The 111,338-nt window shown below is 40.3% G+C and carries 145 protein-coding genes, 1 pseudogene and 1 riboswitch (2 of these 147 cut by a window edge); of the genes and pseudogenes, 115 read left to right on the forward strand and 31 right to left on the reverse strand.

Translation table 11 applies throughout. From position 1 onward, the window contains the following. The 5 genes from B1K71_RS07635 to B1K71_RS07655 form a co-directional block, all read left to right on the forward strand. Nucleotides 1–21: the end of an efflux RND transporter permease subunit gene (locus B1K71_RS07635; protein ID WP_077325629.1), read on the forward strand. It extends 3,105 nt beyond the left edge of the window; the window shows 21 of its 3,126 coding nt (coding positions 3,106–3,126); its start codon lies off the left edge, out of view; its stop codon occupies nt 19–21. 334 nt (nt 22–355) lie between these two features. Next, nucleotides 356–1,309, forward strand: coding sequence for a cytochrome aa3 quinol oxidase subunit II (gene qoxA, locus B1K71_RS07640; protein WP_077325630.1), 954 nt, complete (start codon nt 356–358; stop codon nt 1,307–1,309). Between the two features lie 21 nt (nt 1,310–1,330). Continuing rightward, nucleotides 1,331–3,274 (forward strand): cytochrome aa3 quinol oxidase subunit I, encoded by a 1,944-nt coding sequence (gene qoxB, locus B1K71_RS07645; protein WP_077325631.1) that lies wholly within the window; start codon nt 1,331–1,333, stop codon nt 3,272–3,274. Next, nucleotides 3,267–3,875, forward strand: a complete 609-nt coding sequence (gene qoxC / locus B1K71_RS07650) for a cytochrome aa3 quinol oxidase subunit III (protein WP_077325632.1) — start codon at nt 3,267–3,269, stop codon at nt 3,873–3,875. Before qoxB ends, qoxC begins: the two co-directional genes overlap by 8 nt. A gap of 1 nt (nt 3,876) precedes the next feature. Beyond that, nucleotides 3,877–4,254, forward strand: coding sequence for a cytochrome C oxidase subunit IV family protein (locus B1K71_RS07655; RefSeq protein WP_077325633.1), 378 nt, complete (start codon nt 3,877–3,879; stop codon nt 4,252–4,254). Nucleotides 4,255–4,300: 46 nt separating this feature from the next. Here the strand turns inward: B1K71_RS07655 and B1K71_RS07660 are convergent, their stop codons facing one another. After that, the gene (locus B1K71_RS07660; protein ID WP_077325634.1) at nt 4,301–4,606 is read right to left on the reverse strand and encodes a hypothetical protein; all 306 of its coding nucleotides are present in this window, start codon (nt 4,604–4,606) and stop codon (nt 4,301–4,303) included. A gap of 328 nt (nt 4,607–4,934) precedes the next feature. Between B1K71_RS07660 and ectA the strand changes: the two genes are divergently transcribed. The 3 genes from ectA (at nt 4,935) to B1K71_RS07675 (ending at nt 7,250) form a co-directional block, all read left to right on the forward strand. Then, nucleotides 4,935–5,450 carry a diaminobutyrate acetyltransferase gene (gene ectA, locus B1K71_RS07665; RefSeq protein WP_077325635.1) on the forward strand — a complete coding sequence of 172 codons (516 nt, stop codon included), beginning with the start codon at nt 4,935–4,937 and terminating at the stop codon, nt 5,448–5,450. 49 nt (nt 5,451–5,499) lie between these two features. Beyond that, on the forward strand, nt 5,500–6,744 hold the full coding sequence (gene ectB, locus B1K71_RS07670; protein WP_077330119.1) for a diaminobutyrate--2-oxoglutarate transaminase: 1,245 nt from the start codon (nt 5,500–5,502) through the stop codon (nt 6,742–6,744). A 119-nt stretch (nt 6,745–6,863) separates the two neighbouring features. Further along, nucleotides 6,864–7,250 carry an ectoine synthase gene (locus B1K71_RS07675; protein WP_077325636.1) on the forward strand — a complete coding sequence of 129 codons (387 nt, stop codon included), beginning with the start codon at nt 6,864–6,866 and terminating at the stop codon, nt 7,248–7,250. Between the two features lie 206 nt (nt 7,251–7,456). Here B1K71_RS07675 and B1K71_RS07680 read toward each other — a convergent pair whose 3' ends face one another. Then, on the reverse strand, nt 7,457–8,680 hold the full coding sequence (locus B1K71_RS07680) for a dicarboxylate/amino acid:cation symporter (RefSeq protein WP_077325637.1): 1,224 nt from the start codon (nt 8,678–8,680) through the stop codon (nt 7,457–7,459). A gap of 198 nt (nt 8,681–8,878) precedes the next feature. Here B1K71_RS07680 and B1K71_RS07685 point away from each other — a divergent pair, with 198 nt between their 5' ends. Continuing rightward, nucleotides 8,879–9,202 (forward strand): DUF4870 domain-containing protein, encoded by a 324-nt coding sequence (locus B1K71_RS07685; protein ID WP_077325638.1) that lies wholly within the window; start codon nt 8,879–8,881, stop codon nt 9,200–9,202. A 42-nt stretch (nt 9,203–9,244) separates the two neighbouring features. Here the strand turns inward: B1K71_RS07685 and B1K71_RS07690 are convergent, their stop codons facing one another. Then, complete coding sequence (locus B1K71_RS07690; RefSeq protein ID WP_077325640.1) at nt 9,245–9,934, reverse strand: DUF421 domain-containing protein; 690 nt, start codon at nt 9,932–9,934, stop codon at nt 9,245–9,247. A gap of 156 nt (nt 9,935–10,090) precedes the next feature. On the opposite strand from B1K71_RS07690, the gene B1K71_RS07695 reads away from it, so the two are divergent. The 3 genes from B1K71_RS07695 (at nt 10,091) to B1K71_RS07705 (ending at nt 13,815) form a co-directional block, all read left to right on the forward strand. Then, nucleotides 10,091–10,747: a GntR family transcriptional regulator gene (locus B1K71_RS07695; protein ID WP_077325642.1), complete on the forward strand. Its 657-nt coding sequence runs from the start codon at nt 10,091–10,093 to the stop codon at nt 10,745–10,747. 52 nt (nt 10,748–10,799) lie between these two features. Then, a complete protein-coding gene (locus tag B1K71_RS07700) occupies nt 10,800–11,999 on the forward strand; it encodes a trans-sulfuration enzyme family protein (protein WP_077325644.1) in 1,200 nt (399 codons plus the stop codon). Nucleotides 12,000–12,222: 223 nt separating this feature from the next. Further along, entirely contained in the window at nt 12,223–13,815 is a 1,593-nt protein-coding gene (locus B1K71_RS07705) for a long-chain-fatty-acid--CoA ligase (RefSeq protein WP_077325646.1), read from the forward strand. Between the two features lie 168 nt (nt 13,816–13,983). Here B1K71_RS07705 and B1K71_RS20250 read toward each other — a convergent pair whose 3' ends face one another. Continuing rightward, nucleotides 13,984–14,172 carry a YjcZ family sporulation protein gene (locus B1K71_RS20250; protein WP_077325648.1) on the reverse strand — a complete coding sequence of 63 codons (189 nt, stop codon included), beginning with the start codon at nt 14,170–14,172 and terminating at the stop codon, nt 13,984–13,986. A 33-nt stretch (nt 14,173–14,205) separates the two neighbouring features. Next, entirely contained in the window at nt 14,206–14,301 is a 96-nt protein-coding gene (locus B1K71_RS07715) for a YjcZ family sporulation protein (protein ID WP_077325650.1), read from the reverse strand. A gap of 358 nt (nt 14,302–14,659) precedes the next feature. On the opposite strand from B1K71_RS07715, the gene B1K71_RS07725 reads away from it, so the two are divergent. The 4 genes from B1K71_RS07725 (at nt 14,660) to dacB (ending at nt 17,627) form a co-directional block, all read left to right on the forward strand. Beyond that, a complete protein-coding gene (locus B1K71_RS07725) occupies nt 14,660–14,779 on the forward strand; it encodes a YjcZ family sporulation protein (RefSeq protein WP_077325654.1) in 120 nt (39 codons plus the stop codon). 110 nt (nt 14,780–14,889) lie between these two features. Continuing rightward, nucleotides 14,890–15,126 (forward strand): stage VI sporulation protein F, encoded by a 237-nt coding sequence (locus B1K71_RS07730; RefSeq protein ID WP_077325656.1) that lies wholly within the window; start codon nt 14,890–14,892, stop codon nt 15,124–15,126. Between the two features lie 147 nt (nt 15,127–15,273). Further along, complete coding sequence (locus tag B1K71_RS07735) at nt 15,274–16,200, forward strand: hypothetical protein (protein WP_077325658.1); 927 nt, start codon at nt 15,274–15,276, stop codon at nt 16,198–16,200. A 68-nt stretch (nt 16,201–16,268) separates the two neighbouring features. Further along, entirely contained in the window at nt 16,269–17,627 is a 1,359-nt protein-coding gene (dacB, locus tag B1K71_RS07740; RefSeq protein WP_077325660.1) for a D-alanyl-D-alanine carboxypeptidase/D-alanyl-D-alanine endopeptidase, read from the forward strand. Between the two features lie 461 nt (nt 17,628–18,088). Here the strand turns inward: dacB and uraA are convergent, their stop codons facing one another. Beyond that, nucleotides 18,089–19,369, reverse strand: coding sequence for a uracil permease (gene uraA, locus B1K71_RS07745; RefSeq protein ID WP_077325662.1), 1,281 nt, complete (start codon nt 19,367–19,369; stop codon nt 18,089–18,091). A 339-nt stretch (nt 19,370–19,708) separates the two neighbouring features. On the opposite strand from uraA, the gene B1K71_RS07750 reads away from it, so the two are divergent. The 4 genes from B1K71_RS07750 (at nt 19,709) to B1K71_RS07765 (ending at nt 24,132) form a co-directional block, all read left to right on the forward strand. Then, nucleotides 19,709–21,163, forward strand: a complete 1,455-nt coding sequence (locus tag B1K71_RS07750) for a spore germination protein (RefSeq protein WP_077325664.1) — start codon at nt 19,709–19,711, stop codon at nt 21,161–21,163. Between the two features lie 21 nt (nt 21,164–21,184). Next, nucleotides 21,185–22,273, forward strand: a complete 1,089-nt coding sequence (locus B1K71_RS07755) for a GerAB/ArcD/ProY family transporter (RefSeq protein ID WP_077325666.1) — start codon at nt 21,185–21,187, stop codon at nt 22,271–22,273. Continuing rightward, nucleotides 22,263–23,333 (forward strand): Ger(x)C family spore germination protein, encoded by a 1,071-nt coding sequence (locus B1K71_RS07760; protein WP_077325668.1) that lies wholly within the window; start codon nt 22,263–22,265, stop codon nt 23,331–23,333. Before B1K71_RS07755 ends, B1K71_RS07760 begins: the two co-directional genes overlap by 11 nt. Nucleotides 23,334–23,400: 67 nt before the next feature. Continuing rightward, a complete protein-coding gene (locus B1K71_RS07765; RefSeq protein WP_077325670.1) occupies nt 23,401–24,132 on the forward strand; it encodes an SDR family oxidoreductase in 732 nt (243 codons plus the stop codon). Nucleotides 24,133–24,175: 43 nt separating this feature from the next. On the opposite strand, the gene B1K71_RS07770 is transcribed toward B1K71_RS07765, so the two are convergent. Further along, the gene (locus B1K71_RS07770) at nt 24,176–24,844 is read right to left on the reverse strand and encodes a DNA-3-methyladenine glycosylase family protein (protein WP_077325672.1); all 669 of its coding nucleotides are present in this window, start codon (nt 24,842–24,844) and stop codon (nt 24,176–24,178) included. Nucleotides 24,845–24,997: 153 nt separating this feature from the next. Here B1K71_RS07770 and B1K71_RS07775 point away from each other — a divergent pair, with 153 nt between their 5' ends. The 3 genes from B1K71_RS07775 to B1K71_RS07785 all read left to right on the forward strand — a co-directional run bounded on the left by B1K71_RS07775 (nt 24,998) and on the right by B1K71_RS07785 (nt 27,579). Beyond that, nucleotides 24,998–26,206, forward strand: coding sequence for an NAD(P)/FAD-dependent oxidoreductase (locus B1K71_RS07775; protein WP_077325674.1), 1,209 nt, complete (start codon nt 24,998–25,000; stop codon nt 26,204–26,206). A gap of 251 nt (nt 26,207–26,457) precedes the next feature. Next, complete coding sequence (locus B1K71_RS07780; RefSeq protein ID WP_245799378.1) at nt 26,458–26,703, forward strand: hypothetical protein; 246 nt, start codon at nt 26,458–26,460, stop codon at nt 26,701–26,703. A gap of 54 nt (nt 26,704–26,757) precedes the next feature. Further along, on the forward strand, nt 26,758–27,579 hold the full coding sequence (locus B1K71_RS07785) for a VanW family protein (RefSeq protein WP_077325677.1): 822 nt from the start codon (nt 26,758–26,760) through the stop codon (nt 27,577–27,579). Here the strand turns inward: B1K71_RS07785 and B1K71_RS07790 are convergent. Then, nucleotides 27,574–27,924, reverse strand: coding sequence for a thiol-disulfide oxidoreductase DCC family protein (locus B1K71_RS07790; RefSeq protein ID WP_077325679.1), 351 nt, complete (start codon nt 27,922–27,924; stop codon nt 27,574–27,576). The genes B1K71_RS07785 and B1K71_RS07790 overlap by 6 nt on opposite strands. Nucleotides 27,925–28,195: 271 nt before the next feature. Between B1K71_RS07790 and B1K71_RS07795 the strand changes: the two genes are divergently transcribed. Together B1K71_RS07795 and B1K71_RS07800 are read left to right on the forward strand one after the other, a co-directional pair. Further along, nucleotides 28,196–29,188: an ABC transporter substrate-binding protein gene (locus tag B1K71_RS07795; protein ID WP_077325681.1), complete on the forward strand. Its 993-nt coding sequence runs from the start codon at nt 28,196–28,198 to the stop codon at nt 29,186–29,188. Nucleotides 29,189–29,193: 5 nt separating this feature from the next. Further along, nucleotides 29,194–31,218, forward strand: a complete 2,025-nt coding sequence (locus B1K71_RS07800; protein ID WP_077325683.1) for an iron ABC transporter permease — start codon at nt 29,194–29,196, stop codon at nt 31,216–31,218. Nucleotides 31,219–31,483: 265 nt separating this feature from the next. Here the strand turns inward: B1K71_RS07800 and B1K71_RS07805 are convergent, their stop codons facing one another. Next, the gene (locus tag B1K71_RS07805) at nt 31,484–33,427 is read right to left on the reverse strand and encodes an aconitate hydratase (RefSeq protein WP_077325685.1); all 1,944 of its coding nucleotides are present in this window, start codon (nt 33,425–33,427) and stop codon (nt 31,484–31,486) included. A gap of 118 nt (nt 33,428–33,545) precedes the next feature. Next, nucleotides 33,546–34,082, reverse strand: a complete 537-nt coding sequence (locus tag B1K71_RS07810; protein ID WP_077325687.1) for a YceI family protein — start codon at nt 34,080–34,082, stop codon at nt 33,546–33,548. Between the two features lie 214 nt (nt 34,083–34,296). On the opposite strand from B1K71_RS07810, the gene B1K71_RS07815 reads away from it, so the two are divergent. The 7 genes from B1K71_RS07815 to B1K71_RS07840 all read left to right on the forward strand — a co-directional run bounded on the left by B1K71_RS07815 (nt 34,297) and on the right by B1K71_RS07840 (nt 40,430). Next, nucleotides 34,297–34,767 (forward strand): DUF6884 domain-containing protein, encoded by a 471-nt coding sequence (locus B1K71_RS07815; RefSeq protein WP_077325689.1) that lies wholly within the window; start codon nt 34,297–34,299, stop codon nt 34,765–34,767. 7 nt (nt 34,768–34,774) lie between these two features. Beyond that, the gene (locus tag B1K71_RS07820) at nt 34,775–35,098 is read left to right on the forward strand and encodes a hypothetical protein (RefSeq protein ID WP_077325691.1); all 324 of its coding nucleotides are present in this window, start codon (nt 34,775–34,777) and stop codon (nt 35,096–35,098) included. Between the two features lie 112 nt (nt 35,099–35,210). After that, nucleotides 35,211–36,029 carry an N-acetylmuramoyl-L-alanine amidase family protein gene (locus B1K71_RS07825; protein ID WP_175631864.1) on the forward strand — a complete coding sequence of 273 codons (819 nt, stop codon included), beginning with the start codon at nt 35,211–35,213 and terminating at the stop codon, nt 36,027–36,029. A gap of 122 nt (nt 36,030–36,151) precedes the next feature. Next, complete coding sequence (locus B1K71_RS07830) at nt 36,152–37,936, forward strand: M3 family oligoendopeptidase (RefSeq protein ID WP_077325695.1); 1,785 nt, start codon at nt 36,152–36,154, stop codon at nt 37,934–37,936. A 58-nt stretch (nt 37,937–37,994) separates the two neighbouring features. Next, nucleotides 37,995–38,095, forward strand: a riboswitch (TPP riboswitch). Between the two features lie 119 nt (nt 38,096–38,214). Then, nucleotides 38,215–38,790 (forward strand): energy-coupled thiamine transporter ThiT, encoded by a 576-nt coding sequence (gene thiT, locus B1K71_RS07835; RefSeq protein ID WP_077330121.1) that lies wholly within the window; start codon nt 38,215–38,217, stop codon nt 38,788–38,790. Nucleotides 38,791–38,865: 75 nt separating this feature from the next. After that, nucleotides 38,866–39,000, forward strand: coding sequence for a hypothetical protein (locus B1K71_RS20255; RefSeq protein WP_281250327.1), 135 nt, complete (start codon nt 38,866–38,868; stop codon nt 38,998–39,000). 131 nt (nt 39,001–39,131) lie between these two features. Continuing rightward, on the forward strand, nt 39,132–40,430 hold the full coding sequence (locus tag B1K71_RS07840) for a hypothetical protein (protein WP_245799206.1): 1,299 nt from the start codon (nt 39,132–39,134) through the stop codon (nt 40,428–40,430). A 37-nt stretch (nt 40,431–40,467) separates the two neighbouring features. Here B1K71_RS07840 and B1K71_RS07845 read toward each other — a convergent pair whose 3' ends face one another. Next, nucleotides 40,468–41,529 (reverse strand): site-specific integrase, encoded by a 1,062-nt coding sequence (locus B1K71_RS07845; protein WP_077325697.1) that lies wholly within the window; start codon nt 41,527–41,529, stop codon nt 40,468–40,470. Nucleotides 41,530–41,707: 178 nt separating this feature from the next. Further along, nucleotides 41,708–42,079 carry a helix-turn-helix domain-containing protein gene (locus B1K71_RS07850; RefSeq protein ID WP_175631865.1) on the reverse strand — a complete coding sequence of 124 codons (372 nt, stop codon included), beginning with the start codon at nt 42,077–42,079 and terminating at the stop codon, nt 41,708–41,710. Nucleotides 42,080–42,230: 151 nt separating this feature from the next. Between B1K71_RS07850 and B1K71_RS20260 the strand changes: the two genes are divergently transcribed. From B1K71_RS20260 to B1K71_RS07865, 3 genes are read left to right on the forward strand one after another with little or no spacing between them, the layout of a single operon-like run. Further along, complete coding sequence (locus B1K71_RS20260; RefSeq protein WP_281250328.1) at nt 42,231–42,437, forward strand: helix-turn-helix transcriptional regulator; 207 nt, start codon at nt 42,231–42,233, stop codon at nt 42,435–42,437. Beyond that, a complete protein-coding gene (locus B1K71_RS07860; protein WP_077325701.1) occupies nt 42,434–42,613 on the forward strand; it encodes a hypothetical protein in 180 nt (59 codons plus the stop codon). The genes B1K71_RS20260 and B1K71_RS07860 overlap by 4 nt, the downstream gene beginning before the upstream one ends. A gap of 15 nt (nt 42,614–42,628) precedes the next feature. Further along, nucleotides 42,629–42,889, forward strand: a complete 261-nt coding sequence (locus B1K71_RS07865) for a hypothetical protein (RefSeq protein WP_077325703.1) — start codon at nt 42,629–42,631, stop codon at nt 42,887–42,889. Between the two features lie 16 nt (nt 42,890–42,905). Here the strand turns inward: B1K71_RS07865 and B1K71_RS07870 are convergent, their stop codons facing one another. After that, nucleotides 42,906–43,220, reverse strand: a complete 315-nt coding sequence (locus B1K71_RS07870; RefSeq protein ID WP_077325705.1) for a helix-turn-helix domain-containing protein — start codon at nt 43,218–43,220, stop codon at nt 42,906–42,908. A 127-nt stretch (nt 43,221–43,347) separates the two neighbouring features. Between B1K71_RS07870 and B1K71_RS19860 the strand changes: the two genes are divergently transcribed. From B1K71_RS19860 to B1K71_RS08195, 72 genes and pseudogenes are all read left to right on the forward strand, one after another. Next, nucleotides 43,348–43,512 carry a hypothetical protein gene (locus B1K71_RS19860; RefSeq protein ID WP_175631866.1) on the forward strand — a complete coding sequence of 55 codons (165 nt, stop codon included), beginning with the start codon at nt 43,348–43,350 and terminating at the stop codon, nt 43,510–43,512. Nucleotides 43,513–43,712: 200 nt separating this feature from the next. Continuing rightward, entirely contained in the window at nt 43,713–43,898 is a 186-nt protein-coding gene (locus tag B1K71_RS07875) for a helix-turn-helix domain-containing protein (protein ID WP_077325707.1), read from the forward strand. A 283-nt stretch (nt 43,899–44,181) separates the two neighbouring features. Further along, nucleotides 44,182–44,535, forward strand: coding sequence for a hypothetical protein (locus B1K71_RS07880; protein ID WP_077325709.1), 354 nt, complete (start codon nt 44,182–44,184; stop codon nt 44,533–44,535). Nucleotide 44,536: 1 nt separating this feature from the next. Then, nucleotides 44,537–44,722, forward strand: a complete 186-nt coding sequence (locus B1K71_RS07885; RefSeq protein ID WP_077325711.1) for a hypothetical protein — start codon at nt 44,537–44,539, stop codon at nt 44,720–44,722. Nucleotides 44,723–44,762: 40 nt separating this feature from the next. Further along, the gene (locus tag B1K71_RS07890; RefSeq protein WP_077325713.1) at nt 44,763–45,431 is read left to right on the forward strand and encodes an ERF family protein; all 669 of its coding nucleotides are present in this window, start codon (nt 44,763–44,765) and stop codon (nt 45,429–45,431) included. 1 nt (nt 45,432) lies between these two features. Further along, nucleotides 45,433–45,672 carry a hypothetical protein gene (locus tag B1K71_RS07895; RefSeq protein ID WP_077325715.1) on the forward strand — a complete coding sequence of 80 codons (240 nt, stop codon included), beginning with the start codon at nt 45,433–45,435 and terminating at the stop codon, nt 45,670–45,672. After that, nucleotides 45,669–46,244, forward strand: a complete 576-nt coding sequence (locus B1K71_RS07900; RefSeq protein WP_077325717.1) for a hypothetical protein — start codon at nt 45,669–45,671, stop codon at nt 46,242–46,244. Before B1K71_RS07895 ends, B1K71_RS07900 begins: the two co-directional genes overlap by 4 nt. A gap of 3 nt (nt 46,245–46,247) precedes the next feature. Next, nucleotides 46,248–46,505 (forward strand): hypothetical protein, encoded by a 258-nt coding sequence (locus tag B1K71_RS07905; RefSeq protein WP_077325718.1) that lies wholly within the window; start codon nt 46,248–46,250, stop codon nt 46,503–46,505. Beyond that, nucleotides 46,502–47,056 (forward strand): hypothetical protein, encoded by a 555-nt coding sequence (locus B1K71_RS07910; RefSeq protein ID WP_077325719.1) that lies wholly within the window; start codon nt 46,502–46,504, stop codon nt 47,054–47,056. Before B1K71_RS07905 ends, B1K71_RS07910 begins: the two co-directional genes overlap by 4 nt. Beyond that, a complete protein-coding gene (locus B1K71_RS07915; protein ID WP_077325721.1) occupies nt 47,053–47,241 on the forward strand; it encodes a hypothetical protein in 189 nt (62 codons plus the stop codon). The genes B1K71_RS07910 and B1K71_RS07915 overlap by 4 nt, the downstream gene beginning before the upstream one ends. Continuing rightward, nucleotides 47,238–47,477, forward strand: coding sequence for a hypothetical protein (locus B1K71_RS07920; RefSeq protein ID WP_077325723.1), 240 nt, complete (start codon nt 47,238–47,240; stop codon nt 47,475–47,477). The genes B1K71_RS07915 and B1K71_RS07920 overlap by 4 nt, the downstream gene beginning before the upstream one ends. Nucleotides 47,478–47,904: 427 nt before the next feature. Continuing rightward, nucleotides 47,905–48,738 carry a hypothetical protein gene (locus B1K71_RS07925; RefSeq protein WP_077325725.1) on the forward strand — a complete coding sequence of 278 codons (834 nt, stop codon included), beginning with the start codon at nt 47,905–47,907 and terminating at the stop codon, nt 48,736–48,738. After that, nucleotides 48,722–50,752, forward strand: coding sequence for a DnaB-like helicase C-terminal domain-containing protein (locus B1K71_RS07930; RefSeq protein WP_077325727.1), 2,031 nt, complete (start codon nt 48,722–48,724; stop codon nt 50,750–50,752). Before B1K71_RS07925 ends, B1K71_RS07930 begins: the two co-directional genes overlap by 17 nt. After that, nucleotides 50,752–50,937 (forward strand): hypothetical protein, encoded by a 186-nt coding sequence (locus B1K71_RS07935; protein ID WP_077325729.1) that lies wholly within the window; start codon nt 50,752–50,754, stop codon nt 50,935–50,937. The genes B1K71_RS07930 and B1K71_RS07935 overlap by 1 nt, the downstream gene beginning before the upstream one ends. Nucleotides 50,938–50,947: 10 nt before the next feature. Then, entirely contained in the window at nt 50,948–51,115 is a 168-nt protein-coding gene (locus B1K71_RS19865; protein WP_175631867.1) for a hypothetical protein, read from the forward strand. Between the two features lie 56 nt (nt 51,116–51,171). Further along, nucleotides 51,172–51,555: a hypothetical protein gene (locus tag B1K71_RS07940; protein ID WP_077325731.1), complete on the forward strand. Its 384-nt coding sequence runs from the start codon at nt 51,172–51,174 to the stop codon at nt 51,553–51,555. Further along, the gene (locus tag B1K71_RS07945) at nt 51,555–51,980 is read left to right on the forward strand and encodes a hypothetical protein (RefSeq protein WP_077325733.1); all 426 of its coding nucleotides are present in this window, start codon (nt 51,555–51,557) and stop codon (nt 51,978–51,980) included. Before B1K71_RS07940 ends, B1K71_RS07945 begins: the two co-directional genes overlap by 1 nt. Then, nucleotides 51,977–52,363 (forward strand): HNH endonuclease, encoded by a 387-nt coding sequence (locus B1K71_RS07950; protein ID WP_077325735.1) that lies wholly within the window; start codon nt 51,977–51,979, stop codon nt 52,361–52,363. Before B1K71_RS07945 ends, B1K71_RS07950 begins: the two co-directional genes overlap by 4 nt. After that, on the forward strand, nt 52,363–52,761 hold the full coding sequence (locus B1K71_RS07955; protein WP_077325737.1) for a single-stranded DNA-binding protein: 399 nt from the start codon (nt 52,363–52,365) through the stop codon (nt 52,759–52,761). Before B1K71_RS07950 ends, B1K71_RS07955 begins: the two co-directional genes overlap by 1 nt. A gap of 14 nt (nt 52,762–52,775) precedes the next feature. Next, nucleotides 52,776–53,117, forward strand: a complete 342-nt coding sequence (locus B1K71_RS07960; RefSeq protein WP_077325739.1) for a hypothetical protein — start codon at nt 52,776–52,778, stop codon at nt 53,115–53,117. Next, nucleotides 53,083–53,481, forward strand: coding sequence for a hypothetical protein (locus tag B1K71_RS07965; RefSeq protein ID WP_077325741.1), 399 nt, complete (start codon nt 53,083–53,085; stop codon nt 53,479–53,481). The genes B1K71_RS07960 and B1K71_RS07965 overlap by 35 nt, the downstream gene beginning before the upstream one ends. Next, nucleotides 53,478–53,711, forward strand: coding sequence for a hypothetical protein (locus B1K71_RS07970; protein ID WP_077325743.1), 234 nt, complete (start codon nt 53,478–53,480; stop codon nt 53,709–53,711). The genes B1K71_RS07965 and B1K71_RS07970 overlap by 4 nt, the downstream gene beginning before the upstream one ends. Nucleotides 53,712–53,721: 10 nt before the next feature. After that, nucleotides 53,722–53,904 carry a hypothetical protein gene (locus B1K71_RS07975; protein WP_077325745.1) on the forward strand — a complete coding sequence of 61 codons (183 nt, stop codon included), beginning with the start codon at nt 53,722–53,724 and terminating at the stop codon, nt 53,902–53,904. Further along, on the forward strand, nt 53,904–54,248 hold the full coding sequence (locus B1K71_RS07980; RefSeq protein ID WP_077325747.1) for a MazG-like family protein: 345 nt from the start codon (nt 53,904–53,906) through the stop codon (nt 54,246–54,248). The genes B1K71_RS07975 and B1K71_RS07980 overlap by 1 nt, the downstream gene beginning before the upstream one ends. 275 nt (nt 54,249–54,523) lie before the next feature. Continuing rightward, nucleotides 54,524–54,937, forward strand: a complete 414-nt coding sequence (locus B1K71_RS07985) for a RusA family crossover junction endodeoxyribonuclease (RefSeq protein ID WP_077325749.1) — start codon at nt 54,524–54,526, stop codon at nt 54,935–54,937. 4 nt (nt 54,938–54,941) lie between these two features. After that, a complete protein-coding gene (locus tag B1K71_RS07990) occupies nt 54,942–55,268 on the forward strand; it encodes a hypothetical protein (protein WP_077325751.1) in 327 nt (108 codons plus the stop codon). Nucleotide 55,269: 1 nt separating this feature from the next. Beyond that, nucleotides 55,270–55,833 carry an HNH endonuclease signature motif containing protein gene (locus tag B1K71_RS20060; protein WP_077325753.1) on the forward strand — a complete coding sequence of 188 codons (564 nt, stop codon included), beginning with the start codon at nt 55,270–55,272 and terminating at the stop codon, nt 55,831–55,833. 69 nt (nt 55,834–55,902) lie between these two features. Continuing rightward, the gene (gene dcm / locus B1K71_RS08000) at nt 55,903–56,949 is read left to right on the forward strand and encodes a DNA (cytosine-5-)-methyltransferase (protein ID WP_175631868.1); all 1,047 of its coding nucleotides are present in this window, start codon (nt 55,903–55,905) and stop codon (nt 56,947–56,949) included. A 29-nt stretch (nt 56,950–56,978) separates the two neighbouring features. Continuing rightward, complete coding sequence (locus tag B1K71_RS08005) at nt 56,979–57,452, forward strand: sigma factor-like helix-turn-helix DNA-binding protein (RefSeq protein WP_077325755.1); 474 nt, start codon at nt 56,979–56,981, stop codon at nt 57,450–57,452. A gap of 142 nt (nt 57,453–57,594) precedes the next feature. Then, nucleotides 57,595–58,797, forward strand: coding sequence for a hypothetical protein (locus B1K71_RS08010; RefSeq protein WP_077325757.1), 1,203 nt, complete (start codon nt 57,595–57,597; stop codon nt 58,795–58,797). Between the two features lie 12 nt (nt 58,798–58,809). Continuing rightward, nucleotides 58,810–58,968 carry a hypothetical protein gene (locus B1K71_RS19870; RefSeq protein WP_175631869.1) on the forward strand — a complete coding sequence of 53 codons (159 nt, stop codon included), beginning with the start codon at nt 58,810–58,812 and terminating at the stop codon, nt 58,966–58,968. 2 nt (nt 58,969–58,970) lie between these two features. After that, complete coding sequence (locus B1K71_RS08015) at nt 58,971–59,255, forward strand: hypothetical protein (protein ID WP_077325759.1); 285 nt, start codon at nt 58,971–58,973, stop codon at nt 59,253–59,255. Nucleotides 59,256–59,793: 538 nt separating this feature from the next. Next, nucleotides 59,794–60,231 carry an HNH endonuclease gene (locus B1K71_RS08020; RefSeq protein WP_077325761.1) on the forward strand — a complete coding sequence of 146 codons (438 nt, stop codon included), beginning with the start codon at nt 59,794–59,796 and terminating at the stop codon, nt 60,229–60,231. Continuing rightward, a complete protein-coding gene (locus B1K71_RS08025; protein WP_077325763.1) occupies nt 60,215–61,474 on the forward strand; it encodes a PBSX family phage terminase large subunit in 1,260 nt (419 codons plus the stop codon). Before B1K71_RS08020 ends, B1K71_RS08025 begins: the two co-directional genes overlap by 17 nt. Before the next feature lie 13 nt (nt 61,475–61,487). Further along, nucleotides 61,488–62,891, forward strand: coding sequence for a phage portal protein (locus B1K71_RS08030; protein ID WP_217697236.1), 1,404 nt, complete (start codon nt 61,488–61,490; stop codon nt 62,889–62,891). A gap of 79 nt (nt 62,892–62,970) precedes the next feature. After that, nucleotides 62,971–64,005 (forward strand): phage minor head protein, encoded by a 1,035-nt coding sequence (locus B1K71_RS08035; RefSeq protein WP_175631870.1) that lies wholly within the window; start codon nt 62,971–62,973, stop codon nt 64,003–64,005. Nucleotides 64,006–64,124: 119 nt separating this feature from the next. Further along, nucleotides 64,125–64,718 (forward strand): phage scaffolding protein, encoded by a 594-nt coding sequence (locus B1K71_RS08040; protein ID WP_077325769.1) that lies wholly within the window; start codon nt 64,125–64,127, stop codon nt 64,716–64,718. Between the two features lie 7 nt (nt 64,719–64,725). Then, the gene (locus B1K71_RS08045; protein ID WP_077325771.1) at nt 64,726–65,568 is read left to right on the forward strand and encodes a P22 phage major capsid protein family protein; all 843 of its coding nucleotides are present in this window, start codon (nt 64,726–64,728) and stop codon (nt 65,566–65,568) included. Nucleotides 65,569–65,603: 35 nt separating this feature from the next. Then, nucleotides 65,604–65,747, forward strand: a complete 144-nt coding sequence (locus B1K71_RS19875) for a hypothetical protein (RefSeq protein ID WP_175631871.1) — start codon at nt 65,604–65,606, stop codon at nt 65,745–65,747. Between the two features lie 9 nt (nt 65,748–65,756). Next, entirely contained in the window at nt 65,757–66,047 is a 291-nt protein-coding gene (locus B1K71_RS08050; protein WP_077325773.1) for a phage head-tail connector protein, read from the forward strand. After that, entirely contained in the window at nt 66,047–66,430 is a 384-nt protein-coding gene (locus B1K71_RS08055) for a phage head closure protein (protein ID WP_077325776.1), read from the forward strand. Before B1K71_RS08050 ends, B1K71_RS08055 begins: the two co-directional genes overlap by 1 nt. Then, on the forward strand, nt 66,427–66,843 hold the full coding sequence (locus B1K71_RS08060; RefSeq protein WP_077325778.1) for an HK97-gp10 family putative phage morphogenesis protein: 417 nt from the start codon (nt 66,427–66,429) through the stop codon (nt 66,841–66,843). The genes B1K71_RS08055 and B1K71_RS08060 overlap by 4 nt, the downstream gene beginning before the upstream one ends. Before the next feature lie 4 nt (nt 66,844–66,847). Then, nucleotides 66,848–67,243 (forward strand): DUF3168 domain-containing protein, encoded by a 396-nt coding sequence (locus B1K71_RS08065; protein WP_077325780.1) that lies wholly within the window; start codon nt 66,848–66,850, stop codon nt 67,241–67,243. A gap of 10 nt (nt 67,244–67,253) precedes the next feature. Next, nucleotides 67,254–67,733, forward strand: coding sequence for a phage major tail protein, TP901-1 family (locus tag B1K71_RS08070; protein ID WP_077325782.1), 480 nt, complete (start codon nt 67,254–67,256; stop codon nt 67,731–67,733). A gap of 43 nt (nt 67,734–67,776) precedes the next feature. After that, complete coding sequence (locus tag B1K71_RS08075; protein ID WP_077325784.1) at nt 67,777–68,214, forward strand: tail assembly chaperone; 438 nt, start codon at nt 67,777–67,779, stop codon at nt 68,212–68,214. 155 nt (nt 68,215–68,369) lie between these two features. After that, nucleotides 68,370–68,546 carry a hypothetical protein gene (locus B1K71_RS19645; RefSeq protein ID WP_175631872.1) on the forward strand — a complete coding sequence of 59 codons (177 nt, stop codon included), beginning with the start codon at nt 68,370–68,372 and terminating at the stop codon, nt 68,544–68,546. 3 nt (nt 68,547–68,549) lie between these two features. Next, complete coding sequence (locus tag B1K71_RS08085) at nt 68,550–70,853, forward strand: phage tail protein (RefSeq protein ID WP_077325788.1); 2,304 nt, start codon at nt 68,550–68,552, stop codon at nt 70,851–70,853. Nucleotides 70,854–70,856: 3 nt separating this feature from the next. Continuing rightward, nucleotides 70,857–71,483 (forward strand): phage tail domain-containing protein, encoded by a 627-nt coding sequence (locus B1K71_RS08090; RefSeq protein ID WP_077325790.1) that lies wholly within the window; start codon nt 70,857–70,859, stop codon nt 71,481–71,483. Further along, nucleotides 71,483–71,971, forward strand: a complete 489-nt coding sequence (locus tag B1K71_RS08095) for a hypothetical protein (protein ID WP_077325792.1) — start codon at nt 71,483–71,485, stop codon at nt 71,969–71,971. The genes B1K71_RS08090 and B1K71_RS08095 overlap by 1 nt, the downstream gene beginning before the upstream one ends. Beyond that, nucleotides 71,971–72,357, forward strand: a complete 387-nt coding sequence (locus tag B1K71_RS08100; RefSeq protein ID WP_077325793.1) for a phage tail domain-containing protein — start codon at nt 71,971–71,973, stop codon at nt 72,355–72,357. Before B1K71_RS08095 ends, B1K71_RS08100 begins: the two co-directional genes overlap by 1 nt. 12 nt (nt 72,358–72,369) lie before the next feature. Beyond that, nucleotides 72,370–73,080 carry a hypothetical protein gene (locus B1K71_RS08105; RefSeq protein WP_077325795.1) on the forward strand — a complete coding sequence of 237 codons (711 nt, stop codon included), beginning with the start codon at nt 72,370–72,372 and terminating at the stop codon, nt 73,078–73,080. After that, complete coding sequence (locus tag B1K71_RS08110) at nt 73,080–73,868, forward strand: glycerophosphodiester phosphodiesterase (protein WP_077325798.1); 789 nt, start codon at nt 73,080–73,082, stop codon at nt 73,866–73,868. The genes B1K71_RS08105 and B1K71_RS08110 overlap by 1 nt, the downstream gene beginning before the upstream one ends. 64 nt (nt 73,869–73,932) lie before the next feature. Continuing rightward, nucleotides 73,933–74,055 (forward strand): hypothetical protein, encoded by a 123-nt coding sequence (locus tag B1K71_RS20265; protein ID WP_281250329.1) that lies wholly within the window; start codon nt 73,933–73,935, stop codon nt 74,053–74,055. 47 nt (nt 74,056–74,102) lie between these two features. Further along, entirely contained in the window at nt 74,103–76,838 is a 2,736-nt protein-coding gene (locus tag B1K71_RS08115) for a phage tail protein (protein WP_077325800.1), read from the forward strand. Then, nucleotides 76,822–76,959 carry a hypothetical protein gene (locus tag B1K71_RS19880; RefSeq protein WP_175631873.1) on the forward strand — a complete coding sequence of 46 codons (138 nt, stop codon included), beginning with the start codon at nt 76,822–76,824 and terminating at the stop codon, nt 76,957–76,959. Before B1K71_RS08115 ends, B1K71_RS19880 begins: the two co-directional genes overlap by 17 nt. Before the next feature lie 127 nt (nt 76,960–77,086). Then, on the forward strand, nt 77,087–77,329 hold the full coding sequence (locus tag B1K71_RS08120) for a hemolysin XhlA family protein (protein WP_077325802.1): 243 nt from the start codon (nt 77,087–77,089) through the stop codon (nt 77,327–77,329). Nucleotides 77,330–77,334: 5 nt separating this feature from the next. Beyond that, nucleotides 77,335–77,757 carry a hypothetical protein gene (locus B1K71_RS08125; RefSeq protein ID WP_077325804.1) on the forward strand — a complete coding sequence of 141 codons (423 nt, stop codon included), beginning with the start codon at nt 77,335–77,337 and terminating at the stop codon, nt 77,755–77,757. Nucleotide 77,758: 1 nt separating this feature from the next. Further along, nucleotides 77,759–78,043: a phage holin gene (locus B1K71_RS08130; RefSeq protein WP_077325806.1), complete on the forward strand. Its 285-nt coding sequence runs from the start codon at nt 77,759–77,761 to the stop codon at nt 78,041–78,043. A gap of 1 nt (nt 78,044) precedes the next feature. After that, on the forward strand, nt 78,045–79,097 hold the full coding sequence (locus tag B1K71_RS08135; RefSeq protein ID WP_077325808.1) for an N-acetylmuramoyl-L-alanine amidase: 1,053 nt from the start codon (nt 78,045–78,047) through the stop codon (nt 79,095–79,097). Nucleotides 79,098–79,388: 291 nt separating this feature from the next. Beyond that, complete coding sequence (locus B1K71_RS08140; RefSeq protein ID WP_139343318.1) at nt 79,389–80,138, forward strand: helicase HerA domain-containing protein; 750 nt, start codon at nt 79,389–79,391, stop codon at nt 80,136–80,138. Between the two features lie 94 nt (nt 80,139–80,232). Continuing rightward, on the forward strand, nt 80,233–80,610 hold the full coding sequence (locus B1K71_RS08145; protein WP_139343319.1) for a hypothetical protein: 378 nt from the start codon (nt 80,233–80,235) through the stop codon (nt 80,608–80,610). Next, on the forward strand, nt 80,600–80,992 hold the full coding sequence (locus tag B1K71_RS08150) for a hypothetical protein (RefSeq protein ID WP_077325814.1): 393 nt from the start codon (nt 80,600–80,602) through the stop codon (nt 80,990–80,992). The genes B1K71_RS08145 and B1K71_RS08150 overlap by 11 nt, the downstream gene beginning before the upstream one ends. Before the next feature lie 69 nt (nt 80,993–81,061). Beyond that, on the forward strand, nt 81,062–81,586 hold the full coding sequence (locus B1K71_RS08155; protein ID WP_077325816.1) for a DUF5067 domain-containing protein: 525 nt from the start codon (nt 81,062–81,064) through the stop codon (nt 81,584–81,586). A gap of 162 nt (nt 81,587–81,748) precedes the next feature. Further along, nucleotides 81,749–81,913: pseudogene (locus B1K71_RS19885) on the forward strand (hypothetical protein); the annotation flags it as partial. Nucleotides 81,914–82,179: 266 nt separating this feature from the next. Continuing rightward, nucleotides 82,180–83,457 carry an L-lactate MFS transporter gene (locus B1K71_RS08160; protein WP_077325818.1) on the forward strand — a complete coding sequence of 426 codons (1,278 nt, stop codon included), beginning with the start codon at nt 82,180–82,182 and terminating at the stop codon, nt 83,455–83,457. Nucleotides 83,458–83,562: 105 nt separating this feature from the next. Beyond that, nucleotides 83,563–84,375, forward strand: a complete 813-nt coding sequence (gene fdhD / locus B1K71_RS08165; protein WP_077325820.1) for a formate dehydrogenase accessory sulfurtransferase FdhD — start codon at nt 83,563–83,565, stop codon at nt 84,373–84,375. A 12-nt stretch (nt 84,376–84,387) separates the two neighbouring features. After that, entirely contained in the window at nt 84,388–87,333 is a 2,946-nt protein-coding gene (fdhF, locus tag B1K71_RS08170) for a formate dehydrogenase subunit alpha (protein WP_077325822.1), read from the forward strand. Next, nucleotides 87,326–87,793, forward strand: coding sequence for a DUF1641 domain-containing protein (locus B1K71_RS08175; protein ID WP_077325824.1), 468 nt, complete (start codon nt 87,326–87,328; stop codon nt 87,791–87,793). Before fdhF ends, B1K71_RS08175 begins: the two co-directional genes overlap by 8 nt. 267 nt (nt 87,794–88,060) lie before the next feature. Then, entirely contained in the window at nt 88,061–89,797 is a 1,737-nt protein-coding gene (locus tag B1K71_RS08180) for a carbon starvation CstA family protein (protein ID WP_077325826.1), read from the forward strand. Nucleotides 89,798–89,872: 75 nt separating this feature from the next. Next, the gene (locus tag B1K71_RS08185; protein WP_077325828.1) at nt 89,873–90,130 is read left to right on the forward strand and encodes a cory-CC-star protein; all 258 of its coding nucleotides are present in this window, start codon (nt 89,873–89,875) and stop codon (nt 90,128–90,130) included. 24 nt (nt 90,131–90,154) lie between these two features. Then, nucleotides 90,155–91,084 (forward strand): ArsA family ATPase, encoded by a 930-nt coding sequence (locus tag B1K71_RS08190; RefSeq protein ID WP_077325829.1) that lies wholly within the window; start codon nt 90,155–90,157, stop codon nt 91,082–91,084. Nucleotides 91,085–91,126: 42 nt separating this feature from the next. Beyond that, complete coding sequence (locus tag B1K71_RS08195; protein WP_077325831.1) at nt 91,127–92,110, forward strand: zinc-binding dehydrogenase; 984 nt, start codon at nt 91,127–91,129, stop codon at nt 92,108–92,110. Nucleotides 92,111–92,502: 392 nt separating this feature from the next. Here the strand turns inward: B1K71_RS08195 and B1K71_RS08200 are convergent, their stop codons facing one another. From B1K71_RS08200 to B1K71_RS08235, 8 genes are all read right to left on the reverse strand, one after another. Next, entirely contained in the window at nt 92,503–93,204 is a 702-nt protein-coding gene (locus tag B1K71_RS08200; protein WP_077325833.1) for a DUF421 domain-containing protein, read from the reverse strand. Nucleotides 93,205–93,249: 45 nt separating this feature from the next. Further along, the gene (locus B1K71_RS08205; protein WP_077325835.1) at nt 93,250–94,107 is read right to left on the reverse strand and encodes a DUF421 domain-containing protein; all 858 of its coding nucleotides are present in this window, start codon (nt 94,105–94,107) and stop codon (nt 93,250–93,252) included. 22 nt (nt 94,108–94,129) lie between these two features. Beyond that, complete coding sequence (locus B1K71_RS08210) at nt 94,130–94,333, reverse strand: DUF1657 domain-containing protein (RefSeq protein WP_077325837.1); 204 nt, start codon at nt 94,331–94,333, stop codon at nt 94,130–94,132. Nucleotides 94,334–94,340: 7 nt separating this feature from the next. After that, a complete protein-coding gene (gene spoVAE, locus B1K71_RS08215) occupies nt 94,341–94,691 on the reverse strand; it encodes a stage V sporulation protein AE (RefSeq protein ID WP_077325839.1) in 351 nt (116 codons plus the stop codon). Further along, nucleotides 94,688–95,704 (reverse strand): stage V sporulation protein AD, encoded by a 1,017-nt coding sequence (gene spoVAD / locus B1K71_RS08220; protein ID WP_077325841.1) that lies wholly within the window; start codon nt 95,702–95,704, stop codon nt 94,688–94,690. Before spoVAD ends, spoVAE begins: the two co-directional genes overlap by 4 nt. After that, nucleotides 95,704–96,183 (reverse strand): stage V sporulation protein AC, encoded by a 480-nt coding sequence (spoVAC, locus tag B1K71_RS08225; RefSeq protein WP_077325843.1) that lies wholly within the window; start codon nt 96,181–96,183, stop codon nt 95,704–95,706. The genes spoVAD and spoVAC overlap by 1 nt, the downstream gene beginning before the upstream one ends. Before the next feature lie 19 nt (nt 96,184–96,202). Then, nucleotides 96,203–96,658, reverse strand: coding sequence for a YhcN/YlaJ family sporulation lipoprotein (locus B1K71_RS08230; protein ID WP_077325845.1), 456 nt, complete (start codon nt 96,656–96,658; stop codon nt 96,203–96,205). A gap of 61 nt (nt 96,659–96,719) precedes the next feature. Beyond that, the gene (locus tag B1K71_RS08235) at nt 96,720–96,926 is read right to left on the reverse strand and encodes a DUF1657 domain-containing protein (RefSeq protein ID WP_077325847.1); all 207 of its coding nucleotides are present in this window, start codon (nt 96,924–96,926) and stop codon (nt 96,720–96,722) included. A 209-nt stretch (nt 96,927–97,135) separates the two neighbouring features. Here B1K71_RS08235 and B1K71_RS08240 point away from each other — a divergent pair, with 209 nt between their 5' ends. Beyond that, nucleotides 97,136–97,582 (forward strand): hypothetical protein, encoded by a 447-nt coding sequence (locus tag B1K71_RS08240; RefSeq protein ID WP_077325849.1) that lies wholly within the window; start codon nt 97,136–97,138, stop codon nt 97,580–97,582. 54 nt (nt 97,583–97,636) lie between these two features. On the opposite strand, the gene B1K71_RS08245 is transcribed toward B1K71_RS08240, so the two are convergent. Further along, a complete protein-coding gene (locus B1K71_RS08245; protein WP_077325851.1) occupies nt 97,637–98,362 on the reverse strand; it encodes a hypothetical protein in 726 nt (241 codons plus the stop codon). Between the two features lie 99 nt (nt 98,363–98,461). Continuing rightward, nucleotides 98,462–98,644, reverse strand: a complete 183-nt coding sequence (locus B1K71_RS08250; RefSeq protein WP_077325853.1) for a hypothetical protein — start codon at nt 98,642–98,644, stop codon at nt 98,462–98,464. 153 nt (nt 98,645–98,797) lie between these two features. Between B1K71_RS08250 and B1K71_RS08255 the strand changes: the two genes are divergently transcribed. The 4 genes from B1K71_RS08255 (at nt 98,798) to B1K71_RS08270 (ending at nt 103,102) form a co-directional block, all read left to right on the forward strand. Further along, on the forward strand, nt 98,798–100,060 hold the full coding sequence (locus B1K71_RS08255) for a molybdopterin molybdotransferase MoeA (protein ID WP_077325855.1): 1,263 nt from the start codon (nt 98,798–98,800) through the stop codon (nt 100,058–100,060). A gap of 21 nt (nt 100,061–100,081) precedes the next feature. Next, complete coding sequence (moaA, locus tag B1K71_RS08260) at nt 100,082–101,101, forward strand: GTP 3',8-cyclase MoaA (RefSeq protein WP_077325857.1); 1,020 nt, start codon at nt 100,082–100,084, stop codon at nt 101,099–101,101. A 13-nt stretch (nt 101,102–101,114) separates the two neighbouring features. Further along, on the forward strand, nt 101,115–101,534 hold the full coding sequence (locus tag B1K71_RS08265; RefSeq protein ID WP_077325859.1) for a YwpF-like family protein: 420 nt from the start codon (nt 101,115–101,117) through the stop codon (nt 101,532–101,534). Between the two features lie 206 nt (nt 101,535–101,740). Beyond that, nucleotides 101,741–103,102, forward strand: coding sequence for a TrkH family potassium uptake protein (locus tag B1K71_RS08270; RefSeq protein WP_077325861.1), 1,362 nt, complete (start codon nt 101,741–101,743; stop codon nt 103,100–103,102). Between the two features lie 209 nt (nt 103,103–103,311). Here B1K71_RS08270 and B1K71_RS08275 read toward each other — a convergent pair whose 3' ends face one another. From B1K71_RS08275 to lepB, 3 genes are all read right to left on the reverse strand, one after another. Further along, a complete protein-coding gene (locus B1K71_RS08275) occupies nt 103,312–104,451 on the reverse strand; it encodes a S1C family serine protease (protein WP_077325863.1) in 1,140 nt (379 codons plus the stop codon). A 32-nt stretch (nt 104,452–104,483) separates the two neighbouring features. Further along, complete coding sequence (locus B1K71_RS08280) at nt 104,484–105,698, reverse strand: zinc-ribbon domain-containing protein (protein ID WP_428848860.1); 1,215 nt, start codon at nt 105,696–105,698, stop codon at nt 104,484–104,486. A gap of 270 nt (nt 105,699–105,968) precedes the next feature. Beyond that, nucleotides 105,969–106,499, reverse strand: a complete 531-nt coding sequence (gene lepB, locus B1K71_RS08285) for a signal peptidase I (RefSeq protein ID WP_077325867.1) — start codon at nt 106,497–106,499, stop codon at nt 105,969–105,971. A 215-nt stretch (nt 106,500–106,714) separates the two neighbouring features. Here lepB and B1K71_RS08290 point away from each other — a divergent pair, with 215 nt between their 5' ends. Further along, on the forward strand, nt 106,715–106,888 hold the full coding sequence (locus B1K71_RS08290; RefSeq protein WP_077325869.1) for an aspartyl-phosphate phosphatase Spo0E family protein: 174 nt from the start codon (nt 106,715–106,717) through the stop codon (nt 106,886–106,888). 75 nt (nt 106,889–106,963) lie between these two features. Here the strand turns inward: B1K71_RS08290 and B1K71_RS08295 are convergent, their stop codons facing one another. Continuing rightward, a complete protein-coding gene (locus B1K71_RS08295) occupies nt 106,964–108,124 on the reverse strand; it encodes an aminotransferase A (protein WP_077325871.1) in 1,161 nt (386 codons plus the stop codon). Between the two features lie 109 nt (nt 108,125–108,233). On the opposite strand from B1K71_RS08295, the gene B1K71_RS08300 reads away from it, so the two are divergent. After that, nucleotides 108,234–108,383 carry an FbpB family small basic protein gene (locus B1K71_RS08300; RefSeq protein WP_077325873.1) on the forward strand — a complete coding sequence of 50 codons (150 nt, stop codon included), beginning with the start codon at nt 108,234–108,236 and terminating at the stop codon, nt 108,381–108,383. A 144-nt stretch (nt 108,384–108,527) separates the two neighbouring features. Here the strand turns inward: B1K71_RS08300 and B1K71_RS08305 are convergent, their stop codons facing one another. Next, nucleotides 108,528–109,418: a DMT family transporter gene (locus B1K71_RS08305; protein WP_077325875.1), complete on the reverse strand. Its 891-nt coding sequence runs from the start codon at nt 109,416–109,418 to the stop codon at nt 108,528–108,530. A 115-nt stretch (nt 109,419–109,533) separates the two neighbouring features. On the opposite strand from B1K71_RS08305, the gene B1K71_RS08310 reads away from it, so the two are divergent. Continuing rightward, on the forward strand, nt 109,534–109,863 hold the full coding sequence (locus tag B1K71_RS08310) for a hypothetical protein (protein WP_077325877.1): 330 nt from the start codon (nt 109,534–109,536) through the stop codon (nt 109,861–109,863). Nucleotides 109,864–109,916: 53 nt separating this feature from the next. Here B1K71_RS08310 and B1K71_RS08315 read toward each other — a convergent pair whose 3' ends face one another. From B1K71_RS08315 to B1K71_RS08325, 3 genes are all read right to left on the reverse strand, one after another. Continuing rightward, the gene (locus B1K71_RS08315; protein WP_077330125.1) at nt 109,917–110,390 is read right to left on the reverse strand and encodes a YkyB family protein; all 474 of its coding nucleotides are present in this window, start codon (nt 110,388–110,390) and stop codon (nt 109,917–109,919) included. 182 nt (nt 110,391–110,572) lie between these two features. Beyond that, entirely contained in the window at nt 110,573–111,148 is a 576-nt protein-coding gene (locus tag B1K71_RS08320) for an SCO family protein (RefSeq protein WP_175631874.1), read from the reverse strand. A 95-nt stretch (nt 111,149–111,243) separates the two neighbouring features. Beyond that, nucleotides 111,244–111,338 carry the 3' end of a metallophosphoesterase gene (locus tag B1K71_RS08325; RefSeq protein ID WP_077325879.1) on the reverse strand. 754 nt of this gene lie beyond the right edge of the window, so the window shows 95 of its 849 coding nt (coding positions 755–849); its start codon lies beyond the right edge, outside the window; it ends in the stop codon at nt 111,244–111,246.

Raw genomic sequence — 111,338 nt, forward strand, 5'->3', positions numbered from 1 at the left:
AAGAAATCAATAACCGAATAGATTACTTTTTAAAGGATTTATATAGACAAAGGCCTTGCTTTAACAGGGGGTCTTTGTTTTTTTATGGTTAATTTATCTCAATACGTTTAATTGGGAGGATAATAAGGAATCATTGAACATGTGTGGGAAAAATGGCGCAGAAATTTGTGAAAAAAAGCATTTTTCCATGTAAGCGCTTGAAATTTAGAACATTTTGTAACAGAAATTCAACAAATTTATAAACACGCATAAAATCAGTATTTACCTTGGTACAACTTTATAGTGGATTTGGTAAACTATGATCGAATGATTTTTGAAGGGTAGGCTAAAAATGACTGACAGCGGGAGGGATTTCATGAAGTTACGGAAAAAACATTCTAAAAAATGGTATACATTATTGCTCTTAGGTATGATTTTTCTGTTAAGCGGTTGTGACCAAATGGTGGTATTTGATCCAGCGGGGCCAATAGCAGAGAAACAGCGCGATTTAATCATTTATTCGTTGTATTTTATGGGCGCGGTTTGTCTGATGGTTTGGATACCGTTTACGATATTTTTGTTTAAATACCGTGCAGGAAAGAAAAATCGCAGCGAGGACGACTATAAACCGGATATGCACGGGAATAAGCTGATTGAGACGATATGGACAGTTATTCCATTTATAATTGTGATAGCTTTGGCCGTTCCAACTGTGACGACATTGTTTGATTTTGAGGAACCGCCGGAATCTGCCAGCGGGAAGGACCCATTGGTTATCCATGCAACATCATCTGACTGGAAATGGTTTTTCAGTTATCCGGAGCAGGGTATCGAAACAGTGAACTATTTGCACATTCCGACGGATCGTCCTGTTGAATTCCGGTTGCAATCAACTGGTTCGATGGCAGCGTTATGGATTCCGGCATTAGGCGGTCAAATGTACAATATGGCCGGCATGCGCAATATCCTTTATCTGCAGGCGGATGAACCGGGGGTATATGACGGTTCAAACTCGAACTTTACCGGATTAGGATTCACCGAGCAGACGTTTAAAGTTTATGCGGAAGACAGTAAAAAGTTCCGGGATTGGGTAAGCACCAAAAAGCAGAATGCTCCTAAATTAACGAAGGATAAGTATCATGAACTTCTGGCACCAAGCATTGTCGGTCGTTCTACATTTTCTTCGACACATCTGCAGTGGGTTGATCACGGAACCATGGCCGGAATGGATTATGCCATTAAACTGTATGGCAAAGAATTCTATGACGGCAAGCAGGAACTGAAAAACGATGCAGAACATCGCGAGAAGTATCATGAAGATTGGAAGTAAAATAAGAAAGCAGGTGAAACAATGGGGCTTGATCAATTGCTTGTAACGGGTGAACCGTTGATTTACGCGGGTATGGTTGCTATTGTTCTGGTGTCATCAGCAATCATTTTCATCCTTACCTATTTCAAAAAATGGACTTGGCTGTGGCGTGAATGGCTAACCACAGTTGACCATAAAAAAATTGGAATTATGTATCTTTTGAGTGCATTGGCAATGTTGTTCCGCGGAGGAATGGACGCTCTGATGATGCGTGTGCAGCTTGCATTTCCAAGTATGAATTTCCTTGGTGCACAGCACTATGATGAGATATTTACAACACATGGAACTGTAATGATTATCTTTATGGCGATGCCGTTTTTAATCGGCTTAATGAATATTATTGTTCCATTACAGATTGGAGCCCGCGACTTTGCATTTCCATACGTGAATGCAATTAGTTTCTGGTCATTTTTCTTCGGGGCAATGCTGTTTAACCTTTCATTTGTAATCGGGGGTTCACCTGATGCAGGCTGGACGAGTTACACACCACTTGCAGGAGCGGCAATGAGTCCCGGACCCGGACAGAACTTTTATTTAATGGGTCTTCAATTAGCCGGTATTGGTACACTGGCAACAGGTATTAACTTGATGGTAACCATTTTGAAAATGCGGGCACCTGGTATGAAAATGTTTCAGATGCCGATTTTCACATGGTCCACATTGATTACAACGTTTATTATCATTTTTGCTTTTCCGATTTTGACGGTAAACTTGGCACTTTTAACCATTGACCGTATTTTCGATTCCCATTTCTTTACATTGGCAGGAGAAGGCTTGCCTATGATGTGGGCTAACTTATTCTGGATGTGGGGACATCCGGAAGTTTATATCGTTATATTACCGGCATTCGGTATTTTCTCGGAGGTTATTGCAACCTTTGCACGGAAGAGACTGTTTGGCTATAACGTTATGGTTTGGTCGATTATCGTTATTGCCGGACTGAGTTTTACGACGTGGGTGCACCATTTCTTTACAATGGGTACAGGCGCATTTGTCAATTCGGTATTTTCCATTTCAACGATGCTGATTGCCGTGCCTACCGGGGTAAAGATATTCAACTGGCTGGCAACGATGTACAAATCAAAAATGGAGTTTACATCACCAATGCTTTGGTCACTTGCATTTGTTCCAAGCTTTGTTATCGGTGGTATTACCGGTGTTATGCTTGGAATGGCGGCGACGGATTACCAGTATCATAACTCGTACTTCCTGGTGGCGCATTTCCACTATGTCCTGATACCTGGAACTGTATTTGCCTGTTTCGCGGGACTGGTTTTCTGGTATCCGAAAATGTTCGGGCATAAATTGAATGAAACATTAAGCAAATGGGCTTTCTGGTTCTTTGTTATTGGTTTCCATGTATGCTTCCTGCCACAGTTTTTCGTGGGATTGGATGGAATGCGTAGAAGAGTTTTCCATTCTGTACCAGAGTGGTTTACGCTTAATTTCCTTTCAACGATTGGCGCATTTGGCATGGGAGTTGGATTTGCCATCTTCGTATATGCAATTTATTACAGCTTCCGTTACAGTGAACGGGAAAAAACAGGCGATTCGTGGGATGGCAGAACGCTTGAGTGGGCTACGCCGACACCAATTCCTTCCTATAATTTTGCAACGTTACCGGACAATGTCGGTTACGACGCGTTATTGGAAATGAAGAAAAATGGTGAAACGACTTATGATGAAAGTAAATTGGAACCAATTCATATGCCAAGCAGTTCAGGGAAACCGTTTATCATGATGCTGATTCTGTTCTTCGCCAGTTTTGCTCTTGTATTTGAGTGGGTAACTGCTGCAGCAATCTTTCTGGCAGGCGGAATTATAATGATGATCCTGAGGTCCTTTGAGTATGATGAAGGTTATCATATTGAAGTGGATGAAATTAAACGCTTTGAACGTTCAGCAAGGGGGTTAGATGATGAGTGAACAAAATCTTAAAACCGGCCCGTTGGAATACCGCACGGAGCATGGGAGATTGAATATTACTGGTTTTTGGATTTTCCTTGCTGCCGAGGTTGTACTATTCTCAACTTTGTTTGCAACATATGCAGTAATGTTTGGACGTACCGCTGATGGCCCGGTGCCAAGTGAAATTTTCGAAGCAAAGAGTGCCCTGCTGATGACGTTCATCCTTTTGACAAGCAGTTTTACTTGCGGTGTTGGAATTCACGAAATGCGCCGAGGAAACACAAAGGGTTTAATTACTTGGCTGATTATTACTTTACTGTTGGGATTTTCATTCCTTGGACTTGAGATTGAGGAATTTTATAAATACGCAACACATGAAGGTGCGACCCTGCAAACAAGTGCTTACTGGTCTTCGTTTTTCATACTGGCCGGGACACACGGATTGCACGTGACATTCGGTACCGGTTGGATGATTATGCTCATTATCCAGCTGTTTCAGCGAGGTATTACAAACTTTTCGAGCCATAAGGTATTTATCATTGGACTTTACTGGCATTTCTTGGACGTAGTTTGGATTTTCCTTTTTACTTGTATCTATTTGTTTGGGATGGTGATGTAAAATGGATAAAAAACATTCAGGAAAAATACCAGTTAAGCACATAATAGGTTTTGCACTGTCACTTATACTGACAATTGCCGCTGCCTGGGTAGCGCTCGACTCGGGTCTGTCTGATGGCTGGATTATTGCTGGGACACTTACGATGGCAGTTATACAAGCGGCCATTCAACTATTCCTGTTTATGCATTTGACCGAGACAGAAGGTGTTGGCCATGGACCATGGAATATGATGTTTCACGCTTCGATAATGGTCGGCATTGTTGTAGCTGGTTCCTTGTTCACTATGATATGGGCTTTTGATATGGGCGATATGGACATGGACAGCCAGCATCAAAATATGCAGCAGGAACAAATGGATCACGAAATGGATGACATGTAAATAAGGCCTGAAAAACCCTCTCTCCGAATGTGGAGAGAGGGTTTTTTTACAATTCACTAATAGGATCTTTAAGTCGTTGTTCGCGGTAAGTTTTGGCTTTTGTCATTGAGAACTTAACCATTTGGATAATGAACATGATCCATGCAACCTCAGCAAGTATCAGGCTGCCGTAGAACATGAACCACGTTATGGAAAAGGCTCCCGGTGCCACAAAGAATGCTGCTTCAAGGTAATAGAACCACATGCCGAATACCAGGATTGCCTGCAGCACTGCCGGTATTTTTTTATTTAGATGAATAAACAAAAACGGTGTTAGTGTTGCCAGTGCTACAAACATCACTATGATACCCATGAAAATCATCCCCTTCTGAAAACTGATTCATGAAACCGTTTTCTAATTATATTGTAACAGATATTTTGAAAAAAAGACACAAAAACTTCAAATTTCCCACTTGATTTTTTAAATAAGGGAAGGATTGTGTTTATTTGCTTATATTTCCAAGCTTTTTTTATCCTATACGAGTTTAGTTCGGGCTAATCGTAATTAATACCGATTAAACATGCTAAATACTGCTTAATCCTTTTTGACGAAACAGCGCATTCTATTTAAGCTTGTAGAGTACATTTTTTAAAACAAACGGACAGGAGGTGGGAGCATCCAGAACGACGTAAAGGATGTTATGGTAAAAACTAGGGAAAAAACGGACGATTTTCATTTTCAAATCCCTTCCAAGGATGATGGAGCTGCCGTATGGGAGCTTGTGGAAGGCACAGGGGTGCTTGACGTAAACTCTTCGTACAGCTATCTCATGTGGTGTGAAATCTTTTCAGAAACTTCCATCGTTGTAAAAAAAGAGGATGAAGTAGTCGGATTTATATCCGGGTTCATTCGTCCGGATAAGCCGGATACGCTCTTTATTTGGCAGGTGGCAGTAGATGAAAAGCAGCGAGGTCATGGTCTTGCAACGAGAATGTTGTTTGAATTGCTGGATCGGAATTGCTGCAATGATGTCCGCTACGTGGAAGCGACAGTTTCACCGTCAAATATTGCTTCACAGCATCTGTTCATGGGACTTGCCAACAAGATGGATACGAATTGTGTGGTCGGAAATTACTTTTTATCCATTGATTTCCCGCGAACAGGTCATGAGGACGAATCTTTGTATAAGATTGGACCTTTTGAATATCAAAAATAATGTATAAAGGGATGATTTCGTGACAACAGCAGTGCTGGATAATGAGAAAATGAAAACGTTTGAAGAAATTGAATCTGCGGTTAGAAGCTACAGCCGCGGGTGGCCAACGATATTTGAAAAAGCTAAAGGTTATAAGCTTTGGGACATAGATGGAAAAGAATATATTGATTTTTTCGCCGGTGCAGGTGCACTGAGTTATGGTCACAATGATGATGTTATGCAGGAAAAATTAATTGAGTATATTAAAAATGATGGTGTCATTCACAGCCTCGACATGGCAACAACTCCAAGAAAAGAGTTTTTGGAACGCTTTAAAGAAGTTATTTTAACACCTCGTAAACTCGACTATAAAATAATGTTTCCAGGACCAACAGGCACAAACACAGTAGAGAGTGCCTTGAAAATTGCCAGAAAAGTGACGGGCCGTGATACGGTAATTAATTTTACAAATGCTTTTCATGGCATGACAATTGGGTCGTTATCCGTAACAGGTAATTCATTTAAACGGCGCGGTGCGGGTGTTCCGCTTCATCATTCTGTGGCAATGCCATTCGATGATTATGTGGAAGAACATGATTCAATTGCATATCTTGAACGCTTTTTGGAAGACAGTGGAAGCGGCGTAGCACTGCCAGCCGCAATCATTTTGGAAACCGTTCAAGGTGAAGGCGGAATTAACGCCGCAAGAATGGAATGGCTGAAAAAAGTGGAAGAAGTTTGCCGGAAATGGGATATTCTGCTGATTGTTGATGATGTTCAGGCAGGCTGCGGCAGAACTGGAACCTTCTTCAGTTTTGAGCCAGCTGGCATTAATCCGGACATTGTTTGCTTATCCAAGTCAATCGGCGGAATCGGTCTGCCAATGGCAATTACTCTGATTAAGCCTGAATACGATCAGTGGGGACCAGGTGAGCATAATGGTACATTCCGTGGAAATAATATGGCATTTATCGCGGCGACGGAAGCACTTACCCGCTGGGAAACAGATGAATTCAGCAAATCAATTATGGAAAAAGCCAAATTATTGCGCAATGCGATTGATGCCTTGATTGAAGGATACCCTGCTTTGAATGGTGAAGCACGCGGCAGAGGCTTGATGCAGGGTATTGCTATTCACAAAGATGGGCTTGCCAACGAAATTTGTGCAGAAGCATTTAAACGCGGACTGATTGTTGAGACATCAGGACCGAAAGATGAAGTTGTCAAATTCCTCCCACCGCTTATTATTGATGAAGCGGGACTGAAGGAAGGACTTGACATTTTAGAAGAAAGTATTAAAGCTGCACTTTCGTAATTAGAGAAACGATACAGTATTACAAGAACCAGGCAGTCATGCTCGCCGACTAAAGTCTTTCGGCGGGACGGATTGCCAATCCAAAAAATAATCTGGTACAGAGAAAAGGGGAATTTTTAATGATTGTAAAATCACTGGAAAATATTGTAGGTACAGAAGACGAAACATCTGATGAAAATTGGAGCAGCCGCCGGTTTTTGCTTAATAAAGACGGGGTTGGTTTCAGCATGAATGATACGATTATCAAAGCTGGGACGAATAACTATTTTTGGTATAAAAACCACATTGAGGCAGTTTACTGCATTGAGGGTGAAGGTGAAATTGAAGATATTGCTAAAGGCGAAGTTCACCAGATTAAGCCCGGCACGATGTATATTTTGAACGATCACGATAAGCATTATCTGCGTGCACGTACGCAAATGCGTATGGTATGTGTGTTTAATCCACCGCTTGTCGGCACGGAAACACACAATGAAGAAGGATACTATCCACTGTTGACTGAATAGAAATTTTAAAAGGCAACGCGCACTGGTTAAAGTGCCCGTTGCCTTTTTATTTGTTGTTTTGGCTCAAGTTGAGGTGATTTCGGCTCAAATTTGTACAAATCGGCTCAAAGTGCGTTCCATTCGGCTGAAGTTCACAATTTTCCCGCTCAAGTTCACAATTACAGCAGGTATGTCAAAAGCAATTTTTCAAGCAATGCCAAAAAAGGTTAACTTACCTCGATATTGTCATCCTTGAATTCGCTTTCCGACTTATGAACAATCAATGCCCCTGCAGCATCACCGGTTATATTGACAGATGTCCGGAACATGTCCATAAAGCGATCAACACCTGCAATTAGTGCAATCCCCTCCAATGGCAGATTCACCGCAGTCAAGACCATGGTCAACATGACAAGTCCCGCACCAGGCACCCCTGCAGTGCCGATTGAACCCAACGTCGCAATCAGTACAACAAGCAGCATTTGGCCTACTGTCATATCGATACCAAAGGCTTGTGCAGTAAACAATGTGGCCACACTTAAGTATAGTGACGTTCCATCCATGTTAATGGTTGCCCCCAATGGAAGCACGAAACTGGATATTTTTTTCGATACTTCAAGGTTGTCTTCTGAACATTTAATGGTGACCGGTAATGTTCCGGAGCTGCTTTGTGTACTGAATGCAACAAGACTTGCCGGAGCGATTCCTTTGAAAAATTGCCACGGACTTATTTTTCCCAGTGATTTAACAACAATTGAATACGTGATAAGTGCGTGCACAATACAGGCAATAGCGACGACAGAGATCAGTTTAATGAGCGGCATCAGAACAGACAGTCCGTATTCACCAATGATCGGTGCCAGCAGACCAAAAATTCCAAGTGGGATAAGCTTCATGATTGCCCATGTAATTTTGTACATAATTTCAGCAAGTCCATCAAAAAAGCGATAAACAGGCTGTGCTTTTTCTCCAACCATTGTAATACCTACACCAAGGAATAGCGAAAAGAAAATAACTTGTAGAATGTTTCCGCTGGCCAAACTTGAAAGCGGATTGGTTGGAATAATGTTTAGTAAAATGTCAACGACGGAACCAGTTTTTGTCGCTTCCGGAATTTCTCCGGCATTTGAGATATCCACACCAGCTCCAGGTGAAAACAATAGCCCCGCAAGAAGCCCAATCGTTACGGCAATTAACGTTGTTGCCAGGTAATATGCAATAGTTTTTCCACCGATCCTGCCCAGTGTACGCATACTGCCTGTACTGGCAACCCCTACAACAAGTGACGCCATTACGAGTGGAACAATGATGAATTGAATAAGACGCAGAAAAAGATCTCCGAGGGGCTGCACAATGTCAATGGCCGGTCCGAAAATAATTCCTGCGAGCACTGCAGCAACAAACGCAATCAGTATTTGCGGGAGCAGTCCTATATTACGGATTTTACCCATCGTATTTCAACCTCCTTTCCTTTTTAAAAGAATATGTCTGGAAAAGAAAGTTCAGAAGGTAAATTACATGGGTGTCAAACGGATTTCTTTTGCCTGAAAGCAGGAAAGAAGGAGAGAGGACATGTACCATACTTACATTTATTCCGGGTAAGTATGGTAAAATAGCAGCAATAGCAGTAAAAAAGGAGGGGGAGCAACATGACAAATAGTGATGAGCGTTTGTTTGCGATGCTGATTTACCTGCTCAGTTTTTTTGTGCCGATATTGGGACCGCTGATAATTTGGTTATTGAAGCGTGAAGAATCCGATTTTATTGATTACCATGGCAAGGAGTATTTTAACTTTCTGATTTCATACACGGTTTACAGTATTGTTTGTACCATTTTAATGATTATTTTAATTGGTTTTGTACTCATTTTTATCATTGGCTTCGCGGCTTTTATCTTTACGATTATCGCATTGGTAAAAGCATACGGTGGAGAAAAATACCGGATTCCGTTTATTTTCAGGTTAATACGTTAATAGTAGTGGTGCGCATATGCTTGAGTGTGATATGCGCTTTTTCTATTCTTTGATCCTTCCTGAGTCTCCTTCCCCTGTATCAACTGTTAGTGAGTTTGTGCTGTCACGGACTGCGGCGTAAAAAATCCGGTTGAAATCTTTATAACCTGTTGCCTGTAGTTCATTGACCAGCCAATCCCGGTTTTTTCCGATTAATTTAAGATTCTGATGTTGAATTTCTCCTTCAATCACAACCGCCATCGGCATTCCCTGGAAATCGGTTTCGATGCCAAGTTGTTTCGGCGTGACTGGGGACATTTCTTGTCGGGGAAGGATGCTGATGTTTCCGTTTGTTTCAATTAAAGCAAATTCAATTGAGGTTATGTCCGGATATCCTTTCTCCCGTAAATTTGATAATAGCTCCACTAATGTGAACCTGGACCTTTTCAAATTATTTTTAATTAGTTTGCCGTGTTTTACTACAATGGTTGGGTGACCGATGAACGGCTTGTTTAATTTGTTAACCAGTGTGAGTCTGGAAAAAATAATGTGTATAATTACAACCGTAACTATTCCGGCAACCGCCTTAAATATGCTTGCTGTAAAAAGCGGACCCGCCGCGAGGGAGACAACGAAAAATATACCTGTTAAATCATGTGCGGTTAATTGCGCGAAAGTGGCTTTACCCAAAAGCCTGATTGCAATTATGGTAATGATATAGATTAGAATAACCTGACCAATAAATAGCATCATTTGCTTGTAACACCTCAAAAATAGTATGCGTACCTTTGTCATGTCTATTTACATTTTTGTCATGTTAACGGCTTCATATTTTTCAGAAAAAAGGTTGACATTGCATAGAAATTAATTCAGTATAATTGTATACAATTGTAAAAGGAATGAAGATGCATGAGCAACAGCCGAGTGATTACAAAAGATTATGTGTATGCCGAAATCAAAGATAAAATTATTTCCGGCAGTTTGCAGCCTGATGAGAATATTGTGGAGGAAAATCTGGCCCGGGAATTTGATGTAAGCAGGACACCATTGCGCAGCGCATTGCAGCAGCTTGAGTATGAGGAACTGTTGGTGCGGAAGCCGAATGGACGCTTAAAAGTTGCGCCTATTTCTGTTTCGGAAGCCAGGGATATTTTTAATGTTCGAAGTCTGCTGGAGGGTTATGTGGCCCGGGATGCGGCAAAACATGCAACTGAAAAGGATAAACTGTACCTAAAGCATTTGGTCAGAATGCTGCAAGAATCGTCTGAACAGGGGGCAGAGACAGAACAGGTGAAGTATGGTATGCAATTTCATGCCTATTTGTACGAAATCAGCGGGAATCGTACTGCTGCCAAAATATTAAATTTGCTGAATGACCGCATAAACCGTTACCGACGTCTGGGGCTGTTAGGCAGGAGCGAGCGGATAGAAGGGAAAAAAGATGACCATGCTCTGATTCTTGATTATATCGTTAATGGGGATGAAAAAAATGCAGAACATGCTGCACAGCAGCATGTAAACCGCAGCATGGAAAAGGCAGTCGAAAGAATAAGAACATTTATTTAATTTTTTCATAATAATTGTATACAAAAATACAAAGAGAGGATGAATAGAGTTTATGGGGTGGAAAATCGGCACGAAAATGATTCATGAAAGACTGCAGCCAGATAAAGATACAGGCATGATCACCCAAAGTATCACGCCGGCAGTGGCGTATGCTTTTAAATCAGCGGATGACGCTGCTGCTGTTGTCTCCGGGGAAAAAGATGGAACATATTATGGGCGTTACGGGAATCCAACTGTCCGAACGCTTGAAAAGAAAATTGCCGCAATGGAGGGGGCAGAGGAATGCCTAGGGCTTGCAAGCGGAATGGCAGCAATTTCAACTGCTTTGCTGGCATTTTTGGGGAACGGAGATCACATTATCGTGACAAAAGATGTATATGGCGGTACATACAGTTTTTTAGACTCACTTGCACCGCGTTTTGGAATTGATGTTAGCTTTGTGGACTGTACGGATACCAAGAATATTGCAAGAGCAATGAAACAGGAAACAAAAGCTGTCTATATGGAAACACCTTCCAATCCAAGACTTACAATCCTGGATATTGAACAGATCTCAGCAATATGCAATGAATATGATGTTTCACTAATTGTTGATAATACCTTTATGAGCCCATACTTGCAAAATCCGCTGGCATGCGGGGCGGATATTGTACTTCACAGTGCGACTAAATATCTGAATGGTCATGGAGATGTTCTTGCTGGATTTATTGCTGGTGAAAAAACGACGATTGAAACGATGCGCAAAAAGTTTATGGGTGATTTGGGACAGCAATTAAATGCCTGGGATGCGTTCTTGATTATCCGCGGCCTGAAAACACTTGTGTTACGGATGAGGCAGCACTGTATAAATGCACAAGCGACTGCAAGATTTTTGGAATCACATCCAATGATTGAAGCTGTTTTTTACCCTGGTCTTGAATCCCATCCACAGCATGAACTGGCCAAAAAGCAAATGAAGCGTATGGGTGGTATTGTTTCATTTGAGGTAAGAGGCGGTATGCAAGCCAGCAAGCTGTTTCTTGATAAACTTGAATTGGCGATGATTTCATTTAGTCTGGGGGACACGGAAACACTCGTCCAACATCCGGCATCAATGACCCATGCATCGATACCGCCTGAAAAACGGGCCTGTTTTGGTGTCACAGATGGTTTAATCCGTTTGTCAGCGGGGCTGGAGGAAGCTGATGATATTATCGCTGATCTAAAACAGGCACTGGATGAAGTGGCCGCACAGATGAAAATTTTACAATAAGCAGAGATATCTTGTATGACGAGGCTGGGACATTTAAACATTTTTGTCCCAGCCATCTTTATGTCAGCTTCATCGATTGTACACATTCACAATACAGAGGACATATATCATTGTTTAATAATTTCAAAGGTTCTTCCCTTTTGCTTGTCAGAATACCATAGGTAAATTATCATGGTTATAGGGTTTAATAATTTTGAATTTACAAACAAAGGGGCTGGTAATCATGTTTTCACCGTTAACACCACTGGATTGGAAACGACGTGCGGTAAAGTACTATCCGGATAAAACTGCTGTAATTGATGAGGAGAAAGAGTTCACTTATAAAGAATTTGGCGAACGGACTAATCAACTATCAGCGGCACTGCATAATGCTGGTATTCGGGAAAGTGATCATGTTGCGGTAATGCTTCCAAATACGCATTATATGCTCGAACGTTTTTATGGAATTGGCCAGCTTGGTGCTGTAATGGTTCCGCTGAATTATCGCCTTGACGCGGAAGATCTCGGTTATATCATCAATCATAGTGATGCAAAAATCTTAATTGTCGATGCAGAATTTGCCGAACCTATTGAAGACATAGCAGAAAATCTGTCGCTGGAAGAAATTGTTGTTGTTGCTGTTCCCGGGCATCATTCTTCGTTGAAAAGTGTGGATTATGAAGCGTTTCTTACGCATGTGCCGTATGATGCGGAAGTACCAGAGGTTGAAATTGATGAAAATCAGATGCTGACCCTGAATTATACGAGCGGAACGACCTCAAAGCCAAAAGGGGTTATGCTGACACATCGGGCGAATTATTTGAATGCCGCTAATTTCATGTATCATCTTGGTGTTAATCATGATGATGTGTATTTGCATACTTTGCCGATGTTTCATGCGAATGGCTGGGGCGGTGTCTGGGCGATAACGGCAGCAGGTGGTACGCACGTATGTCTCCGAAAAGTAGATCCGCCGCTTATTCTTGAATTGTTTGATAAGAAAAATATATCACTGTTGTGCGGGGCTCCAACAGTGATCAATATGCTCGTAAATGAACCAAACGCGAAGGAAATTGATATACAAACGAAACCCCGCATGGCCACGGCCGGCGCCCCTCCTGCTGCGGCATTAATCGGGAAAGCTCAGGATATTCTCGGCTTAAACATGATTCATGTATATGGGCTCACTGAAACCTCACCATTTATTTTGTACTGCGAGTGGAAAAATGAATTCCATGGTAAGTCTCCTGATGAACAGGCAGTCATAAAGGCAAGGCAGGGGATAGAACTTGCTTTTAATGGTGAAACAAAAGTGGTTCATCCGGATGGAAAAGAGGTTGCCTGGGATGGAGAGGAACTTGGTGAAATCATAACCCGCGGAAACGTGATAATGGAGGGGTATTACAAGGACCCTGAAAGGACAGCCTCAGCCATTAAAGATGGCTGGTTTTACACTGGTGATCTGGCAGTAACGTATCCGGACGGGTATATCGAAATTCGTGATCGCGCCAAGGATATGATTATTTCCGGCGGTGAGAATATATCCTCAACCGAGGTGGAAGGGATTCTGTACAAACATCCTGCAGTTATGGAGACAGCTGTTATTTCCATTCCGAATGAAAAATGGGGGGAGGTGCCAAAAGCGATTATCGTACGCTACCCGGATGCAGAAGTAACTGAAGATGAAATTATTTCTTTTTGCCGTGATAACATGGCCCATTTTAAAGCCCCGAAAGAGGTCGAATTTGTCGATGCGCTGCCAAAAACGGCAACCGGAAAACTGCAGAAATTCCGTTTGCGTGAAATGAACTGGGATGGACCGAAAAAAGTTAATTGACAGGAAACGAACAGAGGGAATTTTGAGAGAATTGCCCGATGCAAAAATAATGACCGGATATCTCAAATAAGATAACCGGTCATTATTTTATAAAGAAACTGGTTATTGATTCCCCATGAATGACGGGGAATCAACAACCATTATCAGAAGATGCGAAGGTTTTATATCTTAACACCATGCCGTGCCAACGATGATAAGAAGGATAAATAATACAACGATTAACGTAAATCCATCACCGTATCCGCAACTGCAGCCATATCCGGCTCCAGCTGTGTTTCCACCGTGGTTGTATCCGGCACCTCCAACATTACCGTTATATCCTCCATAGTTGGAACCATACTTAGGTCCAAACTCCATAAAAAACACTCCTTTACCTTAATTTAGCTTTAACTAACATCCCATATATGCTGCTCCGACAATGATGAGCAGGATGAACAGTACGACGATTAAAGCGAAACCGCCGCCATGGCCATATGATTCACTCATTTCCACGACACCTCCATAACCGTTTACATTACTGTATGTAGATGAACGTCCAATGATATGGGTATTCCCCTAAATTTGGCGATATTTGGGCTGGATAAAGTAATCAGGGTAGATACCCTTTTCATCATTATCTGTGTACTCCGCCCGCGCAACCTTTTCCTGAAGACATATGTTGTAGTATTCATCCAATTCCTTTTATATATCACTTACGCCCCCGGCAAAGAAGAGCCTTTTACGGAAGGCTCTTTTCAACTGTTAAGCTATTCGCCTTTATTTGCAAAATATGGACAGATGCAATGCCAGATAGTGTTTACTATTTCATACGATGAAGTAAGTGCCGCAAAGGAGGTGATAATACATGAGTTATTCAGGTGGTAATAACTTTGCGATGGTAGTTGTTCTGTTTATCCTGCTTATCATTGTTGGTGCAACGTATGTGAATGGTGGCGGATTCGGCGGCGGCTACAACGGCTATTAAAAATGAAACAAATCCTTTGCATGGGGGTACTCATGCAAAGGAATCCCAACAAATTAACAAATACCTCCTTTTATATAGATGCAGTGAGTAGTGGGAAGGGGTGATATTGAATGAGCGATATGATGAAAAAAGTGGAACAAAAAACCGGTGTTAACAGTAATGATATTATGAAACTGGCCAAGTCTGTGAACGGTATGGATCTGTCCAATGAACAAAACATCAGAAGACTTGTAAAACAAGTTTCAAGGATGGCGAATAAACGGGTATCCAAGCAGACTGAGGACATGATTGTAAAAGCATTAAAAGGGAAGAAAATCAATCAATCAACCATCTCGAAAATGCTGTAATCATATTCTTAATGAAACCTGCCCATTGCGGCGGGTTTTTGTTTTTGAAGATAGAGCTTCATTTAATTTTTCGCATTCAGAGAGCAGGAATATGTTAAAATAACAGAACAGAAAAGCCAGTCTTTCAAGTTAAAGGAGACCAAATATATGAAAAAAGTTTTTTTACACCTTGGGTACCATAAAACAGCGACAACATTTTTGCAGCAATATATCTATCCGGAGTTACTGCAAGTTAATTACATCAGGCAAAAAGATATCAAGAATGAATTACGGATCATCAGACTCAGAAGAAAAATATCAGATGAGGATATTGTAAAGCTTAGAAAGCTTTTTCTAAGTTTCGATAATGGACAACCACTGCTTATTTCGTATGAAGGACTTTCAGGCAGCCCTTTTGCACCGAAAAAAGCAAAGCGGCAGCGGGGGGTCTTGCGGGACCTGCGCCGTATATTTCCTGAAGAAGAATTTGATGTCCATGTTATTATCGGCATCCGGGAGCAGGCAGACTTATTCAGTTCCCTTTACGTGCAATATATTCATCAGGGCGGTGTTCGGTCAGCAGAAGGCTATTTACAATACTGTGAGCAAAATGGCTCCCTTCAGAATTTCGAATTTCATCGTTATTTCCGACTGATAGAGAAGTTTTTTGGGAAAGACAGTCTATATATCATGGTTTATGAGCATTTTAAAGAAAATGCGGAAAAAGAAATGCTGAAATTGCTAAATTTTATGGGGGAAAAGGCTATTCCATCTTATAATAAGGCTGGCGGTGTCAGAAGGACGAATAAGAGTTATGGCGTGCTGCAGCTGAAAATCGCCAGACGGCTGAACAAGTATTTTAAAACAGGGGTACATAAAGAAGGTATTATACCAGCTGTCAAAATACCCAAACTAGGTAATCTGTCGCCGAGAATGTTTTTGCAAAACAAGGTGAGCTATTCATTGAACTATCAAAAATTTGAACTTCCTGATGAACTGCGGCACACACTGCAAGACCGTTTTGCGGTGGAAAACAGAAAGCTTGTGAACAATTATCAACTTGATTTGCCGGATAAATATTTAAGAGATAAATAAATGTGGTATATTCTACCCTCGGCAAGACGAAAGATCGTACCATTAGTATAAAGGAGGGAGGGAAATTGATGGTAAAACAGATGGACAGTTTACTGCAAAATACACCTGAACTTGATGGAGCAATTGCCGGTATCAGTATTCGGGATGCAGATACCGGCAATATCCTGTATGAACACATGGGTGATGTCCGGCTCCATCCCGCCTCAAATATGAAATTACTGACATCAGCAGCTGCACTATCTGTTCTGGGTGAACGTTATACATTTCAATCGGAAGTATTAAAAACAGGAGACATACAGGATCATACGTTGTACGGTGATTTAATTTTACGGGGAAAAGGAGATCCAACCCTGTTGCCTGCTGATTTTGATCAATTTGCCAAGAGTATAAAATCACGCGGTATCCATGTCATGAAAGGGGATATTATCGGGGATGATCATTGGTACGATCATATCCGTCTTTCTCCGGATATGATTTGGTCGGACGAACACTGGTATTATGGGGCGCAGATTTCTGCACTGACAGTCTCGCCAAATGAAGACTATGATGCAGGTTCTGTCATTGTTGAAGTTATGCCTGGTAAAGTTGGGGAAAAGCCGATGGTTACGATTTCACCCGGGACAGATTATGTACAGGTGAAAAATACTGCAGTGACCCGTGAATCGGCTGTCGAAAAAGATTTAGTAATTCATCGTGTTCATGGCGGCAACACATTAATTGTGGAAGGCGCTATCCCTGCTGGAACACCTGTCATCAAGGAATGGATAGCAGTATGGGAACCGACCCGTTATGCATTGAATCTGTTTGAACAATCATTACAAAAGCAAGGGGTTACGTGGAAGGGTGACATAAGAACAGGTCAGACTCCAAAAGATGGGGAAGTTCTTTTTACACACGAATCTATTCCATTATCTGAAATGCTGAATCCGCTTATGAAATTGAGTAACAACACAATCGCGGAAATATTGGTAAAAGAAATGGGCAGTATTGTTCACGGGGAAGGCAGCTGGGAAAAAGGGATAGATGTCATTGAAAAGAAACTGCATGGATTGGGACTAAATCCGGATAATCTGATAATGCGGGATGGTTCTGGTATATCGCACGCTGATCTTATTCCGCCAAATGAATTAACCAGATTATTGTATAAGCTGCAAAGGAAAAAGTGGTTTGATACGTACTTGACGGCGCTGCCAGTTGCTGGTGTAGAAAATCGAATGGTTGGCGGTACATTAAGAAACCGGATGAGTGGATTGGATGTTCGAGCAAAAACCGGTACTATTTTTGGCGTCAGTACACTGTCAGGATATGTTCGAACTGATAGTGGACGCAAGCTTATTTTTTCCATCATGCTCAATAATTTATTGGATGAAGAGGATGGACCGGAAATCGAGGATAAATTGATTGAAATCATCGCAAGCCAGTGCTGAGACAAAGAGGCTGGAACAAAAGTGTTTTATCCATAGAAAAATCTGAACAACTACTGGAGCGTATAGCCGCTCCGGAAATATACTTCGCTTTCACTTTTGGAGCATAAGTGCGACATCTGCTCAACTATCGTTTCGCAGTGTCTTCTTTACCGCGGGCGGCTGCTGAGCCTCCTCGTGCTTGGTGCTCGTCGTGTTGCAAGTGTTTCAATGGAGAATCACTCCTCGCAACTCGAAGCATATTCGGCAGAAGTAATGCTCGTCGCACTGCGGGGTCTCACCTATGCCTCTCTTCCCGCAGGACAAGGAAAGCTGCGGAGCGTTACATCGCACGCAGAAAAAGTGTATTCCTTTTTCAAGGAGTCTACCTATATTTCCTCCGATAATCCCCTAATTGTTCGTCTTTTGAATTGCACGTTTTTGATATGTCCCAACCCCCTTTTAACGGGAAATAATCATGGCTGTTACTCATTCGACAACTTCAAGATATCCAGCACCTTAAAGAAAAGACTCAGAATGATAGCAACAACAGTGGCCAGTCCCATGCCGGTTAATGCAACAGATCCTAATTTTATTGTGGCGCCGCTTATGCCGATAACAAGTACAACACAGGTTAGGATCAGGTTTTGCGACTTATTATAATCGATTTGCCCTTCGACAAGCATCCGGATTCCGCTGGCTGCAATGATTCCGAATAATAATAAGGATATGCCGCCCATTACTGGAGTTGGAATGGATGAAATTAATGCAGCAAGTTTACCGCAGAAGGAGAGCACAACCGCAATAACAGCAGCCATTCCAATAATCCAGGTGGAGTAAACCCGTGTTATCGCAAGCACCCCGATGTTTTCCCCGTAAGTTGTATTTGGGGTGGAACCGAAAAAGCTGGAAATAATGGTCGAAATACCGTTTCCCAACAATGACCGGTCAAGTCCGGGGTCTTTCGTCAAATCTTTTTTAACAATGTTTCCTGTCACAAACAAGTGGCCGATATGTTCCGGGATAATAACAAGTGCTGCCGGAATAATGACTAAAATGGCCGACCAGTCAAATTTCATCTCGTAATATGTTGGCATGGTAATCCAGGCTGCCTCCTGCACTTTTGTGAAATCCACAATGCCAAAGAAAAAGGCAATCACGTATCCGGTAATAATCCCGATTAAAATAGGGATGATTTTTAAAAAGCCACGCATCGTAACCCAGCAAATAATGGTGATTGCCAGCGTTAAAAAGGAAACCATTGCCGTTGATGGGTCTACTGCCCATGTATCACCCGCATCTGCCGGTGCAATCCAGCCAGCCATTTCAGCAGCAGTTGGTACCAGCTCCAATCCAATAACAGCAACAATTGCTCCCATTGCCGCAGGAGGAAAAATGACATCTATCCATGCAGTACCAGCAGCATGGATAATCATAGCAACAATGCATAAAATGACCCCCACGGCGAGAAAGCCTCCCAGTACATAACCATACCCCTGTCCACCGGTATATTGCCCCAGAACGACGAAAACCGGGGATATAAATGCAAAACTTGAACCAAGATATGCCGGGATTTTCCCTTTTGTAATAAAAATATATAATAACGTGCCAATTCCGTTCATGAATAAAATGGTCGCGGGATCAACCCCGAATAACACCGGTACAAGGACTGTTGAACCAAACATGGCAAACAAATGCTGCAGACCAAGCGGCAAACTTTGCAAGAATGGCAGTCGTTCCTGGACTTGAATTTCCTTTTGCTTCATAGTTTTATGCTCCCTTTATTGTATTTAATGGCTTCAGCAATAATAAAAAAACACCTTGTCCACAACAGGACAAGGTGTTTTGAATAAAGCACACACACTTATTTCCAGAAAATGCGCTGCTCCACAAAGATTCATATGTTACCACCTTGTCAGTCTCACAGGACCGAATTAAAGGTAACCGTATTCCATTTATCTTAATTATTATGACAATTTCCTGAAGATGTGTCAATGGTTTTTCGAAAAATGTCGAGTTCACTATTTTCACAGTGCCAGTGAATATAATCTGCTAAGACCATCATACTAACGTTATAACTTGTATGGAATGAAGAGGTTGTATTCATGAAAAAGAAGCGAGAAGAACGAAAGAAGGATCGCGAATTAACGAAAGCGTTGGAGGAATTCAGACAGAATGATGACTTCGTTGAATATCAATTTGAACAGAATGAATTCCCTGTAACGCTTGGATACTTAAAGACTTCCATTGATCAGGAAAAACTGGAAAAGTCGGTTATGCCGTATTTGCAGCAGGGTGATTTTGAGACACTGGATGAGATTGATCAAATTGTGCCGATAACGAAGACCGGCATATCCGATCACGCGGACGAATTAAAACAAAAACTAATTCAAGGTTACCTGATTCTTTATCCGAAAAATGAATCCGGACAGTTTCTGCTCATTCCAATTCCGTTAAAAAAATCCCGGCAAGTCAGTGTTCCAGAAGTGGAATTCAGTGTTGTCGGTCCGAAAGAAGCATTCATTGAAAATATTGATACGAACTTAAATCTTGTCAAAAAGCGATTGGCGATTCCGGAATTGGATATCCAGACAATGACAGTTGGTACAGTAACCAAAACGAAGGTGGCTGTAGTGTCGATTAAAGGAATTGTCGATGAAGAAAATGTGAACACAGCGATACAGCGGATAAATGATATTGAAATTGACCAGGTTATTGATAGTTCGTTTATTCAGCAAACGATAGCCGACAATAAGAATTCTCCTTTCCCGCAGCTTTTGGATACGGAGCGTCCTGACCGAATTGCGTCTGTTCTGGTTGAAGGGAAAGTAGCTATTTTTGTTGATGGATCTCCACATGTGTTAATTGGACCGACAACGCTTGTTGAGTTTTTTTCGGCGTTTGAGGATTATTTTCTTAATTGGACGATTGCGTCAACTTTCCGGATGATCAGGCTTTTCGCAGTATTCTTTTCTATTTTGATAACACCATTGTATGTTGCTGTTTTGACACATCATTTTGAAGTTATTCCGAAAGCCTTGCTGGGGCCCCTAATCAGTTCGAGGACACTTGTGCCATTTCAGCCGATTCTGGAGGCAATCATTCTTGAATTAACCATTGAACTGCTCAGAGAAGCCGGGGCAAGGCTGCCGACCAAAATCGGTCAGACGATCGGTATCGTTGGTGGTATTGTTATTGGTACGGCGTCTGTTGAGGCGGGTTTGACAAGTAATGTGCTGTTAATATTAATTGCGTTGGCTGCATTGGCATCATTTACGACACCCGTCTATCAGATGGGCAATACCATTCGCCTGATCCGCTTTCCATTGCTTATCGCTGCGCATGTATATGGTATTTTCGGTATAGCGGTCTGTATCGCGTATATCATGGTGCATTTAATTAGATTGACATCATTGGGAAGGCCGTTTCTTGAACCGGTTTATCCGTTCCGGTTTAAGGATTTGAAAGATGCTTTTATCCGGCTTCCTTTTAATATGCAAAACAAACGGCCATATCTTGTCCGTCCGTCAAAAGTTGACCGGCCAACTGAAGGAGAATAACTAGTTTAGAGGGATCGCGCTATGATAAAAGCTAAAGACAAAGTGTCGCCGTTGATGGTGTTTTTTGTTATTACAGCCTCCCAGGTTGGAGTTGGAGTGCTGGGGTTTCAAAGTGTCATCATTAAATATGCAGGACACGACGCATGGATATCAGTGATGCTCGCGGGAGTCGGCATCAGTGCTGTTATTTGGATTATGTATGCAATGCTGAACAAGGATGAGTATGGGGATATTGTATCCATTCACACTTTTGTACTTGGCAAATGGATTGGTTCAGTTCTTACTGTTATATTTTCCATTTATATGTTGGCTCTGGCAATTGTCGTTATGCGAACGTATTTGGAAATTATCCAGGTATGGATGTTCCCGCATTTGAGTATATGGGCCACGATGCTTTTTCTGCTGCCGCTTATTTATTATATTATTAACGGCAAATTCAGGACAGTTGTCGGTGTTAGTTTTTTTGGTGTCGTGTATCCATCATTTCTAATATTGACAATGTTCTTCCCGTTGAAATATTCACGGGTGGCAAATATTATGCCTGTTCTGGATCATACCGTTATTGAAATTATTCAATCGAGCTATTTAGCAATTTTGAACTTCATGGGCTTTGCCGCGCTGCTTGTTTTTTATCCATTTGTGGAGAAGGCAAGGACATCTCAAAAAAATGCCCATTATGGGAATCTGTATATAACACTTTTGTATACATTGATTTGTGTTGTGTCATTCGTATATTATAACCAGTACGAATTAAAGGAGACGATATGGGCCACATTGGGGTTATGGAAAATCATGGAGCTGCCTATAATAGCCCGTTTCGAATACTTCGGTATTGCCACATTATTCTTTTCCATTCTTCCCAACATTGCTTTATATACATGGGCAAGCGGGCGTGCACTTTCCAGACAACTCAATATATCACACCGGAAAATAACCTATGTCCTGCTGGGAATTATTTTTATTGCCTGCTTGCTGTTCGACGATCGTAAAGGGGTCAATTTTTTAAATAGTATTGCTGGCAAGATAGGCAGTTATTTTCTGTTTGTTTATATCCCGATATTGTTTGTTCTGCATTGGATTCGCAGAAAGGTGAGCAAAAATGCGTCTTAAATATGGTGTTATTTTATTACTCATTGTCGTTAGTCTGATCTATAATTTTAAAATGCCGAAACAAGTAATCGATCAGATTTATATGGTCACCGTCGCCGGGTATGATTATGTTGATGAAAATACGATACAAGGTACCGTTGTCGCACCCAATTTTTTAATTCAGGGTCAACTCGTTGACCTTGTTTTTACGGATACTGCGGCAATGGTTTATGAAAATAGAAGTAAGCTGAATCGCCAGGCATCAGAAGAGCTGCTCAATGGTAAACTGGAAGTCGTGCTGTTCAACAAAGAACTTGCCAGTAAAGGTATCAGCGAATTTATTGATTATCTGCTAAGAGATCCGAGTATAGGAAGTCAACTGCATTTGGCGATTGTCGATGGTTCAACCTATGATATGTTGAATTCCATTAAATCCAACAAAGGAGCCGGGGTCTATTTATCGGATCTCATTGAACATAATTCAAAGAACGGGAATCTGCCCATTATCAATTTGAAACAATTCAGCGGTGAGGTGGCAAGCAAGGTCGCTGATCCGTATTTGCCGGTATTTAAAATGGTGGATGGTATTCCGCAAATTAATGGTCTGGCCATATTTGATAAGGATAAATATGTCACTACAATTCCATCTAAAGATGTGATGCTGTTTAAAATGCTGCATGAAAACATGCAAGATGGGCAGTATTTTTTGGAAACGAAAAAATATAATGCTGCCATTCAGAATATCGATTCGACTCGAAAAGTTGGTGTTACCAAAAAAAATGGGCTACTAAAGGTAAATATTACATTGAAAATTAATGCTGTAGTCAGGGAATTTACCGGAAAAGGCGGGGTTAGAAAGAAAGATCAAATTATAAAGAGGTTCGCGAAGGATATCAGCAGTAAATCGGTTGAATTGATTAAAGGATTCCAGGAGGAAAATGTCGATCCGCTGGCTATTGAAGAAATTGTGAAAAGCAGATTCCGGGATTACAATAGCAAAAAGTTCAAAGAAGCCTATCCAACACTGCAAATTGATGTGGACACGAAATTTACAATTGCTGAATTTGGTACACGCCGATAACGGATTCGTTTCAAACGAAATAGGAATGGAGATTTGATATACTATCCGTTATAGGGAGGTTGTAAATATGGCAAATAAACTATCAGGAAAGACTGCAGTAATTACCGGAGCAAGTAGTGGAATCGGTTCTGCAATTGCTGCACATCTGGCTGAAGAAGGGGCAAACGTGGTTCTTGCTGCCCGCCGGAAAGACAAACTCGATGAACTGGTTGACTCGATAAATAAAAAAGGCAATGGGAAAGCAATAGCAGTAGAAACGGATGTTACAAATAAAGGAGAGGTAGATTTCCTTGCTGAGAAAACGGCGGATACCTTTGGTGAGGTTGATATTTATATAAACAACGCCGGTCTGATGCTGTTGTCAAAAGTCCAAAACGGTCATGTCGATGAATGGGATCGGATGGTTGATGTAAATATCAAAGGGGTCCTTTATGGAATTAATTCAGTTCTGCCGAAAATGCTTGAACGAAAAACCGGGCATCTCGTCAATGTTGCTTCTGTTGCGGGATTGGAGGTTTCCAAAGTTAATGCGGTGTACAGTGCCACGAAATTTGCTGTACGTGCATTGTCGATGGGACTGGAAAAAGAACTGGCCAGAACTGGGGTAAGAGTGACCAATATTTCACCGGGAGCGGTTGATACAGATCTTGCCACACATGGTACTGATGAAGAACTGATCGGCAAGGTGAAGGAAAACAACCGCAAGCTCAAGGCGGATGATATCGCACGTGCGGTTGTCTATGCAGTAACACAGCCTGATTATGTGAATGTTAATGAGGTAACAGTCAGACCAGTTTAACATATACATTTAGTTCAGGGGCTGGGACACTTGTCCCGGCCTCTTAATTCATCCGATCAGCAAGTGCTTCGTCAATGCCGGTATATTTCCGTTCGAAATCTAGGTGTACGACTTCCCACAGGTAGAGTGAAGCAGTAGTTAAGTATGGACTCCAGCAAGGCTTTTTCTCCAACAGTATACCTTTGCGTTCTGATTTTTCAACACCATAAAGCCATTTTGCTCCACGTTGCAGTCCAATATCATCAATTGCCAGCACATCCATTCGCCCCAGTGAAAAAATCAAAAACATTTCAGCTGTCCATTTGCCAATTCCTTTTATACTTGTTAATTGTTTGATAACGGATTGATTGTTATGATCATCCAATTTTTCAAGGTTGACTTCATTGCATTTTACTTTTTCAGCAAGGTCGCGAAGATAAACAACCTTTCGACCGGACAATCCGATTGACCGAAGTTCATCTTCGTGTTTTTGTAATATGCCTTCTGCGGAAATGGTGTAATTCATTAATGTCTCAAGCCGTGTGAAGATTGCCTTAGCGGCGTGCACGGATATTTGTTGACCGATCATGGATCGGACAAGTGATTTAAAAAGATCCGGACGCATGACAGTCTCGACATCGCCGACCGCCTGCACAAGCTTTTTCATTTGCCGGTCGGTCTTACATAACGCAATTGTTTCAGGATCATCCTGCTTTACTTTTAATTTTTTCATAGTCCACCTCACATATATTTTGGCGTATTTTCAAAAAATAAGCCGTATGATGAAGAATGATAGCCTATTGCGGAAAACTTTGTTATTATGAGTATGATACAGATTACTTGCATTATAAATGAATAATTGCATTTGAGGAAGGTGGATGTTCTAATGAGTAAACCAAAAATAGTTGTGTTGGGCGCTGGTTACGCCGGCTTAATGACAACAAGACGTCTTACGCAGAAACTCGGCCCGGAAGAAGCTGAAATTGTTCTTGTAAACAAACATAATTACCACTATGAAACAACATGGCTTCATGAAGTTGCTGCAGGTACACGCAACCAGAATCAGGCTCGTACGATGATTAGTGATGTCATTAATCCAAATCGTGTCAGCCTTATTTATGACGAGGTTGTTGAAGTGAAGAAAGATGATAATCGTGTTGTTTTGAAAAACAGTGATATTACATATGATTACCTTGTTATTTCACTCGGATTTGAAACCAACACATTTGGCATTAAGGGTATGGAAAAAAATGCATTTTCCATTACTGATATTAATTCCAGCCGCATGATTCGCGAACATATTGAATATCAATTTGCCAAATACAGCACGGCTGCCAAAAAGAATGATGATGATTTGACAATTCTTGTAGGCGGCGGCGGATTCACCGGCATCGAATTTGTTGGTGAACTTACTGAAAAAGTTCCCGAGCTTTGTAAGAAATATGATATTGACCGCAGTAAGGCACGCATCATCAATGTGGAAGCAGCTCCTCGGATTCTTCCAGGATTTAACGATGATCTTGTTGCATATGCGAAAAAATCATTGCAGGACCGCGGTGTTGAAATCAGGGAAGGTGCAAAGATTTCCGAATGTAAAAAGAGCAGCTTTGTCATTGGTGACGAAGGTGAAGAAATCAAAGCTGGCACAATTGTTTGGACAGGCGGTGTAACAGGAAGTTCTGTACTGAGCAAATCCGGTTTCGAGATTACAAAAGGTAAAGTTACGGTTGATTCTGACCTGCGCGCACCGGGCGAAAATAACATCTTTATTATTGGTGACTGTGCCTGGGTCATGAATAAAGAAGAAGGACGTCCATTCCCGCCAACTGCACAGGCGGCAATCCAGCATGCTGATACATGCTCATCAAACCTGAAAGCACTGCTGCACGGCGGACCGCTTGAAGAATTTATATTTGATAATAAAGGTACGGTTGCTTCCCTTGGTTCCAAGGATGCAATGGGTACGGTATTTGATGACCATCTGCTTTATGGAAAACAGGCTTCTGCCATGAAAAAGGTCATTGACAACCGTTCTCTGTTCTTGCTTGGCGGACCGAAGCTTGTCCTTAAAAAAGGTAAACTGCGCTTGCTTTAATTAATGAGGAGGGACATTCTTATGAAAAATGGAATTCTACTGGTATTTTTGCTTACACTTGCATCACTTGCAGGTTATAGAGCAGCAACAACATGTCTTGAGGAAACAAGAGACTTTCGTTAAAAATAATCACAACCATCCCGCTTTAATCGGCAGGGTGGTTTTTTTATGCAGCGGATGTGATTAGTATCACTGTTTCTGCAATACGTAAGCAGTATGATGAAGGTAATAAAGGAGGGGTTTCAGTGAGCATGGGACTTATCTTATTACTTGTAGTATTATTTGCTGCTGCCTTATTCGGGACGTTATTTGTTTTTAAACAGGAAGAGAAAAAAATGAAGCGATATGAGGAAGAAGGGGATACGGTTGAAGATCAATTAAGACGGTCACACGAATATGAGACGGTTTCCCTGAAATCAAACGTGTCGCTTCAGGTTGCAATTTATGCTGTTACCATCGTGCTATCACTTGTTGTATTTGCATTTTATATTTTTTAAGAAGCTACATTTTTTCTGCTAAATATCGAATACTACGGACAGGAGGTGGTTTTAATGAAAACCGTCATCTTGTCTTTTATTTATGCGTCCATGGTTTTGGTTAACAGTGACGGTGATGCTGTTGATGAACTCGATAGGGATGATTATAAACTGTCCTATTTGGATGAGTTGTTCATAAATGAAGCAAAATTGAAACTGGAAATGAATATTCTTGAGGAAAAAGTCCATAAGAATCCTGTCAATGCAAAATTGGATGATAACGGTGAAATAATTCCGGAGAAACCCGGAAAGCGGTTGAACAGATATAAATTCCGAAGATATTTTATGAACTACTTTTACACCGGACAAAGAATGAAAAAAGAATTGCCCGTCGAGAAAGTGTTTCCAAGAGTTGACAGTGAGTTGCTTGCGGAAATTAAAGAACAGAAAATCGGTGATTATGTGACGTTCTTCAAGCCGTCCAATAAAGAACGATCGCATAATATTGATCTTGCTGCCGAAGCGATTGATAATCATGTTGTATTCCCGGGTGAAACATTTTCATTTAATAAAGTGGTTGGAAAACGTACGAAGGAAAAAGGATATAAACGTGCACCGGTTATTGTGAGGGGAGAGCTTTCGGAAGATATTGGCGGAGGGATATGTCAGGTGTCATCAACCCTGTTTAACGCAGTCGATTTGAAAGGAATTGAAATTACGGAACGGTATTCACACAGCAGGCGTGTGCCATATGTACCATCTGGTCGTGATGCGACAGTGAGCTGGTATGGACCTGATTTTGAATTCAAAAATACGTATAACCAGGCACTCCTGATCCGAGCATCCTCGAAAAATGGAAGGATGCAGGTAAGCATCTATTCATCCGATGCTTTATGAATCAATCCTGCATCCATCTTCTTTACATTGATTAATTGGAATAATGTTTCGGTTGGCAGCCACTTTGTCGTAAATAAGATCGCCAAGACCTAACCATTTTCCAATGTATAGAACGGGCAGAGCCAACCATAACACCGGCAGCACTTTGCTGATTTGCAGAACCGCATCAAACCCCTGGTACCAAATACCTTTATGAAGAACATGCAAATATTCCTCCATTGCCGCCGGATAATCGTCCAAGGACCGGAACGAATTAAAAGTAAGCTGGTTCTGCCAGTCGAATTTTTTCCAGACTTTAGATGTTTGTGTACACAGCTTGCAGAAGCTGTCATAAAAAATAATCATAGTTACCACGCTCCTATGTACAATATTCCCGCAAATAACAATTATGAATCCCTCTTATCCCGTTTCTCTTTATTTTAACATGATAGTTGTTTAAATTCAGGATGATGTCGTGTGAACACTCTTCAGTTAGACGAGATAATAACCTCTTGACAGTTGTGCAGTTTGTCAGTATGATTATCATTGAGAATGAGAATCTATATCAATTAGAGGTACATAATAATAAGCAGTTGGGATATGATTTATCCTGGATTGCAGAATAGGAGCTGAATGGATGAAGAAAGTGATTATTATTTCGTTTGTTCTCGTATTATCATTTTTAGCTGCCTGCAGCGACGGGGGAGAGAACGCTCAGGAGAGTGAGAGCAGCGGTAAGTATGACAGCCGTTCCATAACCATTGAGGATGCAATGGGCAAACAAACGATTGAAGGAACACCGAAGAAAATTGTTGCACTGGAATGGTCCTACGCGGAAAACCTCCTGGCACTTGGTATCCAGCCGGCCGGTGTAGCCGATTTGGACGGTTTTCATCAATGGGTGAACATTGAGAAGGAATTTGATGATAGTGTAAAAGATGTCGGTACTCGTCAGGAGCCTAACCTGGAAGCGATATCCCGATTGAATCCGGATCTGATAATCGCGGTGAAATTCCGTCACGAACAATATTTGGACAAATTGAAAAAAATTGCACCGGTTGTTACGTTTGCACCATATAGTAAAAAGGCAGCGGACAATCATTTTCAACATATGACCAATGAGTTTAAAACGCTTGCCAAAATCGCGGGAAAACAGGAAGAAGCAAAACAAGCACTTACAGATATGAATACATTTATTGAGCAGCAAAAAAAACGGGTAGCGGATGCGGGTTTGAATGGCGAAAAATATGTGGCTGCACAGGCTTTCACCGCACAGAACACACCGACAATCCGAATATTTACTGATAATTCAATGGTTGCACAAATCATGAATAAACTTGGATTTAAAAATGCCTATGAATCGGATAAAACAGAGATATACGGGTATACGCAGGCCGGAGTCGAAGCATTGCAGACATTCCAGAATGAAAACCTTCAATTCCTGTATATCGTTCAGAATCAGGATAATATCTTTGAAAATCAGCTGAAAGGCAATCCGGTATGGGAAAACCTGAGTTTTGTGAAAAACGGTAATACCCACAAACTTCCGGGTGATACATGGACATTCGGTGGTGTCTTATCTGCTCAAGTTTTGGCAGAACAATTAGCTAATGCAATGGTAAAAGAGTGATTGATATGAATAGTACCTTGCGCGGAACATTGGTTGCGGTTCTTACCTTTGGTGGGGGAGCCGCGCTTTTGTGCATATTGATGTTTATACATATTAATCAGGGGAGTGTTTCGATTCCGGCGGCAACGGTGATTGACGCCATTTTCTCTCCGGAAAATAATCTGCAGCATCATACTATTCGCATGTTACGTCTGCCTCGTGCAACGATGGGAATTGTAGCGGGTGGGGCACTTGCTGTTGCCGGGGCTGTACTGCAGACAGTAACGAAGAACCCGCTTTCTTCAGCAAGCACACTTGGGATACATTCCGGTACATATTTCGCTGTCGTATGTTGTACAGTCTTTTTTCCAGCACTTTTGGCTGGGAACGGAATCGTGGCTGCTTTTGTCGGGGGAATTGCAACATTTTTGATCGTGTTTATCCTGTCTGGAGGAAGAAATGCCAAACCGGTTCGCATGGTCTTGGCAGGAATGATTGTTACATTCTTATTTTCTTCCCTGACAAGTGTATTGCAAATCTTTTATGAAAATGAAACGGCTGGCTTGTTTCTATGGGGATCGGGAACACTGATTCAAAATGACTGGAGTGGTGTGAAATTTTCATTGCCGATTGTGACTGCCGGTTTTGTTGTTATCCTGCTAATGTCATTTAAATTGGATACACTCACATTGGGCGATGATGTCGCAACAGCACTAGGTCAGAATGTGAACGTTGTGAAATTCATTACTGTTATAGCAGCTGTATTGCTGACGTCGGTTACAGTGAGTGTGGCGGGTCCTATCGGCTTTATTGGTCTTGTCGCTCCGCATCTTATTAAGTTAATCGGCTACCAAAAACATTTACCTTTATTGATTGCTTCATTTATCTGGGGCGGTAATGTTTTGCTGTTCGCAGATATCCTGGCTCGGATAATTGACCCATCATTTTCCGAACTGCCGGTTGGTGCCATTACTGCGCTTATAGGTGCACCATGGCTGATTTATCTTGTATTGCGAATGCGAAAAACAAGATATGGGGAAGAAAATACAACTGTAATGGCGGGGAAATCAGTTGGCGGGTTGTCACTTAAGCTTGTCATGCCAGTTTCGATTGTTATTATTCTTTTAACACTATTTATAAGCATGGCATCTGGTAATTATGGCTTTGAACCGGTCTTGCTGTGGAATACACTTTTCGGAGAATCGAATGAATTCATGCGTGATCTTGTACTGGATTTGCGATTGCCGCGTGCACTGGTTGCTTTGTTTGCAGGAATGGTCCTTGCCGTAAGTGGTCTGATCTTTCAAGGCGTACTTCGTAATCCGCTTGCCGATCCATCCGTAATCGGGATCACTTCCGGTGCGGGTGTTGGGGCATTACTGACAATGTACGTCTTTGGTGTTTCAGCCTTCTGGACTCCGATCGGTGCAATGATTGGTTCCTTTGTATTCTTTTTGTTTGTGATGTTTCTTGCTGTACGCGCACAGTTCCAGCCAACCATTCTGGCGCTGTTGGGGATTGGTGTGTCAGCATTTGGATCAGCGATTATCCAGATTCTCGTTGTCCAGGCAGATTTAGGTGTGGCATCAGCGTTAACTTGGCTGTCAGGTTCTACGTACGCAAGGGGCTGGTCTGAAATGTTTAATTTTTTGATTTGGCCGGTTGTCATCTTATTCCCGGTTTTATTAATGCGGATTCGGATCCTTGATACACTCTCGCTTGGGGATGATACAGCAAAAGGACTGGGACTGAAAGTGATGTCAGCTCGATTTCAGTTGGCATTAATTGCGACACTGCTCGCGGCATGCAGTGTGGCTGCCGTTGGATCGGTTGGTTTTGTGGGGCTGATTGCGCCACATCTGTCCAGGTTGCTGGTCGGTCCTTCCAATCAGCGTTTGCTGCCAGTTACAATTCTGGTCGGAGGTGCATTGTTAGTTGTGGCGGATGTCTTGAGCAGAACGCTGCTTGCACCGAATGAAATCCCATCCGGCATACTCGTCGCCGTCATTGGTGCACCATATTTTCTATGGCTGATGAAAAAGAGAGCGTAATAGGGATGGTGGTATACTTGTTCTCCGCGCGTGACGAAGTGGGATATAGATTTTTTGGAAGGTTGATAAATGAATACTCAGGGTTGATTCTTAAGCTTTAATGGTTGATTCCCTGTAGATCAAGGTTGATATCTGACTTTAATGGTTGATTTTCAACTCATGACGGTCGATATTTACCGGTGGAAAGTCGATAGAAGGTATTTTCGGAAAACGCAGCACTGGGAATTTTTAAAAAACGTGTGCCCCCAAATGGGAGCGCACGTACTTAGTTATTTTTAATCCAGTTAATTAGTCCGCCCTGCAGCAGAATGTCTTTCTGTCGTGGTGACAGATTGTGTTCAACTGTAATTGTTTCTCCTTTTCCTATAAGGGAAACTTCCATCTTGTTACTGTTGTTTTTAAGTTGTTCATGTAAATTATCCAGCTTTAACGTGTCGCCGTCTGATAATTTTTCATAATCTTCTTCTTGGGAAAATGTCAGTGGCAGCACACCGAAATTCACCAGGTTCTGCCAGTGGATTCGGGCATAGTCCTTAACCAATGCCAATCGCAATCCGAGGTATCGCGGTGCCAATGCTGCGTGCTCCCGGCTTGATCCTTGGCCATAGTTAAATCCGCCGACAACGGCATGACCGCCATTATCTTTTGTTTCTTTTGCACGCTGGACATATCCGGTATCGACACCTTCGAAAGTGAACTCACTGATTGCCGGAAGATTGCTTCGATATGGGAGTACGCGTGCCCCGCCTGCTAAAATTTCATCGGTGGAAATATTGTCACCGACCTTTAAAACAATTGGGACTTCCAGGGTGTCCGGCAAGTCGCCCATTGCCGGAATGGATACAATGTTTGGCCCTTTTACAAGTTCAACGGCCTTCGCCTTCTCCAGCGGCAGTGGTTTCTCCAGTATATTTTCCTCCACATTTGGATCAGCAGGATCTTTTACCTTAGGATATTTAAAATCAACAGTCTGTGGATCGGTTATTTTACCATAAAGTGCAGAGACAGCTGCTGTTTCCGGACTGGACAGAAAAACACTGTCTTCTTTGGTTCCGGATCTGCCGGGGAAGTTTCGTGGTGTTGTCCGCAGACTGTTACGTCCCGAGGCGGGTGCCTGCCCCATACCAATACAACCGTTACAACCTGCTTGGTGGAGTCGTGCCCCGGCTTGTAACAGGCTGGCAATATGCAATTCTTTTACCAGATTAGTCAGCATTTGTCTTGATGTAGGGTTAATATCATAGGATACACCATTAGCGACTTTTTTATCTTTTACAATTTCTGCTGCAACAGCAAAATCCCGATATCCAGGGTTAGCAGATGAGCCGATGTATGACTGATAAATTGGGGTTCCGGCGATTTCGCGTACAGGAACAACATTGCCTGGGCTGGATGGTTTTGCGATTAAAGGTTCCAACTCAGATAAATTGATTTCGTCATGCAAATCATAGGTTGCACCTTCGTCCGGCCTTAGTTCAATCCAATCTTCTTCACGATTTTGTGAAGCTAAAAACCGTTTCACCTCTTTATCAGACGGAAAAACAGTCGCAGTTGCTCCAAGTTCAGCGCCCATATTGGCAATTACGTGACGATCCATGGCTGAAAGCTGATCAAGACCTGGGCCGTAATATTCGATAATCTTTCCTACACCGCCTTTCACATCATGTCTGCGGAGCATTTCCAGGATAACATCCTTTGCGCTGACCCAGTCCGGCAGTTTTCCGGTTAGTTTAACTCCCATAATTTCGGGCATCTTGATGTAGAAAGGTTCACCGGCAATCGCCATAGCCACATCAATTCCGCCGGCACCCATTGCAAGCATCCCCATACAGCCATTTGCACATGTATGGCTGTCTGAACCGAGCAATGTTTTACCAGGCGACGCTAGCCGCTGCATATGAACAGGGTGGCTGACACCATTTCCCGGACGGCTGTAATACAGTCCGAAGCGCTGTGCGGAACTTTCCAGAAATAAATGGTCATCCGGATTTTTATTGTCCTCCTGGATCAGGTTGTGGTCAACGTATTGTGCAGAGGCTTCTGTTTTGGCGCGTTCAAGATTCATTGCTTCCAGTTCAAGCATGACCATGGTACCTGTGGCATCCTGTGTTAATGTTTGATCAATTTTTAGACTGATTTCTTCACCGGGCTCCATTTCACCGGACACGAGATGATCTTTGATTAACTTTTTTGCAACGTTCAAAGCCAACTAAAACTCCTCCTCATTAGTTTATTGATTATGTGTATACAGGTCTTTACCCTTAAAAGAGGGGAGACAAAACAAAAGAAGGGCGCCACTTGTTAGGGCGCCCTTCCAAAGGTTTAGTTTATTCAGCTTTGTGTGCTTCAATTTCAAAATTGACTTTAACCTCATCACCAACAAGCACGCCACCGGTTTCTACTGCTGCATTCCATGTAAGTCCGAATTCTTTTCGACTGAATTTAGCAGTGCCGCTGAAGCCTGCAACGGTATTACCACTCATCGGGTCTTTGCTTTGACCTTCAAATGTTACGTCAACTGAAACTGGTTTCGTAGTATCTTTGATTGTAAGGTCACCAGTTACGTCATAAAGGTTGTCTGATTTCTTCTTGATATCAGTAGCCTTAAAAGTGATTTTCGGGTACTTTTCCACTTCGAAAAAGTCACCAGAACGCAAGTGATCATCCCGGTCCTTATTACGGGTATCGATACTTGCTGCATCGATAGTCAATTCAACTGTTGAGTCAGATAAATCATCCACATCAGCTTCGATTACTGCCTCAAAATCGTTAAATGCACCTTTCGCTTTAGAAATCATCATGTGCTTAATTTGAAATCCTAATTCACTATGGACTGTGTCAACATTATATGTTGTTTTTGCCATGTATATCCCTCCAAAAATGATTTAATACTTACTTAATGTAACTAAGTATATTATTATAAATAGCTAATGTCAAGTAATTATAATAAAAAAATTTTGATTTCAAGATAGATTTTACCCGGTTAACGTTAGGATTAAACAATACAGGCGTGCTATACTTATATATAAATACTTTGGCACAGGAAATTTCATCATTGAAAAAAAGAGGTAATCTGGTATGAAACAATTAAGCATCATCCCGTGCGGACGGAAAAAAATTTGGGACAGAAACGAAAATGCCGGGGCAGTTCCTGCAAAAGAGGCGTATATCGGTACATTGCACCATTTATGCCGAAATTATGCGGAAACATTTACAGATGGATGGGTTGTTTTATCGGCAAAACATGGCTTTCTTTTCCCGGAGGATATTGTTCCAGGTCAATATAATGTAACATTCAATCAGAAAAGCGATGAAATTATTACATATGATAAGTTAAGATCACAGGTTTTGGAAAAAGGACTTGACCAATTTGATATGTTGGTCGTTTTAACCGGAAAGAAGTATAAGCCGGTAATTAACGGAGCATTTAATGATAATCAGCAGCGAATTTATCCGCTGCTCCAATATAGCGGGATCGGTTATATGCAGCAGGCGCTTAAACAGGCCGTTCAGAAAAATGAGCCAATACGAATTAAAGACAGGAGTTAGTGCAGGTATGGATCGAATAACATTTATTATTGCAGTTTTAGCCGTATATATGCTTTATATGGCATTTAAGCACAGAAATACATTTAAAAAATTGTCTGTTGCACAGAATATAGGTGTTTTACTCACCTTTTTGGCAGCAATCGCGATTTTCGGAAGTATGTTTTATTATGGTGTAAATTATTTTGCTGAGCTTTCCTCCAGCTGGGTAGTCGACCTTATCATCCAGATTGTTTTCGCATTTTTTATTATGATTGGCGGGGTAGTAGCGTTCAGTGCAGTTGTATATAAGATTACGAATGGTTTGCTCCCGGTACCGCGAGATCGGGAATAACTTTAAATTCCTTCGAAAATTTCCGCTTATAATTTGCCACTATTTGCGGTTCGATTTCGATAATATAGATGAACAGGCAGTTGCAGGTTCCTCCAAAAAAAGGAGGAGTAAAATGAAACCGATACTGATAATAGATGCAGGGCATGGCGGAAGGGATCCGGGTGGAGGTTCAAATCAATATTGGACGGAAAAAAATTTAAATTTGTCCATTTCGCTTTACCAGTTTGAACGGTATAAGGAACTTGGTATACCGGTTGCTTTAACCCGAAGAACCGACATTACACTGAATCCTAAGTCACGGACACGGATTGTTCGCGACAGCGGGGCATTGTATTGTCATTCGAATCATATTAATGCCGGTGGAGGTGACGGAGCTGAAATAATCCATTCAATTTATGGCGATATAGATATGGCAGAGAAAATGGCAGAAGCAATCCGTGAAGCAGGTCAAAATGTAAGAAGGGTATTTACCAGGAAATTGCCGACTAATCCGAAGCGGGACTTTTATTATATGAACCGAAATACGGGAAAGGTTAATACGGCCATAATCGAATATGGTTTTGCCGACTCAGACGGGGATGATGTTAATCAATTACGGAAGCAATGGAAACGCTATGCGGAAGCTGTTGTTAAAGCTTTTTGCCAATATATTGACCATCCTTATAATAATGGGGCAGTCAGTACAGCAGCAAAGATGCAGCAGAAAGTTTTGCATCTGCCGGTAAATGCACCGTCGTGGCGTGTTTATGCAATGCATGCAATTCCTATTAAAGGAAACGAAAAGGGATTCCTGCGTCCGAAGAAGTTTGGGGGTCTCACCTATGAAGTACTTGGTAGTCCCCAAGCCCATGTGTATATTATACAAACGCGTGATTTCGGGAAGGTGCAGATATATGCACACCCGTCGACAGGAGCTGTTATTACCGCATAACATGAGCCCGGATGCATACAGGCATCGGGCTCTTTATAATAGGTCATAATCCCTACTGAATTAAAGTTCTTTTTTCGCTATACTTAATATAAAGAAAATTTTTAATTAAAAGGGGAGATTAGATGCAACAAATTACGTATAATCCTTCATGGGATATTGATGTGATATTTCCGGGGGGAAGTGAATCAAAAGAATTACATACACATATGCATGATGTGAAGCAGGATGTGAAAATGCTGTCAAATGCGGTTGGGGAATTCGATCCTGCTCAGACAAGTCTTGCCGATGAAATTAAAGAAATTGTTCATTTACTCGAAAATACACGTAATAAAATGGGAGAGGCATTTGCATTTATCAGTTGTATCAGTGCACAGGATATTCACGATAAGAAAGCAAGCCTTTTGGTTGGGAAAAGAAGTGAACTGCGCGCAGAAATGGAAGCGGTCAAAACGAATTTTGACCAGAAGTTAGCGGAAATTCAGGATGGGGTGTGGGATGAACTGTTGAATGATCCGGAAATTCGTGATATTGAATTTGTGTTGAATGAGTTTCGGGATAAAGCAAAAGAACTTCTCTCAGCTGATGAAGAGAAACTGATTAATGATTTATCAGTTGATGGATATCACGGTTGGAGCCAAATGTATGATACAGTGGTTGCGAATATGAGTGTGGATATTGAAGAAAAGGGCAAGATAAAGCATTACTCTGTTGGACAGGCATCCAACAAATTGAGTGAACCCGATCGGGCCGTCAGAAAACATGTATTTGAACAGCTTGGCAAAGCCTGGCAGGAAAATGCGGATTTTTTCGGGCAGACATTGAATCATTTGGCCGGCTTTCGGCTGCAAACGTATAAGCACCGAAATTGGGAACACGTACTGAAAGAACCGCTTAACATAAATCGTATGAAAAGGGAAACGCTTGATGCAATGTGGAATGCTATTAATCGGAATAAAAAACATTTCACAGCATTTTTGGAAAAGAAAGCCGAATTGCTTGGACTGGATAAGCTAAGTATGTATGACATTGGGGCACCACTTTCGAACACTGTTACAGAAACGCCTTATACGGATGGAGCAAATTTCATAGTGGAACAATTCCGTGCCTTCAGTCCCAAAATGGCTGATTTTGCACAAATGGCTTTCGAGAAACGTTGGATCGAGGCAGAGGATCGTGCCGGCAAACGTCCCGGGGGCTTTTGTACCAGTTTTCCGGAAAGTAAACAAACCCGGATTTTCATGACCTACTCCGGGACATCATCCAACATCGCAACATTAGCTCACGAACTTGGCCATGCCTATCATCAGCACGTTATGAATGATATGCATGGACTGAACCAGGGATACTCAATGAATGTAGCGGAGACAGCCTCAACGTTTGCTGAAATGATTGTTGCTGATGCATCCGTCAAAAACGCGTCAGACACGGAGGAAAAGAAATCATTGCTCGAGACGAAAATTCAGCGGAGTATTGCCTTTTTCATGAACATTCAGGCAAGGTTTAACTTTGAGCAGCGTTTCTATGAAGAACGGAAAAATGGTATGGTACCAGTGGAACGGTTAAATGAGTTGATGGTGGAGGCACAAAAAGATGCATATGGAGATTCCATCACTGATTATGATCCAAATTTCTGGGCATCCAAACTGCATTTTCATATAACCGGTGTACCATTTTATAACTTCCCGTACACGTTTGGCTATTTATTCAGTCTTGGCATTTACGCACATGCACAAGAACTTGGCGGCGATTTTGAAGATGACTACATTGCACTGCTTCGGGATACCGGACGGATGACGGTGGAAGATTTGGCCGCGAAGCATCTGGATGTAGATCTGACAAAACCCGATTTCTGGGAGAGCGCAATTGCCCTTTGTGTAAAAGATGTTGAAGAATTTATGAAACTATAATTTTGTCATTCCGCTTCAGGTACGATATAATACAATTAACATAAAAAGCAAATTAATAGAAGCCTTCAGGGGGAGCCAAACGGCTGAGAGTGAACAAGTTGTTCTTACCCTTTGAACCTGTTAGTTAATACTAGCGTAGGGATGGTGGCTTTTTTTGATGGATTACATTAGCGATGTGAGCGGATTCCCCATCAGGAAGCTTCCCCTTGGCATTGCTTTTTTTGTGTGCAAAAATCATGTTGGCGACCGTGCCGACAGGGAAGGGGAGGCAGATAGTTGTGCAATCGAAGCGTACACTGTTTTTAGTGGAGGTTCCTATTTTTACAGCTTTGGCGCTGTTATTGGATATGATTCCGTTCTTATCTTTTAAAATATGGGCGCAGGGCGGCTCGGTATCGTTTGCTATGATTCCGATATTTATTGTTGCATTCCGCTGGGGGCTGAAAGGCGGTCTTTTATCAGGATTTTTATGGGGAGTTCTGCAAATAATGTTTGGTGCATATATATTGACACCTCTTCAGGGATTTCTTGATTACATTGTGGCATTTACGGTGCTTGGTCTTGCCGGCGCGTTTGCCAAACCGGTTCGAAATGCCATCCGCAAAGGTAATGGAAAGAGCAGTTTTCTGTATATTGCACTTGGTGTTTTTATTGGAACCGGGCTGCGTTTTTTAGCGCATTTTGCTGGTGGGATAGCATTTTTTGCAGAAGCAGCTCCAAAAGGACAACCCGTATGGCTGTATTCGCTGCTTTATAATGGCTCCTATATGCTGCCGTCATTTATTTTGACTGCTGTGCTTGTGTTTCTGTTATTCTATAAGCAACCGAAAACATTAATCGAATCTACCCATTAAAATTATCCGCTCACCATTTTTAGTCCTTTGCATGCAAGGGACTATTTTTCTATACTAAAGAAAGAGGTGATATTAATGAGAGAGTTAATCGGTGCGTGTCAGGCATGCGGGAAAAATGTTTACTGTGAAAATGGCTTTTTTGATGGTGAGCAGATAGACGGCAGGCTGTTATGTAATGATTGTGCCGAAGGGGAAGTATCATCAGATTAAGAAGCTATTAAGAAGGATATTATTTTCGCGCATTTCGTCTGTAATATATAAACCAATAGACCCTCTCCATTGACACCACTCTCCCGTTTTGTGCATAGGCTATAGCACATTCAAAAAAGGAAGTGGTTGCAATGGAGCTGACCATCTCACATTGGTTATACGGTTTATTCACATTGATTATTATACTGACAATGATTTTCCGGAAAGGAGTTGTACTCCCTTCATTACTCGGGACGTTCGTTATTGCTTGGGTATATAATGGAAATATTGTTGATGGGTTTATTTCGATATTTAATGCCAATCTGGTTGCAGCAAAGGAATTGTTTAGCATCTTTTTGATTATTACATTCATGATGGCGCTGCTACATTCGCTCCGTGATCTTGGGGCGGACAGGAAAATGATTCAGCCAATCCAGAAGGTAATGGTCAATGGTCATGTGTCATTTTTTGTTCTGATTGGCGTTACGTATGTCATTTCGTTATTCTTTTGGCCGACACCGGCAGTGCCGCTCATATGTGCATTGCTTGTTCCTGCTGCCATCCGTTCAGGTCTTCCTGCACTTTTGGCTGCGGTTGCCGTAGCACTGGCGGGACAGGGGATGGCGCTGTCATCGGATTATATCGTTCAGGTTGCACCAAGTCTATCAGCAAAATCAGCTGGGATCGATGTTGGTTTAATAACAGATAAAGCACTGGTATTATCTATTATTACGGGAGCAGTAGCAATCGGGCTTGCATATCTGATGTATCGTAAAAGTATCCGTACAAAAAATAGCCCGCAAAATGAAATCGAACTGCAGATGCTCCAAGCTGAAAAAGAATCATCCAATAAAAATCACGCTGTCCATTTGGATACGTGGAGCAAAGTATTCGCCGTACTTGTTCCGGTTTCGCTTTTAGCGGTGGTGATTTTCATGATGTATTCGAAACTGCAGGCTGGCAGGATGAGCGGCTTTGAGGGTGGTGACGGTGCAGCGTTTATCGGTGGTGTAGCAGTTATTCTGCTGTTGTTGTCAACAGTTGCGTTCGGGCGTCATCATGCTCTTGATTATATCAGCAGCCATATTACCGAGGGATTTGTATTTGCATTCAAAGCAATGGGACCGGTTATTCCGATTGCGGGCTTCTTCTTCCTTGGAAGCTCCGACTTTTCAGGAGGAATTTTAGGTGTAGATGAAAATGCGCCAGGACTATTATTTGATTTGGTTCAATCGACACAGCAATTCCTTCCGCAGAGTGCATTGTTTGCTGCCTTTAGTATTCTGATTATCGGTATTATTACCGGACTTGACGGTTCCGGTTTTTCCGGGTTGCCGCTAACCGGTGCGCTCGCTGCATCATTAAGCAGCGGTTCGGTTGATCCCGGTACGCTCGCAGCAATCGGACAAATGGGGTCAATCTGTCCGTGTAGCCTACAACTCTTGATGTGACAACGTTTATTTTTTACTGGTAAAAATATGGTAACAATTATCCTCTTTTGAACTCAAATACTTCTGCCTGTTTGAAATCATTTTCCATATCTAATACAGCTTCCTTTTCCGTACTTGGATATAAATGCGAATACGTGTTTAACGTTGTTGATACTTTCGCATGTCCCAAACGATGTGCAATAACGGAAATAGTTACACCTTTATTAATCAAGTATGAAGCGTGGCTATGCCGCAAATCGTGAATCCGTATTTTTCGAACACCTGACTTGTCAATATACTTCTTGAAATTATGATCCAATGTAGTTTTACCTATCGGACTATAAAACTCACCAAACACCACGTAATCACTCTTAGGGTTGCGTTCAGCCTTCAACAAAGATAATAGTCTCATAATCTGTCTAGGCATCTGTATGCGCCTTATAGCGCCTGTTTTAGTTGTGGTAACAGTTGTACTTGAATTGGACTTGTCTATATTGATTGTATTGTTATCCAGGTCTATATCATTCCACGTTAAAGCGCGCAATTCTCCTTTTCGCATACCGGAGTAATACAGAACCATAAACAATGCATAATACATATCGTTGTCAACCGCATTAATAAACGTTTTAAATTCGTCAAGTGTCCAGTAATCCATATGCTTTGTTGGCGTTCCTTCTATATTCCCCACGTTGCGGGCGGGATTCTTTGTCGTGTATTCCTGCCTGATTGCAAAGTTAAATACAGCAGATAATGACGCATGGATAGCCTTCAAATAATTAATCGAATGTTTATCTATTATTAAATCGTGGAATTGGGTAATGTCACGATTACCGATGCTATTAATCTTTTTATTCGAGAAATGAGGTTTTATGTGCATACGAATAATGCGTTCCCGTGTTTCATATGAGGACGCTTTACGCCTTTTCTTATACCATTGCAAATATTCATCGGCTACATGTTCAAAAAGCGGATCGTTCCAATCAGGCGCATTTAAAATACATTCAGCTTCCGCCCGTTTTGCATCTTTACTCGTCCGAAAACCGCGCCTTTTTACCTGTTTTCCGTTAATTCTTGTTACAAAGTAGTACGTATTTCGTTGTTTATCCTTGTAGACTGACATAATTTTGTACACCCTTTAAATAATTTTCTAAAAGCATATAGTCTAATTTCCCTAAAAGTGGTATACTTCTCAATATAGAAATATTACAGTTATATTACATAAGGGGTTCAGTTAAAAGGAGGAAACCACATGCAAGAAATCGACTTGTTAGAATTTATATCTAAATTAGCAAACGAAACTAATTCATCTGACGCAAAGATCGGATGAACGTTATCGCAGCGTTTATCTCTTCCTCTGATGCAGGTTGACCGTCAATCGTCAACTTGTATTTTTTTCTCAATTCCTCCATACTTAAGCCATGTTCTATATCCATTAACAGTAATCTTTCCTCTGATGTGTAATCTTTATTGTCGGAACGGTCTAGCAAATAATCAACACTCACACCGAAAAAATCCGCGATCTCTTGCAATCGTTGGTTACGCGGTATTCTTTTTGCGTTGTTCTCATAATGAACAATTGACGTTCTATTAATGTTCAATTCGTCTGCTAACTTTTCTTGGGAGATACCTTTTTCCTTCCTTAACTTCTTCAATCGGTCAGAAAAACCCATTTTTATCATCCTTTCTTATCGAGTCTATATTATACCATGAACGTGCGTAATATAAACCTGTTAATTTTATGCACATTTGGTATTGACATGTTACAAAAGGTAACGTATATTATTAAGTAACACGTTACAAAGAGTAACAGGAGGGATAATATTGAGGGATAAGCACATCAAGTTATATGTTGCCCGCAGAGAAAGAGGACTATACCAGAAGGACATAGCGCGTCAATTAGCAATGCACCCACAGTCATATTACGAAAAGGAAAGTGGTAGAAAAGATTTCACATTAAGAGAAGCTAAAATGTTAGCGAAAATTTTCAACTGTACATTAAACGATCTATTCGGGGAGGATGCTTCATGAAAAATGGGGATATACTTACAAATGAAAACGGGATGACTTGCATTTATACGGACAATCCACCAAAACTGACAGATATTGACGTTGTAGAAGAAATAGCAGGGAAACGCATCGAAGAATATATACATAAATGTAATTTAAAAATAACGGATCATTGGGATAACTATCCAGAATATTAAAAGGAGGATTTTAAAATGAGTAAAGTCTCAACATTTAAAAAAGTAAATAGGGTAATTAACAACTTGAAAAACGGGGATATTTTAACGAACATATACGGTCGCACTTGTGTTTTCACAGTAAATAATGCGGGCGTTACATGGATGGAGGATATAGATATATGCCAACAAATTAACGGGGCGGATATTGCGACTTACATCAAAAAACACAAATTAAAAGTAACGGACAACACAGATAATTATATTGATCCAGGAATCGAAGGAGAAGAAAACGTATAAAGATAAGAATAGAGGGCTATTGCAGCCCTCTTATTGTTTTTACAACTTGTATATAATTCCGCACATCATCAGGCGTCATTTCCTGTTCTTCCATTTCTTTAATGAATTTCAACCATTCTCCATTTATCATTTCATTGTCTGGATCATTAAACAAGAAACTCATTTCCACACCGTATATATCGCATAACCGCCTTAATACTTCCATTGTAGCTTCTGCGCCATGTTCAATCTTACCAATATAGGTAAAATGCACATCGGCTCTTTCTGCAACTTCACGCATGGTTAAACCATGCATATCACGCAGCATTTTTAATTTTTCCCCTAACTTCATTGTATCACCCCTTTCTAATCATAGTATAACCGAAATCAAATAAATTTAAAAATCTTTATTTTTCCTGTTGACTTTGGGTATACTATACTGTAGAATAAGAATTAACAAATCAAAGGGGGAAAATAATATGAAACCAGAAATGACCGAAATATCCGTTAAGTTTTTCAATCAACTTACTAGAGAAAACAAAATCATGAAAGAAACATTAAGGGTATACACAAAAACAGAATTAGGCGGGGTGGCACAAAAAGCACTGGACAATATGAAAGAATTGGAAAAGAGGGATAGATAATGATTGGCTGGGCGGTTATTCTGATAGCTATTCTTGTAGTCGTTTTATTTGAAGATATAAATATAAGTAAAGGATGGATGAAAACAATTTTGTTAAGCGTAGTAATTACAAATTTAACTATAGTATTATTAAATATGTGTTGACTTTCCGAATACATTCTGTATAATAAGGGTATACAGTAATTAGAAAGGAGGTACACAATGAACACGCGCCAACTAAGAGCATTACGCACCAAGAAAGGCTACACACAAACGAAATTCGCACAAATACTCAACATAGACCGGACATATTACAACATGATCGAAAACAACAAGAAAGAACCGTCACTAAGATTACTTACTAAAATAGCAAAAGAGTTAAACGTATCAATCAAAAAATTCTTTTAAGGAGTTGTAGAATGTGATTCAAGATAAAGTAGACGCAGTATTACAGGTATTGTTTGTCGCATCGTTGGTATTCTTGTATTTCGTACTTACACATATTTAGGAGGACACAATGAAAAATACACTAATCGCATTACTCGGAACAACACAAATCGCAGCTACATTATTAATTATATTGGAGGTATTAGGATGACACCGAATGACTTTTTAAACAGTTGTTTGCTAGAAGGAATATCCAAAGAGGAGATCGAAAGCGCAGTAAATAAAATGATGGAGGGGTTAAATAATGACACTCAATGATATTAAATGGTTGGCTATGCAGAATCAGAAGGCTTACGACAATTACGGGGTTCTAAGCACGTATCACAATGTATTCAAGGAAATATACCAGGTACACATGACAAACGATTCATTCATCGAATCAGCAGGAGGACACTATGTAACAGTAGAGGGGCAGCGTTTCCGATTCATGCATGACGGAACAGAATACTTTACTTTGGCAGATGACGACACATACGAGGAATTTATGGAACGCTTTTTCCCTGATGTAGACGATGAATCTTTTATAGTAGAATACCAGTCGAACGAACAGAAATTGCAAGCTGTTGGAATGTCTGAAAAAGAATTTGTGGAGGGATAACATGAAAATAAAATTATTTTATGACAGTAAATACAGATACGATTCAATAGCTGAAATGCAAGAAGAAGTGAACGACTTTATTGAATTCAGAGACGTTATTGACATTAAGATTACATCAGAAGGTGCGGAAAACGGACATAGTTACATGATAATGGTTTTGTACAAAGAAACAAGGGGCTTGGATTAAGCCCCTTGCAATACACACCAAATTATTAGGAGGATTTTATATGAGTGAGAAGAAATTAGTTAAAAAGTTAGCAGAAGTAATGAAACAAGTAAAATACATTCAGAAAAAAGGATTTAACAATTTTAATAAGTATAAATATGCAACTGAATCAGATGTACAGGAAAAAATAAGGGAAGTTTTGGCAGAGCAAGAGGTTATTATGTTGCCTGATGTTGTTGAACACACAACCAGAGAACACACTAATCGAAGTGGAAAAACAGAGTACATTGCTACAGTTAAAGTTAAATTTACATTCATTGATGGTGAAACTGGCGAAGAACTTTCGATTCACAGTGCAGGGGAAGGGCAAGACTCAGGAGACAAAGCGGTTTACAAGGCTATCACAGGGGCGCAAAAATACGCATTAATGAAAGCCTTCATGATTCCAACTGGAGACGATCCAGAAGCTGATAACGGAGTTGACGAAAGAAACAGCGGTAAACAAAGTAAATCAAAACAACAAAAACAAGAAACTAATCCATTAAACAGCGAAATCACAACCAAATTTGCAACAGCGATCCAAACAGCAGGCGGGAAAGACGCACTATACGAAAAGCTAGGCAAGTCTAAAAAGGACATGGAAACACTTTTACAATCAGGCAGCAAGAAACAAAAGGAAGGCATGATTAACCAACTTGATACAATCCTGATTGACGGAAAGGGTGCTTAATATGAGTGAACGTTTAAAACATATAAAAGAATTTGTGGAACTAGCCGAATTACCTTATGAGGATATTGTATGGCTTATAGAACAAGTGGAGTTATATGAAGAATGCCGAAAGGACGCAATTAAACTACACCAACAAAACAAATGGTATCGAGAAGCATTAGAAAGTATAGCTAAAGCGACTTCACATAATAAAATGTGGAAGCATACAGCAATTGAAACATTGAAAGATGATGAAAAATGATAACTGAAACGGAATCCCGCGCGAATTTTATAGGCGGTTCAGAAGCTAACATGATATACATGAATTACAACACAAAAACATTTCGTGAATGGTGGAGTAACAAACTTGAAGGCGTTGTACCTGAAACGCCTTCTAATCTCCACATGTCAGTCGGAACTATATTAGAGCATGACATAATCGACCTATACGAATCAATAAACAACGTAACCGGAATTCGTGACGATCAAAAAATAAAAGGAATCGCACGGGCCAACACAGATTATATCCTAAATGATTGCATCATAGACGTAAAGGCATCCAAAAAAGCGTCTGAATGGTTTTCTAAGCAACGAATACCAATACACTACAAAAGACAATTAATCCATTACGCATATGTCTATGGCTTTTCTAAGGGTATGCTTATTGCTTACCAAGTGGACGATGATTTATTGGATAATCCATTCATGGAATTAAGCAGAAATAACCTATACGAGATACCAGTTGAAATAACCGAACAGGATATACAGACACACAAAACTAAAATAGAGTTCTTAGAGTACTGCAAGGGAAATAATATTATGCCGGAGGGGTAGAAAATGAGTGAACGGTTGGAGAGATTCAGAAATTCAGTATTAATAAATGATAAGACTGATTACATGGGAGTCAATATAACAACAGTACGTACTAATTCAGCCCTATATGTATGCAGGCATGCTGAACAACTCGAATCCGAAAATGAACGGTTGCGAAAAACACTAAAACAAATCCAATTAAAAGCAGCATCACCCGGATTGCATTTTATTGACAGATTAACCGATATTCAAAAATTAGCGAAAATGGAGGAATCGGAATGAGTAAGGTTAAGTTGACGGAATATGAAGCGAAGATAGTAAAGGATTTTGAAAAGGACTACGATTCATACGGGAATGTTCCAATGTCTAAAATAGTTGATGCGTTGTGTAACGGCTATGAAGTAGAACCGGAGTATAAAGTCGGGGATTATGTAACAAGAATAATTACTGGGCAGAATGCTCGCCCACAAGATGATAAAAATCTACTAGAAGGCAGAACGTTTGTAATAAGTGAGGTTGCTGATGATTTTGTTACCGATGAGGGTGGAATGAAGCATTTAATGTGGAATATCCGCCACGCCACCGAATCTGAAATAGCAGAAGAAAAAGAACGTAGATGGTGGGCGGAATATGGCAGGGGGGTTAAAGAATATAAAAAGGGCGATATTTTCAAACATGGAACACAAATATTTGAGGTACTAAGGATTGATGAAAGTGTTAATTATTCAGTTAAATTTTTAAACGAGTACGAAAATATTGATGGAGTACATCCAGATGCTATACAAATACTTTGCTTTGCAGAAAATCGCGTGGATTGGGGTGAGGGTGAATGATAGACAATAGATTAATAAACAAGGATTTAGAAAACGAACTGCTAGACGTGATAAAAGGGCATATACAAGACGGTGAAAAGCCATCTAAAATCATTTGTACTTTGACAGAATTACTGGGTATAGCTACAGATGAAACGTTTAGAGACTTTGAATTAACCGAACGTGAGGAGGACGACAAAATATGAGTGAACGTTTAAAACATATAAAAGAATTTGTGGAACTAGCCGAATTACCTTATGAGGATATTGTATGGCTTATCGAACAAGCAGAACGCGGCGAACAACTCGAATCCGAAAATGAACGGTTGCGGAATAAAAACGATGAATTAATAGGCGTTGTCCGGGATTATACCCATCGAGATAAAAGGGCGTATCGTTTGTATGGCGAATGGATCAAAGAACAGGATAGCGAAACCGAATGAATAACCATTACTACACCGAATTACTAAAGATACTCGACTACAACAAGCAACTAGGCTACACCAAAATAGAGATAGACATAGACAAATTAGAGGAACTGATCAGGGCGCTGCAATAGCGCCTATTATTTTATCTTATATCTATTAAACTATCTCGATAAGTAAATACTATCAATTATTTTCTACAAAGTATAGTTTTTAGTAGAATTGTATGATACAATATAATCAAATGTTATGAAAGGTGGTCAACACAATATGGAATTGATAACAAGTAGAGAGTTGTCAGAAACACTGCAAGTAACGGAGATGACGCTATGGAGATGGAGAGAGCAAGGGATGCCGTGTAGACGACTTGGCAGTAGAACCATACGCTACGAACTGGACAAGGTAATGAATTGGCTAGAAAACGGAAAATAAGGAGGGAGGGAATATGTCAACAGGTGGTTTTTTCAAAATGAGCCGTGAAGTATTTGAAAATCCAATATGGAACGATGTACCGAAATTCAGGATTTTCTTTTATATTGTCGGTCAAGCAGTATTCGCAGAAGAAGGGGTTAACAAAGCAGGAATTAAAATAGAAAGAGGTCAATATCTTAGATCGTACCGAAATTTAAGAAGTGATTTGGAATATGTTGAGAATCGCTCTATTAAAAAATATTCACTTTCACTGATTAAGAAGAAAATCGAACAGTTAGTTAAAGAAGAACGATTGAAAATTGAAGATACCGAACTGGGAACACTCTTCACAGTGGTGAACTATGCGTCATATCAAGGTTTTTACGACACAAAAACAAACAATGAGAACGCAGAAAGAACGGAGAGAGAACGGAACGAGAACGGAGAGAGAACAGAACGAGAACAGAACGAGAACAATAATAATAATGTTAATAAGGCTAATAAAGAAAATAAGGTTAAGAAAGAGAGACATCTCGACTACGTACTGTTAACTGACAAAGAATATAAACGATTAATTGACGACTACGGTAAAAGTGTAATTGATTCTAAGATTGAGGATTTAAACAATTACATTGGTTCATCAGGCAGAAAATACAAAGACCATAATTTGACATTGAGGAAGTTTCTTAAAAGCGATGGGATTCAGAAGATCGAGAAAAAAACTAAGCAAGATGTAAAAGACGAAATAAAGGGATATATAAAAGAGATAGATTCGGCACTTGCTATGGGAGATGATTATTGGAGTATGCAACCAGATAAATATAAAGAACTATTAGAAGAGAGGGAACAACTTGCAAAACAACTTTGAAATCATAAAAGACAAGGTTCAATTATTCGGAGTATTGGACGATGAATTAGACTTAAAAAAGAGCGGACGAGTATACAAAACCAATTGCCCGTTTCATGATGAACGCACACCGTCATTTACTTACTTTCCTGAAACAGACACATATCATTGTTTTGGGTGCGGTTCAGGTGGAACGGTAGTTGATTACGTTATGCAGCGTGAATCAATCAAAGAACCATATGAAGCGGTTGAATATATGGCAGACAAACACAATATTCAATTAGCCGGATTCGATAAAGAAGTCATTAAACGGAAAAAGGACATTGTAAAGAAAAACAGATCAACAGCATTAGAACATTACAAAAACGTCAAACAAGCTGAATCGTTTTTACTGGACAGGGGATTCAATCAAGAAACCATTAAGAAATTCGGAATCGGGTTCAATATGCAAGCGAACGCTATTACAATACCTTACCTGGACACATACGGTAATGTGGTAGGTGAAACATACAGAAACTTAGACGATGATAAACCGAAATACGTAAACAGTAAAGAAGATGACGTATTCAAGAAATCAGAGTTGTTATTCGGACTGGATAAAGCACGAAAGCACATTAAAGATAAAGTATTCATTTCAGAGGGTTATTTTGATGCTATCGCACTTTATCAGATGGGTTACAAGGAATCAGTTGCTTTCTGCGGTTCATATTTGACAGATGGACAAGCTAACCTTTTATCAAAGTATATGACCAAACGAACAAAAATATACCTGATTCCTGATAATGATAAGACGGGATTAAAAAACGTATCACGAAACATTAAAACATTAAGAACAAAGGTGAGTAATCCAATCAGTGTTATACGTTTCCCTGATGGAATAAAGGACGCTAACGATGTATTGCAGTTAGGACAGTCGATTGACCGATTCGGATCGGAACATCACGAGTTATTCATGCTTAAACAAGAATTAGAAGTCTGTCTTGAACAGGTGGACGAGTACGAGGTTGCCAAGAAATTCGTTAAGTATACGCAAAATAAAATGATACGGGCTGAAATGGCTGATTATCTAGCAGAACGGTGGAACAAATCAAAATCACTTGTATTAGATTACATGGAAACAGAAGAAGCAACCATCGACAAAGAAAAAGACTTACAAAGTTTCAGCGACATTAGAGATAAATTTAAGAAACAAGCATTAGAAGGTGTAGCAGCAAAGGTTTTTTTTAACTTACAAAAACCGGACGAAAAAGTTAAAGGAATGAAAAAGACAGAAGTTGCTTATATGTTAGGTCGAGCCGGTTCAGGTAAAACTACTTTTGTATTAAATTTCATCCACAATATTGTTTTTAAACAAGAAAAAAATGTGATGTTCAACTCTTTGGAATTAGACGGAGCAAACATAGCACCACAGCTATTACAAATACATTTCGACCAAACAGAAGAAGAAGTCACGAAAATGGTATTAAATGACGAGCCGGCACTTGAACCGATTTACGAGAAGTTAGACAGACATTTTAAAACAGTTGACCGAAGCGGGCAAAGTCTCCAGGATGTAGAAAATTATGCTTTAATGTGCAAAGAAGCAGGTGAACCATTAGACGTTATATTCATTGACTATTTCAGTTATTTAAAGCGTCCGATGCGTAACAGTAGCTATGAAGAGTTTTCAGCTATTGCCCGTGAAATTAAGCAAATGGCGAAACGGTTAAATGTTTTGGTATTCGTATTAGCGCAAACAAACAGAAGTGGTACAGATGGAAGCGAACCTTTGACAATGGATGCAGCTAGAGATACAGGGGCGATCGAGGAAAGCGGGGATTATGTATTAGGTGTATACAGGCCCGCAGCAAAGGCAGAAGTGACAGAAGAAGAAAAACAAGCGAATCCAGACTTTGAACATGAGTATTTCTTGCAGTACCTAAAAAACAGGTGGGGTGGAGTAGGGAAGGATAAACTACACTTTGACCCAAAAACGAAACGGATCACAGACTTTAAGGATTACAAAAAAAGAGTATATTATGGGAGGGCGAAATAATGGCTTTTAGAAGAACAGTCGAGGATAAAAATTATAACGTGATTGGTGTACGGAAGGAAACGGCGAACTCATTTCAAGTGATATTCGATAATTACGAAGAAGAATTTTGGATTGAATTGGACAGAAACGGAATAAACGATCTTATAAAAGCGATAGAAGATGTTAAACAAGAACAATATTATTAGGAGTGATAACATGACAGAATTAGAAACGGAATTTATTTATTTTCGCAAGATGCTAAAAGATAAATTTGAAATAGGGGAACTAGATTCAGATACATTGGATCGGTGCATAAAACAGATTTACGTATTAGGATATGCAGAAGGTAAAAATAAAATGAAAAAACTTTATAATTCTAGTTGACAACCATTCTACTAACCTGTATAATAGGTACTAGATTAAGAGAGGGAGGTTATCCGGTGTATGACGTGGAACAAACAGCAACAACAATCAGAGATGCGATCCGAGACATACCGAAAACATACGAATACAACGAGAAGGACATAAAAAGGCTAGACCAAGAAACACAGGATTTGCTACACTTAGCGGAACTGACGAATTTTAACGCATTCGAGGGTTATAGCATTGCGAAGGAAATTCAAAGCGTGAGACAAGCCCGCAGACAGCTTAAAGACGAAAATGAGATGTTAGTAGAACTACATTCTATCATGAAAGAGTTACAACCATACTTAAAGGATTTGAACAAATCACTTGGCAACATACGCCAGATTAAGAAAAAACACGCAGTCAGGACATACCGATGCAGGGAACGCAAGGACTTACAAGGGAGGATAAGCGGATAATGGATAACAAATTCAAATTCAAACACAGAATGAGCGACACAACTTATTACGCTGAACGAGAAGGCGAAGAAGTAAAAGTAACAGGCGGGGATGGCGGAGAAATAAATTTTAAATTAGAAGCAGCAAGACAATTCGTATCAGATGGTGACTGGACAATCATCCCAGACAATTACGAAGAAACAGGCAAGGAAATAGGTAAGCTAGTAGAAAGCAAGCAAAAACAATATGGCGATAGTTTCGGAAAATCAGGAGACTTTCTCAAGATTTTGTACCCTGACGGAATACAACCCGATCAATACAAGGATATGCTAGCAGTAGTTAGGATATTCGATAAACAGATGCGGATTGCTAACGGGAATCAGGGAGAAGAAAATGCTTTCAGAGATATTGCAGGTTATTCGCTGTTGAGCGTGGGTAAGTCATGACCGGTGTACCTAAACCCAATCATAAGCGCAGGAAACCGAAAAGCAAAGAACGCAACCGAATCAAGCCGGAAGAATATGATAAGGCATTAGAATATTGGGGCGGTTCATGTTTCTGTCAGAATCCGTTTGTTGAGATGCATCACGTTTATTTTCGCAGCAAAGGCGGTCGTGGAACATGGCGCAATTTACACCCTTTATGTCCTACACATCATCGCAACGCACATGAGGATGACGGATTCAGACGACATTTAGAAGTAATGCACAAACGTAAATTCGGAAATCACTACTGGATGGACGAGCACGATCTATATGAAAATGGATTAATCGAAGAACCAACCAAATCAAATATGGAATACTATTTCAATACACAGGAGGAATTATAATGATTAACAATACTACACTTGTTGGACGACTAACTAAGGATTGTGATTTAAGATATTCTCAAAATGGGAAGGCTATTGCAAATTTTAACTTAGCAGTCAACAGGCAATTTAAAAACCAAAACGGAGAACGCGAAGCCGATTTTATAAACATTGTACAATTCGGAAAGGGCGCAGAAGTAACAGCACAATATGTAGGTAAAGGAAGTCAAGTAGGAGTAACCGGACGTATTCAGACACGTAATTACGAAAACAACGAAGGAAAGCGCATTTATGTAACTGAGGTAGTCGCTGAACAAGTTGCCTTTCTGGATTCAAAAGGAGACAACAAACCGAAACAGGAGCAAAAGCCTTTTGGCGGTGCTGAAGAAGTCGATATGAATGATAGCCTGCCATTTTGATTAGGTGGTGTAGAATGATAGACTATACAAAAGCAAGCGACAATCAACTAATCAACATATTCCTTTACGATAAAACATGTCCGGTAGACTATTTTGCCGGACTAGTAAAGGAAATAAATAGTAGACAATTAGTAGATGTATATGCTACAATGGAATTACGATATAGAAAGATGGCACAAATGAAAGATAAGTATTATCACAAATACGATTATCTCAGGCGGTCAAAGCAAAACAAAGAAGTAATAGAACAACTAGAGTTACATAATACTAGATTGCAAGCAGAAGTAAACACATTAAGGCGGAAACTAAGGAGGGCGGGAATTGGCACTAACCATCAAAGAACGAATACAAGCTAAGAACAACGGATTAACCGAAGTTTGCGTAATAAGCAGAATACGCAGGGGATGGAACAGACAAACAGCATTAACTGCACCGAAACGAACGAAACAGCCACGGTCCGAGTGGTGTGAAATAGCAATAAAAAACGGAATATCAGAAAGACTTTTCAATCAGCGAATAGATGCATTAGGATTTACACAGGAAGAAGCAGCGACCACCCCAAAAGGCGGAAGGAGGAACAGCCTGAAAAAGTGGATAGAACTAGCGGAACAAAACGGAATAAGCAAACCAACATTTGACAAGAGAATGTATGCACTGGATTGGGATAAAGAGAAAGCAGCAACCGAACCATTACACACGGAAAGGAGAAAGAACAAATGAAAACATATGCAGTATACTTAGGGGATCACTTTCAATGCATGGGAACAATGGTAGAATGTGCGAGGTATTTAAAAATTACACCAGGCTCATTACGAAACATAAGAAAACACGGACAAGATAAGCCGTATGACCACAGCTATTTCTTTGTAGACGTAACAGACGCTTTGCAGGATGACCCATATTTAAATTTAAATGCAAATGTAGGATGTGAATCTAATAACTTTTTCTAGGAGGGGTATAATGAAAATGCAAACCATCATCACTATAACAGGGAAAGAAATCGAAAATGAAAGTGCTGCCAGGGAATTATACGAATCTGAATATCTGAAAAATATAGTGTTAAAAAAGTACAAAGATGCTATTTCAGGTCTAATGGAAATACCGAAAGAAAGAATTGAAATTGAATTAAAAGAGGTGGAGTAATGAACTACCAAGATATAGTATTCAACGATACACCGACAAACTTAAACAAGCTGACACGACAGATAGAAGAATGGGCGATTGATCGAGATTTAGACAAAGGCGATACAAGCAAGCAAATAATAAAAATTTACGAGGAAGCGGGCGAATTGGCAAGGTCATATATACGTGGAGATAAAAAGCAAATGGAGGACGATTACGGGGATATATTCATCACGATAGCAATATCAGCTATGCAAAACGGACTGGACATAAGGGATTGCATCAGCAAGGCTTATCAGGAAATATCAGGACGTGACGGAAAAATAAAGGATGGAGTTTTCGTGAAAGAAAGTGATTTAGCATGACACAAGACGAGCGCAACTCAATCATAGAACAGCTATCACTAATAACAGGGTACAACACAACGGTATTTGAAAAGCTAGACGATACACAATTGGAAAAGGAGTTGGCGGAACATTATGCATGACGCGGAAAAGCAACTATACGATGAGGAATTTATGCACCTGCATCGGATCAATGCGGAATTAGGAGAAGTTAATCAGAAATTGAACAAAGAAAATAGCAGATGGGCTCTATATTCGGTGGTAATCACTCTATTATTTCTAGTTACGGTGTTTGTATGATTAAGTTTACTATACCTGGGGATTGTGTAGCGCAAGGAAGGCCCAGAGCAGTAAGAATGGGCAAAGGCATCAGGCTATACGATCCGAAAACATCACGTGATTACAAAACATATGTAGCACGAATAGCGCAGGAATATGCGCCAAAAGAACCGATTGAAACAACTTTATTCGTAAATCTAGTAATCTACCGACAAATACCGAAATCGACAAGCAAGAAGAAACGAGAACAAATGTTATCCGGTGAAATCAGACCGACAGTTAAGCCCGACATTGACAATTTAAGCAAGGGTATTCTTGATTCACTTAACGGGATAATCTATAAAGATGATTCGCAAATTGTAGAATTGAACGCTACAAAATATTATTCAGACAGTCCACGCGCTGAAATTGAGATAATTGAAAAGTGGTGATTAGGTGGAACTACAAAAAATATCCGAAATGATTTTAAAAACAAGTACTAGAATAGATAACGCCACAGTTACTATATACAAGCTAGCCAAAGAACGCAGCGAAACAGAATACGAATACCGCAAAGCATTAGGACAGGAAATAGCACGATTAAAGGCAGAAGGAACGCCAGTAAGCATAATAGGAGACATTGCCAGAGGAAACACAGCAGAGCTCAAATTAAAGCGTGATATGGCTGATAGCATGTATACATCAGCCAGGGATAGTATGAAGGCATTGCAAAGTGAACTGAGCGGATTACAGAGCATATATAAAGTTCAATCGGAGGTATGACATGAACAAATACATGTATGAATGCATCAAGTGCAATGAGATATTTAAAAGCTACAACCCGAAACCAAAATATTGTTCTAAAAAATGTAAAGATGAATATTCAAAACAAAAAATAAAAACTGATGAGATTAAAAGACTATACAAAGAAGGTCATACGCAGTTGGAAATAGCCACGAAGTTAGGCGCAACGCAAAAGATTATATATTCAAGAATGAAAGAAGAAGGAATTAAAGCAAGAACACCAAAGAAAAGGAATCAGTTTGGAAAAAATAACTCGTATTGGAAAAATGGGATAATTAAGGATAAGGGGTATGTTTTAGAGAAAACACCAGGGCATCCCAGGGCATCTAAGGTAGGAGATTACGTTTATCAACACGTACTGATAATGGAAAGGCATTTAGGTAGACGTTTAAATTGGAACGGAGCGGATAATCCCGACAGCGAAATAGTTCATCATAAAAACGAGATCAAAGACGACAATAGATTGGAAAATTTAGAACTCATGACAATATCTGAACATACAAGGCATCATAATGAAATCAGAAACAGAAAGGGAGTGGTTTGATATGTCAGAGAAAAGTCTAAAATTTTTGGATTTGTTCTCTGGCATTTAGTCGGAGGATTCAGATTAGGCATGGAACAACACGGCCATGAATGCGTTGGTTTTTGTGAAATAGATAAATTCGCAAGGGAATCATATAAAGCAATACACAATACAGAAGGAGAGGAAGAATGGCATGACATCACAAAAGTATCAGACGAGCATATTCGATCACTTAGAGGACGAGTGGACGTTATCTGTGGAGGATTCCCATGCCAAGCTTTTTCAGTTGCTGGGAAACGAGGGGGATTCGATGACGCTAGAGGAACTTTATTCTTTGAAATCGCACGCATCGCTAATATCCTCAAACCACGCTATTTATTCCTTGAGAACGTCAAAGGATTACTCAACCACAACAGCGGGGCTACGTTCGAGGTTATCCTCAGAACCTTGGATGAACTCGGGTATGATGCGGAATGGCAAGTGCTTAACTCTAAAAACTTCGGAGTACCACAAAACAGGGAACGAGTGTTCATTGTCGGATATCTTAGAAACGGAAGTACACGAAAAGTATTTCCTGTCAGACGAAATGACGAACAGATTAATGGGGTACAAGGACAATCAACAAATACCATTACAGCAAGGTATGAAGCGGGGGGGAGCGGATCGTACGTTATTGAAGGTAAACAGCATGCACAAAAAGAAGTCCGGGCAGTATTAACACCTGAAAGAGAAGAAAAACGACAAAACGGCAGACGTTTCAAAGAAGATGGAGAACCGATGTTTACACTAACGAGCCAAGATAGACACGGGATAGCAATTAAAGAAGCAACCAAACAAGGGTACAAAGACGCATACCCTGGCGACAGCGTGAATTTGTCATTACCTAATTCGGAAACAAGGCGAGGGCGAGTGGGAGAGCGAATAGCCAACACATTAGACACCGGATGCCAACAAGGAACGGTAACGGAAGAATTAAAAATCCGAAAACTAACGCCAAAAGAATGTTTTAGATTACAAGGTTTTCCCGATTCAGCATTCGCTAAAGCAGCAGAAGTTAATTCAAACAGCCAATTATATAAACAAGCCGGTAACAGCGTAACAGTAAACGTCATAAGCGCAATAGCAGAACGAATTTAGTAGAATCACAGTATAAAGGGGTGTAGCACATGGAATGGGTAGACAAGCTGATAATCGAATACGAGCAGGGCAGGAAGGAACTAAGGCAGATGCATGACAAGCTAGGAGATAGCGAACAAGACGAAAAAGACAAGTCGGAAATCAATTCAATGATTAACGATATGACATTTAGTCTTGAATGGATGAAAACGGGAACGCAGCCCGATATGTATTTAGGGATTGATAAGCACGGTGCATATCAGACGGATCACATAGCTAATATGGACTGGTTTCCTTCATTGGATATTGTTCCAGAACGAAAACTCACCGAACAAGAAAAACAAGATATATTCTTAAAACTTGTGAAGCTATCAGCTAGAGAAAGAGTGTGTTTTGTCCTTAGAGAGGGGTATCTGTGGGAGTTTCATGACATAGCGGAGGAGTTAGGGGTTTCTAAACAAACAGTCCACATCTATTTCAAAAGAGCTAGAAAAAAACTAGGGATTGACAATAAAAAGGAATAAATGCCAGTTTGTCTGACAAAAGTCTGACAGGCGGTGCACTGTGAATACTCTTTTAAAAAGGCGAAGGTGTTTTCGGGAATACGCAATTTTTGGAGGGGGCTATTGCGGGAGTATTCACTCCTAAATAAAAGGAGTTGTAAAAATGATAAACTGGACAGACGAAAAACGAAAGCAAATCATAAATTTAAAAAACCAAAATTTAACATGGGCTGCAATATCTGAACAAATGTCAGCAGTACATGATGAACGATATACAATAGAGCAATGCAGAAGTCAATACAGGAACAACAAAGACAGATTACTACACGATACACCACAACAACCAGAACCACAATATAAAAGCACATTCGAACGCAAATCAGACGGAACAGAAGTAAGCGACACGCTGATTAAGATTTCACAAGACAGATTGAAGGACAATGACTATATACTGAAAGCGCATGGGTATGACCCAGACGAGTGGGAAATATCATCACATCAATTCAGCATGTGGAATCACTTTAACAAGGAAATGGACAACCCTAAAGTATTATACGCATCCAAAGTGAAGGTTATACCTAAAAAAGACAAGTTTTCTCTTGATAAGCTGTTAGAAAGTGTTAAACAAGTACCTGAAGTAAACATACAACCAGTACATACCAGAGAACAGTCATACTTGAATATACCGTTAGCGGATATGCACTTTGGTATAGCAACCTATGAGGATTACAAGAAAACGCAGATGATGATATTGGATTTAATCCAAAAAGGACACGAAGAAATACTATTTATAATCGGCAATGATTTGCTACACCATAACGATCACCGGAACAGAACAGCATCAGGACGAGAAATACAACAGGTAGACATTATCGAAGCATGGAACAACGCTAAAATGTTTTATTATCCGTTGCTTGAATATGCGTTGATGCACAGCAACAAAGTAACAGTCCTTTACACCAAGGGGAATCATTCAGAAAGCATGGAATGGACATTCGTACAGATGCTTAAAGAACGGTTTACACAAATACATTTTGATGATGAATTCAAAGAACGAAAAGTTCATATGTTAGGGTTAAACTTTGCAGGTAGTTCGCACGGGGATAAGAAAAAACTGAAGAACCTAACGGAAAACTTTGCGACCGAGTTTCCTTATGAGTGGAGTATCGCATCAACAAGAACGGTATTCAGCGGACACCTGCACCACGAATTAGTGCTAGATAAAGGCGGGGTTATACATCGTCAACTGCCATCAGGAGTTAATCCTGATACGTGGCATTCAGAAATGGGTTACACAACATCACACAGAAGATTCCAGGTGTTTGAATACGATTACGAATCCGAAAGATGCATCTATTATGTATAGGCGGTGTAGAATATGAATCTAACTCCAATAGAAATTGTTGTGCTGATCGTAATTGCTACATCGTTGATACTGTTCACAATCGAATTAGTATGGCAGCGTGAAGAATTAGACGAGCAGACGAAACACATTGACGAATTGGCGGAAGAAATTAAAAAGTTAAGGAGTGAGTAATCATGTCAGAATTCGTAAGCTATGTATATGTCAGACTACTAGATATGGGATATGCCCCAGACAGCGAAGAAGTGGAAAAGATAGTCGAATTAATTGAGGCGATTGAAGGCGAACCATTCACAGAATCGGAAGTAGCGCACGACTTATATTTCGGCTTACGTCTGCATGGTTATACTGCTACCGATATGGAATGTAAGATAATAGCCGGAATTGTATTTGATTACCTGCAAGAAAAAGGGCAAGTGGAATATACTATTGTTATAGATGAGGACGAAATACATGGTTGATATATTAAACGCGATAGCATCGTTGTTTTTCTATTCGCTTATAGTGTTGGGTGGATTGTTCTTGTTAGCTATGACGATATTCACGGGATTTGTACTATTTCTTTAAAGAGGTGATTAGCATGTGTCCATGTGGTAAAGAAACGTGTGATTGCGGAGAAGATTTCAGCAAGACGCTATACAACTTCATCAAGAGTAAACAAGAGAAGGAAGAAGAACCAATAACATTCATTATGAATAGCTACAATAACCGGCCTGAATAAGCCGTCAATAAACTGTTCCTTAAACAGTAAGCTGATAACTATTGTTTGTACCCGTGTGGAAAGCGGGTATATTTTTTTATTCCCTGCATAACAATATAGCGGGGAGGTGCATCATGTTTGGTGCTAACATAGAAGTAATAACAGAAGATGAATATCATATCTTATTTAGAATATCCTGGTACTTTAACGGGGAATATAACGAAAAATGGATAACGGAAAGGAAGGACACTTCATGACGGAGTGTCTTTTTTCTGTTCAGGAGGAATGGTGATGATCTAATGGGCAGACCTAATAAATACATTGAATTAGAAATTGAAGATAAATTGGATTTAGTCGAAGGGTGGAAACGTGACGGGTTATCTGATGAACAAATAGCGGGCAACTTAGGCGTTTCTTATACTGTGTTGAAAGAGTGGAAAAAGAAATATCCGCCTTTTGCGACTGCCATAAAAAAGGGTAAAGAAGTTTCAGACTATGAACTAGAAAACACATTGCACAAACGAGCAACGGGTTACTATTACACGGAACAAACAGTCACTAACAAGGGTGATATTGTGGAAATAAAGAAGTATGAGCACCCTAACCCGACATCACTAATATTTGCATTAAAGAATAGACTTCCAAAAAAATACCGCGACAAACAGGAAATAGAACAAACAGGAAATATGAACGTTACATTTGTTGACGACATAGGAACTGATGACGATGCAACGTAAACTATCAGAGTTTATCCCGAAGAAGTTTCATTCAATATGGAAAGCTGCTGTCAATCCTGATGTGCTGAACATTGTATGCAAGGGTGGCAGGGGTAGCGGTAAGTCATCGGACATAGCACATATCATTGTACAAATGCTTATGAGATACCCTGTAAATGCAGTAGGTATACGAAAGTTTGATAATACAATCGAGTTATCCATATTCGAGCAGATTAAGTGGGCCATATCAGAGCAAGGGGTAACACATCTATTTAAAGTGAATAAGTCTCCTATGCGTATCACATACGTTCCTAGAGGTAATTACATTACATTCAGGGGCGCACAAGAACCGGAACGCATCAAGTCATTAAAGAGTGCTAATTTCCCTTTTGCTATTGCGTGGCTAGAGGAAATAGCGGAATTTAAAACAGAAGATGAAGTGACAACCATTACAAACTCATTATTACGTGGTGAATTGGGTGATGGTTTATTTTATAAGTTCTTTTATTCGTATAACCCGCCTAAGAGGAAACAGTCATGGGTTAATAAGAAATATGAAACACAATTCCAACCGGAAAACACTTTCGTACACCATAGCACATATTTGGATAATCCATTCATAGCGGATCAGTTCAAAGAAGAAGCACAAGCAGCTAAAGAACGTAATCTACTAAAATATGAGTGGGAATATCTAGGTAAGGCTATCGGTTCAGGTGTAGTGCCGTTTGATAATCTAAACTTTAGAACGATAACAGATGATGAAGTGAAGGTGTTTGATAACATACGTCAAGGACTGGATTTTGGTTATGCAGTCGATCCGGTATCATTTGTGCGTTGGCATTATGACAAGACGCGGAAACGCATATATGCTATTGATGAGTTTTACGGTGTTAAGTTGAGTAACGCAAAGTTAGCCAAATGGGTAAACAGTAAAGGCTATCACGACACTATGACGATAGCTGATTCAGCAGAACCTAAGAGCATAGCAGAATTAAAAAGTTACGGCATGAGGATTAAAGGTGCCAAGAAAGGCCCGGGAAGTGTTGAATATGGCGAAAAGTGGTTGGATGACTTAGAGGAAATAATCATCGACCCGAAACGCACACCTAACACAGCGAAAGAATTCGAAAACATAGACTACCAGACGGACAAAGACGGTAATCCTAAAGCTAAGTTAGAAGATGCAGACAATCACTCAATAGATAGTACACGCTATGGATTTGAAAACGACATGAAGCAACGTAGTATTTCCATATTGAAGTAAAGGAGGTATAGCGATGTACCCAACAGAACCAACGCACACAGAAGAACTAATCAGCCACATACAGAATCAATCTCCTAAGACACCGGACATTATAAAAGAGTTAATAGACAATCACGACACGTCAGCTATGGAAAACGGTGTACGATACTATTTCAACGATACCGACATAGTAGGCAGAAAGATATACACGTATGAAAATGGCGCTAAGGTAGTAGATAACGATGCTACAAATGAGAAATTACCCGCATCATGGCATAAGCGCCTTGTCGATCAGAAGGTAGGTTATTTAGTTGGTAAGCCTGTAACATTGGCAAGCGACAAGGAAAACGACCCTGCATTGGAACGTATACAAGAAATTATAGGCGATGAATTTGACGACACGATGCCAGAGTTAGTCAAACATGCATCTAATAAGGGAAGGGAGTTCTTGCATCCGTATATAGACGATGAAGGACAATTCGATTACATGATTGTACCCGCACAGGAATGTATACCGATATACACCAAGACAAAGAAACGTGACTTAGAAGCAGTTATACGTTATTACGATGTAGGCGACATTAAGAAAATCGAATTATGGGATAGTGAGCAGGTAACGTATTATGAGGAAATAGACGGCAAAGTACATTATGATGCCGGAGTAGAACAGAATCCGCAGTCACACTTTTATTATGGGAATAAAGGCTATGGATGGGGCAAAGTACCGTTTGTTGATTTCCGTAACAACGAGGAATGTATAAGCGACCTGAAGTTTTACAAGCGCCTAATTGATGCATATGAGTTAATCATCAGTAATACAGCTAACACCATTGTAGACGTACAGTCTTTGATATATGTGCTAAAAGGGTATGAAGGTCAAGACTTGGATGAGTTCATGACTAATCTTAAGAAATACAAGGCTATTAGCGTATCGGATGAACCAGGTAGTGGAGTGGACACATTGCAAGCTGACATACCTGTTAATGCAGTAGATAGCCATGCAGACAGGTTAGAACAGCTTATATATGATGCAGGGCAAGGCGTTAATTTCAGCGCTGACAAGCTAGGAAACAACCCTTCTGGCGTATCATTGAAATTCCTGTACACAGCATTGGATTTAAAGGCTAGCGTCTTAGAACGAAAATTTAGCAAGTCATTACGTGAATTTACATGGTTCATATGTGAGTATTTGTCCATAGCTGAGAATGTGAAAGCAGACTATCAAGACTACACATGGACATTTAATAAATCCATCATCACGAATGAAGCTGAGATAATCAAGAATCTAGGACTATCACAGTCTATGTTATCGGACGAGACTATTCTAACGAATCATCCGTACGTGGACGATGTGCAAGCTGAACTTGACAAACGAAAAGCGCAACAAGACGAGTACATGCAGAACATGCCAGGTGTTGAAGTAAATGAACCAGAATGACATTGAGAAACACTTAGACAATATGCTAACACAGTCCGAACGAGACATAGATAAAGTCTTTGCAGGACGTTTAAAATCATTGCTAGACCTATTAGCTGATATGCATAGAAAGTACGCTGATAATGGATCTATTAGCCGTACAGAGGTATACAAGTATAAACGTTTCGAGAAGGAAATGGAACGCATTAAATTATTGATCCATGATGACTATAAGAAAGTGTATCAGGAAATCAATAAACTAATGAAAGACCAGTATACTGACAATCTATTAATGAGCCTGTTTGTATACGAAATGGCTACACAGCTAGATATGCAAGTAACCATTCCGAGCGCGCGGGTAGTAAGTGAAGCTATACTCAATCCGATAAAAGAGTTGACATTATCATCATTGATGAATCAGCACAGGAACGAGATTGTGCGAAAGATACGGATAGAGTTGGCGCAAGGTATCCAGGCGGGCGAATCATATGGAGAAATGGCTGAACGCCTTGAAAAAGCGGTCAATTTTAGTCGGAGTAAAGCTAGACGAGTGGCTAGAACAGAATCCGGTAGAGTACAAGTTGAATCACGTTTGAAAAGCATCGAAAAAGCTAAAAAAATGATCGAGCCGGATAAACAGGTGGAACAAGCGAAGTCGGACGATAAGCCGGAAACTGATGGCAAGCCGAAAATTGTACGTGATAAGCCATATGGACTGAAACCAGAAGGAAACGAAAGCGCATTTGCAAAGTTTTGGATGGCTGAATTGGATTTACGTACAAGGCGGTCACACAGAAAGCTAGACGGACAGACAGCGGATGATGAGGGGTATTTTCATTATAAGGGTATGAAAGCAAAAGGCCCGTCATTGTGGGCCAACCCCTCCATGACGATTAATTGTCGTTGTGATGTCGGGGTTAAAATAAATGGCAAGATGCCAGACACAAGGCGTGTGCGTGACTACAACGATGCACGCTACCAACAAAGACTGGCAGACAGAATGGACTTTCTCATGGCGGAAGAAGGATTAACAGAAAAACAAGCAGAACGAAAGGCAATGAAACAAGTTTATCCACCAAATATAGTGGAGAAGTACAGATTTTATGAAGATTGGTACAAAGATCAACCAAAGTAATGCGCCTATCAGACTAGCGGTAGGCGTTTTTATTTATATCTTATACCTACGTTGCATGACGTATAACATGCTATCCTATCGAGCACACAAACTCGTAAAACGTGAAGGAGACATAGAATATGAAACGAGATTTTCTTAAAGAACTAGAGTTATCAGATGAACAAATCGAAGCGGTTTTCAAGGAACACGGGAAGGCTGTTAATGAGTACAAAACGAAAGCAGAACAGGTCGACACTCTGCAATCACAAATTGATGACTACAAACAACAGCTAACAGACCGTGACAAACAGCTTAAGGATTTGGAAGGTAAGGCATCAGGTAACGAGGACTTACAGCAACAGATTAAGGACTTACAGAAGGCTAACGATGACGCACAGAAGGAATATGACGAGCAATTACGTCAACAGAAGAAAGAATCTAAATTGGAGTTGCTTCTAAAGGACGTGAAGGCACGTAATCCTAAAGCAGTCAAGGCACTACTGGATAATGACAAGATTAGTCTTGATAACGATAATCTAGTAGGCGTACAAGACCAGATTGACGCACTAAAAGAATCGGACGCTTATTTATTTGAGAGTGACGAACCTAAGTTAAAAGGCAGAGAGCCACATAGCAGCAATCCGAACGAAACAAAGCAAACATTCACGGTGGATGATTTCAAAGGAATGACACCGGAACAAATTAATAAAAATTGGGAAAAGTTGAAAGGATGAATGATTAATGTCAGTACAAAATTTTATTCCAGAACTATGGAGTGCACGACTATTAGCAAACTTAGATAAGGCACACGTTTTCGGTAGCGTTGTCAACCGTGATTATGAAGGTGAAATTTCTAATCAAGGTGACACAGTACACATTCAACAAGCGGGTGATATTTCCGTATTTGATTACGACAAAGTGAACGGATTGAATGCACCTGAAACAGTAAAGAGTACTAGCCGTGACTTGCTTATCGACCAGGCGAAAGCATTTAATTTCATGGTTGATGACATTGACAAAGTACAGGCAAACGTTGAATTGGTTGATCGTTACGCACAACGAGCAGCATATGCAGTAAATGACATTTTCGATAAGTACATTGCAGGTCATTATGTAGATGCTACACACAAAATCGGTGACGATGCATCACCTATCACGATTGATGGCACAACAGCATATGAGCAACTTTCTAAGATGGCTACATTGCTTGATGAAGCTAACGTACCACAAGAAGGTCGTTGGGCTGTCCTTCCTCCATTCTATTATGAAGCATTGCGTTCTCAAAATAGCGGTGCAATGTTTGAAGAAGCAAAGGAAAACGGACGTGTAGGACGGTTGGCGGGATTTGATTTACGTATGTCGAACAACGTTGCACAGTTTACTGGCGATGGCACAGCGACATTTACCAACAGTAAGGTATTAGTCGGTCACAACATGGCTATTTCTGTAGCTGAACAGATCGTAAAAACGGAAGCATATCGACCAGAGAAATTCTTTGCAGATGCTATCCGTGGCTTGCATGTATACGGTTCTAAAACCACACAGCCAGATGCATTAGGTGTTATTGCAGCAGCAAGAGCATAATAAAAGGGGATTAATTTCCCCTTAGGAGGTATTAAATGTTTTATAAGAATAAGGAAACAGGCAATGTCTTTGGTGTAACAGATAAGGTCACATTAAAACGCGTACAAAATTCTATGCAGTATGAAGAAGTGGAAGTGCCAAAGAAAGAAAGCGAAAAGCCAAAAAGTAAAAAGAAATAAGGTGATTCTATGACACCTACTGATGTGAAAGAACTACTAAACAAGCCGAATATGGATGATGTGTATTTGAATACTGCTATTGCTGTTTTCACGGAATATGCAGGCGACTATTGCAATAACACATTTAGCGATCCATTACCTGCCGGAGTGAAATTATTCGTTGCTAAAGCATGTGAGTATAACTTACAAAAGGCAGGAGTAACATCATTCAGCATGGGTAACGTCAGCTATTCATATGAAACAGACTTTCCGCCCAGTGTGCTGAAACCTTTGAAGCCATATAAAAGGTTGTCATTCTAATGTTTCCACACAATATAACATTTCAGACGTATACAGAGGTTGATGACGGCATGGGCGGGAAAATAAAAACGTGGGCTGACGCTTTTAATACGGTGGCTCACGTTCAACCTGTTAATTCGAGTGAATATGTTGAAGCTAGGAAGCTAGTTAATCCGATAGACCACAATATATTTTTTCCGTATATCGCACAACGCATTGAAGAATATTTTATTTCTCCGGTACAAACAAACGAGCAGGATATGACGGTTAGCGGGAATATGCGGGTTAAATGGAATGACAGGACGGACAGTAAAGGGAATAACTTTATACTGGAATTACGTTCTAATCCATTGGATCAAGGCGGAATGGGCGAAATCATGATGGTAAAGGCTGAGTTGAAATGAAGTATGGTGTAGTTTCTACTGGTTTTCCAGGATGGGATAAGGCAGTAGAAAAATTCCAAGCGCGCTACATTCGAGAAATAAAAAGAATAGTAGCAGAAACAGCCGAAATGATAGCAACGCAAGCGAAGGCGTTAGCACCTGTTGATGAAGGTAATTTGAAACGTTCTATTGAAGTGGATATACGTCCTGATGGGTTGTCTGCTGAAATTAAGGTAACAGCAAATTACGGGATTTTCGTGGAATTTGGAACGGGTATCTATGCAGAAGGCGGAAACGGGCGAAAAGATGGATGGGTGTACTTTGCAGACGGGCGTTATTGGTATACAGAAGGAATGAAGTCTCAGCCATATTGGAGACCCGCAGTAGAACAAGGCGCGCAATATTTTAAATCAGAAATGAACAGATTGGGGTGATGTAATGCAGACATCACTTGCGGAATTACAAAAAGTATTATACAGCAGACTTTCAAACGATAACACACTATCAAATATTATTACTGGAGTGCATGATTACGTTTCAGGGGATGCTGTTTTTCCTTATATTACGATAGGAGAGCCGACTGTAACAGGTAACATGACCAAAACATCAGTAGGCGAAAACATCGTATTACCATTGCACACATGGAGTGACTATGACGGGAAAAAGGAAACATACGAATTATTCAACTATATATTAAGCGCATTACATGAACCGTTAAAAATTGGCGGTTCTTTTTTAATGCTTAGACGTGACTTAGTGAACATGCGAGCGTTTTTCGATCCGGGCGGTGCTGTTCATGGAGTCATGGAAATTAGGTATTACATCAACAATTAGGAGTGATTAAATGATTAACGGCAAAGATACTATCCTTTTAGTACAGCCTTTGGGTGCTACAGCGGGTGGATTAGTCATTGCTAATCTTACTGAAAATAGCTACTCAATCGAGAATGAAATCATTGACGAACAAACGAAAATGGGGCGTATTGTCGCATACGGTCAAAACTCTGAATCATTCGAGTTAACGGCTTATGGTGAAAAAGGCGACCCTGGACAGCAAGCAGTATTAGATGCAATCCGTAACAAAGAAGAACTCAAAGTTTGGGAAGTCAATCAGACAGCTAACGAACAAGGCGGATACGATGCATCTTTCGCATATTGCATTGTGGAATCAGCGGAAAAATCCAATCCAACAGACAGCTTTCAAGAAGTAACAGCAACGCTTCAAGTACGAGGACAATCACAACAAGGTGAATTGACTTCACTACCAACAGGACTGACAGAACAGCCTTATCCGTTTGAAGAACCAGCTACAACAGCAGGATAACTAATGGGGCATTCGCCCCTCTTATACTTAGGAGGATAAAACAATGGAAATCAATGGAAAACAGTACGAACCGAAAGTAAATTTTAAATTTGAAAAGGTAGCAGATAAGAAATATTCCGAAGTAGTGGAGGGGCAGAAAACCTCAGGCATTGAAGGGATTTACGAGGACTTGCTAAACGACAAGCCAAGCGCATTGGTTAAGTTTTGGGATTGTGCAACAGCACACTACAAGAAAGAACAGCCTATTGTTGATGATATTGAAGATGCGCTATCTGACATTATCGAGGACGAGGGCATTGATCGCTTGCAAAAGGAGGCGTTCGAAGCGTTGGATGAATCGGGGTTTTTCAAAAAACAGCTTCAGAACTTCTGGAAGAACTTAGACATGGCGAGCAAGTTAGCGAAAACGGAACAAGAAGCGGAACAAATCAAAGCAGCGCAAAAACTGTACAAGGAAAAGTACAAAAATCTGAAGGCATAAACTATGACGATGTAGAAATACAGTCATCTCATTTGCTGAATGTACACGACCCCGAATTAATAGAATCGTGGACACCTAGACAATATAACAATTTTATCAAGGGCGCACAACATAGACAGATAGACCAATACGAATATGCGGCTAGGTCAGCAATGATGCAACGCAAAGCACAAAATGAAAAGAAATTACGTGAGACTGACTTATTCAATGCGGAACGTGCTAGGAAGAACCTGGACAGCAACGAAAGCGAAGAAGATCGCATTAAAAAAATGGTTGAGTTAAACAAGCATATAAAAGGGTTTCAGCCTGATTTCAGACCGAAAGGGGGTTGATGTATGCAAGAAAGATTAAGTGCTGTTGTAGGCGCTAGGATAAGTGAATTCAAGCGCAAAATGGCAGAAGTTAAGGCAATAGCTAAGACTGTACCTAATCGGATAAAAGTCCATGTAAAAGCTGAATACGACAGTTTCAGACGTTCAATGGATAGGCTAGCTGATTATAGTCGAGACGTTGGGGAAATTATAGGACACTCGTTACGGGGTGGATTGTTAGCAGTATTGCCTATGGTTTCCCCTATCATCGGTAGCTTAGTGGGCGGTGTCGGTGCGCTTGCATCCTCATTTGTCGCGGCAGGTGGCGCAGGTGGCGCATTTGCTATCGCTGCTATCGGTAACATAAGCAAATTGACTGAAGGCATAACGGATTTACGAAGTATTAACGACAAACTGAAAAAAGAACGCCAATCACTTGCGCCAAATGAAAAACGGATCAACGAATTATTGAACCAACGCAAAAATTTGCTATCCGGCATGAGTGGCGCACAAAAGAAAGCAATGAAGGCATTTCAAGGTTTTCAGAAACAATGGAATAAATTCTTATCAGCAACGGAAAAACCAGTATTCAAAGTATTTGCAGCGGGATTAGAAGTAGCTACCACGCTATTAAAAAGAATAGAGCCTATTATCAAGCCTGTTTCTAATGCGTTGGTTGACTTGTTAAATAGACTTAATGCATTTGCAGGAACAAAACAATTCAAGAGTTTCATTAACTTCTTTGCTACCCGTGGAACATCGGCTATTAAGAATTGGGGAACAATCGCAGGGAACGCATTTAAAGGATTCATGGAACTGATGAAAGCGTTCGGGCCATTAGGTAAAAACATGGAAAATGGACTAATCGGATTGACTGAGAAGTTTGCTAAATGGGCGGCGGGATTAAGTAAGTCGAAGGCATTTAAAAACTTCATCAATTTCGTAAAAGAAAATGGCCCAAAAGTTATGCAGTTAATCGGTAATCTAACGAAATTCCTTGTAAATCTAGGAATAGGGTTAGCGCCATTAGGAACAAAAATACTTGACCTGACAAACAAGTTTTTAAAGTGGATTAACGGACTGATGAAAGGTAACAAGACTATTGGACAAGTGGTAGCAATTGTCACATCAGTAATCGGTGTATTCATGGCATTAGCGCCTGTTTTGTTGATGATTAAGAGCGCATTTATGTTAGTATGGCCCGTTGTTGCGAAACTAGGTGGAGCGCTTATCAGGGTTATACCGTGGGTTTTCCGTATAGGAATGGCTATACTCAGACTTTCCAATCCGATTGGATGGATAATAACAATCCTTGGGGTATTAGTAGGGGTTGTTGTTAAGTATTGGGATGAAATTAAGAGTTGGACTGTTAAAACTTTCAAAGCAGTAAAGAACACGATCAAGATTGTATGGGATTGGATATGGGGCAAGATTAAAGCAGTCGCAACAGCTATTGCTAAATGGGTGCTGAAGAAATTCAATGACATTAAAAACAACATACAGCAACGCCTGGAATTCGCAAAACGTGTTGTACAAGTTGTTTGGTTCAAGATTAGACAAATATTCCATAAAGTAGTAAGCACCGTAACTAATTTTGTTCGCGATAAATTCAATGCAATCAAAAGTAAAATTCAAAATGCTATGGAAGCCGCAAGAACTATTGTACGTGTCGTATGGTTCAAGATTAAGCAATTCTTCTATCGTACGATCAATAACATTCGTAACACAGTACGGGATAAATTCAACGCTATAAAAGATGCCGTCAGGGATAAAATGCAATCCGTCAGAGATACAATAAAAGACATATGGAATCGTGTTATGGACTTTTTGCGTGGAATTAATTTAGCGAGTATTGGTAAAAACATCATCAGCGGTATGATTGGCGGTATTAAAGATAAAGCAAGTGCATTGGTTGACAGCGTAAAAGGCGCGGTTGGTAGTGCTATTGAAGGTGCTAAGAACTTGCTAGGTATTCATTCTCCATCAAGGGTATTCAAGCAAATCGGTGTATATACCGGAGAAGGTCTACAAATCGGATTGAACAGCATGAAAAAGAAAGTAGGTAACGCATCAACACAACTTGCTACATCGGTTAGGGATTCATTCAAGCCTGATTTACAGCTTGATAGTGTAGGTGCTGTCATTGATCCTGTTATGAATAAGAACGGCGTAGGAACATTAAACGGCAATTTGAACGCTAGTATAAATGATTTCGAGTTACCTGATAAAAACGTATATATCCAAGTTGAAGGTGACGCTGAATGGATACGCGCTTATGTGAATGAAGAAAATGCAATAGATTCAAAAATAAGAAGCATCGGAGGGTAAGGGATGGATTTACACGTAACAAAAAAGAATATGTCTTTCAATCTTGAGGATTACGGTATTAGAGTAGTTGATTTCATTGTACAGTCCATTCCCTTACAATCCACATATGGCAATGTAGAAGGGCGTAACGGTACGATTGATTATGGCGCAACATACGGACAACGTACAATCAAAGTACCCTTTCATATGGAATCAACGGACTTATTAGACTTTCCTTTATTAAGGGATCAGCTTTTCGGATTAATTGCCGGGGCTGATTCTTTTTATATAAATGAACGAAGAAAAGCAAGTTATCAACCGTACAAATTTGAAACACCAGGACAAGAACATGTAATACCTGATGATTTTAAAAATGTAAATGTAGACGGTAAGCGTTATTTAGTCAGATTGAAGAATGTAATCGAATTGGAACAGATGATAAAGCACGGTAGCGGGGAATTGGAGTTTGCGACTACTGTATTACCTTTTGCGGAATCAGCAGGAACTACCGAAGATATAGACAAAAACGGTATCGACCCTGCAAGCGGTTTTTGGACTGGCGACATGGGTATCATACCCGAAATGGAAACGGTAAGCTATTCCCCTGCAATGTGGAGTGATGTCGGTTTTAAGAAATGGAGTGATATTTAATGGCTACCTATACAACGAATTACAATTTGTATAAACCTAACGCCAACGATTCTGCTATACAAGTTGACACATCTTTAACGGATAACTTTGTAGCAATCGACACGGAAATAAAAAACAGACAAAACGAAATTTCTAGCAATAATACAGATATAAGTAATTTACAAACGGATGTAGGCACACTCACTAATTTGAGCACAGTCGATAAATCGAATCTTGTTAGCGCTGTTAATGAAGTGAACGGGAAATTTATAGAATCCAACAAAGGCGCTTTTGTCGCATCGGGTGACGGTGCGGCGGTTTCTTTCAATATCCCGCATGGATTAAGTGCAGCACCTTCTTTTTACGTATCACAGGAAGGTAGCGCAGACACAGGAACAGCGGAAATAAGCCATGTAACAGCAGATGCTACTAATCTAATCGTAACATTCAAAGCAGCACCCGCAGCAGGTACTAGCAACGTTACAATTGTTTGGAAGGCTGAAATCTAATGACGACATGGACTGACTTTGCAAGAGTAAGAGAAACCATGTACAACAATAGGGTATATGACGCATTCAAAATATACAATGCGGGTAATATTCCTATTCATCCATTCGAGGAAGAATTGAAAATAATCATTTATAATGTAGAGGGTTCAACATCATCATTCGAATTACAAAACACAACAAACGGATCATTGTTTAAAGTGAATGAAGCAGTACCTAATACAGTGGTAATCGAATTAGACGGGCCAAGAATTAAAAAAGACGGATTAGCTTATTTACGAAATACAAACCGAAAATATATAGAATTATCTCCGGGTATGAATGACTTTAAAATAACAGGTGCAACTAGAGCTGATTTTCAATTCATATTCAGATTTTATTACAGGTAAGGGGGCAATTATATGGCAGATATTAATGCGAGTTTAAAAACAACGTTAAATGGCAAAGCGCCACAGCATAAAATAGAAGGCCAGAACGCTTTCGAATTTAGCGAAGGTTCAGATGGCGCACTACACATTAAAACAACAGACGTAAACGGTAAACCGATAGACCCTAGAGAAGTTAGCAACCTGCCGACTGATTATCCAGACAGCGCAACTAAAGCTGCAATAGATGCATTGAAAGCTGAGAACATTGCTTTAAATAATAAATTGCAGGGGATTATTGACGGTACTACTCCGGCTAATACTCAACTAACTGGGAGTAGTGTGGCAGTTCCGGTTGATTTACAGTATCAAGCGTTGACTGACCCTTTACCAATTAAAAGTATGCCTAACATGGGTAAGATAACCCTTGCAGATAATGTTGTAGTACCTGCAAGCGGTAAGCAAGCCTTTATTACTGATGTCGGGGCAATTGAGGGCTACAAAAAAATGACCGTCTATATCGTATCAGACCAAGAATTTAAAGCATCGGGATATATTTATGACCCGGTAACTGGTAACTTAACAGAAGAATTTATAGAGATTTTCCCGAGTCCAGTAACAAGTAGACCGAATCGGCCGCAATATAAGGTGCTACCTGACTATGTGACAGACCGTTTTCAAGTGTGGTTCACAAATAATGCGGCGGTAGATTGTACAGTCACTATTACGATAGCGGTGCTGTTCTAATGCAGTCTAAACGTAATTTAACGCCAACACGTACAATGGCGAGAAAATATCCCGGTGTCATAATCCCATCCGTTCAAGAAGGTACGTTATTTGTTGCGCACCGTGGAAGCATGGCAACAGCGCCGGAAAACACATTGCCTGCATTTCAAGATGCAGTTATTTTTGGGTATAGTGGCATAGAAACAGATTTAAAACTAACTTCCGACAATGAATTTGTGCTGATTCACGATGCTACGGTTGACGGAACAACGAACGGAACTGGGAAAGTTTCCGAAATGACACTAGCAGAGATACGAGCATTAGACGCAGGTTCATGGTTCGACCCTTCATACGCAGGAACAAAAATACCAACATTTGACGAGTATTTAAGTTTATGCCGGAGTTCATCAGTTCAACCGTTTATAGAATTAAAACCATCATTTACTGTTGCTGAACTCGAATGGGCGATACAAAAAATCCGAGAACACGGCATGAATGCAATGACAACTTTTATCGCAGCGTGGGACGTAAATTTAAGGAGAGTTAGGCAAGCTGATAAACGTATGAATGTAACACTCATTGCAGGTTCACAAGGGTTATCAGATAAAGTGTTGCAAAACGCTATTGAAATTGGTAATTGTGGTGTCAATGCATATTATAATGACTTGCTACCGGATAGAGTAGATTTGTTCCGTTCTAATGGGATTGAAATAGGGTTATCAGCGAATGACACAGCGTTGGAAATTGAAGATGCGGTTAATAATATAGGCGTGAAAACAGTAACAACAGGCTCATACTTAGCGCCTTAATAGTATTAATTGCTTATGTGAATAATCCCGTAATTATCCTATAATTTTAATGGGAGGGGTATTCATGTTATGGATAATACTTGCAATACTGCTATTGCCTTTTGTAATAATTTTTCCTGTCATGGTTTTATCTGGACGAGCAGATGAACAAAGCGAAAGGCAATTGAACGAACGGAAGAAGAAATAATTACTCAACTAACGCACGTCGATAGTCGCATATCGGGAGGTGAATAAATGACCGAAGAATATTTCATAACTCCGGTACAAGTGAACGAAACAGACACTACAATTCCGGTCAATGACACATCGTATATGTATGTACGTGATTTAAACGGTAACGAATACCCAATACAAGCTACCATACAAAACGATTACGAGTTAAACGGAAGTCAGCAGTTTTCCGCAACAATCGAGGTAAGCAAAGTCAATAATTTATTTATTGATGAAATCGGGGAAATGTGGATTATATCCGATCATAACGATGTGGAACACAAAATAATATACGCAAAGCGGCAAGGTAAAGGGGAACGCCTGACAGTCAATGTCAAGGCTGTTCCTCTTTTCTTTGATTCCATGAATAATCAACGCATCTATACACGGTATGATGAACACATGACAGCTACACGGTTCTTCGATTTAACCTTTGCCAATAGCGGATTTAATTATGTACTTGTCGATACATTTTACGCTTTAGGATGGGAAGGTGTCGGGGATGGGGAGACACGCCTAGAAACATTCAAACGTGGCATAGAGCGTTACGGTGCCGAATTTAGAATTGTAGGAAACACAGTATATTTAGAAAAGCAAATCGGACGAGATACGCAATTTCAATACCGATATAGATTGAATGCATCAAATATCCAACAAGAAATAGATGCCAACGAATATTGGACATACGCAAAAGGTTACGGAGATTATGATGAAGGTGGAAACGAGGGCGCAGAAAATAATGCAGGATTAATCAGGGAATACACTTCCCCACTCGCTGACGTAATCGGTATACGTGAAGCGCCGCCTATTAAGAATGGTAACATCACAACAACAGCAACAATGGACGAACAACTTGAAATTTTAGTTGACGAATCATTGAAAATAAGTGTATCAGCAGACATTCACGATTTACGCAAACAAGGATATGCACTAGCGCAACCGGAATTAGGCGACAGGACGTTTCTCATTGACGAACGAATCGGATTAGATGCAGAAGTCAGAGTAGTTGATATGTCTGTCAAACGTAACTGGAAAGGCGAAATACTTGATTTAAAACTAACACTAGGCTCTAAATCACTTGTCAAACGCCATCAATCGGAAATTGAAACAGCACGTAAACAAGTCAATCAGTTGTTGGAAGGCAAAATTAAGTTACCTTTTTCTGTATTAGATAATGCAGTAGCAGAGGCAACAAAAGCACTACAATCAGCACAAACGGAATTGATTTTTGATAATAACGGCATTACTGCTATTGATAAAACAGATCCTAACCTTGTGACGTTGTTTAATTCAGCAGGACTTGGCGTTTCAACAGACGGTGGCGCAACATTCGAAAATGCTATAACAGGAAACGGAATCAATACAAATTTACTGACGGCAGGTACGATAAGCACGGACTTTATTTCCATCTATGGTGGGGATTCAATGGGTAATACCACCATACAAGGTGGAGTATTGAGAGCAACGGGTAAATTTGACCGTACTTTCGCAGGCGGGAATGTAGATTATGAAGCATTTACCGAAACTTGGAACGGACTTATACGTACTGGAATCATCAGCAAAACAGTAGATGGCAATAAGTTAAATATCAGCGGTAGACAAATGGCAATGACTGATAAAAACCTGACAACACAAAGGGAAGTGCATAGCGGTTCGCCTGATTATAGCGGTGCGCGGTTTATTGACTTTTACGCAGGTGAAACACGCACGGGAGATGTTGTCGGTGGCGGTATGCATATATATAGCGGTCAGGCGTTAACACAAGAATCTAATTTCGGTATGAATTTCAAAACGGGTTCGGGGTATGCTTCGGATTTTTATAACACCGTGACGAGGGTTCACGCTGATGGTAACGCATTAGAATTATGGCGCACGCAGTCATTTAGCACAGGGCCGTCTGGTTTAATGCTTAACTTTAAAGCATCGGACGGTAACTCACAGGGTTATTTAGGTATTCCGACAGATAACTATAACATGCACCTGGTTTCGAACTTTGGCGAAATCCATTTACGAGGTGCGGGTTTAAATGTAAGGGCGGCTGACGGTTCAGCTTGGCGAGGCGTTAAAGCGGCTAAGTTTTGGGCGGTTGACCGTGAAATTGATTTCGGAGGTACTGGACGAGTTGCCAATGATGCATCAGGAACAACATACATTCAAGGTAACGGCGAAGTTGTTGCATCTCGATATAGTGACGGTACGACTGTTCCATTTACAGCGGATAGGGTAAGGTTGTCATCGGGAATCATAACAGACCGTTATTCAGGTGCTAACATCCTTTTAGGACAAGACGGAACAGGAACAAAAGTAGAATCGCAAACAATACGGACTAGAACATACTCAGGCGCGGGAAGTACCGTTGTAATAACAGACGGTGGTGTATTAGGACGTTCAACATCGGCAAGCAAGTATAAAGTTAATATACAACCTTTGACGACAGATAATCGCATATTAAACTTACAGCCAAAACAATGGTTCGATAAGCAAGCTAGCGAATCATACGCAAACTTACTAACCGAAGAATACAACGGTAAAGTAATTGACTGGTCGAAGGAAGAAGATATTCCTATAAAAGAAATACCTGGACTAATTGCAGAAGATTTAGTATTGCATGGATTAGAAAAATATGTACAATACAGCAATAATGGAGAAGTTGAAGGCATCGACTATTCTCGATTGTGGATTGAATTAATTCCAATCATTAAAGACCAACAGTCAAGAATTGAAACATTGGAGGGCATAGTAAATGGAACAACCAAATAAAGACTACATTAAACAATCATTACTAAATCAAATAGCGGGATTGTCTATGCAAATAGCGCAACGTGACGCTATGATTACGGAATTACAGCAGGAACTAAATCAGCTAAAAGGGGAAGAATAAAAAAACGGGGCTACCATACATAGCCCCTTACCGTACTACCGGAGTTGTAGTGCGGTTATTTAATTATTATCACAAACAACAAATAAAGTCAAACGGGGTACGACCTCATTAACTAGGAGGTTACGAAGTGGATGAAAGGGAAAAATGGAGAATCAAACGACTAGAAGATGATAACGAACGCATGAAAAATGAGTTAGACGATTTGCAACGCTTTAAAGAATCAACAGTAGAAAAATTAAAAACAGTATATGAACGAATACAAGACTTAGAAAGCACTAATCAATGGATTTCAAGGTCTTTTTTTTATGTGATTTTTGGCGGGGTTATATCAGCGTTCGGCTCTTTAATCGTTTGGCTTATAACGAGGTGAACTAATTGGACAAACAAGAACAAGAACTCGAAGAACTGGCGAAACAGATAAAAGAAAAGCCTGTCAATCTAATACCACATTATGAAACGTTTGTCACTTTTGTATCGGTAACGCTAGCTATTTTATTTATATGGGCGGAAACATTAGACAGGGTTATATTTTCGCTTTTAATGACGCAAAGTGGATGGGCTATCAGTTTCATGCTTGTGGGGTTAACAAGCGCATTCGGGTTACTTTTCAATATTAATTGGTTACGTAAATTTGGCATGATAAGTAATTTCACAATTTACATCGTTGTAGCGATCATCATGCATAACTACATCGGCTTCAATGCAACGTCAATTGTGTTTGGATATATAGCGATATTTTGTTTGGTGGGATTGCCTTATACGGAATATACGAAAATTTCACGTAAAGGACGGGGATAAAATGCAAAACATTAACAATTTCAAAATTGAAGAAGAAGTTAAACGAGAAGCGAAAAGCGGTGTCGTGTCGCAGATTACGGGATTTTTAGCAGCATTACTTCCGGTATTATCCATTGCAGGTTATCAGTTCGACTGGTTCACACAGGATTTCATCAACAGCATAGGCGTATTGTTGTCAGCGGGGATTTCGTTAGTTGTAACTTGCATGGCTATTTATAAGAATCACTTTAGCAGCAAGAAGGCACAAAAACAAAACAAAGCATTGAAACAAAAGGGGTTGAAATAATATGCCATTAATTATGTTAGATGCAGGACACACAAAAAACACATTCGAACAAGGTGGAGGTAAAGGCGTACGCAAAGGCGGGCGCAATTACGAGGAACACAATTTTAATATCAATGTAGCAAAACATACGAAACGGTATCTTGAAGCATCGGGACTTGATGCGCGTATCACGAAACAATCCTTTGCAAGTAGCGAAAACTTGAACAACCGAACAGATGAAGCCAACAGAATAGGTGCTGATTTGCTTGTAAGCATTCATGCTAACGCAGGTGCATCAGCAGCTAAAGGCGCTTGTGTATTCCACTGGCCTACATCTCCTAAATTCGCTAATATGTGGGTTGATAAATGGAAAGCGGAAAACACGGGTGTAGGACTTCACGGCAACGGGAAACATGAAGTTCGTTTAGGTACATGGACTAATCTCCATATGGTACGCGAAGCAGCAATGCCGGCATACCTGATTGAACATGGTTTCATGACTAACGATCATGATTTCGATTATATTTTCGGTGGTAAAAGTGCTGAATATCGCAGGGATTGTGCGAGGGCGATTGCTAAAGCTGTTTGTGATTACTTCAATGTGAAATTTGTTGATTACGAGGATAACGTACCAAAAAAACAAAGTAATCCTAAACCGTCAAATAAAGACGTTTACACGGTTCGAAAAGGCGATACCTTATGGGAAATAGCCAAAGACCATAAAATGTCCGTAAGGCGCTTAAAACGGCTAAATAACCTAAAGGGCAATATTATCCACCCAGGAGACAAATTAAGAGTTGCGGGTAAGGCTAAACCAAAGAAGAAACGTGCGCCTAGATTACCAAAAGGAATTTTAAAACGTGGTGATCGTGGTAACAAAGTAAGACGATTGCAAAAAGCATTATGCGAAGTTTACTTCTATCCAAATAAAGGTGCGAAAAACAACGGTGTAGACGGCATTTTCGGAAGGAATACAGAAGATGCGGTAAGACGTTTCCAGTCCGTATATACTCCACATATGATTGATGGGATTTACGGTAAAAGGACAAGACGAGCGTTAAAAAAGAAATTATAACATTGAGGGGATTAATTTCCCCTTTTTGTATATTTACAGTCATATTGAAGTATCACACGAATATACATAAGAATATACCACCGAACATTCCAACGAACATTCACCATACGAACATTCGCACGAATATTCCATTCCTATAATATCAATCTTATCAGCTTATCCATTCCAACATCACAAACAGGGCATATATATTATATATCTCTTTTTCATTATCCACTTTCACCAAAGGGGGTTTTCGGGATTGCTAACATTTTGTATTGTCTGACTTTTGTAACGTTTTACTGGTTAGGAATGCAAATATTTACAGGTAATTGGAAAAAGAATACTAAATTACCAGAATTACCACGTTCTAACAGCGTCATTATCGGCAAATACGAAACCGGATTGATGTACCACAACTTCAATAAATTCGCTCATATGATTGTGGCAGGTACAACGGGTTACGGGAAAACAAATTTCATCAAGTGCTTAATCAGTCAATTAAATGGAGAAATTATCCTAATTGATATGAAAGGGGGATTTGATTATGGAATTGTAACAGCTACCGATATACAGCAAGCAAGGACTGAATTAGAAAGTGTAACCGCACAAATGAAACAGCGCAGGAAATCACACATATATGTCATTGTTGATGAAGCGGGGGAATTATTGCCGCCAGATCATTTAAAGAGACACGATGACAAAGAGCCTTACTTAGCGTGTTTGTCTGCAATTAGTGAGATAGCGCGATTAGGAAGGGGATTTAATACACATCTTATTTACGCCACACAATATCCCACCAAAGACATACTTAACGGGCAAGTTAAGCAAAACGCAGAAACACGGATATGTTTCAGATTACCGACAGATGTAGCAAGCAGGGTTGCGTTAGACGAGAAGGGCGCAGAAGAACTACCGTCAGGACAATTCGGTCTTGGCATATACAAAAAGGATTACAAAATGGAATTTAAAGCATTTGAATTTGTAGAAAGGGACGGTTGGGATGCTAAAGTCAGAAATCCGCAGACAAAGGGAAGCACAGATACTTTCACGATTGAATAAATTAGGCGTTTCTAGCGTGTATGAGTTGCGGAGATTGAACGCGGGTAATTTAGGTCATGGAGGGATAAGGAACGCTCACAGGGTGCTTAAAAACATGGAGGAAAGGGGGCTTGTTGATTCGGTAAAGAAAGAACAAAAAATATTTTGCGTTAAAGGTCGAGGGTTCGGTCATTGGGAACATAGAATGATGATAAATAAATTCCTCATAAAAAATGGATTGCTGCACAAAGCAAAAATAGAGCCTACCATCACAGTAAAAGGAATTGTATTCAAGCCTGACTTTGTTATACCTATAACTGACGATCCAAAGAATCAACATGACTACATTTATTACGAGGTCGACCGCAAACAGAAAAAGAAAGCGAACATGGATAAAATAGAGCGGTACAAAAAGTTAAATTTACAGTTTGAAGTAATATGTACACCGGAACGAAAAAACATGTGGAAAGGGTGTAAAATACATGAATGTTAAAATTAACGGTTCGCATATCGGACAGTACATTCATGCGCGAAAGCCTAATGGTGAATTTAAAGGATATGTATTGGATGAGGTGGTGGACGTTTTAAAGGTATTAGTTACAGATACAATAAAAGGATCCCCGAAACCGATCGAATATGTAAAAACGAAAGAGATAGCAGGAATTGACGGAATCCATATACCTGTAAGCGAAAAAGACAATGTAGATACAACGAAAATTTTAAATAACATTTTTATAGGAATGCTATCCGTTATGGGGTTAGTTAGTTTAGGATTAGGTATATACGTGATGGGAACGGCTTATATTATGGGCGCTTTGCTTGTGTTTGGCGTTGGCTACAAAAGTAAATGTGATAAATGCGGGAAAATTTTATAAATAAGTGTTGACACACATTATACAAACGTGGTATATTTTTCCTAAATAAACTAATTGGAGGAATTTAAAATGAAAAACATTACTAAAATTCTAGGGGCGTCAGTATTAACATTAGGAATTATGGCAGGTTGTTCAGATGGGGCATCAGAAAAAACAGTCGAAGCTGAAAAGGTACAAAACAAGAAGGAGGAAAAAACAGAAGAAGTAAGTAATCAAGTTTACGAAGGTAAAGACTATAAATTTGTATTTAAAGGAGAGGAACAGTTAAAAGGGAAAAGTGGTAAACAGGTATTGGCAATTAAAGTCGAGTTTACAAATAAAAGCGATGAAGCGCAAAGCGCATGGATGGCTATGTCGGTAGCGTTAAATGCGCATGAGGTTACAGACATGACGGAAGAAGCAGTATTAGGTGCTATTGGAGATTTACCAAATCCACCTAAATATAAAATGGACACAAAAATCAATCCTGGTAAAACAATTGATACAGTCATAGCATTAGAATTACAGCATCCAGGCGCAAAAGTAAACATTGACGATACAAACATTGTCACGGAAGAAAAGACATTCGAGCGCACGATCAAAACCACAAAATAAAAAAAGAAGGCATCCTCAATAAGAGGGTGCTTTTTTTGTGGTAACAGACATGGGAAAAAATAATAAAAATATAGGCTTATTGAAATAAATTCCAGTAAGTCGCAACGCTTGTCATTAAGCGATTTTGCTTATTATTAATTCAATAACAAAACCCTTTAATAGATGGGGTCAATCTGGACTGGCGGCGGAACCATTGTCGCATGGTCGTCCATGATCGCAATAGCAGGTTTTTGCGGTGTTTCAGTTATGGACCTTGTTCGCAAAAACTTTATTCCGGTTATTCTTGGATTATTTATATCAACCGTTTTGGCAGTGCTTCTTTTTTAACGAATGACCAGAGCGGGACCATCCGAATTACGCAACAAAACTTGGAAAAAATTATTGCCGATGATTAAATGTTGAATTATTCGAATAATCATGCTATATTTCAATTAAAATTTCCACAATACACTTTCTTGTTTGACATCCCTGTTAAGAATCCACCATCTTGATTTTGCACCTGCTTATCTTTGAAATCGCTCGCAATAAAAACACCATTCCCCCCAATTACGGGCGGGATGGTGATTTTATAAATTTTTTGAAAGGGTGAGTAAATGAGTAAGGTGAAGAATCGGTGGCTGATAGCGTTGTCGGGGGTTGGTATACATATTTGCATAGGTTCAGCGTATGCATGGAGTGTATTTACGAATCCGATGGCAAATGAGTTTGGGTGGAGCACCAGTGAAATATCGTTGGCGTTTAGCATTGCAATTTTTTTGCTCGGGTTTTCTGCAGCTTTTATGGGGAAATTTGTGGAGAAACGCGGGCCAAGGATTTCGGGTATGCTGTCGGCGGCATTTTTTGGTGTGGGTGTCATGGGAACGGGCTTGGCAACCGCAATGGAATCACTTCTTATGATGTATTTTTTCTATGGTTTAATAGGTGGTATTGGGCTTGGGATAGGTTATATTGCTCCTGTCTCCACACTGGTTAAATGGTTTCCGGATCACCGCGGACTTGCAACTGGACTTGCCATCATGGGATTCGGTTTTGCTGCGTTGATCAGTGGTCCTGTAGGAGAAGCGCTGGTAAGTTCAGTCGGGATATCAAATGCTTTTTATATTATGGGGGCAAGTTATCTCGTTATTATGATGGGTGCTTCACAATATCTGGCCCCTCCGCCAAAAGACTGGAAGCCTGAAGGAATGAAGGGCGAAGCGGAAGTAACGCCAAGACAGAGAAAAGAAGACCTTTCCCAGATGACTGCAAATGAAGCAATTAAGACAAAACCGTTTTGGATGCTGTGGACGATGCTTTTTCTGAATACAACAGCCGGAATTGCGATTATTTCGGTTGCATCACCAATGGGACAGCAGATCACAGGGATGTCAGCCGTTACGGCAGCTTCCATGGTTGGAATTATGGGAGTTTTTAATGGCTTCGGAAGACTGGGCTGGGCAACCATTTCCGATTATATTGGGCGGCCAAATGTTTATTCGGTTTTCTTTATAATTGGTATTATTTCTTATTTTACATTGCCTGTTATCACTTCAATAATTTTGTTCGAAATACTGGTGTTTGCGATTGTTTCTTGCTATGGAGGCGGTTTTTCATCGGTTCCCGCATATATTGGTGATTTGTTTGGGACAAAACAGCTTGGTGCCATCCATGGTTATATTTTAACAGCGTGGGCTGTTGCAGGTGTGGTAGGCCCAATGCTTCTTTCATTGATTTACGATTCTACCAAAAGCTATCAGCTGACTCTGCTGATTTTTGGCGTGATGCATGTTATTTCTCTAATTGTTTCATTATGGATACGACTGGAAATGCGGAAAATGAAGCCGGGAAATGAATCAATCAATACAGGTTCTTCTTCAAATGTTGTACCATAAAGATTAGTACTCTCTTTTTAAATATTCAATTTAGATGGAATAAAAGCAAAATTAGGTTAAAAACATTTGGGAGAGGGTATTTGCCATAAGGGAGGAGGTTATCCAATGGGCGATAAAAGTTTGTCGGATTGGCCGATAATGAAATATCACGGTCATTCAAAAACGCCGGAATATGATGAAATTGCCCGGGAATCTGCAGTTACAGTCACAATAAACGGTGAACAATATGCAACCATTGTGTGTACACCTGATGATATAAGACAGCTTATTATGGGATTTCTGGCTTCAGAGGGAATTATCCGGTCTTCTGATCAGATAGAAAAATTAACGATTGATGAAGCAAAAGGGTTTGCCTATGCCGAACTGTCGATTCCGGTTGAGTTGTCTGGACGAACAGAGCGGTGGATTGGTTCCTGCTGCGGCAAAAGCAGGGAATTTTACTTAAAACAGGATGTCGGGACAGCGAAAACGATTTATTCATCTGTACGATTTTCCTCCAATATGATCTATCGGTTAATGGATGAATTTGACAATAATGCAGAAATACATGGCAGGACAGGTGGTGTCCATCAGGCAGCTGTTGCTTCGGCAAATGGTATAATTGCTTCCGCTATCGATATCGGCCGTCACAACGCACTGGACAAACTTTATGGTCATCTGATGGAAAATCGTATTTCTTTGAAGGAAAAATGCATTTTATTTAGTGGCCGGATATCCTCAGAAGTTATTTTAAAAATTTCCAAGATTGGTGCTGGGATATTAATAGCAAAGTCAGCACCTACTGATTTGGCACTAAGACTGGCTGATGATTTGCAGATAACTGCTGTCGGTTTTGTCCGAAAGCAAAGAATGAATGTATATACCCATGGAAAGCGCGTCTATGAAGAATCGCATCATGATGCTCAGTTTTTGACTTAAGGAGGGGATTTCATGCAGGATCATATCATTGTTAAAATTAACGGCAAGGAGTTCCTTGCTGATCAGGAACAGAATTTATTAGACCTGATTAATACAACAGGGGAATTCGTCCCGCAAATCTGTTATAACGAAGCGCTCGGTCCTATACAGACATGTGATACTTGTCTGGTCCAAGTTAATGGAGACATTGTCCGGGCATGCGGCACAAAAGTGGAAGCAGGGATGAATGTCAATACGACTATTGAACAGGTTAATGCATCACAGAAGGAAGCACTTGACCGGATACTGGAAAAACATGAATTGTACTGTACTGTGTGTGACTATAATAATGGTTCGTGTGAAATTCATAATACTGTTGCTGAATTTGGTTTGGAGCATCAGTCGCGGCCATTCGAACCAAAGCCATATGAAGTGGATAACTCCAGTCCGTTTTATCGTTATGATCCGGACCAATGTATTTTGTGCGGACGGTGTGTTGAGGTTTGTCAGGATGTTCAGGTTAACGAAACACTTTTAATTGATTGGCAGCGGGAACAACCTCGTGTTGTCTGGGATGACGATGTTCCGATTGATCAATCTTCCTGTGTCAGCTGCGGGCAGTGTGTAACTGTATGTCCGTGCAATGCATTGATGGAAACAGACATGGTCGGGGAAGCTGGATATATGACCGATCACAGTCCCGGCTTGCTCCGGTCGATGATTGAAGTGACGAAAAAAACAGAACCGGGTTATGGTCCGTTATTTGCTGTATCTGATACAGAAGCAGCGATGCGCGAGGAGCGGATCGAGAAAACGAAAACAGTCTGTACATATTGCGGTGTGGGCTGTACGTTCAATGTTTGGACAAAGGACCGCAAAGTATTGAAAGTCGAACCGCAGCAGGAGTCACCGGCAAATGGCATTTCGACATGCATTAAAGGGAAATTCGGCTGGGATTACGTTAATTCCGAAGAGCGCTTGACTAAACCGCTCATTCGCCGGGAGGATTCATTTATTGAAGTGGAGTGGAATGAGGCACTTAATTATGTCGCTAATCGATTCTCTGACATAAAAAAGAATAAAGGTGCAGATGCACTCGGGTTTATTTCATCGTCAAAAGCAACAAATGAAGAGTCGTACGTTATGCAAAAACTGGCCCGGCAAGTAATTGGGACAAACAATGTGGATAACTGTTCACGCTATTGTCAATCTCCTGCAACAAAAGGTCTGTTCCGGACAGTAGGGCATGGTGGTGATTCCGGTTCTATTGATGACATTGCCGAAGCAGAACTGGTCATTATTATCGGGTCGAACACAGCGGAATCACATCCGGTGCTTGCATCACGAATTAAACGCTCACAAAAACTTTTCGGACAGAAGATGTATGTATTTGATCTGCGCAAACATGAAATGGGACAGCGAGCAGATAAATTTTATCGGCCAAAAAGCGGGACGGACCTGGTCTGGCTTTCAGCGGTAACCAAATATATCATTGACCAAGGCTGGGAGAAGCGGGATTTTATAGAAAAATGGGTCAATGATTTTGAAGATTACAAAGAAAGTTTGAATAAATTTACCTTGGCATATGCTGAGGAGTTAACCGGAATTCCGCAAGCAGAATTAAAAGCGATTGCAAAACAGATTGTCAGCGTTGATAAGGTAGCGGTCTGTTGGGCGATGGGTGTTACACAACACCAGCTTGGCAGTGATACAAGTACGGCAATTTCCAATCTGCTTCTTGTTACCGGAAATTATATGCGGAATGGTACAGGTTCATACCCATTGCGTGGACATAATAATGTGCAGGGATGCAGTGATTTCGGAAGTATGCCGGACTTTTTCCCCGGATATGAAAAAGTGGCTGAGGACGATGTGCGTAAACGATATGAAGATTCCTGGGGAGTAAATATACCGGAGAAACCCGGCAAGGATAACCATGAAATGATTGAGGCGATTCATGCGGGTAACCTTAAATCCTTATACGTACTTGGAGAGGATACCGGAATTGTTGACGCAAATATTAATTATGTCCGGGCTGCTTTTGAACAATTGGATTTCTTTGTTGTACAAGATTTATTTTTAACGAAAACAGCTCAGTATGCAGATGTTATTCTGCCTGCTGTTCCAAGCTTGGAAAAAGAGGGGACATTTACAAACACGGAACGCCGTATTCAACGATTATACAAAGCACTGGATCCCGTTGGTGATTCCCGGCCGGACTGGCGGATCATTACCGATTTGGCTGAGCGTCTTGGGTATGTCTGGGATTATGACAGCCCATCAGATATTATGGATGAGGCTGCATCACTGGCACCGTTGTTTGCGGGAGTAAGTTATGAACGTCTAACCAATTACAACAGTCTGCAATGGCCGGTTGCTGCTGATGGAACGGATACACCATTGTTGTATGTTGATGGGTTTCCTTTTGAAGATAAAAAAGCCCGATTTTATCCGCTTGATTTTGAACTCCGGTATGAAACAAATGAAGAATATGATTTACATGTAAACAATGGGCGAGTGCTGGAACACTTTCATGAGGGCAATATGACATATAAGTCGAAAGCAATATCCAGTAAATTGCCGAATGCATTTATTGAAATATCTCCTGAACTGGCAAAAGAGCGAGGCATCCGGGAAGGTGCGGAAATAAAGCTGATTTCCCATACGGGCGAAGTAACCGGGCTGGTCCATGTGACTGACCGAGTCAGTGCAAAAGAAGTATATCTGCCATTGAATGATAACGGTAAAACAGCTGTGAACTTTTTAACAGATAATAACGTTGATAAAGACACGAATACACCTGCATATAAAGAAACAGCGGCGAAAATGGAAGTAATCAAGAAAAAAGGTAAAAGCCCGCTGCCGCCTAATAATTATCGCAGAGGAAACCGCCAGCCGCAGATCAGTGTCAATGTGGATGAAAAGTGGAACAGAAGAGACTATATTTTCCCGGAAAGTAAGGTGAAACAAAATGGCTGAGCCGATCACAAAAATCAAGCATATGGAAATTCCGGAAGAAAAAATTCAGCAGGATAATTTGGATGAGGTAGTCGAGGCGATCAGTAAAAATAAAGAAGCCATTCTGCAGGGGATCGACCTTTTGGGTACACTTCATGATAATGGAATGCTTAACATGGGCCATGCACTCGTTAAGCACAAAGAAGATGCACTTGAAAATGTGATGAGAGAGCTTAATAAGCCGGAATATGTAAAGGTAATGGAAAATATTGTGCAGCTTCTGTTTCTTGCCGGTGACCTTAATGTGGGTGAGATGAAAACAATTGCCGGCCGATTAAATGAGGGTCTGGAAGCGGCCGGAAAATCAGAACAAGGCGGCAAAACAACATATTTTGACCTGATGAAGGCCCTGAAGGACCCGGACATTAATCGAAGTATCACAATGCTTCTGTCGTTTCTGAAAGGTATGGGTAAACAATAAGTTGAAAATCCCCGGATGCCTGATAATGTTTGCATCCGGGGATTTTTGTGTCTTTGTATGGCTCTCGACCATATATTGTTTTTACATTATTATCATTAGACAGAAAACCTCTAGTAAATTTTATATTTTAAAAATTATCACTTGTTAAAAACAGAATAGTGACATAAACTTGTACTAACACCTTTTGATTTCACATAATTTTCTAACAGGGCAAGATGACTATCATGACATAGACGCCCTGAAATTTTACGGGGGAGGTAGAGAAAAGTGAGTGGTGTTTTAGTTGCGATTATTGGTTTAATTGTTTTTGCTTTGGGATACCGGTTTTATTCCAAATTTGTAGCGGAAAAGATTTTCCGGCTTGACCCGAATTACGTTACACCAGCGCACAAATATAAAGATGGTGTAGACTTTGTGCCGACGAACAAATTTGTATTGTGGGGTCACCATTTTTCATCTGTTGCAGGGGCAGCACCGATTGTCGGTCCGGCAATTGCTGTGTATTGGGGCTGGCTTCCAGCGCTATTATGGGTACTTCTTGGAACAGTCTTTGCTGCAGGGGTTCATGACTTTGGAACACTTGTATTATCGGTACGGAATAAAGGTCAATCGGTTGGAACGCTTGCAAACCGGCTGATTGATCAACGGGCAAAGGTCTTATTCCTATTTATTATCCTGATTCTTGTCTTGATGGTGAACGCTGTGTTTGCCTGGGTAATTGCCAACCTGTTCATCTCATTCCCGGCCAGTGTTCTGTCCATCTTTATACAGATTCCGCTTGCTGTTTGGATTGGCTTTGCAGTGTATAAACGACAAAAGAAAATGCTTGTTCCATCAATCATTGCTCTATTTGTCATGTATTTTACCGCTGTTATCGCCGCTAAAGTGGAATGGCTGCAGATTGACCTGGTTAAATACATGGGTGGAGAAGATGGTGCTGGACTATTTGGTCTTGGTACAGTATCAACCGCGTTTTTAATCTGGATTGTTATTCTTATGGTATACGTTTATATTGCATCATCACTTCCGGTCTGGAAACTGCTGCAGCCACGTGATTTCATTAACTCACACCAGCTGGTAGTCGGACTGTTGATTCTGTATCTTGGATTATTGTTTACAAACCCCGAAATAACGGCACCATTGACACATACGGACACGGAAGTATCGTGGTTCCCGCTCCTGTTTATCACGATTGCGTGCGGTGCGATTTCCGGTTTCCATGGGCTTGTTTCCAGTGGAACATCCTCCAAACAATTGAATAAGGAAACCGATGCAAGATTAGTAGGTTATTTCGGTGCAGTTGGGGAAGGAGCTCTTGCCCTTGTTTCAATCCTGGCAGTTGTTACGTTCTTTCCAAACATGGATGAATTTCTGAATACGTATAGCAGTTTTACCGCGGCAAGCGGTGCTGGGCTGAATGTATTTGTGGAAGCTGCCGGTCAGCTTGCAACCGGGCTGTTTATTCCGGAAGAAGTTGCAACTACAATCGTATCTGTTATCGTCATCAGTTTTGCGGCTACGTCACTGGATACATCGGTCCGGCTGATGCGTTACATCATTTCGGAACTCGGTGTTGAATATAAAGTACCGGCATTATCCAAGACGCATGTAGCTACTTCAATCGCTGTTGTGTCAAGTGCCGCACTGGTACTTCTGCCAGAAGGACCAAAAGGGTTCGGTTCCGGCGGGTATCTGCTCTGGCCGCTGTTTGGAACGTCTAACCAACTGCTGGCGGCAATCAGTTTACTGCTTATATCCATTTGGCTGAAAAAACAGGGCAGAAATTACCTGATCACATTGATTCCGATGATATTTGTCATGTTTGTCACGCTTTGGGCCATGTTCCAGCAGGTTATATTAAAATGGTCCTGGTTCGGATCGGAGTCATCGACACTATTGTTCGTATTTGGGGCAATTATCTTTGTGTTTGCCATCTGGATTATCCTCACCGCCTTTAAATCACTTGCGGGAAATGAAGATAATCCAATTGATAAGGCACAATAAATCATATAAGATGAATGAAAAGGGATCATTGTTACATAAGTGGTCCCTTTCTAATTTAAACCCGGGGGTGAAAGTATGCTGGATAAGGTAAAAAAGCTTATTGAATTTTACGAGGAAGTAATTAGTGTGCCGCACCGGACAGAAATTGCCAGGGAGCTGCGTGATGAAGATGATTTATTTCTTCTTCTGCTTTATTCCGAGATGATCGGCATCCCGAACCCGGTGTACTACTATACACTTGAATTGTATCCATATATGATTGAGCGGTTTCATGACTGGCATTTGCGGATGGGGATGGAAAAATCACCATTGAGTGGAATCCGCTGCTGCTGATCCGCTGATTAAAGGAGTTTTATGATGGAAGTACTTGATAAACAGATTATTTTTGTAGGAGGAAAAGGTGGTGTAGGTAAATCCACATCCGCGGCTGCTATTGCCTGGAATTCGGCACGGAGAGGGCATAAAACGTTACTTATTTCAACTGATCCAGCACATAATCTGGGCGATATTTTCAGTCAGAGAATCGGCGGCGAAACAAGGAATATTGCAGAAAATCTTTCAGCCATTGAAATTGATCCGGAAATTGAGACAGATCATTATATTAAAGGGGTGAAAGAAAATCTGAATGGACTTGTTCAGTCGAGTATGGTGGAAGAAGTTCACCGGCAGCTTGATACGGCGAAAGCTTCGCCAGGTGCAGATGAAGCAGCCCTCTTTGATAAGCTTATCTCCATTATTCTGGAAGAAAGTGCCCATTATGACAAACTCGTTTTCGACACGGCGCCAACAGGTCATACCATCCGATTGTTGTCATTACCGGAACTAATGGGAGTCTGGATTGAGGGAATGCTGCAAAAACGCCGGAAAACGAATGAAAATTATACGCAATTGCTAAATGACGGGGAGCCAATTGAGGATCCGATATATGATGTATTGAAGGAACGGCAGGAACGCTTTTCAAAAGCAAGGGAGTATTTACTTGATGGCTCCAAAACAGGATTTGTTTTTGTTATGAATCCGGAGCGATTGCCGATTTTGGAAACAGAAAAAGCAATTGAACTACTTGATAAATATCATTTGCATGTAAAAACACTGATTATTAACAAAGTACTGCCTAAGGATGCTGACGGGGAATTTATTCTTCAGCGGAAGGTGCACGAATCGCAATATATGGACCTAATTAAGAAAACATTTACCAAACAAGAATTAATTTACATTCCGTTTTTCTCGTATGATATCACCAGTAAAGAACAACTGGAAGAGTTTAGCAATTATTTCAGCGGTTGAAAATTTTTAGTTGTAATAGTATTTGTTGAAAGGATGATGGTAATGAAAGCTTTTGTACTTGAGAATGGGGAATTACACCTTAAAAATATGGATGATCCATTTGCAGATCATGGGCAGGTCCGGGTGGCGATTCGTTCAGCTGGATTGAATCGTCGGGACCTGTCCATTCCAAAAAGGCGTGGCGCCGAAAAAGATGCGTTAATTCTTGGTTCAGATGGTGCCGGAGTGATTGATTCTGTTGGAGAAGGAGTTTCTGATTTTTCCGTTGGAGATGAAGTCATTATTAACCCTGCGCTGCACTGGTACGACAATAGTGATGCACCGCCTGAAGGTTTTGATATTCTAGGAATGCCGGATCACGGTACATTTGCTGAAAAAATTGTATTAACTGCCGAGCAGGTGGAAAAAAAACCGAAACACTTGAATTGGGATGAGGCCGGGGTGTTGTCATTGTCTGCCTTAACAGGCTTTCGTGCACTGTTTACAAAAGGGAATGTTAAAGAAGGGGATACTGTGTTTATTCCAGGGGCAGGAAGTGGAGTTGCCACTTATCTAATTCAGTTTGCTAAAAATGCCGGTGCCAACGTGATTGTTACCTCCAGAAGCCCCAAAAAGAGGGAACAGGCATTAGAACTTGGAGCAAATTCGGCATTGGATACAAATAGTGACTGGCAAAATGAACTAAAAGGTAAAACGGTTGACCTTGTCATTGAAAGTGTCGGACGCGCTACATTCAACAGATCACTTGATGTACTTAAAAAAGGCGGACGTATGGTTGTTTTCGGTGCAACTACAGAAGATCATGTTGATTTGAATCTTCGTGAATTTTTCTATGGGCAGTATCAGTTGTTTGGATCTACAATGGGCAGCAGGCAGGAACTTCGTGCGATGCTGGATCATGTTAACAAACATAATGTTCAGCCGGTTGTGGATCGGGCGTTTACACTGGATCAAGCACAACAGGCGATGGATCACCTTGCTGAAGGAAGTCAGTTCGGAAATGTTGCACTTCGAATCAGCGAATAACCTGAAACATATAAAGGCGCTGGGACAAAAGTGTGTTATCCAAAGAAAAAAACGAACAACCAATTAGAAAATGGAGCGTCTAGCCGCTCCGGAAATATACTTCGCTTTCACTTTCGAGCATAAGTGCGACATCTGCTCAAGCAAGCTTTCGCAGTGTCTTCTTTACCGCGGGCAGCTGTTGAGCCTCCTCGTGCTGGGTGCTCGTCGTGTTGCAAGTGTTTCAATGAAGCAGCACTCCTCGCAACTCGAAGCATATTCGGTGGAAGTAGTGCTCGTCGCACTGCGGGGTCTCATCTAGGCTTTACTTCCCGCAGGAGTCTCCGTATATTTCCTACGCTAATTCTCTAATTGTTCGTCTTTTTAATAACACGTTTTGTAATGTCCCAGCCACTCTATTTCATATTATCATTACGTTTATCCACAAATAATGTGCCGTCTTTTTTCATTTCTACGTAAAACACGTCCTCAAGTGCAATATTCATTGCTTGCAGCTGTTGTTTCAGCCATTCTTTTGTGATACCTGCATTTTTAACATTCTTTTCAATTAGATGTCCATCTGATACAAGTTTGGTCGGAATATAGGTTGGTTGTACCGTGATACTGTTTGTATCCTGCTTTGTTGCAGGCTGATTTTCAGTTTTCAGAATAACAGCCAATTTTCCGTTCGGCTCAAGAGTCGCATAGTCAACATCCTGTGGGGAAAGAACGTTTTGTTCGCGTAATAACATTATGAGATCATCCATATTGAGCCGCATATGTTTTAATTCATTCTCAAGAATTTTTCCGTTTTTGATAACAATGACAGGCTGCCCATCTGTAATTACCCGGATTTTTGATTGTTTCAGGCCAATATAACCAATCAGAATTGTTAAAAATGCCCACCAAATCAAACTTGTCAGCCCGTTGAAAAATGGTGTGGAAGCTTCGCTCGTAAGATCGGCCGCGATGGAACCAATCGTAATCCCGGTTATATAATTGAAAAAGGTCAGTTGACTGAGCTGCTTACGCCCCATTAACCGTGTTAATAGCAAAAGAATCAGAAACGTTACAGTTGTCCGAACAAGCATTTCAGCGATGTCCAGATTTTCGAACATAATGTTAGCTCCTTTGCTGGTTTTCTTCTACTAGTATGGTTCCATTTACTGCAAATATCGTTCAACCATATGGATTGCTTTCGTCATGCGTTTACTGTTGCGTTCATACATTTGTTTCACCTGTTCATTCTGGGTGGATATTGAAAATAACTCCAAATCTGCCTGACATTTTTTCATGGAAGCGAGAAGCAGTGGCTTTTCAGAAGGACTTGGGACACTTATCATGTCATCGTATAAGTCGATTGTTAGTTGACCGGAAGAATCCACCTGACCAAGAAAAACATTTTCAATGCTGACGTTCATTTTATCCAGTTCGGTTTCAAGCCAGTTTGTGTTCAATGAAGCATTTGTCAGCGGTTCCAGCAGTGCCTTTCCATCCATAATTACTGTCTGTGGTTCTTTTTCTGGAGCTGGTTTTAACCCAAGATCTTTATTGGTAACCGGTTGGTTTTCTTTTTTGGGCAGCACATTCAGTCTACCTGTCGGCTCCATTACGGCAAATTCAACATCGGAAACCTTGAAAACATTTTTGTCACGTAATTGTTCCAGTAAGTCATCTGTACTGAAACGTTCTTTTTTCAGGTTATCCTCCATGATTTTCCCGTTTTGAATAAAAACGCTGCCCTTACCTTGTGTAAAGTTCCGGAATCGTTTGCTTCGCAGTGAGAGCCATTCTACTCCTACAGGAACCAGGAACCAAATCAACAATGCAATAAGGGCATATTCGAAATGTGTACTAAGATCGGTGACATGTGTTGCGACAATGCTTCCGATTACGATACCCGTAATATATTGAAATATATCGAGTTGGGACATTTGTTTTTTACCAAGCATTTTCGTAATAAAAAACAACACCACCAGAAGGCTGAGTGAACGAACAATGATTTCAAGCCATCCGGGCATATCTGATCATTCCTTTACTGTGTTAGTTTTTGTATTGCGGTTCTTCCTGAGAAAGGTAGATGATTTGTTTTTCCAAATCGGTTTTAATGTCTTTCATGATGCTATAGGCATTTTTAAATGCCTCTTGTGTCTGCGGATCATTGGATTTGCCCTTTAAATTCATTAGTGTTGCTTCTGCGCTTTTGACAGACGCATAACATGCTTTTACTTGTGAACCTACTGTCATTGTAAATCTATCCTTTCGGCCGGAATATGATTGCTGCAATCATTCCGAAAATGATGGCGGAGGAGATTCCGGCACTGGTTATTTCAAACATGCCGGTTATAATTCCGATTAAACTGTGCTGTTCCGCTTCAGCAATGGATCCATGAACAAGTGAATTACCGAAATTGGTAATCGGCACAGTTGCACCTGCGCCGGCAAAATCAATAAGCGGCTCATATAATCCGAACGCATCCAAAATCGCTCCGGCCACAACGAGTATACTAAGTGTCAATCCCGGATTGAATTTGAAAACATCCAACATGATTTGTCCGATGACACAAATGAGGCCGCCAATAACAAATGCCCAGAAAAAAATCATTGTACATCACTTCCTGACTCGATTGAAACTGCATGGGCGATACATGGGATTGAGTCTTTTTGCTGAACAGACAATGGCGAATGCAGGGATCCTGTTGCAACAACGAGGATTCTGTTCAGTTCGTTGCGCTTCATTTTCTTAAGAAAATGCCCGTAAACAACGACTGCAGAACATGCAGCACCACTTCCGCCCGCAAGCACAGGCTGTCCTTCGCGATAAATAGTCAGACCGCAGTCTTTATAGTTTTCCTCTGTGACAGCAATTCCCCGTTTTTGAAGTAAATCCAATGATGTGTCGTGTCCAATGTGCCCAAGATCCCCCGTGATAATTAAGTCATAATAGGACGCATCGACATTACGTTCCCGCAAATGAGTTTCAATGGTATCTACTGCTGCCGGTGCCATTGCACCGCCCATATTGAACGGATCTGACATGCCCATGTCAACGACTTTTCCAATTGTTGCTGATGTAATCCGCGGACCGTTTCCTTCCTTTGCAACAAGGGCACAACCGGCACCTGTTACCGTCCATTGTGCAGTTGGCGGTTTTTGTCCGCCATATTCGGTGGGATAACGAAACTGTTTTTCGGCTGCTGCATTATGGCTTGAGCAACCGCTCAAAATATAGTCCGCACCATCACCATTGACAATAAACGCCGACAATGCCAGACTCTCCATTGATGTGGCACACGCACTAAACAGACCAAAATAGGGGATCGCCATTGTTTTTGCTGCAAAACTTGTCGGGGTAATTTGGTTAATCAAGTCTCCGCTGATAAAGAATTTTACTTGTTCCTTTTCAATCGGGCTGTTTTTCACAGCATACTGACAGGCTTCTTCCATCATGATTTGATTAGCTTTTTCAAAAGAAGACTGGTTAAGCCAGATGTTATCGTGCAGCAGATCAATATCATCAGGAATGTTTCCTTTCGCTTCAAAAGGGCCACCAACAGTACCTGAAGAAATAATGACCGGTTTCTTATCAAAAATCCATGTACGATGTCCGGAAAGCATTATAATCCACCCCACGTTACAAGTACCAATTTGATTAATGAAATGACGAAAGCCGCAAATACCCCGAACAGAATGACAGACCCTGCCAGCTTGAACATATTGCCGCCAACTCCAAGTACAAAACCCTCTGTACGGTGTTCAATGGCTGCCGAAATGACGGAATTTCCAAACCCGGTTACTGGTACAGCTGACCCAGCTCCGGCAAATTGTCCAATGCGATCGTAAACTCCGAACCCCGTCAGAAACATTGTTACAAAAATTAATGTGGCAACAGTAGGATTACCTGCTGTCTGTTCTGTAAAGTTAAAAAAGTAGATGTATAGGGTTGAAATAATTTGGCCGATAAAGCATATAAAACCACCGACTAAAAAGGCTTTCAGACAATTTTTCAGAAGTGGCCGTTTTGTTTCATGCTTCTTCTGAAAGGACTGGTATTCTTGTGCGGCAGGTGGTAAATTTTTTTTCTTTTTATCTGCCATGTTCCAATCACTCTTTTCATTATGTTTGTTCATGCATTAAGGTAACCAACTGATTAATTTTCTTGTTTAACTTTTTTTTGCTGATATTACCTGAATCAATATCTTTTTCCAGACGATTTAGCTCAATAACCATTTTTTTATCAGTGGACAGTTCCACTTTCTTATTCGGAAACGCTTTTGTCACTTTTTTTTGCAGATTCTTTTCTATTTTTGACAATGCGAAGCGATGATGATGCTTTATTTCAATCGCGATTAAAAGTTTCTTCTCTGTGTTGACTGCATGGATGGAAGTAATGGGATCCTGATTGTGCAGCATTTTTTTCGCCCTGTTGGAATCATGCTGATCGATTTTATGGTTGCTTGTAATATAAGATAGGTTTACCCCGTCTTCTTGCCCAGTTGAATTGTCTGTTGCTGAACAGCCAATTAAAAAAAAGATTAATCCAAATACGATTATGGTTCGATAGACCCTCATCATGTATCCCCCCGATTTGAAGGAGGTTGGCATGATATACCAACCCCATGAATTAACAAATTTAAAAACCTTTGTACTGCGGTTCTTCCGTTTCCATTTGCTGAACGCGTGGTTCCACACTTTGGAGAACGCTCTCAGTTTGCTTTGCAGCATTTTCATACATTTGTTTTGCTGCTTTATTTTGTGTTTGTAATGCAAATTGTTCAAAGCTTGCCTGGGCACTCTTTAAGCCGGCAATTGTTTGTTTAACCTGACTCGATACTGTCACAATATTTCCTCCTTTACATGCACCTCATTATTTATAATTCAATAAAAGCCCTGAATTATACGCTCTATTTTTTATTTGTTTCGGTTAACTGGTCAGAAGGGTACAGTAATCTTGAATCCATGACAAAATAAGGAAACTTTTTAATGGTTTTTTGAAACTTTAGACCTGAAAAATTCGTCTTACTATATAGGAACAGGGGGGGAGAGAACTTGAAAAAGCCGGTTTCTGTGCTTCTAGTGCTTCTAATTATTATGGCAGGATTGTTCTTTTTTTATTTACGGTATTCGAATGGAGATTTAACAACGGAAAAAGCTACGGCTTCTATACATAAAGATGATTTTGTTATGCACATCCGTGTTGAAAATGAAGAAAAAGGTTTTCGGGTGTATCGTTCTATCCAATATGTTGGAGAAGACGAAGTAGAAGTTATTCATCAGACACCATTGATATCTGTTTCTTTCCGGCATAAAAATCATGATTATACAGGCAGCACTGTATCAAATGTGCTGGAATCGGACAGCAATTATCATCCGCAGACACCAAAGCATTTTGATTCACCGAAAAGAGGGAAATATACATTATATTGTCAAGCGAAATTTTCAGTAAATGGTGAAGAAAAGAAAATTATACATAAGGAAAAACTTTCGTTCCATTAATAAGAGGCAAAGACTTATGCAGTTAGATGCTCCATTTTCTAGTTACTGGCATTTTTATTGTGTTCGGATATCGAATTGAATTTTAGTTACGGGCACACTGTTCTGTTGCCATTTATCCATATTGGATTTAGTTGGTTTTGGAACTGCGGGTTTAACGACCTCGATTGTATTATTGTCAAACCAATAGGATGAAATAAGCGGCCACTTAAAACCGAGGAGCTGTTCATCCGTAGATTTGTTCTCCAGGGTTAGTGGTACCCAATTTTTAAGATCGATAACAACGATATCTGATAGTGGGACAGGTGTCGTTTGTTTCCGGTTAAAGTGAAGCATGATTTTGTCGTTGTCCGGAGATAACTGTATTTGCATCGATTTTGCCATATCGGCAACCAGATATGCCTGATTTTTCTTTGATTTGTCCAGCAAAAGATAGGAGCATAATTTTTTGTGACAGGAGAATTCCAACAGATAAAGCTCTTTGCTGTCTGCTTCAATTCGGGACAGGTTCATCTCTCTAATGGCTTTTTCCCTGTTTTTGGATGTCCTTAGGTAAACATTTAAAATAGGTACCATTTCAAGGTTAATCATAATTTGTTCATCCGGAAGTGCAAATTCCACAAATTTCTCTGCTTCATCCTGAACATTCGTTTGCTTTTTTACAATTGCCGGATTACTGTCGGGGTTTTCCGGCGGGGAATCTTTTTTTACAATGACAGGCTCCTCACTGCAAGCAGCCAGTAATAATAATAGCAGCATAAAACACATTACTTTTTTCAGCATATGCAATACTCCGTTTTTTCAGATTACATTTATTATACTAAAAAATTGACAGAAATAAAGCCTTATTACATACAAAAAAAACACCACAATTGTGATGTTTTATAAATTTCTTTGGCTGTTGTGATCCTCAGTTTCTCCATGGGAAAGATAATCTTCATGCAATTCTTCTTTTTCTTCTTTGGATAAAGCAGCATTTTTATTCGGGTTTTGTCCTTTTGATTTTAAAAACATGACCAGAATTATAATTACAGCAATGATAATGACAGCATAAATCCATGTCATATGGATCTCTCCTTAATTCGTTTCTTACTATATATCCTTTCTGGTTTATAGTAAAACATTCATGATTTTATCAGAGATGGAATTATCTATTTTCAGTCTTTTTTGTTACAATTTAATTAACAGATACATTCTAAAGGGGAAGGTTGGATCAGTTTGGTGGAGATGCGAAAGCCAATTCAGGTAAATGAAGCAATCGATTGTGTTTTGCAATTCCAGTATGAAGGGGAGACAGAATACGTTTCTATCAATAACTGTGACAATAGAAGACTTGGTAAAGCTATCATTGCCGATGAACCTGTTCCATCATTTGATAAATCACCATATGATGGATTCGCTTTCAATTCGGGAGATACAAACGGTGCCGGACGCAATAATCCTGTTCAGTTTGAAGTCGTAGAACATATCGGCGCCGGTCAGGTTCCGGTTGTTAAGCTGAAAAATGGGCAGGCGACCCGCATAATGACCGGAGCTAAAATCCCGGAAGGAGCAGATTGTGTCGCAATGTTTGAAATCTGCCAGACATTTGAAGAAAACCAGAAGCCTTATATAACTATTAAGCGTCGGATGCAGGCAGGTCAAAATATAATTAAAAAAGGTTCAGAAGTGACTAGAGGGACAAAGCTTGTAGACCGGGGTGAACTGATTAACCCTGGGGTAAAGGCGTTACTTGCAACATTTGGTCATAGTGAGGTTTGTGTTGCCAGGCGTCCAGTTGTCGGTGTGATTGCAACGGGAACTGAACTGCTTGATGTTGATGAGGAATTGCAGCCGGGAAAAATCCGCAATTCCAATGCATTTATGATTGAATCCCAGATTATTCGTGCTGGTGGTGTTTGTAAATATTACGGTAAATTGGCGGATGATTTTGAACCAAGCTATGATTTAATACGATCCGCTTTAAAAGAAGTGGACATGCTTATTACGACCGGTGGGGTTTCGGTCGGTGATTTTGACCTGATGCCGGATATCTATCATAAACTTGGTGCAAACGTGTTGTTCAACAAAGTTGCCATGCGGCCTGGAAGTGTAACAACGGTTGCAAATTGTGATGGGAAACTATTGTTTGGTCTGTCAGGAAACCCCTCGGCATGCTATGTAGGCTTTGAATTGTTCACACGGCCGGTAATCCAGCACTGTTTATTTAATAAAAAGTTATTTCAAAAACGAATAAAAGCTGTACTTGGAAAGGATTTTCCGAAACCAAATCCATTTACACGATTTGTACGTTGCTATTATGCATATGAAGATGGCAGGGTTCATGCCTATCCGGCCGGACTGGATAAATCGAATGTGGTGACATCGCTTGCCAATTCAACCGGTTTGATGATTTTACCGGGGGGAACACGCGGATATAAGGCAGGGGATGATGTCGAAGTATTACTTCTAGACAATCAAGATGGACAGCAGGAATACTAACACAGTGAGGGAGTGGCTGCGGTGAGTCAAAATAGTCCAATTACAGATCAATTTGGCAGAGTTCTTAAGGATCTTCGGATTTCTGTAATTGATAAATGCAATTTACGTTGTACATATTGTATGCCAAAAGAAATATTTGGCGAAGATTATGTGTTTTTGCCTGAAGAAGCTTTGCTTGATTTTGAGGAAATCACCCGTTTGGCTAAATCGTTTGCTTCGCTCGGTGTGGAGAAAATCCGTATAACGGGCGGGGAACCTTTAATGCGCAGGGATTTGGACCGATTAATAAAAGATCTTATTGAAATCCCTGGCATCCGGGATATTGCGTTGACAACGAATGGAATTTTGCTTCCGAAAAAGGCAAAGAAGCTTAAAGCAGCAGGGTTAAAACGTGTCAATATTAGTCTGGATGCAATTGAAGACGAGGTATTTAAACAAATTAACGGGAAAGGTGTCGTTACAAAGCCTGTTTTGAAAGGTATTGAAGCGGCACAAGAAGCGGGACTGCAAGTGAAAATTAATACGGTCGTTAAAAAAGGAATGAATGAGGGTCAAATTCTTCCGATGGCACGCCATTTTAAAGACACAGGCGTTATACTGCGGTATATTGAATTTATGGACGTCGGAAATCATAATGGATGGGATTTAAATAATGTGATTTCCAAAAAGCAAATTATTAACACGATTCACAAGGAAATGCCGCTTGAACTTGCGGAACAGAATTATTACGGAGAGGTTGCCTCCAGATTTCGTTATAAGGACGGCGGGGGTGAGATTGGTGTGATTTCCTCCATAACAGATACTTTCTGCAGTACATGCACCCGTATCCGTTTGTCTGCCGATGGTAAATTATATACTTGTTTGTTTGCATCGGAAGGCTTTGACATTCGGGACAGAATGCGTGATCAGCTAAACGATGAACAGTTGACTGGAATACTGGCAGATTTGTGGGGCGGAAGAACAGACCGATATTCCGATGAACGTGCTGAACAAAAACATTCAAAACGCCGGAAAATTGAGATGTCTTATATTGGCGGTTAAAGGGGAGAAATGAATGAAAACCTTCAAACTGAATTCACTGGATATTTTGCAAAGTAAGGAGTCAGAGATATCCCAGTACGGCATTGAACTGAAGGATGGATTAATTATTAACCGGGAAGATGACCTGAACCAATGGATAATTGAAGCATATATCCGGCATGAATATCTTGAATATTTTAAAGAACTGCAGCAGGAACGGGATGAAGTGATGGTTCAGGTGAAGATTACTAAACCCGAAAACCAGCCCGCAACTTTTATTACATCGATTATTGGTGTTAACGAGATTGGACCGAATATTAATGTTCTTTTTAAAGGGACAATGGTTGATAGAAAGAAAGACAAAGTCTGGGATATGCTCAAATTATTGGTGGAACAGGGTTACCAGGGAGAGGAACTGCTTGATGAATTTAAAGAACAGTTGAAGAATGAGTAATAATAGGGTGACTGCCGAAAAAAATCGGTGGTCATTTTATTTTCCGGGTTGATTTGAGGTTTTCGCTGCACTATAATCATAAATTATTGGCGTTAAATTAACAGGATCAAAAAATAGGAGGCATTTCTGTTAAGGCGCTGTTATAATGTTACTATGTTTTTAAAATAAAGTTGATTGAACAATGTGGATTACCAAGGAGTATTGTTATGTTGACGAAACCGCTATTACACTGGATCAATAAATTATCACCAGTCCAGTTGATTCTGCTATTTTATTTTATTGCTGTAATTGTATCGACCATCGTACTGGCACTCCCTGTTGCACATCAGGACGGTATTGAAGTGCCTTTGATTGATGTATTGTTTACTGCAGTGAGCGCAATCAGTGTGACCGGATTGTCTGCTGTTACCATTGCTGACACGTTCAGCACAACAGGTATTGTCTTTCTGGCTGTTATACTCCAATTAGGTGGAGTTGGAGTAATGGCCATTGGTACATTTATTTGGCTGTTGATTGGTAAAAAAATTGGATTGAGAGAACGCCGTTTAATTCAAACCGATCAGAATCAGACCTCTTTTGAAGGAATGGTTCGTCTGGTTAAACAGATTCTGATTGTAATTTTGACAATAGAATTTTTTGGTTTCCTGATTCTGGGGACGCACTATCTGCAATATTACCCAACCGCAAAAGAAGCATACTTTCATGGTTTTTTTGCAACTATCAGCGCAACAACAAACGGTGGGTTTGATATTACTGGACAGTCACTAACTCCATTCAAGGATGATTATTTTGTTCAGTTTATAATTATGCTTCTTATTATATTTGGTGCGATTGGGTATCCGGTGCTAATTGAAGTGAAAAGCTTCCTGTTTGCAAGAGGGGAAAAACGAAAACATTTACGGTTTTCCTTGTTTACAAAAGTTACAACTTTGACATTTTTTATATTGATTATTGTAGGCACCGTTTTAATTATGTTAATGGATTTCGGCAGATTTTTTGCCGATAAATCCTGGCATGAAATTTTGTTTTATTCATTGTTCCAGTCTGTTACAACAAGAAGTGCCGGACTTTCTACAATGGATATCAGTCAACTATCCTTGTCAAATCAGTTTTTTATGTCGCTGCTCATGTTTATTGGTGCCTCGCCCAGCAGTGCTGGCGGTGGTATTCGGACAACGACCTTTGCATTAGTTGTTATTTTCATTGTTACCTTTGCAAGAGGGGGGAAGAGTATACGGATTTTCGGACGTGAAGTATACGAAGAGGATTTGCTGAAAGCAGTTGCTGTGTCATTAATGGCGGGAATTATTTTAATCAGCGCTGTTCTAATCATGTTAATACTGGAACCATATTCGCTGAACCAGGTTCTGTTTGAAGCAGCTTCGGCCTTTGGAACAGTCGGATTATCACTGGGGATTACGAGTGATTTATCTGCCCCGACTAAAATAATCCTGATGATTCTTATGTTTATTGGAAGAGTCGGTATCATTTCATTTTTGCTTATGTTTAAAAATAATAAAAAAAGCGGTAACTATCATTATCCAAAAGAAAAAATTATTATTGGCTGAAAAAAGAGGCAAGTACATATTAGAATCTATGCCATCGCTACGGAAATACACTACGCTTTCCGCGGGCTCGCGATGAGCCTCCTCGTGAGGAAACCACTCACTGCGGGGTCTCATCGTCTTCGCTTTCCCGCAGGAGTCTTCGTGTATTTCCTGCGCTGGGAATGAATTACTAATCTTATTAAAATACAAGTTTGTCCATGCCTCTTGTTTTATTTTTTTCCTCTGGTTATATTCTGTATTTTAAGTTGATTATTTTCACTGCCAATGGTAAGGACATATTGTTGTTTATGTTTCTTTGATTCATTTTTGCCGGTTGATTTTGTTTCAACAGTAATATTAGCTGATATCTTTACTTGGTTGCCATCGGTGATGTTGCTGGAAAGGCTGGCATAATCCAAATCAATAATATGAATGTAGCCGTTACGAAAATCCGAATAGGATGTTGATGTTTGCATGGAACTTCCCAGCAAACTGTATGCTGTGACATAATCCCTGATCGTGATGCTTTCAAAGAAATAGTCAGCAAGATATTCCGCGTTTTTCGTTAGATCATCCGGATCCGAATTGGAAATAATATCATCTACATTGGCAAAATCTAGTTTTTTACTATTTGCTTCTTTTGACCATTTTGTTACTTTATCTATTACTTGTTCTATTGGGATACTGAAGCCGATTGTACCGTCTTCCGTCCCAACGGAATTGATTCCGATTACTTTCCCGGTTTCGCGGTTTATAAGCGGACCGCCGCTATTTCCATGTGTGATTTGCGCAGAAATCTGATAAACATTATTATAAGCAAACCCATCTACTGAAAAATTTCTTGCCATTCCTGAAATGATGCCCAATGTTACAGTGTTCTGAAACCCGTGCGGACTTCCAAGTGCTATTACTTCATCACCAATTTCCGCCTGAGAATCTTCCGCGATGTCTAATGGACTCTGATCCGCCAGTTGTGGAACCCGGACAACGGCAACATCAAGTTTTTTTCCGACACCGATAATTGCAGCAGGATATGTATGGGCATTGGCGGTTTTCACGTAAATTGCCTCCGCATCATTGACCACATGGGCGTTTGTTATAATATCACCTTTATTATTGTATAAAAATCCTGAACCTGTAATAGTGGCATCCTCACTTTGACCTTCAATCTGCACCACACTTTTTTCAGTTTCATGAATAATAGATTTTAGATCAAGGCTCTTGGGATTAGATTCTACTTTATTAATGCCAGGATTGTTTACCGTTATTTCTTCACCGCTCCAGGATTTGTTGATGGAATAAAGTATAACAATTCCAATCAGAAGGAGCAGAACGGAAACAACAACAGGAAGTTTCAGCTTTTTGTTCATAATGTCACCCCGTTGTAGAAATTACCTTCTGATTAATCCGTATACCAATTTATAGTATCCACTTGCACTTTGATTGCTGTATTCTGTTTCTCAATATCATAATGTGTGAATTCAAATTTGCCGGTTTCATCCGGGTATAATGTATCAGGGTATACATAGACCTCATTGGATGAAAAATTGTTTCCGTCTTTGGTTGACAATGAGTACTCTACAAGGATGGTGTTTATTGGAACGGTGGCATTGCTTTTTACCTTTCCTTTTACGACCAATTTTCCTTGCTTATTATTATCAAGTGACACGGATACGAGTTCTATCGCTTCGTTCCGATTAAATTGGCGTTCTTGTTCAGCAGTATTGATAGCCTGTTCAATACGTTTACGCTGTGCAGTTTCAAACGCTATTTTTTCCTTATCAATCGTGGTTTTAAGACTCTGCAGTTTCTCGGATTCCGGTGCATATTTCAATCCTTCTTTAACAATAATCATTGCATCCGAAAATTGTTTCCCATTTAATTGCTCACTTGCTTTTGAATAGGTATAATTAATTATTTGATTACGTATGTTCTTGGTTATTTTTTTTCCTTTTTCTGTTTTGATGGTTTCGGCTTCCCAAACAAGTGTTTTCAATTCATTGATTTCCGGATCATGATTCAGTTTGTATTTCAGTTGTTCTAGTTTTATTTTGTTGCGCTTGGATGTCAATGAATTGACCAATTCCGTAACAGCCGCACCCTCATAGTTTTTGATGGAATTTTCAGCCTTGTTGATTAGGGACAATGCCTGTTGAAATTCCTCGTTTTCCATTAATGTATCGGCATGCTTTATATCAGATTCAATAGCCATTCCTTTTTGGACATAGTTTAGCGCCAATTCAGCCTGATGAAAACCATTACTGTTATCTAATGATGCTTCAAGCATGTCTTGTGCCTTTTTAAAGTTTCCATCCATTGCTTGCTGTTCAGCGTTGTTATACAAATCCTTTGCATCGGCAAGCTGATTTTGCATAAATACATAATATATTCCGGAAGATAGTAGTACGATTGCAAGCGTGGCGATAGGTATAAACCAGAATTTATTAAATTCCTTTCGATTTTCCAATCGCATCAGCATATCTTCGGGGAGCTTTCGACCGCATTTTATACAATATGATTCGTCTTCTTTCACCCTCATGCCGCAATAGGGACAGTGATGCATGGTAAAAAACCTACTTTCCAGAAAGTTGCCGTTGATCAGTGTCGAGAAACGCATATTAGCTTATGACTGCAGTGTCGCTTCTTTTCTTACAATTTTATCACATTTTTGCTTTATTTAGGGTGATGAAATTGGTATGATAAAATAGAGAATGGACATTATAGGTCATATTATTACATAATTAATCAATAAGAAAGGGGAATACCGCAATGGAAATACTGTTTGGAATTGTTTGCTTTGGTTTGCTTGCGCTTAATATTGGATATTGTATTTTTGATAATGAATAATAAAAAGGGTCAGACGTTAAATGGTGTCTGACCCGAAATTTTAATTAGTGGAAGTCCATTCATCAAATGGGAAGACGATGAATTCCGATCTGCCAATGATCGTATCTTCTTGAATGAATCCAAGTCCATTTCGGCTGTCCATACTTATTTCACGATTGTCTCCCATCACAAAATATTCATTTTCCGGAACGGTATATGGTCCGAAGTTACCGGTGTGGTTTCGCGCTTCCTCTGAAATAAACGTCTCCTCATATTTTTTACCATCAATATACAAGACATGATTTTTTACTTCAATCGTCTCTCCAGGCAATGCAATAATCCGCTTCACATAATTTTTAATCGGTCTATCAATAATTACGATATCTCCACGTTCAGGTTCACCAGTCAGGTAAACAAATTTATTAAACAGAATGGTTTCGCCGTCTTCAAGGGTAGGTTCCATACTTTCACCTTCGACAATTGAAGTTGCAAAAACAAATGATCGAAGCAGGAATGCAAGGATAACCGCAATCAGTATGGCTTTTAACCATTCCAACCATTGATTTTTTTTCTTAGCAGTTTCTTCAGCCAATTATGACATCCTTTCCAAAAGCTAATCAGCTAATTTTATCATAACATAATCGTGAAATTGCTTTCGAGATATATTATTTGATTCTGTACCAGTTTCTGTGTTTTGCCTGATGATCTCAAGTACGGCAAATGTAAAAATTTACAAAACTTGTAATAATGGAATCAATCTGCTACAGTAAAATAAGTTTAACTAAAGGAGGTACTCTAGTTACGGTTATGTGTGCTGCAGACAAACTTCTTAATAATATTGAACTTTTGCGCAAGAAAATGACTGATGTAGCCTTACAAGAAGGATTTTCCAGTAATGAGTCCGTAGAAATCAGTCAGGAATTGGATAAGCTGTTAAACCGCTATAATGAAATAAAACAACCTATGCATCATAAAGATTGACGACTGGTTTTATTGTTGAGGACGTTTTCGCCCCCGGTTATAAATGCTTTAGTCGTATTCTTCAACTATAAATGTTTATGCCTTCAAATCAGTTAAAAAAACTTCCAGCCTGTCCAATCCTTCTCTTATCGTTTTCATATCATATGCATAAGATAGACGCATGTATCCTTCGCCAATTGGAGAAAAGGCATCTCCGGGAACTAATGCTACTTTACCCTTCCGAACCAAGTCCAGCCCCAATTGAAATGAAGATAACCCCAGCTGATCAAATTGCGGGAAAAAATAAAAAGCTCCATCCGGCAGATTAACCTGTAATCCCATGGATTGAAGACGCTCATACACGTAATCACGTCTTTTCACGTAAGCATCACGCATTGCCGAAGGATCATTACTGCCGTTTGTCAATGCCTCCAAGGCTGCATACTGGCTAATTGACGAGGCACAGGAAACATTATATTGGTGTACCTTAAGCATTTCCTTGGCAAGCCAGGAAGGTGCCAATGCATAGCCGATCCGGAAACCTGTCATCGCATGTGATTTAGACAAGCCGTTTATGATAATTGTTTTGTCTTTCATTCCTTTAAAACCTGCAATGGATATATGCTTTCGATCGTATACCAGCTCACTGTATATTTCATCTGCTAAAACGAAAATATTCCGTTTCCGCAATTCCGGTACCAGTTGCTGGAACTCTTCTTTGGTAAAAGAAGCACCGGTTGGATTGGAAGGGTAGGGGAGAACAACACATTTTGTGTTCTCCGTAATATGCTGTCGCAACGTTTCCTTGGTTAATTTAAAATTGTCCCCTGTAGTATCGACATATACGACTTGAGCCCCGGCAAGACGAATGAGCGGTTCATAACCGGGATAAATCGGTGCCGGCAGAATTACTTCATCGCCAGCATTCAGAATGGTCCGTAGCGTAATATCAATTGCCTGTGATGCCCCGGTTGTGACAATGATTTCCGAATCAGGATAATAGTCCAGTCCATAGCTGTTTTCGTAATAACTGGAAATCGCTCGGCGTAATTCCGGAATACCCGCATTATGGGTATATACTGTTTTGTTTTGGTCCAGTGCATATTTTGCTGCTTCTTTTACATGATCTGGCGTGTGAAAATCAGGCTGACCAATTGTTAAGGATGTAACATTTTTTTCATCAGTAACCATATTAAAGAATTTCCGGATTCCTGATATTTCAATCGTTTGTACAGATTTATTAAGTAACGGTCGCATGAAAAATTCTCCTTCAAAATTTTTAATAAAATGTTCGAATAATTTCGATTTATCATACAAGTTATTGGGTATATTAGATAATGAGCGATGATAAAGGAGATGTTAGGACATGCGCCCAAAATATCAAAGTTTTGATGAACTTGTAAAACAAAACAAAAAAGAGCTGTTGGAAGATGAAAAACAATTACAGCAAATTGAACTTCGTCTTGAGAAAAAACGAGAGAAAAACTCCAAAAAAATGAAGCGGCCATCTTCGTAATTATCATAACATACGTTGATTAAGATGAACCATTCCCAAAAAGGAGCGGCTTCGTGTCTGTTCCGTCTTTTGCGAACGGTATAACTCTCAGCATGCGAGAGTATCACGCTTTACCTGGATGCGCTTCGATAAGGGATCTTATTTTCACCGCACAATTGCCTTTCTCCGATAAGATGCCTGTATAAGAATGACTGCGCTGATAATGCATGCCATTCCCATCATCTGCGTTACGGAAAAGGGTTCCCCGAAAATAAAAATTCCTATAAGTGCAGCCACTACAGGCTCGATTGTTGTTAAAATAGATGCTTTTGATGCTTCAGTCCGGTTCAGCCCAAACGTGTAAATGATATATGCAACTGCTGTTGGCAGAAATCCAAGGCCAAATGCATAGAAGAGGACTTCCGGATTTAGCAGCATCTCTGCTTTTTCTTTGTATGGGAAAAACGGAATTAACGACATAGCTGCAACAATAAATGTAAAGGTTGTGATCGAGAGACTGGAGTATTTCTTCAGTGCCAACTTGCTAAAAATACTATAAAGGGCGTAGCCGATTCCTGAACCTGTTCCGAATACAAGACTTGTCAATTGGAGTATTTCCGGATTCAGCGGGATTACTCCAACAACCAGTGCGGTTCCGAACAAGGTCACACACAGTGCGATTAGCTTCACCTTTGAAAGCGGTTCTTTGAAAAAGAAAAACGAAAAAACTGTAACAAAAGCTGGTCCTGTATATAACAGTGCAGTCGCAACCGGAATTGTGGACAGATTAATGGCAGTAAACATGCAATAATTAAAGAAAATAATACTAAAAATGCCGGTCCCGATATAATATTTGATATCTTTCCATGAATCAAGCCGTAATTTCGCAGGGGAGGTAATCCATAAGTAGATAACAAGAATAATGGCAGCGGTCCAAACTCGCAATGTTACAACTTCCATCGGTGTAAAACCGAACGCATAGAGATGTTTGACATACCAGCCGATTGTTCCCCAGAGTGCCGCCCCCAGAATAATATAGATAATTGCCCGCTGCAATTAGACATTTCCCCTTTATGTAACAAATCTTTGTGATGATTATATCAAATAAATGTGATGTATATTACCGAAACGTTTCGTTCATATTGTTTAATAGAAAAGGGAGGGGAGTGCAATGAATTGGACCAATTGGCAAGCGCAAATTCCGGACTGGCTGGATTTACAATATGTTATTCTTTTAAGCGGTATTTTAATTTGCTATATCATAGTAAGGATTGGTGTCAAATGGGTGCTTTCCAAGCAATCTATTAAATTGCTGACGTACTTGATGAGCAGTATGGCGTGTTTAGTTATCTTTCTGTTTGGTACCGTTTTATCGGCAAGGTTGGATGTATATCTGCTGGAATCCACTTTGCATTGTCTCGCCGTGTTTGGCGGATTTTTGTTTATGTTGCATATCATACAGTATTTGTTTCGAAAATCCCGAAACAAAAGAAGTGTATGATGGTGGACTCTATATATGACAAAAAACTGTGCAAATAGCACAGTTTTTTGTTCTCAGTTTCGATGTGTTTTTTTAGGGGACCAATTCATTTTCCCTAGCGAAGACGGTGTGAAATAGGAAGAAGTATATTTCTTTCTGGAAACTGGCCGCTTCTTTTCGGGAGGCTGCCAGTCGATGTAGCGGTAAACGATCTTTTTGGCGCGTGACAATGACATTTTGGACTGGGGATTCCGGTAATTATGATCAAGCTTACCCAAATGGTTGAGTTCTTTGAAGTCTTCCTTAGTTGGGGGAATATGAAAAAAGTATTTATCCACTTTTATAAGCAATGTTGAATGCTGATTGCTTAATTTTGGATGATCGGAAAAATGCAGACCAACTTTTTCAGCACGCTTTTCTTTAAGAAGCCTGTTTATCGTCTCTTTTTTAATGTGATAGAGGTGCTGAGGCTCAGGTGCTGTTTTGGCATGCCGGTTTATCGAAAATATGGCCTCTGCCAGTTCTTGTATCGGAATTTCTTGATTAATACTCACATGTAAACCCCCTTTCGTTGCAGTACCAGCTGCATAACTAATTTAAGACTTTGCGGATTTTATACTATTTTGCTTGTCTCTATCGTATCGCAATGGTTGTCCCAATGCAATATTCTCCGGACCTGTTACACGTGTATTCAAAATAAAAGAGCGGATATTTCCCCGCTCAGGATTTGTTACTTCATGGACTTGATATCTTCCACAATTTTTTTCATGTTTTCCGCTTTTCTGCCATCGTACCGCTTAATAGCATTTCCTTCCGGAGTGACAACAAAGAAGCTCGTTGCGTGAATTACCTGATTGGAATCGGCGACCTTTTCAACTGCAGATTTAAAAGACTTTATGGAAAACTGCTTAATTTCATCAAATTTGTACCCGGTCAGTAAATGCCAGTTATCAAGTGAGCCACCGCGCGATTTAACGTACTTTTTCATGATCTTGTGTGTATCATGTTTTGGATCCACACTGAAGGAAACGAGCTGGACGTCTTCAAGTCCTGCTTCTTTTAATTGATCCTGCAATTTTGCCATGTTTGCGGTCATCGGCGGACATACTGTCGTACAGTTCGTAAAAATAAAATCCGCTACCCAAAATTTTCCTTCTAAATCACTTTTGGAAAGTTTCTCACCATTGTGGTCAGCATAACTGAAATCCTGTACATTATATGAAAAATCTCCTTCGTACTTATCTCCACAGGCAGACAACAAAATAACGAGCAACAGTATTGGCAAAAGCCATTTAATTCCTGACATTTGATTATCCTCCTAAACGAAATCGTTTCCAGTGTAGCATGATTCAGCCTAAAAAACTATGGACAAACTGTTACGATTCACCATTTAGAACGAAGTTAAGCTTCCAGGGTGAAGATATTGATCTCCGGTTTGCATAAAAATCGGTAGGGTAGTCTTGTTGTGCCAATTCCTCTGCTCACATGCAATATTA

The organism is Virgibacillus siamensis, from assembly GCF_900162695.1.
In the GTDB taxonomy this organism is placed as follows: domain Bacteria; phylum Bacillota; class Bacilli; order Bacillales; family Amphibacillaceae; genus Lentibacillus; species Lentibacillus siamensis_A.

Bases quoted from the DNA above. Each gene is read 5' to 3' on its own strand.
- B1K71_RS07850 (WP_175631865.1), bottom strand. From the start codon at position 42,079: ATGGGTTTTTCTGACCGATTGAAGAAGTTAAGGAAGGAAAAAGGTATC.
- B1K71_RS07900 (WP_077325717.1), top strand. From the start codon at position 45,669: ATGATAACTGAAACGGAATCCCGCGCGAATTTTATAGGCGGTTCAGAA.
- B1K71_RS08300 (WP_077325873.1), top strand. From the start codon at position 108,234: ATGCGCCCAAAATATCAAAGTTTTGATGAACTTGTAAAACAAAACAAA.
- B1K71_RS08200 (WP_077325833.1), bottom strand. From the start codon at position 93,204: ATGTTCGAAAATCTGGACATCGCTGAAATGCTTGTTCGGACAACTGTA.
- B1K71_RS08130 (WP_077325806.1), top strand. From the start codon at position 77,759: ATGCAAAACATTAACAATTTCAAAATTGAAGAAGAAGTTAAACGAGAA.
- B1K71_RS08290 (WP_077325869.1), top strand. From the start codon at position 106,715: ATGTGTGCTGCAGACAAACTTCTTAATAATATTGAACTTTTGCGCAAG.
- B1K71_RS08070 (WP_077325782.1), top strand. From the start codon at position 67,254: ATGATTAACGGCAAAGATACTATCCTTTTAGTACAGCCTTTGGGTGCT.
- B1K71_RS08105 (WP_077325795.1), top strand. From the start codon at position 72,370: ATGGCAGATATTAATGCGAGTTTAAAAACAACGTTAAATGGCAAAGCG.
- B1K71_RS08095 (WP_077325792.1), top strand. From the start codon at position 71,483: ATGGCTACCTATACAACGAATTACAATTTGTATAAACCTAACGCCAAC.
- B1K71_RS07910 (WP_077325719.1), top strand. From the start codon at position 46,502: ATGAGTAAGGTTAAGTTGACGGAATATGAAGCGAAGATAGTAAAGGAT.
- B1K71_RS07960 (WP_077325739.1), top strand. From the start codon at position 52,776: ATGATAGACTATACAAAAGCAAGCGACAATCAACTAATCAACATATTC.
- B1K71_RS08150 (WP_077325814.1), top strand. From the start codon at position 80,600: ATGAATGTTAAAATTAACGGTTCGCATATCGGACAGTACATTCATGCG.
- B1K71_RS07790 (WP_077325679.1), bottom strand. From the start codon at position 27,924: ATGATTATTTTTTATGACAGCTTCTGCAAGCTGTGTACACAAACATCT.
- B1K71_RS08265 (WP_077325859.1), top strand. From the start codon at position 101,115: ATGAAAACCTTCAAACTGAATTCACTGGATATTTTGCAAAGTAAGGAG.
- spoVAE (WP_077325839.1), bottom strand. From the start codon at position 94,691: ATGATTTTTTTCTGGGCATTTGTTATTGGCGGCCTCATTTGTGTCATC.
- B1K71_RS07870 (WP_077325705.1), bottom strand. From the start codon at position 43,220: ATGAAGTTAGGGGAAAAATTAAAAATGCTGCGTGATATGCATGGTTTA.
- B1K71_RS07950 (WP_077325735.1), top strand. From the start codon at position 51,977: ATGACCGGTGTACCTAAACCCAATCATAAGCGCAGGAAACCGAAAAGC.
- B1K71_RS08250 (WP_077325853.1), bottom strand. From the start codon at position 98,644: ATGACATGGATTTATGCTGTCATTATCATTGCTGTAATTATAATTCTG.
- B1K71_RS07860 (WP_077325701.1), top strand. From the start codon at position 42,434: ATGAAAAATGGGGATATACTTACAAATGAAAACGGGATGACTTGCATT.
- B1K71_RS07825 (WP_175631864.1), top strand. From the start codon at position 35,211: ATGAAACCGATACTGATAATAGATGCAGGGCATGGCGGAAGGGATCCG.
- uraA (WP_077325662.1), bottom strand. From the start codon at position 19,369: ATGAAGCAAAAGGAAATTCAAGTCCAGGAACGACTGCCATTCTTGCAA.
- B1K71_RS07920 (WP_077325723.1), top strand. From the start codon at position 47,238: ATGAGTGAACGTTTAAAACATATAAAAGAATTTGTGGAACTAGCCGAA.
- B1K71_RS19875 (WP_175631871.1), top strand. From the start codon at position 65,604: ATGTTTTATAAGAATAAGGAAACAGGCAATGTCTTTGGTGTAACAGAT.
- fdhD (WP_077325820.1), top strand. From the start codon at position 83,563: ATGGGCGATAAAAGTTTGTCGGATTGGCCGATAATGAAATATCACGGT.
- B1K71_RS07730 (WP_077325656.1), top strand. From the start codon at position 14,890: ATGAGCGATATGATGAAAAAAGTGGAACAAAAAACCGGTGTTAACAGT.
- B1K71_RS07895 (WP_077325715.1), top strand. From the start codon at position 45,433: ATGAGTGAACGTTTAAAACATATAAAAGAATTTGTGGAACTAGCCGAA.
- B1K71_RS07800 (WP_077325683.1), top strand. From the start codon at position 29,194: ATGAATAGTACCTTGCGCGGAACATTGGTTGCGGTTCTTACCTTTGGT.
- B1K71_RS07810 (WP_077325687.1), bottom strand. From the start codon at position 34,082: ATGGCAAAAACAACATATAATGTTGACACAGTCCATAGTGAATTAGGA.
- B1K71_RS08195 (WP_077325831.1), top strand. From the start codon at position 91,127: ATGAAAGCTTTTGTACTTGAGAATGGGGAATTACACCTTAAAAATATG.
- B1K71_RS07975 (WP_077325745.1), top strand. From the start codon at position 53,722: ATGAAAATGCAAACCATCATCACTATAACAGGGAAAGAAATCGAAAAT.
- B1K71_RS08295 (WP_077325871.1), bottom strand. From the start codon at position 108,124: ATGCGACCGTTACTTAATAAATCTGTACAAACGATTGAAATATCAGGA.
- B1K71_RS20250 (WP_077325648.1), bottom strand. From the start codon at position 14,172: ATGGAGTTTGGACCTAAGTATGGTTCCAACTATGGAGGATATAACGGT.
- B1K71_RS08045 (WP_077325771.1), top strand. From the start codon at position 64,726: ATGTCAGTACAAAATTTTATTCCAGAACTATGGAGTGCACGACTATTA.
- B1K71_RS08075 (WP_077325784.1), top strand. From the start codon at position 67,777: ATGGAAATCAATGGAAAACAGTACGAACCGAAAGTAAATTTTAAATTT.
- spoVAC (WP_077325843.1), bottom strand. From the start codon at position 96,183: ATGGCAGATAAAAAGAAAAAAAATTTACCACCTGCCGCACAAGAATAC.
- B1K71_RS07875 (WP_077325707.1), top strand. From the start codon at position 43,713: ATGAACACGCGCCAACTAAGAGCATTACGCACCAAGAAAGGCTACACA.
- B1K71_RS07695 (WP_077325642.1), top strand. From the start codon at position 10,091: ATGAGCAACAGCCGAGTGATTACAAAAGATTATGTGTATGCCGAAATC.
- B1K71_RS08005 (WP_077325755.1), top strand. From the start codon at position 56,979: ATGGAATGGGTAGACAAGCTGATAATCGAATACGAGCAGGGCAGGAAG.
- B1K71_RS07885 (WP_077325711.1), top strand. From the start codon at position 44,537: ATGAAAATAAAATTATTTTATGACAGTAAATACAGATACGATTCAATA.
- B1K71_RS07780 (WP_245799378.1), top strand. From the start codon at position 26,458: ATGGGACTTATCTTATTACTTGTAGTATTATTTGCTGCTGCCTTATTC.
- B1K71_RS08090 (WP_077325790.1), top strand. From the start codon at position 70,857: ATGGATTTACACGTAACAAAAAAGAATATGTCTTTCAATCTTGAGGAT.
- B1K71_RS07980 (WP_077325747.1), top strand. From the start codon at position 53,904: ATGAACTACCAAGATATAGTATTCAACGATACACCGACAAACTTAAAC.
- B1K71_RS08145 (WP_139343319.1), top strand. From the start codon at position 80,233: ATGGAGGAAAGGGGGCTTGTTGATTCGGTAAAGAAAGAACAAAAAATA.
- spoVAD (WP_077325841.1), bottom strand. From the start codon at position 95,704: ATGCTTTCCGGACATCGTACATGGATTTTTGATAAGAAACCGGTCATT.
- B1K71_RS08020 (WP_077325761.1), top strand. From the start codon at position 59,794: ATGGGCAGACCTAATAAATACATTGAATTAGAAATTGAAGATAAATTG.
- B1K71_RS08065 (WP_077325780.1), top strand. From the start codon at position 66,848: ATGCAGACATCACTTGCGGAATTACAAAAAGTATTATACAGCAGACTT.
- B1K71_RS08110 (WP_077325798.1), top strand. From the start codon at position 73,080: ATGCAGTCTAAACGTAATTTAACGCCAACACGTACAATGGCGAGAAAA.
- B1K71_RS07935 (WP_077325729.1), top strand. From the start codon at position 50,752: ATGGCTTTTAGAAGAACAGTCGAGGATAAAAATTATAACGTGATTGGT.
- B1K71_RS07795 (WP_077325681.1), top strand. From the start codon at position 28,196: ATGAAGAAAGTGATTATTATTTCGTTTGTTCTCGTATTATCATTTTTA.
- B1K71_RS07705 (WP_077325646.1), top strand. From the start codon at position 12,223: ATGTTTTCACCGTTAACACCACTGGATTGGAAACGACGTGCGGTAAAG.
- B1K71_RS07760 (WP_077325668.1), top strand. From the start codon at position 22,263: ATGCGTCTTAAATATGGTGTTATTTTATTACTCATTGTCGTTAGTCTG.
- B1K71_RS07890 (WP_077325713.1), top strand. From the start codon at position 44,763: ATGAGTGAGAAGAAATTAGTTAAAAAGTTAGCAGAAGTAATGAAACAA.
- B1K71_RS07820 (WP_077325691.1), top strand. From the start codon at position 34,775: ATGGATCGAATAACATTTATTATTGCAGTTTTAGCCGTATATATGCTT.
- B1K71_RS08160 (WP_077325818.1), top strand. From the start codon at position 82,180: ATGAGTAAGGTGAAGAATCGGTGGCTGATAGCGTTGTCGGGGGTTGGT.
- ectB (WP_077330119.1), top strand. From the start codon at position 5,500: ATGAAAACGTTTGAAGAAATTGAATCTGCGGTTAGAAGCTACAGCCGC.
- B1K71_RS20265 (WP_281250329.1), top strand. From the start codon at position 73,933: ATGTTATGGATAATACTTGCAATACTGCTATTGCCTTTTGTAATAATT.
- B1K71_RS08030 (WP_217697236.1), top strand. From the start codon at position 61,488: ATGTACCCAACAGAACCAACGCACACAGAAGAACTAATCAGCCACATA.
- B1K71_RS07905 (WP_077325718.1), top strand. From the start codon at position 46,248: ATGAGTGAACGGTTGGAGAGATTCAGAAATTCAGTATTAATAAATGAT.
- B1K71_RS07880 (WP_077325709.1), top strand. From the start codon at position 44,182: ATGACACTCAATGATATTAAATGGTTGGCTATGCAGAATCAGAAGGCT.
- ectA (WP_077325635.1), top strand. From the start codon at position 4,935: ATGGTAAAAACTAGGGAAAAAACGGACGATTTTCATTTTCAAATCCCT.
- B1K71_RS20060 (WP_077325753.1), top strand. From the start codon at position 55,270: ATGAACAAATACATGTATGAATGCATCAAGTGCAATGAGATATTTAAA.
- B1K71_RS20255 (WP_281250327.1), top strand. From the start codon at position 38,866: ATGAGAGAGTTAATCGGTGCGTGTCAGGCATGCGGGAAAAATGTTTAC.
- fdhF (WP_077325822.1), top strand. From the start codon at position 84,388: ATGCAGGATCATATCATTGTTAAAATTAACGGCAAGGAGTTCCTTGCT.
- B1K71_RS07845 (WP_077325697.1), bottom strand. From the start codon at position 41,529: ATGTCAGTCTACAAGGATAAACAACGAAATACGTACTACTTTGTAACA.
- B1K71_RS07915 (WP_077325721.1), top strand. From the start codon at position 47,053: ATGATAGACAATAGATTAATAAACAAGGATTTAGAAAACGAACTGCTA.
- B1K71_RS08100 (WP_077325793.1), top strand. From the start codon at position 71,971: ATGACGACATGGACTGACTTTGCAAGAGTAAGAGAAACCATGTACAAC.
- B1K71_RS08210 (WP_077325837.1), bottom strand. From the start codon at position 94,333: ATGACAGTAGGTTCACAAGTAAAAGCATGTTATGCGTCTGTCAAAAGC.
- B1K71_RS07765 (WP_077325670.1), top strand. From the start codon at position 23,401: ATGGCAAATAAACTATCAGGAAAGACTGCAGTAATTACCGGAGCAAGT.
- dcm (WP_175631868.1), top strand. From the start codon at position 55,903: ATGGAACAACACGGCCATGAATGCGTTGGTTTTTGTGAAATAGATAAA.
- B1K71_RS07815 (WP_077325689.1), top strand. From the start codon at position 34,297: ATGAAACAATTAAGCATCATCCCGTGCGGACGGAAAAAAATTTGGGAC.
- B1K71_RS07970 (WP_077325743.1), top strand. From the start codon at position 53,478: ATGAAAACATATGCAGTATACTTAGGGGATCACTTTCAATGCATGGGA.
- dacB (WP_077325660.1), top strand. From the start codon at position 16,269: ATGGTAAAACAGATGGACAGTTTACTGCAAAATACACCTGAACTTGAT.
- B1K71_RS07675 (WP_077325636.1), top strand. From the start codon at position 6,864: ATGATTGTAAAATCACTGGAAAATATTGTAGGTACAGAAGACGAAACA.
- B1K71_RS07865 (WP_077325703.1), top strand. From the start codon at position 42,629: ATGAGTAAAGTCTCAACATTTAAAAAAGTAAATAGGGTAATTAACAAC.
- qoxA (WP_077325630.1), top strand. From the start codon at position 356: ATGAAGTTACGGAAAAAACATTCTAAAAAATGGTATACATTATTGCTC.
- B1K71_RS07680 (WP_077325637.1), bottom strand. From the start codon at position 8,680: ATGGGTAAAATCCGTAATATAGGACTGCTCCCGCAAATACTGATTGCG.
- B1K71_RS07655 (WP_077325633.1), top strand. From the start codon at position 3,877: ATGGATAAAAAACATTCAGGAAAAATACCAGTTAAGCACATAATAGGT.
- B1K71_RS07715 (WP_077325650.1), bottom strand. From the start codon at position 14,301: ATGAGTGAATCATATGGCCATGGCGGCGGTTTCGCTTTAATCGTCGTA.
- B1K71_RS08085 (WP_077325788.1), top strand. From the start codon at position 68,550: ATGCAAGAAAGATTAAGTGCTGTTGTAGGCGCTAGGATAAGTGAATTC.
- B1K71_RS08055 (WP_077325776.1), top strand. From the start codon at position 66,047: ATGTTTCCACACAATATAACATTTCAGACGTATACAGAGGTTGATGAC.
- B1K71_RS08155 (WP_077325816.1), top strand. From the start codon at position 81,062: ATGAAAAACATTACTAAAATTCTAGGGGCGTCAGTATTAACATTAGGA.
- B1K71_RS08135 (WP_077325808.1), top strand. From the start codon at position 78,045: ATGCCATTAATTATGTTAGATGCAGGACACACAAAAAACACATTCGAA.
- B1K71_RS07735 (WP_077325658.1), top strand. From the start codon at position 15,274: ATGAAAAAAGTTTTTTTACACCTTGGGTACCATAAAACAGCGACAACA.
- B1K71_RS08025 (WP_077325763.1), top strand. From the start codon at position 60,215: ATGACGATGCAACGTAAACTATCAGAGTTTATCCCGAAGAAGTTTCAT.
- B1K71_RS07925 (WP_077325725.1), top strand. From the start codon at position 47,905: ATGTCAACAGGTGGTTTTTTCAAAATGAGCCGTGAAGTATTTGAAAAT.
- B1K71_RS08140 (WP_139343318.1), top strand. From the start codon at position 79,389: ATGCAAATATTTACAGGTAATTGGAAAAAGAATACTAAATTACCAGAA.
- B1K71_RS08040 (WP_077325769.1), top strand. From the start codon at position 64,125: ATGAAACGAGATTTTCTTAAAGAACTAGAGTTATCAGATGAACAAATC.
- B1K71_RS07700 (WP_077325644.1), top strand. From the start codon at position 10,800: ATGGGGTGGAAAATCGGCACGAAAATGATTCATGAAAGACTGCAGCCA.
- B1K71_RS08060 (WP_077325778.1), top strand. From the start codon at position 66,427: ATGAAGTATGGTGTAGTTTCTACTGGTTTTCCAGGATGGGATAAGGCA.
- B1K71_RS08015 (WP_077325759.1), top strand. From the start codon at position 58,971: ATGTCAGAATTCGTAAGCTATGTATATGTCAGACTACTAGATATGGGA.
- qoxC (WP_077325632.1), top strand. From the start codon at position 3,267: ATGAGTGAACAAAATCTTAAAACCGGCCCGTTGGAATACCGCACGGAG.
- B1K71_RS08310 (WP_077325877.1), top strand. From the start codon at position 109,534: ATGAATTGGACCAATTGGCAAGCGCAAATTCCGGACTGGCTGGATTTA.
- B1K71_RS08185 (WP_077325828.1), top strand. From the start codon at position 89,873: ATGCTGGATAAGGTAAAAAAGCTTATTGAATTTTACGAGGAAGTAATT.
- B1K71_RS07785 (WP_077325677.1), top strand. From the start codon at position 26,758: ATGAAAACCGTCATCTTGTCTTTTATTTATGCGTCCATGGTTTTGGTT.
- B1K71_RS08190 (WP_077325829.1), top strand. From the start codon at position 90,155: ATGGAAGTACTTGATAAACAGATTATTTTTGTAGGAGGAAAAGGTGGT.
- B1K71_RS08320 (WP_175631874.1), bottom strand. From the start codon at position 111,148: ATGTCAGGAATTAAATGGCTTTTGCCAATACTGTTGCTCGTTATTTTG.
- B1K71_RS07750 (WP_077325664.1), top strand. From the start codon at position 19,709: ATGAAAAAGAAGCGAGAAGAACGAAAGAAGGATCGCGAATTAACGAAA.
- B1K71_RS07775 (WP_077325674.1), top strand. From the start codon at position 24,998: ATGAGTAAACCAAAAATAGTTGTGTTGGGCGCTGGTTACGCCGGCTTA.
- B1K71_RS07945 (WP_077325733.1), top strand. From the start codon at position 51,555: ATGGATAACAAATTCAAATTCAAACACAGAATGAGCGACACAACTTAT.
- B1K71_RS07955 (WP_077325737.1), top strand. From the start codon at position 52,363: ATGATTAACAATACTACACTTGTTGGACGACTAACTAAGGATTGTGAT.
- B1K71_RS07755 (WP_077325666.1), top strand. From the start codon at position 21,185: ATGATAAAAGCTAAAGACAAAGTGTCGCCGTTGATGGTGTTTTTTGTT.
- B1K71_RS08010 (WP_077325757.1), top strand. From the start codon at position 57,595: ATGATAAACTGGACAGACGAAAAACGAAAGCAAATCATAAATTTAAAA.
- qoxB (WP_077325631.1), top strand. From the start codon at position 1,331: ATGGGGCTTGATCAATTGCTTGTAACGGGTGAACCGTTGATTTACGCG.
- B1K71_RS08115 (WP_077325800.1), top strand. From the start codon at position 74,103: ATGACCGAAGAATATTTCATAACTCCGGTACAAGTGAACGAAACAGAC.
- B1K71_RS08230 (WP_077325845.1), bottom strand. From the start codon at position 96,658: ATGAGGGTCTATCGAACCATAATCGTATTTGGATTAATCTTTTTTTTA.
- B1K71_RS08280 (WP_428848860.1), bottom strand. From the start codon at position 105,698: ATGCGTTTCTCGACACTGATCAACGGCAACTTTCTGGAAAGTAGGTTT.
- B1K71_RS08270 (WP_077325861.1), top strand. From the start codon at position 101,741: ATGTTGACGAAACCGCTATTACACTGGATCAATAAATTATCACCAGTC.
- B1K71_RS07685 (WP_077325638.1), top strand. From the start codon at position 8,879: ATGACAAATAGTGATGAGCGTTTGTTTGCGATGCTGATTTACCTGCTC.
- B1K71_RS07840 (WP_245799206.1), top strand. From the start codon at position 39,132: ATGGAGCTGACCATCTCACATTGGTTATACGGTTTATTCACATTGATT.
- B1K71_RS07770 (WP_077325672.1), bottom strand. From the start codon at position 24,844: ATGAAAAAATTAAAAGTAAAGCAGGATGATCCTGAAACAATTGCGTTA.
- B1K71_RS19865 (WP_175631867.1), top strand. From the start codon at position 50,948: ATGACAGAATTAGAAACGGAATTTATTTATTTTCGCAAGATGCTAAAA.
- B1K71_RS08275 (WP_077325863.1), bottom strand. From the start codon at position 104,451: ATGAACAAAAAGCTGAAACTTCCTGTTGTTGTTTCCGTTCTGCTCCTT.
- B1K71_RS07985 (WP_077325749.1), top strand. From the start codon at position 54,524: ATGATTAAGTTTACTATACCTGGGGATTGTGTAGCGCAAGGAAGGCCC.
- B1K71_RS08050 (WP_077325773.1), top strand. From the start codon at position 65,757: ATGACACCTACTGATGTGAAAGAACTACTAAACAAGCCGAATATGGAT.
- B1K71_RS07830 (WP_077325695.1), top strand. From the start codon at position 36,152: ATGCAACAAATTACGTATAATCCTTCATGGGATATTGATGTGATATTT.
- B1K71_RS07725 (WP_077325654.1), top strand. From the start codon at position 14,660: ATGAGTTATTCAGGTGGTAATAACTTTGCGATGGTAGTTGTTCTGTTT.
- B1K71_RS19870 (WP_175631869.1), top strand. From the start codon at position 58,810: ATGAATCTAACTCCAATAGAAATTGTTGTGCTGATCGTAATTGCTACA.
- B1K71_RS07660 (WP_077325634.1), bottom strand. From the start codon at position 4,606: ATGGGTATCATAGTGATGTTTGTAGCACTGGCAACACTAACACCGTTT.
- B1K71_RS19860 (WP_175631866.1), top strand. From the start codon at position 43,348: ATGAAACCAGAAATGACCGAAATATCCGTTAAGTTTTTCAATCAACTT.
- B1K71_RS08205 (WP_077325835.1), bottom strand. From the start codon at position 94,107: ATGCCCGGATGGCTTGAAATCATTGTTCGTTCACTCAGCCTTCTGGTG.
- B1K71_RS07690 (WP_077325640.1), bottom strand. From the start codon at position 9,934: ATGATGCTATTTATTGGTCAGGTTATTCTAATCTATATCATTACCATA.
- B1K71_RS19645 (WP_175631872.1), top strand. From the start codon at position 68,370: ATGCAACGCAAAGCACAAAATGAAAAGAAATTACGTGAGACTGACTTA.
- B1K71_RS19880 (WP_175631873.1), top strand. From the start codon at position 76,822: ATGGAACAACCAAATAAAGACTACATTAAACAATCATTACTAAATCAA.
- B1K71_RS08175 (WP_077325824.1), top strand. From the start codon at position 87,326: ATGGCTGAGCCGATCACAAAAATCAAGCATATGGAAATTCCGGAAGAA.
- B1K71_RS08245 (WP_077325851.1), bottom strand. From the start codon at position 98,362: ATGCTGAAAAAAGTAATGTGTTTTATGCTGCTATTATTATTACTGGCT.